The organism is Pseudomonas sp. 05N431 (assembly GCF_056397005.1).
In genome coordinates, this window is the sequence record NZ_JBFTMN010000004.1 from 55,586 (window position 1) to 170,450 (window position 114,865).

General features: G+C 59.3%; 101 protein-coding genes and 2 pseudogenes (2 of these 103 cut by a window edge). 32 read left to right on the forward strand and 71 right to left on the reverse strand.

From position 1 onward, the window contains the following. The 18 genes from AC1DIG_RS07925 to AC1DIG_RS08010 all read right to left on the reverse strand — a co-directional run. Positions 1-1,565 carry the 5' portion of a VWA domain-containing protein gene (locus AC1DIG_RS07925; protein ID WP_477766839.1) on the reverse strand. 187 nt of this gene lie to the left of the window's left edge, so only the first 1,565 of its 1,752 coding nucleotides appear in the window; it begins with the start codon at positions 1,563-1,565; its stop codon lies off the left edge, out of view. Beyond that, positions 1,562-2,638 carry a vWA domain-containing protein gene (locus AC1DIG_RS07930; protein WP_477766840.1) on the reverse strand — a complete coding sequence of 359 codons (1,077 nt, stop codon included), beginning with the start codon at positions 2,636-2,638 and terminating at the stop codon, positions 1,562-1,564. The genes AC1DIG_RS07925 and AC1DIG_RS07930 overlap by 4 nt, the downstream gene beginning before the upstream one ends. Beyond that, a complete protein-coding gene (locus AC1DIG_RS07935; RefSeq protein ID WP_019690593.1) occupies positions 2,631-3,125 on the reverse strand; it encodes a DUF4381 domain-containing protein in 495 nt (164 codons plus the stop codon). Before AC1DIG_RS07935 ends, AC1DIG_RS07930 begins: the two co-directional genes overlap by 8 nt. Then, positions 3,122-4,066, reverse strand: a complete 945-nt coding sequence (locus AC1DIG_RS07940) for a DUF58 domain-containing protein (RefSeq protein WP_145016546.1) — start codon at positions 4,064-4,066, stop codon at positions 3,122-3,124. Before AC1DIG_RS07940 ends, AC1DIG_RS07935 begins: the two co-directional genes overlap by 4 nt. 5 nt (positions 4,067-4,071) lie before the next feature. Beyond that, positions 4,072-5,031 carry an AAA family ATPase gene (locus tag AC1DIG_RS07945; RefSeq protein ID WP_071550307.1) on the reverse strand — a complete coding sequence of 320 codons (960 nt, stop codon included), beginning with the start codon at positions 5,029-5,031 and terminating at the stop codon, positions 4,072-4,074. A gap of 269 nt (positions 5,032-5,300) precedes the next feature. Then, positions 5,301-6,365, reverse strand: a complete 1,065-nt coding sequence (locus AC1DIG_RS07950; protein ID WP_477766841.1) for an autotransporter domain-containing protein — start codon at positions 6,363-6,365, stop codon at positions 5,301-5,303. 472 nt (positions 6,366-6,837) lie between these two features. After that, positions 6,838-7,596 carry a PIG-L deacetylase family protein gene (locus AC1DIG_RS07955; protein WP_477766842.1) on the reverse strand — a complete coding sequence of 253 codons (759 nt, stop codon included), beginning with the start codon at positions 7,594-7,596 and terminating at the stop codon, positions 6,838-6,840. Positions 7,597-7,825: 229 nt separating this feature from the next. Further along, positions 7,826-9,985 (reverse strand): glycogen debranching protein GlgX, encoded by a 2,160-nt coding sequence (glgX, locus tag AC1DIG_RS07960; RefSeq protein WP_477766843.1) that lies wholly within the window; start codon positions 9,983-9,985, stop codon positions 7,826-7,828. Positions 9,986-10,101: 116 nt separating this feature from the next. Next, a complete protein-coding gene (locus AC1DIG_RS07965; protein WP_477766844.1) occupies positions 10,102-10,419 on the reverse strand; it encodes a DUF2934 domain-containing protein in 318 nt (105 codons plus the stop codon). A 21-nt stretch (positions 10,420-10,440) separates the two neighbouring features. Continuing rightward, positions 10,441-13,227, reverse strand: a complete 2,787-nt coding sequence (locus AC1DIG_RS07970; protein ID WP_477766845.1) for a malto-oligosyltrehalose synthase — start codon at positions 13,225-13,227, stop codon at positions 10,441-10,443. Further along, positions 13,224-15,305 carry a 4-alpha-glucanotransferase gene (malQ, locus tag AC1DIG_RS07975; protein ID WP_477766846.1) on the reverse strand — a complete coding sequence of 694 codons (2,082 nt, stop codon included), beginning with the start codon at positions 15,303-15,305 and terminating at the stop codon, positions 13,224-13,226. The genes AC1DIG_RS07970 and malQ overlap by 4 nt, the downstream gene beginning before the upstream one ends. After that, complete coding sequence (gene treZ, locus AC1DIG_RS07980; RefSeq protein ID WP_477766847.1) at positions 15,302-17,107, reverse strand: malto-oligosyltrehalose trehalohydrolase; 1,806 nt, start codon at positions 17,105-17,107, stop codon at positions 15,302-15,304. Before treZ ends, malQ begins: the two co-directional genes overlap by 4 nt. 13 nt (positions 17,108-17,120) lie before the next feature. Further along, positions 17,121-18,689 carry a glycogen synthase GlgA gene (gene glgA / locus AC1DIG_RS07985; RefSeq protein WP_477766848.1) on the reverse strand — a complete coding sequence of 523 codons (1,569 nt, stop codon included), beginning with the start codon at positions 18,687-18,689 and terminating at the stop codon, positions 17,121-17,123. 647 nt (positions 18,690-19,336) lie between these two features. Continuing rightward, positions 19,337-20,290, reverse strand: coding sequence for a D-2-hydroxyacid dehydrogenase family protein (locus tag AC1DIG_RS07990; RefSeq protein WP_477766849.1), 954 nt, complete (start codon positions 20,288-20,290; stop codon positions 19,337-19,339). 13 nt (positions 20,291-20,303) lie between these two features. Continuing rightward, a complete protein-coding gene (locus AC1DIG_RS07995) occupies positions 20,304-21,329 on the reverse strand; it encodes an alpha/beta fold hydrolase (RefSeq protein ID WP_477766850.1) in 1,026 nt (341 codons plus the stop codon). Positions 21,330-21,408: 79 nt separating this feature from the next. Further along, positions 21,409-21,843, reverse strand: a complete 435-nt coding sequence (locus AC1DIG_RS08000; protein ID WP_477766851.1) for a YqaA family protein — start codon at positions 21,841-21,843, stop codon at positions 21,409-21,411. Further along, a complete protein-coding gene (locus tag AC1DIG_RS08005; RefSeq protein WP_477766852.1) occupies positions 21,843-22,286 on the reverse strand; it encodes a DUF411 domain-containing protein in 444 nt (147 codons plus the stop codon). The genes AC1DIG_RS08000 and AC1DIG_RS08005 overlap by 1 nt, the downstream gene beginning before the upstream one ends. Positions 22,287-22,427: 141 nt before the next feature. Then, on the reverse strand, positions 22,428-24,422 hold the full coding sequence (locus AC1DIG_RS08010; RefSeq protein ID WP_477766853.1) for a methyl-accepting chemotaxis protein: 1,995 nt from the start codon (positions 24,420-24,422) through the stop codon (positions 22,428-22,430). Positions 24,423-24,865: 443 nt separating this feature from the next. On the opposite strand from AC1DIG_RS08010, the gene AC1DIG_RS08015 reads away from it, so the two are divergent. After that, positions 24,866-25,402, forward strand: coding sequence for a hypothetical protein (locus tag AC1DIG_RS08015; RefSeq protein ID WP_477766854.1), 537 nt, complete (start codon positions 24,866-24,868; stop codon positions 25,400-25,402). A 57-nt stretch (positions 25,403-25,459) separates the two neighbouring features. Here AC1DIG_RS08015 and AC1DIG_RS08020 read toward each other — a convergent pair whose 3' ends face one another. Beyond that, complete coding sequence (locus AC1DIG_RS08020; protein WP_477766855.1) at positions 25,460-26,455, reverse strand: aldo/keto reductase; 996 nt, start codon at positions 26,453-26,455, stop codon at positions 25,460-25,462. A gap of 118 nt (positions 26,456-26,573) precedes the next feature. Between AC1DIG_RS08020 and AC1DIG_RS08025 the strand changes: the two genes are divergently transcribed. Next, the gene (locus tag AC1DIG_RS08025) at positions 26,574-27,500 is read left to right on the forward strand and encodes a LysR family transcriptional regulator (RefSeq protein ID WP_477766856.1); all 927 of its coding nucleotides are present in this window, start codon (positions 26,574-26,576) and stop codon (positions 27,498-27,500) included. Here the strand turns inward: AC1DIG_RS08025 and AC1DIG_RS08030 are convergent. From AC1DIG_RS08030 to AC1DIG_RS08055, 6 genes are all read right to left on the reverse strand, one after another. Continuing rightward, positions 27,458-28,366, reverse strand: a complete 909-nt coding sequence (locus AC1DIG_RS08030; protein WP_477766857.1) for a GNAT family N-acetyltransferase — start codon at positions 28,364-28,366, stop codon at positions 27,458-27,460. The two genes, AC1DIG_RS08025 and AC1DIG_RS08030, sit on opposite strands and share 43 nt — an antisense overlap. 53 nt (positions 28,367-28,419) lie before the next feature. Then, on the reverse strand, positions 28,420-29,712 hold the full coding sequence (locus AC1DIG_RS08035) for a phenylacetate--CoA ligase family protein (RefSeq protein ID WP_477766858.1): 1,293 nt from the start codon (positions 29,710-29,712) through the stop codon (positions 28,420-28,422). Positions 29,713-29,747: 35 nt separating this feature from the next. Continuing rightward, on the reverse strand, positions 29,748-32,180 hold the full coding sequence (locus tag AC1DIG_RS08040) for an acyl-CoA reductase (protein WP_477766859.1): 2,433 nt from the start codon (positions 32,178-32,180) through the stop codon (positions 29,748-29,750). Between the two features lies 1 nt (position 32,181). Beyond that, complete coding sequence (locus AC1DIG_RS08045) at positions 32,182-33,309, reverse strand: LuxE/PaaK family acyltransferase (RefSeq protein ID WP_477766860.1); 1,128 nt, start codon at positions 33,307-33,309, stop codon at positions 32,182-32,184. Between the two features lie 23 nt (positions 33,310-33,332). Then, positions 33,333-34,580 carry an MFS transporter gene (locus tag AC1DIG_RS08050; RefSeq protein ID WP_477766861.1) on the reverse strand — a complete coding sequence of 416 codons (1,248 nt, stop codon included), beginning with the start codon at positions 34,578-34,580 and terminating at the stop codon, positions 33,333-33,335. A gap of 308 nt (positions 34,581-34,888) precedes the next feature. Continuing rightward, positions 34,889-35,020, reverse strand: a complete 132-nt coding sequence (locus AC1DIG_RS08055; protein ID WP_477766862.1) for a hypothetical protein — start codon at positions 35,018-35,020, stop codon at positions 34,889-34,891. A gap of 157 nt (positions 35,021-35,177) precedes the next feature. On the opposite strand from AC1DIG_RS08055, the gene AC1DIG_RS08060 reads away from it, so the two are divergent. Then, the gene (locus AC1DIG_RS08060) at positions 35,178-35,366 is read left to right on the forward strand and encodes a hypothetical protein (protein WP_019690573.1); all 189 of its coding nucleotides are present in this window, start codon (positions 35,178-35,180) and stop codon (positions 35,364-35,366) included. A 16-nt stretch (positions 35,367-35,382) separates the two neighbouring features. Here AC1DIG_RS08060 and AC1DIG_RS08065 read toward each other — a convergent pair whose 3' ends face one another. After that, positions 35,383-35,760, reverse strand: a complete 378-nt coding sequence (locus AC1DIG_RS08065; RefSeq protein WP_477766863.1) for a fe2+ zn2+ uptake regulation protein — start codon at positions 35,758-35,760, stop codon at positions 35,383-35,385. Between the two features lie 318 nt (positions 35,761-36,078). Further along, positions 36,079-40,926: a dermonecrotic toxin domain-containing protein gene (locus AC1DIG_RS08070; protein ID WP_477766864.1), complete on the reverse strand. Its 4,848-nt coding sequence runs from the start codon at positions 40,924-40,926 to the stop codon at positions 36,079-36,081. A 223-nt stretch (positions 40,927-41,149) separates the two neighbouring features. Between AC1DIG_RS08070 and AC1DIG_RS08075 the strand changes: the two genes are divergently transcribed. Further along, positions 41,150-42,190, forward strand: coding sequence for an Ldh family oxidoreductase (locus AC1DIG_RS08075; RefSeq protein ID WP_477766865.1), 1,041 nt, complete (start codon positions 41,150-41,152; stop codon positions 42,188-42,190). Positions 42,191-42,430: 240 nt separating this feature from the next. Here the strand turns inward: AC1DIG_RS08075 and AC1DIG_RS08080 are convergent, their stop codons facing one another. Then, positions 42,431-42,748 (reverse strand): ElaB/YgaM/YqjD family protein, encoded by a 318-nt coding sequence (locus tag AC1DIG_RS08080; RefSeq protein WP_477766866.1) that lies wholly within the window; start codon positions 42,746-42,748, stop codon positions 42,431-42,433. A gap of 165 nt (positions 42,749-42,913) precedes the next feature. On the opposite strand from AC1DIG_RS08080, the gene AC1DIG_RS08085 reads away from it, so the two are divergent. Next, on the forward strand, positions 42,914-43,165 hold the full coding sequence (locus tag AC1DIG_RS08085; protein ID WP_019690567.1) for a hypothetical protein: 252 nt from the start codon (positions 42,914-42,916) through the stop codon (positions 43,163-43,165). Here AC1DIG_RS08085 and AC1DIG_RS08090 read toward each other — a convergent pair. Continuing rightward, entirely contained in the window at positions 43,140-44,078 is a 939-nt protein-coding gene (locus AC1DIG_RS08090) for a LysR family transcriptional regulator (protein WP_477766867.1), read from the reverse strand. The two genes, AC1DIG_RS08085 and AC1DIG_RS08090, sit on opposite strands and share 26 nt — an antisense overlap. Positions 44,079-44,163: 85 nt before the next feature. Between AC1DIG_RS08090 and AC1DIG_RS08095 the strand changes: the two genes are divergently transcribed. Then, positions 44,164-45,084: a carbon-nitrogen hydrolase family protein gene (locus AC1DIG_RS08095; protein ID WP_477766868.1), complete on the forward strand. Its 921-nt coding sequence runs from the start codon at positions 44,164-44,166 to the stop codon at positions 45,082-45,084. 10 nt (positions 45,085-45,094) lie between these two features. Here the strand turns inward: AC1DIG_RS08095 and AC1DIG_RS08100 are convergent, their stop codons facing one another. The 4 genes and pseudogenes from AC1DIG_RS08100 to AC1DIG_RS08115 all read right to left on the reverse strand — a co-directional run. Then, positions 45,095-45,568 (reverse strand): LEA/WHy family protein, encoded by a 474-nt coding sequence (locus tag AC1DIG_RS08100; RefSeq protein ID WP_477766869.1) that lies wholly within the window; start codon positions 45,566-45,568, stop codon positions 45,095-45,097. Between the two features lie 58 nt (positions 45,569-45,626). Further along, entirely contained in the window at positions 45,627-47,099 is a 1,473-nt protein-coding gene (locus AC1DIG_RS08105; protein WP_477766870.1) for a nucleobase:cation symporter-2 family protein, read from the reverse strand. Between the two features lie 339 nt (positions 47,100-47,438). Beyond that, positions 47,439-47,804, reverse strand: coding sequence for a DUF6124 family protein (locus AC1DIG_RS08110; protein WP_477766871.1), 366 nt, complete (start codon positions 47,802-47,804; stop codon positions 47,439-47,441). Positions 47,805-48,306: 502 nt separating this feature from the next. Further along, positions 48,307-48,483: pseudogene (locus AC1DIG_RS08115) on the reverse strand (LysR family transcriptional regulator); the annotation flags it as partial. Here AC1DIG_RS08115 and AC1DIG_RS08120 point away from each other — a divergent pair. The 4 genes and pseudogenes from AC1DIG_RS08120 to zapE all read left to right on the forward strand — a co-directional run. Then, a pseudogene (locus AC1DIG_RS08120) lies at positions 48,472-48,711 on the forward strand (arginase family protein); the annotation flags it as partial. The pseudogenes AC1DIG_RS08115 and AC1DIG_RS08120 sit on opposite strands and share 12 nt — an antisense overlap. A gap of 171 nt (positions 48,712-48,882) precedes the next feature. Then, positions 48,883-49,599, forward strand: a complete 717-nt coding sequence (locus tag AC1DIG_RS08125) for a helix-turn-helix transcriptional regulator (protein WP_477766872.1) — start codon at positions 48,883-48,885, stop codon at positions 49,597-49,599. A 51-nt stretch (positions 49,600-49,650) separates the two neighbouring features. Next, positions 49,651-49,992, forward strand: coding sequence for a nuclear transport factor 2 family protein (locus AC1DIG_RS08130; RefSeq protein ID WP_145016865.1), 342 nt, complete (start codon positions 49,651-49,653; stop codon positions 49,990-49,992). Between the two features lie 170 nt (positions 49,993-50,162). Further along, positions 50,163-51,281, forward strand: a complete 1,119-nt coding sequence (gene zapE, locus AC1DIG_RS08135) for a cell division protein ZapE (protein WP_477766873.1) — start codon at positions 50,163-50,165, stop codon at positions 51,279-51,281. 45 nt (positions 51,282-51,326) lie between these two features. On the opposite strand, the gene AC1DIG_RS08140 is transcribed toward zapE, so the two are convergent. The 6 genes from AC1DIG_RS08140 to AC1DIG_RS08165 form a co-directional block, all read right to left on the reverse strand. Next, a complete protein-coding gene (locus AC1DIG_RS08140; protein ID WP_477766874.1) occupies positions 51,327-52,601 on the reverse strand; it encodes an OprD family porin in 1,275 nt (424 codons plus the stop codon). A 105-nt stretch (positions 52,602-52,706) separates the two neighbouring features. After that, the gene (locus tag AC1DIG_RS08145) at positions 52,707-54,356 is read right to left on the reverse strand and encodes an ABC transporter ATP-binding protein (protein WP_477766875.1); all 1,650 of its coding nucleotides are present in this window, start codon (positions 54,354-54,356) and stop codon (positions 52,707-52,709) included. Positions 54,357-54,358: 2 nt separating this feature from the next. Then, complete coding sequence (locus AC1DIG_RS08150) at positions 54,359-55,219, reverse strand: ABC transporter permease (protein ID WP_477766876.1); 861 nt, start codon at positions 55,217-55,219, stop codon at positions 54,359-54,361. Further along, positions 55,216-56,157, reverse strand: coding sequence for an ABC transporter permease (locus AC1DIG_RS08155; RefSeq protein WP_477766877.1), 942 nt, complete (start codon positions 56,155-56,157; stop codon positions 55,216-55,218). Before AC1DIG_RS08155 ends, AC1DIG_RS08150 begins: the two co-directional genes overlap by 4 nt. A 10-nt stretch (positions 56,158-56,167) precedes the next feature. Then, positions 56,168-57,730, reverse strand: coding sequence for an ABC transporter substrate-binding protein (locus AC1DIG_RS08160; RefSeq protein WP_477766878.1), 1,563 nt, complete (start codon positions 57,728-57,730; stop codon positions 56,168-56,170). Positions 57,731-57,848: 118 nt separating this feature from the next. Further along, positions 57,849-58,973: a C45 family autoproteolytic acyltransferase/hydolase gene (locus AC1DIG_RS08165; protein WP_477766879.1), complete on the reverse strand. Its 1,125-nt coding sequence runs from the start codon at positions 58,971-58,973 to the stop codon at positions 57,849-57,851. 417 nt (positions 58,974-59,390) lie between these two features. Between AC1DIG_RS08165 and AC1DIG_RS08170 the strand changes: the two genes are divergently transcribed. Continuing rightward, positions 59,391-59,882, forward strand: coding sequence for a GNAT family N-acetyltransferase (locus AC1DIG_RS08170; protein ID WP_477766880.1), 492 nt, complete (start codon positions 59,391-59,393; stop codon positions 59,880-59,882). Between the two features lie 79 nt (positions 59,883-59,961). Here AC1DIG_RS08170 and AC1DIG_RS08175 read toward each other — a convergent pair whose 3' ends face one another. Then, positions 59,962-61,707 carry a phosphoethanolamine transferase CptA gene (locus AC1DIG_RS08175; RefSeq protein WP_477766881.1) on the reverse strand — a complete coding sequence of 582 codons (1,746 nt, stop codon included), beginning with the start codon at positions 61,705-61,707 and terminating at the stop codon, positions 59,962-59,964. Between the two features lie 173 nt (positions 61,708-61,880). Next, on the reverse strand, positions 61,881-62,048 hold the full coding sequence (locus AC1DIG_RS08180) for a DUF6026 family protein (protein ID WP_477766882.1): 168 nt from the start codon (positions 62,046-62,048) through the stop codon (positions 61,881-61,883). Positions 62,049-62,299: 251 nt separating this feature from the next. Here AC1DIG_RS08180 and gnd point away from each other — a divergent pair, with 251 nt between their 5' ends. Both gnd and zwf read left to right on the forward strand, forming a co-directional pair. Continuing rightward, positions 62,300-63,304, forward strand: a complete 1,005-nt coding sequence (gene gnd / locus AC1DIG_RS08185; RefSeq protein WP_477767288.1) for a phosphogluconate dehydrogenase (NAD(+)-dependent, decarboxylating) — start codon at positions 62,300-62,302, stop codon at positions 63,302-63,304. Beyond that, the gene (gene zwf, locus AC1DIG_RS08190; protein WP_477766883.1) at positions 63,301-64,815 is read left to right on the forward strand and encodes a glucose-6-phosphate dehydrogenase; all 1,515 of its coding nucleotides are present in this window, start codon (positions 63,301-63,303) and stop codon (positions 64,813-64,815) included. The genes gnd and zwf overlap by 4 nt, the downstream gene beginning before the upstream one ends. Positions 64,816-64,933: 118 nt before the next feature. On the opposite strand, the gene nhaB is transcribed toward zwf, so the two are convergent. From nhaB to AC1DIG_RS08205, 3 genes are all read right to left on the reverse strand, one after another. Further along, the gene (gene nhaB / locus AC1DIG_RS08195) at positions 64,934-66,436 is read right to left on the reverse strand and encodes a sodium/proton antiporter NhaB (RefSeq protein WP_477766884.1); all 1,503 of its coding nucleotides are present in this window, start codon (positions 66,434-66,436) and stop codon (positions 64,934-64,936) included. A 117-nt stretch (positions 66,437-66,553) separates the two neighbouring features. Next, positions 66,554-67,843, reverse strand: coding sequence for a hypothetical protein (locus tag AC1DIG_RS08200; protein WP_477766885.1), 1,290 nt, complete (start codon positions 67,841-67,843; stop codon positions 66,554-66,556). A gap of 281 nt (positions 67,844-68,124) precedes the next feature. Then, positions 68,125-68,391 carry a hypothetical protein gene (locus tag AC1DIG_RS08205; RefSeq protein WP_216744148.1) on the reverse strand — a complete coding sequence of 89 codons (267 nt, stop codon included), beginning with the start codon at positions 68,389-68,391 and terminating at the stop codon, positions 68,125-68,127. 344 nt (positions 68,392-68,735) lie between these two features. Here AC1DIG_RS08205 and AC1DIG_RS08210 point away from each other — a divergent pair, with 344 nt between their 5' ends. Next, positions 68,736-70,061 carry a sigma-54 dependent transcriptional regulator gene (locus AC1DIG_RS08210; RefSeq protein ID WP_477766886.1) on the forward strand — a complete coding sequence of 442 codons (1,326 nt, stop codon included), beginning with the start codon at positions 68,736-68,738 and terminating at the stop codon, positions 70,059-70,061. A 65-nt stretch (positions 70,062-70,126) separates the two neighbouring features. On the opposite strand, the gene AC1DIG_RS08215 is transcribed toward AC1DIG_RS08210, so the two are convergent. From AC1DIG_RS08215 to AC1DIG_RS08255, 9 genes are all read right to left on the reverse strand, one after another. Next, positions 70,127-71,401 (reverse strand): hypothetical protein, encoded by a 1,275-nt coding sequence (locus tag AC1DIG_RS08215; RefSeq protein ID WP_477766887.1) that lies wholly within the window; start codon positions 71,399-71,401, stop codon positions 70,127-70,129. A gap of 46 nt (positions 71,402-71,447) precedes the next feature. After that, on the reverse strand, positions 71,448-72,188 hold the full coding sequence (locus tag AC1DIG_RS08220) for a hypothetical protein (protein WP_477766888.1): 741 nt from the start codon (positions 72,186-72,188) through the stop codon (positions 71,448-71,450). A 33-nt stretch (positions 72,189-72,221) separates the two neighbouring features. Beyond that, positions 72,222-72,902 (reverse strand): C39 family peptidase, encoded by a 681-nt coding sequence (locus AC1DIG_RS08225; protein ID WP_477766889.1) that lies wholly within the window; start codon positions 72,900-72,902, stop codon positions 72,222-72,224. A 71-nt stretch (positions 72,903-72,973) separates the two neighbouring features. After that, positions 72,974-74,197, reverse strand: coding sequence for an autotransporter outer membrane beta-barrel domain-containing protein (locus AC1DIG_RS08230; RefSeq protein WP_477766890.1), 1,224 nt, complete (start codon positions 74,195-74,197; stop codon positions 72,974-72,976). Between the two features lie 53 nt (positions 74,198-74,250). After that, a complete protein-coding gene (locus AC1DIG_RS08235) occupies positions 74,251-74,823 on the reverse strand; it encodes an adhesin (RefSeq protein ID WP_477766891.1) in 573 nt (190 codons plus the stop codon). After that, positions 74,820-75,260: a hypothetical protein gene (locus AC1DIG_RS08240; RefSeq protein ID WP_477766892.1), complete on the reverse strand. Its 441-nt coding sequence runs from the start codon at positions 75,258-75,260 to the stop codon at positions 74,820-74,822. Before AC1DIG_RS08240 ends, AC1DIG_RS08235 begins: the two co-directional genes overlap by 4 nt. A gap of 357 nt (positions 75,261-75,617) precedes the next feature. Beyond that, positions 75,618-76,142, reverse strand: coding sequence for an AAA family ATPase (locus AC1DIG_RS08245; protein ID WP_477766893.1), 525 nt, complete (start codon positions 76,140-76,142; stop codon positions 75,618-75,620). Further along, positions 76,139-76,702, reverse strand: a complete 564-nt coding sequence (gene pnuC / locus AC1DIG_RS08250; protein WP_477766894.1) for a nicotinamide riboside transporter PnuC — start codon at positions 76,700-76,702, stop codon at positions 76,139-76,141. The genes AC1DIG_RS08245 and pnuC overlap by 4 nt, the downstream gene beginning before the upstream one ends. Positions 76,703-76,919: 217 nt before the next feature. Then, positions 76,920-78,554: a methyl-accepting chemotaxis protein gene (locus tag AC1DIG_RS08255; protein WP_477766895.1), complete on the reverse strand. Its 1,635-nt coding sequence runs from the start codon at positions 78,552-78,554 to the stop codon at positions 76,920-76,922. Positions 78,555-78,852: 298 nt separating this feature from the next. On the opposite strand from AC1DIG_RS08255, the gene AC1DIG_RS08260 reads away from it, so the two are divergent. Both AC1DIG_RS08260 and AC1DIG_RS08265 read left to right on the forward strand, forming a co-directional pair. Then, a complete protein-coding gene (locus AC1DIG_RS08260) occupies positions 78,853-79,683 on the forward strand; it encodes an undecaprenyl-diphosphate phosphatase (RefSeq protein ID WP_347926876.1) in 831 nt (276 codons plus the stop codon). Beyond that, a complete protein-coding gene (locus tag AC1DIG_RS08265; protein ID WP_477766896.1) occupies positions 79,680-80,084 on the forward strand; it encodes a DUF1294 domain-containing protein in 405 nt (134 codons plus the stop codon). Before AC1DIG_RS08260 ends, AC1DIG_RS08265 begins: the two co-directional genes overlap by 4 nt. Here AC1DIG_RS08265 and AC1DIG_RS08270 read toward each other — a convergent pair. Then, on the reverse strand, positions 80,081-80,425 hold the full coding sequence (locus AC1DIG_RS08270; RefSeq protein ID WP_477767289.1) for an MmcQ/YjbR family DNA-binding protein: 345 nt from the start codon (positions 80,423-80,425) through the stop codon (positions 80,081-80,083). The genes AC1DIG_RS08265 and AC1DIG_RS08270 overlap by 4 nt on opposite strands. Before the next feature lie 11 nt (positions 80,426-80,436). Then, entirely contained in the window at positions 80,437-81,345 is a 909-nt protein-coding gene (locus AC1DIG_RS08275) for a LysR substrate-binding domain-containing protein (protein ID WP_477766897.1), read from the reverse strand. Between the two features lie 128 nt (positions 81,346-81,473). Here AC1DIG_RS08275 and AC1DIG_RS08280 point away from each other — a divergent pair, with 128 nt between their 5' ends. Together AC1DIG_RS08280 and AC1DIG_RS08285 are read left to right on the forward strand one after the other, a co-directional pair. Beyond that, complete coding sequence (locus tag AC1DIG_RS08280; protein ID WP_477766898.1) at positions 81,474-82,085, forward strand: FMN-dependent NADH-azoreductase; 612 nt, start codon at positions 81,474-81,476, stop codon at positions 82,083-82,085. A gap of 266 nt (positions 82,086-82,351) precedes the next feature. Then, the gene (locus AC1DIG_RS08285; protein WP_477766899.1) at positions 82,352-83,398 is read left to right on the forward strand and encodes an alpha/beta hydrolase family protein; all 1,047 of its coding nucleotides are present in this window, start codon (positions 82,352-82,354) and stop codon (positions 83,396-83,398) included. Between the two features lie 11 nt (positions 83,399-83,409). Here the strand turns inward: AC1DIG_RS08285 and AC1DIG_RS08290 are convergent, their stop codons facing one another. From AC1DIG_RS08290 to efeU, 5 genes are all read right to left on the reverse strand, one after another. Continuing rightward, the gene (locus tag AC1DIG_RS08290) at positions 83,410-84,606 is read right to left on the reverse strand and encodes an MFS transporter (protein WP_477766900.1); all 1,197 of its coding nucleotides are present in this window, start codon (positions 84,604-84,606) and stop codon (positions 83,410-83,412) included. Positions 84,607-84,841: 235 nt separating this feature from the next. Then, complete coding sequence (gene efeO / locus AC1DIG_RS08295; RefSeq protein WP_477766901.1) at positions 84,842-85,666, reverse strand: iron uptake system protein EfeO; 825 nt, start codon at positions 85,664-85,666, stop codon at positions 84,842-84,844. Positions 85,667-85,700: 34 nt separating this feature from the next. After that, entirely contained in the window at positions 85,701-86,999 is a 1,299-nt protein-coding gene (efeB, locus tag AC1DIG_RS08300) for an iron uptake transporter deferrochelatase/peroxidase subunit (protein ID WP_477766902.1), read from the reverse strand. Between the two features lie 17 nt (positions 87,000-87,016). Continuing rightward, complete coding sequence (gene efeO, locus AC1DIG_RS08305; protein ID WP_477766903.1) at positions 87,017-88,216, reverse strand: iron uptake system protein EfeO; 1,200 nt, start codon at positions 88,214-88,216, stop codon at positions 87,017-87,019. A gap of 8 nt (positions 88,217-88,224) precedes the next feature. Next, on the reverse strand, positions 88,225-89,076 hold the full coding sequence (gene efeU / locus AC1DIG_RS08310) for an iron uptake transporter permease EfeU (RefSeq protein WP_477766904.1): 852 nt from the start codon (positions 89,074-89,076) through the stop codon (positions 88,225-88,227). A 164-nt stretch (positions 89,077-89,240) separates the two neighbouring features. Between efeU and AC1DIG_RS08315 the strand changes: the two genes are divergently transcribed. The 6 genes from AC1DIG_RS08315 (at position 89,241) to AC1DIG_RS08340 (ending at position 96,214) form a co-directional block, all read left to right on the forward strand. After that, a complete protein-coding gene (locus AC1DIG_RS08315) occupies positions 89,241-90,257 on the forward strand; it encodes an AraC family transcriptional regulator (protein WP_477766905.1) in 1,017 nt (338 codons plus the stop codon). A 249-nt stretch (positions 90,258-90,506) separates the two neighbouring features. Beyond that, positions 90,507-92,171, forward strand: a complete 1,665-nt coding sequence (locus tag AC1DIG_RS08320; protein WP_477766906.1) for an AMP-binding protein — start codon at positions 90,507-90,509, stop codon at positions 92,169-92,171. A gap of 16 nt (positions 92,172-92,187) precedes the next feature. Then, a complete protein-coding gene (locus AC1DIG_RS08325; RefSeq protein WP_019690523.1) occupies positions 92,188-92,949 on the forward strand; it encodes an SDR family NAD(P)-dependent oxidoreductase in 762 nt (253 codons plus the stop codon). Positions 92,950-92,961: 12 nt separating this feature from the next. Next, the gene (locus AC1DIG_RS08330; protein ID WP_477766907.1) at positions 92,962-94,155 is read left to right on the forward strand and encodes an acetyl-CoA C-acyltransferase; all 1,194 of its coding nucleotides are present in this window, start codon (positions 92,962-92,964) and stop codon (positions 94,153-94,155) included. 143 nt (positions 94,156-94,298) lie between these two features. After that, a complete protein-coding gene (locus AC1DIG_RS08335; RefSeq protein ID WP_477766908.1) occupies positions 94,299-95,426 on the forward strand; it encodes an acyl-CoA dehydrogenase in 1,128 nt (375 codons plus the stop codon). A gap of 14 nt (positions 95,427-95,440) precedes the next feature. After that, positions 95,441-96,214, forward strand: a complete 774-nt coding sequence (locus AC1DIG_RS08340) for an enoyl-CoA hydratase (protein WP_103316480.1) — start codon at positions 95,441-95,443, stop codon at positions 96,212-96,214. A 126-nt stretch (positions 96,215-96,340) separates the two neighbouring features. On the opposite strand, the gene AC1DIG_RS08345 is transcribed toward AC1DIG_RS08340, so the two are convergent. Continuing rightward, positions 96,341-97,492, reverse strand: a complete 1,152-nt coding sequence (locus tag AC1DIG_RS08345; protein ID WP_477766909.1) for an acyl-CoA dehydrogenase family protein — start codon at positions 97,490-97,492, stop codon at positions 96,341-96,343. A gap of 3 nt (positions 97,493-97,495) precedes the next feature. Next, complete coding sequence (locus tag AC1DIG_RS08350; protein WP_477766910.1) at positions 97,496-98,602, reverse strand: enoyl-CoA hydratase/isomerase family protein; 1,107 nt, start codon at positions 98,600-98,602, stop codon at positions 97,496-97,498. A gap of 458 nt (positions 98,603-99,060) precedes the next feature. Between AC1DIG_RS08350 and AC1DIG_RS08355 the strand changes: the two genes are divergently transcribed. The 7 genes from AC1DIG_RS08355 to astA all read left to right on the forward strand — a co-directional run bounded on the left by AC1DIG_RS08355 (position 99,061) and on the right by astA (position 104,991). After that, the gene (locus AC1DIG_RS08355; protein ID WP_054597486.1) at positions 99,061-99,840 is read left to right on the forward strand and encodes a transporter substrate-binding domain-containing protein; all 780 of its coding nucleotides are present in this window, start codon (positions 99,061-99,063) and stop codon (positions 99,838-99,840) included. A 39-nt stretch (positions 99,841-99,879) separates the two neighbouring features. Then, positions 99,880-100,641: an ABC transporter permease gene (locus AC1DIG_RS08360; protein WP_054597485.1), complete on the forward strand. Its 762-nt coding sequence runs from the start codon at positions 99,880-99,882 to the stop codon at positions 100,639-100,641. After that, positions 100,638-101,348: an ABC transporter permease gene (locus AC1DIG_RS08365; RefSeq protein WP_103316471.1), complete on the forward strand. Its 711-nt coding sequence runs from the start codon at positions 100,638-100,640 to the stop codon at positions 101,346-101,348. Before AC1DIG_RS08360 ends, AC1DIG_RS08365 begins: the two co-directional genes overlap by 4 nt. Before the next feature lie 76 nt (positions 101,349-101,424). Then, positions 101,425-102,186, forward strand: coding sequence for an ABC transporter ATP-binding protein (locus tag AC1DIG_RS08370; RefSeq protein WP_054597483.1), 762 nt, complete (start codon positions 101,425-101,427; stop codon positions 102,184-102,186). Positions 102,187-102,198: 12 nt separating this feature from the next. Further along, on the forward strand, positions 102,199-102,675 hold the full coding sequence (locus tag AC1DIG_RS08375) for an Lrp/AsnC family transcriptional regulator (RefSeq protein WP_054597482.1): 477 nt from the start codon (positions 102,199-102,201) through the stop codon (positions 102,673-102,675). Positions 102,676-103,021: 346 nt separating this feature from the next. Continuing rightward, the gene (gene ctlX / locus AC1DIG_RS08380; RefSeq protein ID WP_477766911.1) at positions 103,022-103,957 is read left to right on the forward strand and encodes a citrulline utilization hydrolase CtlX; all 936 of its coding nucleotides are present in this window, start codon (positions 103,022-103,024) and stop codon (positions 103,955-103,957) included. Then, positions 103,957-104,991: an arginine N-succinyltransferase gene (gene astA, locus AC1DIG_RS08385; protein ID WP_477766912.1), complete on the forward strand. Its 1,035-nt coding sequence runs from the start codon at positions 103,957-103,959 to the stop codon at positions 104,989-104,991. The genes ctlX and astA overlap by 1 nt, the downstream gene beginning before the upstream one ends. Here the strand turns inward: astA and AC1DIG_RS08390 are convergent. From AC1DIG_RS08390 to argH, 9 genes are all read right to left on the reverse strand, one after another. Beyond that, entirely contained in the window at positions 104,988-105,710 is a 723-nt protein-coding gene (locus AC1DIG_RS08390; protein ID WP_477766913.1) for an HPP family protein, read from the reverse strand. The genes astA and AC1DIG_RS08390 overlap by 4 nt on opposite strands. A 157-nt stretch (positions 105,711-105,867) precedes the next feature. Further along, positions 105,868-107,043, reverse strand: coding sequence for an MFS transporter (locus tag AC1DIG_RS08395; RefSeq protein ID WP_477767290.1), 1,176 nt, complete (start codon positions 107,041-107,043; stop codon positions 105,868-105,870). 135 nt (positions 107,044-107,178) lie between these two features. Next, positions 107,179-108,528, reverse strand: coding sequence for an MmgE/PrpD family protein (locus tag AC1DIG_RS08400; RefSeq protein WP_477766914.1), 1,350 nt, complete (start codon positions 108,526-108,528; stop codon positions 107,179-107,181). Then, complete coding sequence (locus AC1DIG_RS08405) at positions 108,525-109,412, reverse strand: polysaccharide deacetylase family protein (protein WP_477766915.1); 888 nt, start codon at positions 109,410-109,412, stop codon at positions 108,525-108,527. Before AC1DIG_RS08405 ends, AC1DIG_RS08400 begins: the two co-directional genes overlap by 4 nt. Beyond that, complete coding sequence (locus tag AC1DIG_RS08410) at positions 109,405-110,253, reverse strand: polysaccharide deacetylase family protein (RefSeq protein ID WP_477766916.1); 849 nt, start codon at positions 110,251-110,253, stop codon at positions 109,405-109,407. Before AC1DIG_RS08410 ends, AC1DIG_RS08405 begins: the two co-directional genes overlap by 8 nt. A gap of 147 nt (positions 110,254-110,400) precedes the next feature. Then, the gene (locus AC1DIG_RS08415; RefSeq protein WP_347926841.1) at positions 110,401-111,225 is read right to left on the reverse strand and encodes an ABC transporter substrate-binding protein; all 825 of its coding nucleotides are present in this window, start codon (positions 111,223-111,225) and stop codon (positions 110,401-110,403) included. A 24-nt stretch (positions 111,226-111,249) separates the two neighbouring features. Further along, the gene (locus tag AC1DIG_RS08420) at positions 111,250-112,014 is read right to left on the reverse strand and encodes an amino acid ABC transporter ATP-binding protein (protein WP_054597474.1); all 765 of its coding nucleotides are present in this window, start codon (positions 112,012-112,014) and stop codon (positions 111,250-111,252) included. A gap of 10 nt (positions 112,015-112,024) precedes the next feature. After that, positions 112,025-112,900, reverse strand: a complete 876-nt coding sequence (locus tag AC1DIG_RS08425) for an amino acid ABC transporter permease (protein ID WP_054597473.1) — start codon at positions 112,898-112,900, stop codon at positions 112,025-112,027. A 148-nt stretch (positions 112,901-113,048) separates the two neighbouring features. After that, entirely contained in the window at positions 113,049-114,476 is a 1,428-nt protein-coding gene (gene argH / locus AC1DIG_RS08430; RefSeq protein WP_477766917.1) for an argininosuccinate lyase, read from the reverse strand. A 294-nt stretch (positions 114,477-114,770) separates the two neighbouring features. On the opposite strand from argH, the gene AC1DIG_RS08435 reads away from it, so the two are divergent. Continuing rightward, a protein-coding gene (locus AC1DIG_RS08435) for a LysR family transcriptional regulator (RefSeq protein ID WP_477766918.1) crosses the window boundary here: on the forward strand, positions 114,771-114,865 show its 5' end (the start). It continues 871 nt past the right edge of the window; the window shows 95 of its 966 coding nt (coding positions 1-95); the start codon lies at positions 114,771-114,773; its stop codon lies beyond the right edge, outside the window.

The window sequence follows — 114,865 nt, forward strand, 5'->3', positions numbered from 1 at the left end:
CCCGGCACTTCATTATTGCCCGGTTGTGGCGGGCTGTCGGTCTGGTTTTCGCTGTTGGCGTCGCTGTGCGATTGCGCGGTTTGCGTGTCGGTCTTTTGCTCGTCACCGGTCGAGGGCTGTGTCGACGCGCCCGGTGGCGGCGGTTGCTGGGTTTGCGGGTGTTCTTCGCCGTCGGTTTTATCCGGCTCATTGGGTGATGTGGGGGCTTTCTGTTTGATCAACGCTTCTACCAGCGCTTTGTTGGTCTGCGCCGGGCGTAAGTCAGGTTGCAGCTCAAGGGCTTGTTCATAGGCATCGACGGCGGCTTCCAGTTCACCGCTTTTAGCCAGGGCGTTGCCGCGATTGTAGTGCGCACGGGCGTCGTTGCCTTCGGCGAAACGCTCGGCGGCAGCGGCATACTCGCCGGCCTCATACAGCGCGACGCCTTGCCATTGCCGGTCCTGGAAGCGCTGCGCGGCCTCCGCGGGCTGGTGTTGCTTGAGCAAGTGCAGGCCCTGTTGGTCCGGGCGCAGCCAAAGATCGTCGAAGTCGAAGGCGTAACTCGGTTGCGGCAGCATGAACAGCAATGGCAGGCAGAACAGCCAGCCTCGGCGTCCCGCGCAGGCCGTCAGCAGCAACAGCGGCAGTAACAGCCAATAGCCTTGATCGGCCCAGGTATCGAGGCGCAGGGTCTGGCCATCGCTGCGCACGCTATGCGGGCTATCGAGCAGCCCGAGACCGCGCAGGTCGCTGTCGTCCAGTTGCGCTTGCCGGTAACGCCCCTCCATTTCGCTGGCAAAGGCTTTCAGGCTCGGCCCGTCGAGACGCGGTACGAGGATCGCGCCTTGTGCATCCTTGAGGAAACTGCCGTGTTCGTCAGCGATCGGTGCGCCTTGCGGAGTGCCGATGCCGAGCATCAACCATTGCGGTGCCTGACCGCGCAGGGCCTGACGAATACCCTGGCGCTCCTGTTCGGTCAGGGATGAGCCTATCAGCAGAATCCGGCCCTGGCCGAGGGCGCCGCGATTGAGCAATGCCAGCGCCTTGGCCACGGCCAGGTCGGCGCGATGACCGGCCTCGGGCATGATCGACGGTTTCAGCGCTTCCAGCAGGTTGCGGCTGGTGGCCAGGTCGTCCGAGAGCGGCACCAGCGTGTGCGCGCTGCCGGCATAGACGACGATGGCGGTCTGTGCGTCGCTGCGCGCTTGCAACAGATCGAGCAGCTTGCGCCGGGCCTGTTCAAGGCGCGTGGACGGCACGTCGGTGGCGAGCATTTCCGGGGTCAGTTCAAGCAGAACCACCAAGGGGTCGGCAGGTTTCTGCGCGGATTGTTCAACCCGCTCCCAGCTGGGACCCAGCAGTGCCAATACCGCCAGAATCCAGGCCAGGCCCAGGGCGACCCACGGCAACTTGCTTTCACGTCCATTGCCACCGCTGAGCAGGGCGGCATGGAAGGCCGGCGGCAGGATCATCTGCCAGCGACCCGCGCGTTTTTTCCGGTGCCAGAGTTGCCACAGCAACCAGCCCAATAGCGGCAACAGCAGCAGCCACCAAGGGCGGAACCAATACGGCCAGAGCGCGTTCATCGGCGCCTCCGCAGACGCAGGCGTTTAAGCCGCTGGTGCCAGTCAGAGTGCTGTTGCAGAAAATGTTCCTTGGTGAAAAAACGTTGCAGCGGATTATCGGGCCAGCGTTCGCGGATCACCAGCAACAGGCTCATCAGCAACGCGGCAGCCAGCGGCCAACTGTACAGCGCTTGCGCCGGGCGAGCCTGGGTCGGCTGTTGGGTCACGGGTTCCAGTTGATCGAGGGTCTTCTTGATCTCCAGCAATTCCTTGCCATCACGTGCACGGAAGTAGCGCCCGCCGGTAGCCTCGGCAATAGCTTTCAAGGCGGGCTCATCGAGGTCCATGGTCGGATTGCCGGCCAGAAAAGCCAGAGGACCAGCTTGCTCCGGATCGGCGCCAATGCCGATCGGGTAGATTTTCACGCCTTCTTCGGCAGCCAGTCTTGCCGCGGTCAGCGGATCGATTTCGCCACCATTGTTGGCGCCGTCGGTGACCAGAATCAGCACGCGGCTTTGCGCCGGGCGTTGGCGCAAGCGCTTCAAGGCCAGGCCGATGGCGTCGCCAATGGCGGTGTTCTTGCCGGCGATGCCGATTCGTGCTTCGTCAAGCCAGATGCGCACGGTACGCCGGTCGAACGTCAGCGGAGCTTGCAGATACGCCTGGCTGCCGAACAGGATCAGGCCGACGCGATCACCGTCGCGCCCTTCAAGGAAGTCACCGAGCAAGTGTTTGACCAGTGTCAGGCGGCTGACGTCTTCGTCTTGCCACTCCATGTCGGGGAAATCCATGGAGCCGGAAACGTCGACGGCCACCAGCAGGTCGCGTCCACTGGCGGCAATCGGCAGCGGTTCGCCGAGCCATTGCGGACGTGCGGCGGCAATCAACAGCAGCAGCCAGAGCAGGATGAACGGTGCTTGCTGGCGCCAGGTCGGCAGGTTGGCACGGGCGCGACGCCGGGCCAGGCCTTCAAGGTCGGACAGAAAGCTGACCTTGAGCGCCGGTTCGCCGCTGTCGGCGACCGGCAGCACAACCCGCATCAGCCACGGCAGTGGCAGCAGGGCGAAGATCCATGGCCAGGCGAACTCAAACATGCTTGCGAATCCAGGTGTCGACGGCTTGTGTCAGGCCGGCAATGGCCTTGTCGTCGAGTTTGCATTCCGGTTTGTAAGCGCCTTCAACCAGGATCATCCAACGGGTCAGGCCGGCAGCCGGGCAACGGTTGTCGAGAAACGCCAGCCATTTACGACCGTTCAGGGTGTGGCTCTGGCTGTAGGGGTAATGGTTGCGGCACAGACGCTTGAGCAGCCCGTTGAGTTGCTGCAACCAGGCACCGGCCGGCGCGCCGTCATAGGGTTTGGGCATTTGTGCCAGCTCTGCCAGCGCTGCCAGTCGCACCGGGTCCAGCGGCTGTTCGGCACGAACGGTAGAACGCTTGACGGGAATAAAGCGGCGTAGCTGCCACAGGCCAAAGCCGATCAGTGGCAGCAGCACCAATAGCAGCCACCAGCCCGGCGCCGGCGGCCAGAACTCGATGGGCGGTGGAGTCATCAGCGGTTGCAGTTGATCGAGGCTGTTCATTGGCTTTTACCCGGACGCTGCGGGTTCAGGTATTCACGCAGTTGTTCGACCATTTCGCTTTGAGTGCTCAGCGGCATTAACAGCACGCGCAGTTTCTGCGCCAGCAATTCCCAGCGGGCGATGCGGGCTTCGGCCTGGGCGCGATAACTCTGGCGCAGGTCGAAGTTCAGCGTGTCGAGTTCAAGTTGCGCCCCGCGCTCGGCGAAACGCAGCAAACCGGCAGCGGGCAGGGCATGGTCCAGAGGGTCGGAGACTGGCAGCAACAGCAAATCACAGTGCCGCGACAGCAGACTCAGTTGCTGCTCGGCGCCCTCGGACAAGGCGCGCTCGTCGCAGATCACGATCACCAGGCTCCCCGGGCGCAGCACTTCGCGCGCGCGGCGCAGGGCCATACCGAGGCTGTCGCGATCCGGCTCGCTTTCAGTCGTGAGGGACTGGTTGACGCGCACCATGCGGTTGAGAAGTTGCAGCAGGCTTTGCTTGCTGCGCCGGGGTTTGATTTCGTAATGCTCGTTGTCGCCGTACACCAGCCCGCCAACACGGTCGTTGTGTCCCAGTGCAGCCCAGCCGATCAGGCTCGCGGCTTGTGCGGCCAACACCGATTTGAACATCAGCCCCGAGCCGAAAAACAAGCGGCGACTTTGCTCGACCATGATGAAAATCGGCCGCTCGCGCTCTTCGTGAAACAGCTTGGTGTGCGGTTCCTGGGTGCGTGCGGTGACACGCCAGTCGATGGTCCGCACGTCGTCGCCAGCCTGATAGACCCGCACCTGATCGAAGTCCACACCACGTCCGCGCAGCTTGGAATGGTGCAGGCCAATCAACGGGCTGCGCTGGCTCGGCGTGGAAAACAACTGCACTTCGCGTACGCGATGGCGCATCTCGATCAGCTCGGAGAGGCTGACACGGATACCCGGTTCGGGCGCAAGCGGCTTGGTCATCGGGGTCAAGCGACGGCAACGACGTCGAGAATCCGCTGGACCACACGGTCCTGGTCAATACCAGCGGCTTCGGCTTCGAAGGAAAGAATGATGCGATGGCGCAACACGTCGAACAGCACCGCTTGAATGTCTTCGGGGCTGACGAAGTCACGACCGGCCAGCCAGGCGTGAGCACGGGCGCAACGGTCGAGGGCGATGGAGCCGCGCGGGCTGGCGCCATAGGCAATCCACTCGGCCATTTCCGGGTCGAACTTGCCTGGCGTGCGGGTCGCCATGACCAACTGCACCAGGTATTCCTCCACGGCGTCGGCCATGTACAAGCCGAGGATTTCCTTGCGCGCGGCAAATATCGCTTGTTGGCTGATCCGCCGCTCGGGCTTGGTTTCGCCGTGCAGTGCTTCACCGCGGGCCTGCTGCAGGATACGCCGCTCGACGGCCGCGTCCGGGAAACCGATTTTCACGTGCATCAGGAATCGGTCGAGCTGGGCTTCAGGCAATGGGTAGGTGCCTTCCTGCTCGATCGGGTTCTGGGTCGCCATGACCAGAAACAGTGGCGACAGCTCATATGTGCTGCGCCCGACGCTGACCTGCCGCTCGCCCATGGCTTCGAGCAAGGCCGATTGGACCTTGGCCGGCGCCCGGTTGATTTCGTCGGCCAGCACCAGGTTATGGAAGATCGGTCCCTGCTGGAACACGAAACTGCCGGTTTCCGGACGGTAGATCTCGGTACCGGTGATGTCGGCAGGCAGCAGGTCGGGCGTGAACTGGATGCGATGGAATTGTGCTTCGATACCTTCGGCAAGCTCTTTGATGGCCTTGGTCTTGGCCAGGCCAGGGGCGCCTTCGACCAGCATGTGGCCGTCAGCGAGCAAAGCGATGAGCAACCGCTCGATGAGTTTTTCCTGGCCGAGAATCTGCGTTGAAAGAAAGGTTCGCAGCGCAAGCAGCGCTTCACGATGTTCCATCGATGACTGTTCCTGGAGAGGGTGAGCAAAGGCGTTCGAATAACGCCAGGGCTGGGGGCGATACTTTAATCCATCGCAGGGGGTGGAGACTAACGGCGATCAGGGAATTTTTGGGTTTTGTGCACTTGTTGGGGGGTTATTCAGGTTTTTTGCCGGGTCGCGCCTGGATCGGCGCTGTTTTGCGCACGACCTGCAGGCGCAAGGCTTGCCGGCGATGGCGATCTTACGGGTGTCATCGCTGGCAAACCGTGCGCCTGGCTTCCTGATGGTCACCAACGCATCCGTATCCCGAGGCTGCCGATCAACCCATTCAAGTCGTTGTTGACGGTCGCGCTGTTGTAATCGCCGCTGACATACAGGCTGACGGAGGGCGTGACCCTGGCCACCAGCCCCAGTCCCAGTTCGATCGAGGATGCGTTCCGGCTGCTGCTGAGCCTGTCGACCTGACCGAGGGTCACGGTGTCGGTGGTATTGACCGTGTGCCAGAAGTTGGTACGGACGTAGGGTTCGATCGGCAGGCCCTTGATGTCATAACTGCCTTTCAAGCTTGCACCGACCCTGCCGCTCCACGACGTCAGGTCGCTGGATGAGGCATTGCCGCTACCGGCATAGGGGGTGTCCAGGGAAATACGCTGGTTGATCAACTCCGCCTGGGGTTCGATGACCCAGTTTTCACTGATGCCGATGGGGAACCCGCCTTCCACCGAAAGGGTCATTGCGCTGCCTTCGGCGGTCTGGCGCTGGCCCTGGTCATTGAGGCTGTAGCCATTGACCCGACCACCGCTGGCGGTCAAATCCACGTGCCAGCCGCTTGCGCCGGTCAGGCTCCAATAGGCGCCAAGGTTGGGGCCTTGCACGTTGAGGGTGTTGTTCGGGTCGACGACGGCAGAGCTGATCAACAAGCCATTGGCATTGCCCTGAATCTGGTTTGTACCGCCCACCAGGCCAACGCGCTGGGTGCTGCCGCCGCTGCTTTGCAGGGTAATCAACGCCGGCCCCTTGAGTTCGGAGCCGGTCGTGCCGGAAAACGGGGAGCCGAGGACATCGCGCTCCGCGCTCCTGGCAGGCTGGCCGTAGAATCGATCCCAGGCAGAAGGAGCGGCTTGCTCGACTGTCAACAGCTGGTTATCAAGGCCGGGATTGCGGGTGAAGCGGATGCTGTGACTCGTATCAGGCGTCGGCAGGCTGAGCGCCGGGACATCTTGCTCAAACCAGGGTATAGCCTCGTCCTCGGCAGAGGACGCCTGAATCTCCATGGATGTGCACAGCAACAACGAAGTGGAAACGGTGTACAGGGTGATTTTGATCTCATGTTGGAAGTGGGAGGTGTTCATGGAGGTCTACCTTGCAATCGCATGCCATGACTCTGTTTGGCGTCTCTCCTACCCCGAATGAGGGGCGACCGATTTCATTGAGGCAAACCCCTCCGGCCCGCTTCAGCGGGTTTCCGGGGCTTGCCCCAGAAGGTAATTCCGGGGGTAGTAACGTTTAGCTAAGAAGATTGTTGGCGCTGCGTCAAGAAATTGAACGATGAGTGGTATGGCTAATTTAGATGTTGCAACTGACTGATTTTTGGTAATTATCTAAGTTGTTGTTTATCTGGAGAATCATATTTTGACGTCAAATCAGCGGTTCTTTTCGCGTCAAAAAGGCTTTGAAAATGCACTCCAACCAGCCGCAGCAAGGGGGCGCAGAAGTGGAAGCACGGCTTGTTCCGTGGAGTCTTCGGTTCGTGACCGCTGGCACTGATGCATTGGCCGACAGTTCAGCATTTCGGACAGGGCCAAGGCATCAGGCCTTTCGCGATCACACAAAAACGATTTCATAGGGCTGACGCATCCGCGCCAGGATAGCCCTGGGCAGTTTTGGCGCGATGCCGATCTCCGGTTCACCGTTCAGCTGGCTGGCGTACGCATGGGTGGCGTGGCATTTGCGCGCGACGGTCCAGGTGTCGAGGCGAACCTTGCGGGCGCGGTGCCAGGGAATCAGCCCCTGATCGCGGGCAGGCCAGTGCCAGGCCCAGACCGGCACTTCATTGAAACTCGCGCCCGCCATAAGGGCGGCTTTTGCGCTGGCCCGACCTACGGTGTCATGGTCGATGATGCCGTCCTCGCTCCAGGTGGTGAACACCACATCACCCGGTCGCAGGTAGCGTGCGATGAATTGCGTCAATTGGAGTTCGCGCTCGGCCAGTCCGTTGTCGGTAAAACCGCCGCGAATCCATTTCAGGCTATGCATGGGCAAACCGAGGCGACGCAGGGCTTCGACGCTCTCCTGGGGGCGGAACACACTCAGGCGCTTTTCCGACCACAGGTTCGAGCCTGGGTGACTGGCGCTGCCGTCGGTGATCGAGATCAATTGCAGAGGGTGGCCGAGAGTGCTCAACAATTGCAGCAGCCCACCGCAGGTCACGACTTCATCACCCGGATGCGGTGCGATTACCACCGCGCGAGCACCTGCGGGAATAAGGGTAGATGTGCTGATGACTGGAATATTGTCCAGTTGCCGGGCAGTGTTCCAGATCTGCACAGGCAAACTACTATCGACGAGGGTAGTGGATTTCATGGCGATACGTCCTTGTTCTGGTGTGCCGTCACACGTATTGCAGCTGGCTGAACACGCCGGCGCAGACCCCTTGCGGCCGGATGATCGCAGGGCACAGCGCTCCAAACCCTGGATTGCTGCGAGCAGAGTATTGCTCATGGATCACCATTCGTCGCCCCGTCACCTCCTCAACGAGCGTTTTTTTATGAAGTAGATCGCACAAGCGCTGCCGATAAGGGGCAATTACGTATCAGTCTTGCTCCTCATGCTGCAACTCGAACAACAGCAACGAGCGTCCGGTTACTGAATATTGATGATTGAAGTCGAACCGCTCCTGGCCCTGAATCGAGGGTTGGTTGGTGTCGATCATGCAGGTCCAGAATTCGCCGTCAGGCACTTCTGGCAGCTGAAAATTGACAATGTCGTGATGAGCGTTGACCACCAACAGCAAAGTAACATCGGCTCCTTTGCGACGGATTCCGGTTTCCTGGGCGCGGCCATCGAGCAACATGCCCAGGCACCGCCCGTGGCCATCGTGCCATTGTTCGGTGGACATTTCGCTGCCGTCCGGTGCCAGCCAGGTGACGTCCTTGACGCCAATGTCCTCGTTGTAATTGCCCACCAGAAAACGTCCGCGCCGCAGAACCGGATAGGCCAGGCGTAGCTTGATCAGGCGTTTGACGAATTTGAGCAGGGCCTTGCCGTCTTCGCTCAGGTCCCAGTTGACCCAGCCAATTTCGCTGTCCTGGCAGTAGGCGTTGTTATTGCCGTGCTGGGTTCGGGCGAATTCGTCACCGGCCACCAGCATTGGTGTACCTTGGGCCAGCAGCAGGGTGGCGAAGAAATTTCGCATCTGCCGCTGGCGTAGCGCATTGATCTCGGGATCATCGGTGGGGCCTTCAACGCCGTGGTTCCAGGACAGGTTGTAATGAGTACCGTCCTGATTGTTCTCGTCGTTGGCTTCGTTGTGCTTGTCGTTGTAGGAGACCAGGTCATTCAAGGTGAAGCCGTCATGGGCGGTGACGAAGTTCAATGAGGCGTAGGGGCGGCGCCCGCGTTGATTGAACATCTCACCGGAGGCGGTCATGCGTGCGGCGAAGTCGGCGAGCTGGCCGTCATCGCCTTTCCAGAAGGCGCGTACGGTGTCGCGGAATCGGTCGTTCCACTCGACCCAGCCCGGCGGAAAGTGGCCGACCTGATAGCCACCGGGACCAATGTCCCAAGGCTCGGCGATCAATTTTACCTGACGCAGAATCGGGTCCTGGCGGCAGGCGACGAGGAAGCTGTGGCGTTCGTCGAAACCGTCGTGGTAACGCCCCAGGATGGTCGCCAGGTCGAAGCGGAAACCGTCGACGTGCATTTCCGAGGCCCAGTAACGCAGCGAATCAGTGACCATTTGCAGCACACAGGGATGACTCAGGTCGAGGGTGTTGCCGGTACCGGAGTCGTTGATGTAGAAGCGTTTGTCATCGGGCTTCAGTCGATAGTAGGAGACATTGTCGATGCCGCGCATCGACAGGGTCGGGCCTTGTTCGTTGCCCTCGGCGGTGTGGTTGTAGACCACGTCCAGAATCACTTCAAGATTGGCTTCGTGCAGGTGCGCAACCATTTCCTTGAACTCGGCGATCTTGCCACTGGCCAGGTAACGCGGATCGGGGGCGAAGAAGGCGATGCTGTTGTAGCCCCAGTAATTGGTCATGCCCTTGTGCAGCAGGTGCTGGTCATTAACGAAGGCGTGTATCGGCATTAGCTCTACCGACGACACGCCAAGTTTGCGGATATGTTCCAGCAGATCATCGACCATCAACCCGGCGAAGGTCCCACGCAGCGCTTGCGGGACGGACGGGTGACGCATGCTGATGCCGCGTACGTGAGCCTCATAAATGATCGTTCGATCCCACGGCACACTGACCCGATGGTCGTGGCCCCAGGTGTGCGCGGGGTCGATGACCTTGCACTTGGGCACGAAGGGCGCACTGTCGCGCTCATCGAAACTGAGGTCGGCGTCGGGATGGCCGATGGTGTAGCCGAACAAGGATTCGGACCACTTCAATTGGCCCACCAACTGCTTGGCGTAGGGGTCGATCAACAACTTGTGGTGGTTGAAGCGGTGACCGTTTTGCGGGTCGTAAGGCCCATACACCCGGTAGCCGTAGATCAGTCCCGGATGGGCGTCCGGCAAATAGCCGTGAAAGATTTCGTCGGTGTACTCGGGCAGCTCGATACGCTCGAGCTCGACTTCGCCGGCGTCGTCGAACAAACACAGTTCGACCTTGGTGGCGTTAGCCGAAAATATCGCGAAGTTGACCCCCAGACCATCCCAGGTCGCACCGAGCGGGAAGGGTAAGCCTTCACGGATTCGCGAGGCCTCGATGTGAGGTTCTGGCGCGGTTTTTTTTGGCGTGGTCATCATTGCTCCTGCAATCGGGCTTGGGTGTTGGCGCCGGCATTGCCGGTTTCTCAACGTCGAGCCAACCCCGAAGTGGCGAGCCTGCTCGCCACGCGGTCAATCAGAGCCTGGTACGCTCAACTGGCTGGCTTGCGCGGTGCTCGAGGCTTTTTCGCGGTCACAGGCTTTTCACCCGGTGGCGTTACGACCTTGGCGGTTGTCGCTGCTTTGGTTTTAGGCTTGGCCGCCAGGGGCTTGCTGGCTGCTGTTTTGCTGCTGTTGGTTTTGCCGCTATTGGGTTTGGCGGTCCGGGCAGGCTTGGTCGGGGCCAGGGCTTCGGCTTCTGCCAGCTTGCACGCCATCTCCCAGTGGCGCGTCTCCTGGCCTTCGGGTTTCCCCTCGGACTCCCAGATCAGATAGGCAAATTCACGAACGCGTTTGTCATCGGTACTCATCGCAATGCTCCTGAGTTGAACTCAAGTCTGGATAAACAGATTGACCGGGAAGTCTCCCAGCGCGGCGCTGATCAGCAACTCCTTGTGGTGTGTGACTGCACCTGTTGTAAAAAGTCCCTTCAGTTTTTCTTCGGCGGCGGTGAACGGCAGTTTGACTCGGGTATCGCCCCAGAGCAGGGCAGGCACCTGCGGTGTGGCACTGCTTTCCAGCAGCGACGCAACCCGCACCGGCACCAGAACAATCGCCCGTTGGCCGTTGAGTTCACGGGCGAAAGCCAACACCCGCCCAGCCTGGCTGCCCACCACCTGCAACGCTTGATAACGGCCCCGCCGAAACAGGTGCGGGTATCGCGCGCGTAACGCCAACGTGTGGGCGATCAACGCATGTTTGATGCGCCCGTCACGCCAGTCGTGCAGCAACTGTCGAGTGTCCACCGGCGTGTGCAATGCTTGCTGGCGGACGGTGAAGTCAACCGGTCGCCGATTGTCCGGATCCACCAGGCTGAAGTCCCAGAACTCATTGCCCTGATACAGATCCGGAACCCCCGGCACCGTCATACGCAGCAAGGTTTGCGCCAATCCATTGAGTGCACCGCCGCAGGCAATCGCTTGCACAGCATCGGCGATGGCGCCGCGTAATGGCAGGCCTTCGGGACTGAGCAAAAGGCGCTCGATGAAGGCCCGCGTGGCCTGTTCATAAGGCTCGTTGGGTGCACTCCAGCTGCTCTGGAGTTTGGCTTCGCGCAGGGCTTTTTGCTGCCACTGCCACAGGCGTTCGGCGTAGCTCGTCAGCGACTGTTGATCATCGCAACGAAGCTCCAGCGGCCAACTGGCGAGCAAGGTCTGGTAGAGCAGCAGTTCATCGGCAGCCGAGGGCGTCGACGGATCGCTGCGCAGGACGCTGGCCCGTATCCGCCAGTCTTCGACCTGCTCGGCATACCAGGCGCTGCGCTCGCTGAGCAGCGCCAGGCGTGCGCGGCTGTCTTCGCCGCGTTTGTGGTCATGGGTGGCGCTGGCCAGCAGCGTGTCCGGGAACTCGCCGAGGCGTTGGCTGCACGCCGCGTGGAAGTCGGCGAATGGGGCACTGAACTGCTCGGTGTTGAAGCCGACATCGTTACGCGACAACAGGACGCCTGAGCGATAGAGCGCGGTGTCTTCCACGGCTTTGGCGGCGGTCGGCGAGGTCAGTTGCTGAAATCGCACGCAGGCGTGCTTGAGCATCTTGCGTTGACGACCTATCGGGCGCTTGCGCCAGGGTTGCCCACCCAGCCACTGCGCCAGATAGTCGAGCACCGGCCAGTCGGCTTCGCTCAAGGTCTGGCGCGCACCGTTCATGGCGTGCTGAAAAAACACCTCGTCTTGCGCCGAGCGCCCACACGGGCCGATGTACGTTCGGTACACCGGGAAATGCACGACCAGTTCCTGTAATGCCCGACGAATCGCACCGAGGGTCATGTCTCGGCTCATCAGGTCATCGCGGGCCACTTGCAGCAAGGCCTGCGCGACACTTTCGAAGTCGCCGGCCAGCGAACCGTTGAGAATCTGCTGGCGTGCCAGTTGTGCTTCTTCGAGGAAGGCTGAGGGCCGATCGGTGTGTCGGTTCCACAGTTCGCCAAGGACCTGCTCGCCTTGTGGAGCGTGTTGCAGCAACGACAGCTGATTCATGAACTCATAGCCGGTGGTGCCATCGACCTGCCAGTCGCGCCGCAGTGTTTCACCGTCGCCGAGGATTTTTTCGACATAGATCGGTACGTGTCGCAACGGTGACAGGGCGTTCACCCGACGCCTGAGTTTGCGGCAGTAACCATGCGGGTCGGCGAGCCCGTCGATGTGGTCGATGCGCAATCCATCCACCAGTCCCTCGGCAATCAGCTCGAAGATCTTTGCGTGGGTGGCTTCGAATACCGCCGGGCGCTCGACCCGTAGCCCGGCCAGTTCATTGATGTCGAAGAAGCGCCGCCAATTGATGTCATCGGCCGCCGTGCGCCAACTGGCCAGGCGATAGCTTTGGCGTTCGAGCAGTGTGTGCAGGCGGCTGAAACCTTCAGGTTGGCGGGAGTCATGGAGGCTGAGGTTGTGCTCGATGCAGCGCAAGATCGCCGGATCAGATGCCAGTGTCGTCAGTGCTTGCTGCAAGGGGCGCGCAAGGGAATGGGCATCGGTCTGGTAGCGGAGGGTGGTGAACTGATCAGCTAATACCTTGAGTTGCAGTGCCCGTTCAACATCGAGCGAGTCGTCAGGCTTGAGCAGTTCAGCGTAATCGGTGGGGCAGATCGGGAAGTGATGCTCATAGTGTTCGACATGGAAGCTGCCCCGTCCCGGATCGAAGTGCAACGTCAGCGTGCCGTCCTGCAAGGCGCTGCCGTAATCGCTGCCCAGAAACGGTAGCAACAGCTGGCCTTCGAGCAATGGGTCTGGCGAATGCCATTGGATGTCGAAAAACTCACCGTAGGGACTCAGTCGCCCCCATTCCAGCAAGTCCAGCCACCAGGGATTGTCGGCACCGCCCACGGCCATGTGGTTGGACACGATGTCCAGAATCAGCCCCATGTTCTGTGCCCGCAGCGCACTGGCCAGTCGCCGCAGGGCTGGCTCGCCGCCCAGCTCGGGATTGACCCGGCTCGGGTCGACCACGTCGTAGCCGTGCATCGACCCGGCCCGCGCACTCAACAGTGGCGAGGCATAGAGGTGGCTGATGCCTAAACCACAGAAATACGGCACCAGCGGCACGGCGTCATCCAGGGTGAACCCCTGATGAAACTGTATGCGCAACGTCGCCCGTACCGGCGAGCTTTGCACCTCGCTCATCGATCACGCTCGGCGGCCTGAAGGCGCGCACAGGCGAGCATCTCCAGGCGCCGCGCGGCATCGACGTCGTCGAGCAGCACTTTGCTCTCGGCAGACAGGCGCCGACGCCAGTTCGGATGACTGTCGGTAGTGCCGGGGAGGTTGGCCTGTTCATCAATGCCCAGCGCATCTTCCAGCGGCAGCAACACCAAGGGGGCACGGGTGTGGCCCAGGAAACGCACGCTGGCGTCGAGCACCTGGTCAGTCTCGTGGGTCTCCTCGCGAAAATTTTGCGGGTCCTGACTCAAGGCCCGACGCAAACCTTCGCGTTCACGCTGACGGTGTTCGCGCCATTGCTGTTCACCGTGGCTGTCGACCAGCCCCAACCGGACACTCCATTCGATGTCGCGACTATGCCACCAACCGTTGAGCGTCGGCAGGTCATGGGTGCTGGTGGTGGCCAGCGCGTTGTCCGGCCAGTCGAGAATCGGTTTGAAGTGTGCTCCGTGGTCCTGTTCGAAGAGCAATACGCGCATACCCAGGATCGAGCGGGCGATGAGTTTGTCGCGCAGGCCATCGGGCACGGTGCCGAGGTCTTCGCCGAGCACGATCGCCTGATGTCGATGGGACTCCAGCGTCACCAGACGCAGCAGATCGTCCACCGGGTAATACAGATACGCGCCGTCACTCGGCGGCGCACCGAGGGGAATCACCCACAATCGCTGCAGACCCATGACATGGTCGATGCGCAAACCGCCGCTATGGGCAAAATTGGCCCGCAACATTTCAATGAACGCACGAAAACCATTGCGTACCAGTCCTTCGGGGGAAAACGCAGAAATCCCCCAGCCTTGACCCGTGCGGTTGAGAATGTCCGGGGGCGCGCCGACGGTGAGGGCCGCGAGCAATTCGTCCTGACGACTCCAGGCCTGGCTGCCACCGCCATCTGCACCGACCGCCAGGTCGGCGATCAAACCGATGCCCATGCCGCTGCTGCGCGCAACGGTTTGGGCGCGTTGCAAGCTGCGAGCGATCAACCATTGGCAAAAGGCGTAGTAGCCAATGCGGTGGGCATTTTTCTCCGCAAATACCGCCAATTCGGCGCTGCGCGGGTCGCGCCAGTGCTCAGGCCACTGGCGCCAGTCGAGGCTTTCGCCAAGGGCGGCACAAGCTTCCTGGAGCGCCTCGAAACGGCAGTGGTTTTCCAGGGCCTCGCCACCGCTGTGGCGAAAGCTGCTGAAGTCTGCGTGCAAGGGATGTTCACCCTGGGAGAATCCTTCATACAGCGCTTGCAACAATTGCTGCTTGGCCTTCGCGGCGGCGGGCCAGTCGATCAGCGGTTGCTTTTCCAGGTGTTTGAGCTCATCGGCTAATTCTGTAATGTCGATGGCCAGGCGCAGGGCGCGCTCACCGAGAATTTCCCCGGGTGAGGCGTACAGGCTGTTGAGAAACAAACGGCTGGAGGGGGAGTAAGGGCTGTAGCGTTGCGTGTCGTTGCTGAACATCGCGTGCAACGGGCTGATCGCCAACGCATCGGCGCCGCGTTCACCGGCAACGCGGGCGAGGTTTTCCAGTGCCTGCAGGTCGCCGAAGCCGCCGTCGCCGGGGCGCCGCAGTGAATACAGCTGGACACTCAGGCCCCAGGCCCGGGGTATCGGGCTGTCAACGGCGGCGGCCACGCTATGGCAGTGCAAGGGGGCGACGGCGAGTGTGAAGCGTTGGCCCGCGATGCGAACGTCCTGATAGCCGACCGGGATCAACCCCGGCAGAACCGCTTCATCATCGAGTTTAAGGTGGAGGATCGCACCGTCTTCCAGGTGAATCTCGCAGGGTGTTTGAGGGGCAAAGTGACGCGCGAGGTCGAGCCCGGCGCCGACGTCGACGGTCATCATTGGCGGCAAGCGTTTGTTTTGTTGGTTCTGTTGCAGTTCCTGCAGGCTGGCGTCGATTTCCTGAGCGCTACCGGCCGGGTGGCCTAGCCCGCTGAGGATCGCTCGCAATGCCGCCGGAGCGACTTTTTGTGGCCGACCGTTGGCGTCGATCCAGTCAACCGCCAGGCCAGCCCGGCTGGCGAGGATTTCCAGTTGCGCATCGCTCATGGGCGCTCTCCAGTGGGGGGTGACAAGGGTGTGGCTGCCGTCAGGCTGACCAGCGCGCAGCAGGGGGCAAGGGTGCCTTGTTGCAGGTGTTCGAAAGACTGCTGCGGGTACTCGAACAACAGCCGGGAGTGGGGTTGTGGTAAATGGGACACAGGCCCCGCGCTGAGGTTCAGGTCGATGCACAACAGGCTGCCATCGCCCATGTGCCAACGCGCACTCACCGCGCCTGTTGCCAGCACCGTGGCGCCCAGCGCGTGGGCACCAGGCAGGCGCGGAATGATTTCCCGATGACGGATCAGCAGCAATTGTTGATAAAGCATCAGGGTCGCGTGCGGTGTCAGCGGTTCAGATGACGTCAGTGTCGGACGCGAAGCGGTGAACGTGTGCAACGCGTTCGGGTCGGGAATCCGCTCGCGGGTGTGCGGATCGGCAAAGGCGCTGAACGCTGCGAACTCATTGCGTCGACCTTCTCGCACCTGCCTTGCCAACACCCCATGGTGGCTGGTGAAAAACAGAAACGGCTCGTCAGCGGCGTATTCATCGCCCATGAACAGCAGCGGGATCATCGGTGACAACAACAAAAGGACCGTCGCCGCGTGCAATGCCTGAGGTGCAGTCAACTGGTGGAGACGCTCGCCAAAGGCCCGGTTGCCGATCTGGTCATGGTTTTGCAGGAACAGCACGAAGGCGCTGGGCGGCAAATGCCCACTGGGTTCGCCTCGGGCACGGCCATGGCGATTGGTATGGCCCTGATAGGCGAAGCCCTGGCTCAGGCAGCGGGCCAGTTTTTCGGTGGGTTGCTCGGCAAAATCGGCGTAATAAGCCTCGGTTTCTCCGGTCAGCAGCACGTGCAGCGCATTGTGCCCATCGTCGTTCCACTGCGCGTCGAAGCCCTGCTCCAGCAGGCTGGCCTGGTTGTGCTCGTTTTCCAGGGTGAGCCAGACATGGCGGGGTGGATCGATGTGCTCGCGCACGGTTGCCGCCAGCTCCTGAAGGAAATCCGGATCTTCGATGGCGTGTACCGCATCCAGACGCAAACCGTCGAAACGGTACTCAAGGAGCCACATCAGCGCGTTGTCGATAAAGAAGTCGCGCACCTCGCGACGGCGGAAATCAATGGCCGCCCCCCAAGGCGTGTGCAGGTCTTCGCGGAAAAAGCCCTTGGCATAGTGATGCAGGTAATTGCCGTCCGGGCCGAAATGGTTGTAGACCACGTCGATGATCACCGCCAGACCCAGGCCGTGGGCGCTATCGATCAGGTGCTTGAGCGCATCAGGCGTGCCGTATGACGATTGGGGCGCGTAGGGCAACACGCCGTCGTAACCCCAATTACGCTCGCCGGGAAACTGCGCCAGCGGCATCAATTCGATCGCGGTAACACCCAGTTCGGCCAGCCGCGGCAGGTGCTTTTCGACTTCGGCAAAACCACCCAGCACACCCACATGCAGTTCGTAGATCACCGCTTCATGCCAGGGCCGGCCTTGCCAGAAGCAGTGCTGCCAACGGTAAGCATGCGGGTCAACCACCACGCTGGGTGACGCCAGACTGCCGGCTTGCGCCCGGGACGCGGGGTCCGGCACGTCGCGTTCGCCATCGATGTTGTAGCGATAGCGGGTGCCGGCCGGGCAACGGGTCTCGATCACGAACCAGCCGTCTGCCTGAGGCAACATCGGCAGTGATTGCCCGTCTTCCAGCTCGACACTGACATAAAACGCATCGGGCGCCCACAGGGCGAAACGGGTGTGTTCGGCATCCAGCATGACGGCGCCGTGGGGCCAGGTTTCCGGAGTCCGTAACGGCATTCAAGAATCCCTCTCACTGCTTGACCGACTGACCCAACGCCTTGGCGACCAGTTGTTCATAGAGTTCAGCGTAGGGTTCGACCGCTTTGCACCAATTGAATGGCGCAGCCATGGCCCGGCAACGCATCGCGTTCAACAGGGGCGGGTGGGCGAACACCTTGAACGCCCGGCTCAAGGCTTCCTCGTAGCTGGCAACAGTCGACTCGTCGAAGAGAAAACCGGTGACGCCATTGTCGATGGTGTCGGCCAGACCGCCGGTGTTGCGCGCGACCGGCAACGAGCCGAAACGCTGTGCATACATCTGGCTCAAGCCGCACGGTTCATAGCGTGAAGGCATCAACAGAAAATCACTGCCGGCGAACATCCGTCGCGCATCGGTTTCGTTGAAGCCGATACGCACACCGATCTGCCCTGGAAAACGCAGGGCGAGGGCGCGCATGGCTTGTTCTTCTTCCGGCTCGCCACGGCCGATGATCGCGATTTGCCCGCCCGAAGAGACGATGAACTCGGACACGGCTTCAGTCAGGTCCAGGCCTTTTTGGTAGACCAGTCGCGAGACCACGGCGAACAGCGGCCCCTTGGAGTCCTTCAGGCCGAACAGTTTGCGCACGTGGGCGGCATTCACTGCTTTGCCGTCCCAGTCGCCGATGCTGAACGGGCAAAACAGGTGGGGATCGGTCGCAGCATCCCAACTTTCGTCGATGCCATTCGGGATGCCGCTGAGCAGGCCTTGTTGGGTCTTGCTGGCAAGGAAACCGTCGAGACCGCAGCCGAAGGCCGGGGTAGTGATTTCCTGGGCGTAGGTCGCGCTGACGGTGGTGATATGGCTCGAATAGGCCATGCCCGCCTTGAGAAACGACAGTTTGCCGTAGAACTCCATGCCTTCCTGTTGCAGGGCATGTTCGGGAATACCCAGTTCGGGGCAAGAGGCGAGGCTGACCACGCCTTGATAAGCCAGGTTATGAATGGTGAACAGTGTCGGTGTGCGCTGACCACGCCAGTGCATGTAGGCCGGGGCCAGGCCTGCGGGCCAGTCGTGGGCGTGCACCAGATCCGGGCGCCAGTGGATGTGTGCGAGGTTGGCGGCGATGTCGGCGGCTGCCAGGCCCAGACGGGCAAAACGAATGTGGTTGTCCGGCCAGTCACGGCCATTGTTGGCGCCGTAGGGCGAGCCCTCGCGTTCGTACAGTTCGGGGCAGATCAGGACGTAAATGACCAGCCCGTCGGGCATGTCCATGCGGCCGATCTTGCAGGGTGGCAAGGCGGCGTGTCCGCCCAGTTCGCCGATGATGTGGATCGGGTTTTCGCTGTGCATCACTTGCGGATAACCGGGGATCAATACCCGAACATCGTGCAAATGGGCCATGGCGCGGGGCAATGCGGCAGAAACGTCACCCAGGCCACCGGTTTTCACCAGATCGGCGATTTCCGAGGTCACGAATAACACTTTCTTCTTGTTTGGATTCTGACGTGGAGCGGGCAGTACCGTTTTCGCACCCGGGGCAAGAACCGACATCGAAGTCGGTTCGCCGATTTGCTGGTGAGAACGCTCTCCCTGGATTTCTAAAGCGGCACTGTTCATGTGTTTCTCCCGTTTTATTGATCTGTTTCAGGCATATCTCACCCGTGATGCAAGTGGCCAGTGACTGTGGCCGGGCGCAAAAGCGCCACGCAAGGAGCAGCAAACGCTGGTCGATGCGCCGAATCTCAAAGGCTGTAGTGGTCGTTGCAAGGATTGCACCAGTCGCTGCGGCCCCACCTTTAACCTGACCCGTTGCTTCGGCAGAAAGTTTCGGGTTTTTCCCCACAAAATGACCGGCCGGTTTCCAGTCACGAAATGGAGTCTAGGTCAGAACTTAGAGCGGAGTGTGTGACGATTTGAAATTGTTCGACAATCGGTCTGGCATCACGATTTTCAGGCCCCATGAGCCGCATCTGCACCGACGAAGTGCAGGTTTATTCGCCGCCATGGCACAAAAAGGGGGAGAGGGTTGCCAGAGAATGGGGCGTGGTAAAGCGCTGTCCGCACCCTATTGGTGCGACCAACTGACAGAAGAAGACACCACCACCCCTGTAGCAGCTGGCGCAGCCTGCGTTCGGCTGCGAAGCAGTCGTAAATACTGACGACTCGGTGAGCCTGACGCACCGCAGGGCATGGTTTCACGACCGCTGCGCGGCCGAACGCAGGCTGCGCCAGCTGCTACAGGGTGTGTGTCAGGACGCTGCGGCCTAATTCAACATCCGGATCGAGTGGCCGGTTGTCCAGGCTTGAATATCTTCAATCATCTGTGAAAAGAACAGCCGGTAGTTCTGCTCACTGACATAGCCGACATGCGGTGTGGCCAGTACGTTGGGCAATGTCCGAAACGGATGGTCGGCGGCTAATGGCTCGCGCTCGAAGACATCCAGCGCTGCACCCTTCAAACGGTTCTGTTCAAGGGCCTGGATCAATGCGGCTTCATCGACGATCGGCCCGCGCGCGGTATTGATCAGCAACGCTGACGGTTTCATCCAGCCCAGTGCCTGCTCATCGACCAGGCCCCGGCTGCGCTCGCTGAGCACCAGGTGGATCGACAGCACATCGGCTTGCTCGAACAATTCGCGCTTGCTGACATAAGTGACTCCGGCTTCGGCCGCACGCTCGGCGGTGAGGTTTTCGCTCCAGGCGATAACGCGCATCCCGAACACCTGACCGAACTCGGCGATCCGTTTGCCAATGCTGCCCAGGCCCAGAATACCCAGGGTCTTGCCGTACAGGTCGCCACCGAGGCCTTGTTGCCAGTGACCGGCCCGCAGGGCGTTGGCTTCTGCAAGCAGATTGCGGGTCAGGGCCATGATCAGCGTCCAGGTCAATTCGGGCGCCGCCTGTTTGTAGCTGTCGGTTCCGCAGACCTGAATTCCCAACGCCGCGGCGGCCTTGAGGTCGATGGCGGCATTGCGCATGCCGCCGGTGACCAGCAATTTGAGTTTGGGCAGGCTACGCAGGAGAGCTTCGTCGAACAGCGTGCGCTCGCGCATCACACAAATCACCTCGAAGGACTGCAAGCGATCGCTCAGTGTGGCGTGGTCGGCAGGGTACTCATGCAAAAAGCTGACCTCGCCGATACCGTCCAGCACCGACCAATCCACCACGTCACGGGCCACGCCCTGCCAGTCATCGATCACCGCAATCTGCACAGCCATGAGCATTGCCTCTTCAAAGGGTTGGCGTGGTCTTGGCCAGCCAGCCAAGCAACGCCTGATGAAATTGTGCGGGTTGTTCCATTTGTGGTGCGTGACCCAAGCCGGGGAATTCGATCAGCGTCGATTGTGGAATCATTTGTGCGACCTGTTTGCCAAGGACGTCGTAATGGCCAATCTTTGCCTTGACCGCAGGTGACGCAATGTCGCTGCCGATGGCCGTGGTGTCGGCCGTACCGATCAATAGCAAGGTCGGCATTTTCAGGTTCTTGAACTCGTAGAACACCGGTTGGGTGAAGATCATGTCGTAGATCAGCGCCGAGTTCCATGCCACCTGTGTATGGCCCGGTCCCCTGTTCAGGCCGGCGAGCATGTCCACCCAGCGGTCGAATTCAGGTTTCCAGCGACCTGCGTAATAGGTACTGCGTTCATAGTTGCGAATGCCGTCGGCGGACAGTTTGAGTTCACGGTCATACCATTGATCGACGGTTCGATAAGGTACGCCGAGGGCTTTCCAGTCTTCCAGGCCAATGGGATTGACCAGTGCCAATTGCTCGACTTGTTCGGGATATTGCAGCGCATAACGGGTCGCAAGCATGCCACCGGTGGAATGACCCAGCAGGCTGGTCTTTTGAATGCCGAGTTTGGTCAGCAGTTTGTGGGTGTTGCTCGCCAGTTGCTGAAAGCTGTATTGATAGTTTTCCGGTTTGCTGGAAGTGCAGAAGCCAATCTGATCCGGGGCGATTACCCGGTAGCCGGCATCGCTCAGGGCCTTGATCGAACTGTCCCAGGTCGCACCGCAGAAATTCTTGCCGTGCATCAGCACTACGCTGCGACCGTTGGCTTTGCCGCTGGCGGCGACATCCATGTAACCCATTTGCAGGGTTTTACCCTGAGATTCAAAAGCAAAATGCTTGAGGGTATAGGGGTAGTCGAAGCCCTGTAGCTCCGGCCCATAGGCGGGCCCTTCGGCGTGGGCCAGGACGGGCAGGGCGAGCGTCAGTAACAGGCCGGACAACCAAAGAGGACGTGAGCTGGGCATAGGTGAACTCCGTTGCGAATCGGCCGATGCTGGATAGTAGCGATTAGGGCGACATTAACAACGTGGCCGCACCCAAGGTTCAAGGCATCCAGCCCAGTGTCGCCAGGGCCAGCACACCATAACGCGCACCTTTGGCGAAGGTCACGATCAGCAAAAAACGCCCCATGGGTTCTCGCATCACACCGGCCACCAGTGTCAGTGGGTCGCCAATGATCGGCACCCAGCTCAGCAGCAATGACCAATGGCCATAGCGTTGATAGTGAGTGCGGGCCTTTTCCAGATGAACAGGGCTGACCGGAAACCAGCGACGCTCCCTGAAGCGCTCGATGCCGCGTCCCAGCCACCAGTTCAGCAACGAACCCAGCACGTTGCCGAGCGTGGCGACGGCGAGCAGCAACCACAGTCCATGCTCGCCGTTGAGCAGCAATCCCACCAACACGGCCTCGGACTGCAATGGTAACAATGTCGCGGCACCGAATGCCGCGAAGAACAGCCCGAGATAGCCAACGAGCATTACCGGGCCGGGTAGTCGGCGATCACTTTATCGGTGCCATTTTTAGCCAACCCAATGACCTGATAGGCATCGGCCATGCCGTCCATTTCCATGCCTGGCGAGCCCATGGGCATACCCGGTGCGGCGACGCCGAGCAGGTCGGATTTGCTCAAGGCCAGAACCTGCTCAGCGGGAACATGGCCTTCGACGAATTTGCCGTTGATCACCGCGGTGTGACACGAAGCCAGTCGCGGCGGGACGCCGAGGCGCTGCTTGACTTCGCTCATGTTGGTTTCGACGTGATCGTTGACCTGGAAACCATTGGCTTCCAGGTGCGCGATCCACTTTTTGCAGCAACCGCAATTGGCATCGCGGTGTACATCAATCGGAATCAGCTCGGCGGCCTGGGCCAGGGAGCTGATGAACAGGGCACCAAGGGCGGCCAGACGCAGTGTGGTTTTCATCGGTTATCTCTCGTTGATCATTTCACGCAGCGCATTTTGACCATTTTATCCGATGAAAAAGGCTGCTTATGTTTCAAAGTTATTCATGGATATCCCTTGAAGGTTATGCCCGCGCGAAACGCGCGGGCGGCATTCACGGGTTCACTTGACCTTGAAACGGCCCATGATCGAACTGACCCGGCTATTGGCATCCAGCAACTGGCGCGTATTGAGGTCGGTGGCGTGACCGCTTTGCACCAGTTCTTCGACCATATGGCGGATCTGCACCATGCTGCGGTTGATCTCCTCGGTCACCGCGCTTTGTTGCTCGGCGGCAGTGGCGATCTGGGTGCTGAGGCTGTTGATGTGGCTGACCGAGCCGGCCATTTCGTCCAGCCCGGTGTTGACTCGCGCTGTCGCATCGGCGGCGGACTGACAGCTGGCCTGGGTGTTTTCCATCGCTGCCACCGAAGAGCTGACACCTTGGGTCAACCGGCTGAGCATCTCGTTGATCTCCGAGGTGCTGGCCTGGGTGCGGGCGGCGAGGGCGCGGACTTCATCGGCGACCACGGCAAAGCCTCGACCTTGTTCGCCGGCCCGCGCAGCCTCAATCGCAGCGTTGAGTGCCAGCAGATTGGTTTGTCCGGCAATCGCACCGATCACCCCGAGGATTTCGGTGATGCGCTGGGCGTCCTGCTGCATGCTTTCGACTTTGTGGGTGGCACTGGCCACTTCACCGATCAACGCGATCACGCTGCTCGAGGCTTCGCCCACCACCACCCGCGAGCGGTCGGCGTGTTCGTTGGCGCGCTGGGTAAACGCAGCGGTTTGTGCGGCGTTCTCGGCGACGCTGTCGGCGGTCGAGCTCATCTCGGTGATGGCGGTGACAGTCTGGTCGGTCTCCGAGGCGTGACGCTGCAGGATCTGGTTGGTATGCGCCGAGGTCTGTTGCAGGTTTTCCAGGCTTGAGGCCATGGCGCCCGTGGCCAGGGTGACTTCGCCAATCATGTTTTGCAGGTAGGCGATGAAGGTATTGACCGAATGACCGATCGCGCCCAGTTCATCCTCGGCGCGAATGGTGATGCGCCGGGTCAGGTCGGCGTCGCCGGTGGACAGCGCGTCGATGTTGGCTTTCAAGGCTTTCATGCGTTGGATCAGTTGGCGGATTGCATAGATTTGCAGCAGCACCAGCAGCAAAACCATCGGGATCTGCAACAGGCTCAAGGTGCTCAAGACATCGTCGCGTTGAGCGGTAATCAGTTTGGTCGGCAGGGCGGTGGCAAGGAACCACGGTGTGCCTTCGATCGGACGCATGAAGAAAGTGTTCGCCACGCCTTGATTGTCGAACTCGACGCGTTGCAGCGAAGCATCACGGCGCTCCAGTGCGGTCTTGATCTGCGCCGCAAACGGTGAATTGCCAGCCAATTCACTGATGTTTTTCAGGACAATCGGGCCATTGATGCGTGAGCTGTTGCTGATGATCTTGCCGTCGGCCTCGACGATCAGCATTTCGGCGCCCAGGTCTTTTTCCTTGCGCGCGACCAGGTCATTGAAGAAGCCCAGCGTGACGTCAATGGTCGCGACCCCATACGGTACGCCGTTGCGCGCAATCGCCATGGCGCAGTTGGTGCGCGGTTCGGCGCTGGCGTCGTCCTTATAGGCCGCGGCCCAGGCGCATTGGCCGCGAGGTGTCTGCATACCGCCCTTGTACCAGGACTGGTCGTAATAGTTAGGCGCCGCGTCGCTGTTCCAGAACGTATTGACGGCCAGTTTGCCCGACGCATCCCGGTGCCAGAAGGTACTGAATTTGTTGCGCCCGGCTTCGCGCTGGCCAGGTAACGGCCAGATCCCGCCACCAAACACCTTCAGTTCACCGTACTGGTCCACCAGGCCCGGCAACACGGTGTCGATGGCCGCGCTGTCGAGCAGGGGGATGGTCTGGGTGATGCTGCGTTGTTGCGCTTGAACCTTGTTCAGCTCGCCCTGGATCTGTTCGGCCACTTCGGCAATACGGTTCAGGGCCACCTGTTCTTCCGTGTGCCGAAGTTTCGGCGCGACCAACTGGCTGATGCCCACCACCGTCAAGGCGAATAACAACAGGATGAACAGCACCAGAAACAGCGTGTAACGGGCTTGAATGGTACGGAATGCGGGCATTGAACCTGTCCTTGTGCTAAGCGCTCTTGTTGATTTATTGCGGCGTTTAGCAGCTATCGACCTGCGGCAGGCTGACTTTAGTACCATGGTGCCAAAACAGGCTTTTTATGGACGACCGGTAAGTCACGGGCGTGAGCCATTTCCACGTTCCTTCAGGATTGGCAACGTGGTTTATTTCCGGAGGATTCAAGTGAATTCAATGACAATCTGATTGTTAAACAATTCTTTCAGGCCAATGAATTCAAGGGGTTGGTGGTTTGTATCCTAATTGTACAAGAATTGTAAAAATCAGAAATATTTGTAGTCCGAGGGAGGCTGGCACATTGATACTTACGTACCAATTCATCAGTTGAACAAGGACTTTTTATGGTCACCTTACAAGGACGTCTGCGCGCTTCGGGGCAGTTCCCGGTCTGGCTCACGCCGCGCTCAGGAGCACTCTCATGACGATCGGTTATGTCGGTGGCTGGACCAGCAAGGCCGGATTACTGATTCGCGAGGGCGGGGCGAATGGCGGTAAACCCGTATCGCAGAGCGTCAAGGTCAAGCAGATGCTCACCTTGGTGGGTAACGATCCATTGGCGCTCAACACCGCGAAAATGAACGAGCAGAAGCTCTACAAGAATTTCAAGGGATTCGACCCCGAGACCGTCACGGTCAAACAGCTCGGCAATATCAGCGCCTTTTTGCGCGATCGTGGTTTGATCAGCGATGTGACGGCCCTGACGCTGCTCAACGCTGGCGACAAGTTCGATCGCTTTGGGGTGCCGAAAAACCTGGACGAAAAATTCAATGCGCTGGAGTACTTCGCCACGCAACTGGATAACATCCAGAGCAACAACCTCAAAGGCAACAAGTACGCCAACCACCTGGTTCCCGAGTACAAGAAGGCGATTTACGTACTGCAGAACCTGAAGACTTATGGCATGGGCAATGGCACCGCCGTTCCGAACACCAAGGGTGTCAACGGCAAAGCTTGATCCTCAAGCGCAACAGGCCCGTCATGTACAGCATGAACGGGCCTGCCGATGGCGATGTTATCGATTGAGCATCTGCATCACGTCTTGCGGGTAACGTGCCCCGAGCACCGCGGCATCCGGAAAAATCGCCTCCAGCGCCGACAAGTCTTCCGGGCTTAATACAACGTCCAGCGCCGCGACATTCTCCTCCAGATACTTGCGTTGCTTGGTGCCCGGAATAGGGATCAGGTAATCGCCTTGCGCCAATACCCAGGCCAACGCCAGTTGCCCGGCGCTCACGCCTTTATCCGCCGCCAGCGTTTGCACCTGCTGGACCAACTGCAAATTCCGATTGAAGTTTTCGCCCTGAAAGCGTGGGCTGAAGCGTCGGTAATCATCCGCTGCAAAGTCATCGGGACTTTTCAGGGCGCCGGTCAGAAAGCCTCGGCCGAGGGGGCTGTACGGCACAAAGGCAATCCCCAGGCGCTGACAGGTGGCCAGGCAATCGTTGTGCTCCTGATCGCGGCTCCACAGCGAGTATTCACTTTGCAGCGCGCTGATCGGGTGAACCTTATGCGCTCGCTCAAGGGTTTTCGCTGACGCCTCGCTCAAGCCGAGGTAGCGCACTTTACCGGCCTGGACCAGTTCGGCCATGGCGCCCACGGTCTCTTCGATGGCCACATCCGGATCGACGCGATGCTGGTAATACAAGTCCAGAGTGTCCACGCCCAGGCGTTTCAGTGTGCCGTCGATGGCGGCACGGATGTAGTCCGGTCGGCCGTCGACCCCGCGTGCGGTGGGGTTGGCCGAATCACGCACAATGCCGAATTTGCTGGCCAGAAACACCTGGTCGCGCTTGCCAGCAATGGCTTTGCCAATCAGCTCTTCGTTGGTGTGCGGGCCATACATGTCGGCAGTGTCGAGCAAATTTATGCCCAACTCCATGGCGCGATGCAATGTTGCCAATGCCTCGCGAGTATCGCCGCCCGTGGTGTAGAAGTCGGTCATGCCCATGCAGCCCAGACCGATCGCAGAAACCTGAGGGCCGTTTTTGCCCAATTGACGAGTGTGCATGGTGTCGCTCCTTTTTTTGATGTGGCGCCATTGTTGCGCTCGACAAAAACAAGATAAACCGGCTAAAAACGCTATCACTGTTTGTAATTTCTAAATAATCCTCGGGTAACCAAAAGCAATGAACCGTTTTAATGCCATGCGGGTGTTCACTCGCATTGTCGAGCTGGAAGGGTTTGCCAAGGCCGCGGACAGCCTGCAAATGCCCCGGGCTTCGGTGACCATCCTGATCAAGCAGCTTGAGGCGCATTTGGGCGTGCAGCTGTTGCAGCGCACCACACGGCACGTCAGTCCAACCGCCGATGGCGCGGCGTATTACCAGCGTTGCGTGCGATTGCTGGCTGATCTGGATGAGGCAGAGGCGGCGTTTTCCACCTCCCGGCAAAATCCGCGCGGGCTTTTGCGTGTCGACATGCCTGCCGGCATCGGGCGTTTGCTGGTGATCCCGGCCTTGCCGGAATTTACTCGCCGTTACCCGCTGATCGAGTTGGAAATTGGCTTGAACGATCGCCCGGTCGACCTGATTCGCGAGGGCGTCGATTGTGTGCTGCGCGGTGGCTTATCGCTGGATGATTCGCTGGTGGCGCGACCGCTGGCGTTGCTCGATCAGGTCACCTGCGCCAGTCCCGGCTACTTGCAACGCCAGGGCACGCCACGGTGTCTGGAAGATCTGGCGGGGCACCAGATGGTCGAGTATTTCTCCAGCACCACCGGCAAGCGTTTCGGCCTGGAGTTTGAAATAGAAGGGCAGGTGCACCTGGTAGACCTGCCCAAACAGGTGGCGGTCAACAGCGCTGATGGTTACCTGGCTTCCTGTGAAGCGGGTTATGGCCTGGTCCAGACGCCGTACTATCACGTTGCACGGCAGTTGCGCGAGGGAACGTTGTGCGAGGTGTTAGAGCATCTGCCGCCGCCAGGGTTACCCCTGACGGCGCTCTATCCTCCGCACCGCCAGTTGTCTCTGCGGGTGCGGGTGTTTGTCGACTGGCTGGTGCAGCTCTGCGCTCAGCCGGGCAACGGGCTGCTGCGCAGAGACTCGGGTAACTGACGGTGAGGCGTCTCTGGCTGCTGGTGGATTAAGGTGTCATACAGTTGCTGCATGTGTGGACAATAAAAACTGACGGGCCGCCGCTTTGCGCCACGATGAAACAATGCATACCAGCCAGACGCCGCGGGTGCAGGCATCAGCCCGGTAAATACGAAATCGATGGAGCAGAGTCGACGCATGTTCTGTGGAGAATGATGCGACAGATCGAGCTTGATCGAGATCATCCAGTGCGCGGGTAGCTGTTCGAGCTGCAACAGCACACTCTCGTCCAACTGATGGAGCACCACTTCCACTCGTTCATGGTGCTGGCTGATCTGAATTGGAAAAGAGCGTTGTGATGGCGAGTCATTTCGGGTGCCGAATGAGGCAGACAGTCGCCCCATGAAGGTTGCGCAGGCTTGCGGCCATTCCAGTAGCGGTAACGGACGTGCATGCCCTTCGACCATTTGATAGCCAATGACAACGCTTTCCTCATGGGGCTCACCAAAGGGCGAGGGAACATAGTCGGGAAGCAGTCCGATGTTTTTGAAACCGAGTTTTTGCGCCATCTGCTGAGTGTAGAGATGATGGGTGACCTGCTTGATCGAGACGCTCTTGAGGCCGAGTCGGCTCGCACGCTGCAACAGTTCGCGACCCAGTCGGGTGGCGATGTTTTTGCCCCGGGCTTGCGGATGTACAAGGCACAAGGCTAATTCTGCGTGATCCCGACAGTGTGTATCCCTGCACAACGCCGCGTGGCCAACGATGCGTTCATTGACCAAAGCCAGCATGGAGTGCCATTGGTTGTCGGCGTTGTGCTGGCCAATCAGCGACGGTAAATAGACATCAGGCTGTACATAATTTTCCCCGTACACCTGACGAAACAACGTACTGACAGCCGTAGAGTCCGCTTGCCTGAAACATCGGAAACTTATTGTACTCATGGAGCAGGCTCCCGCTGAGGGGTGCTGTACACACGCAGGTCAACGATCCGACACCGTTTTCCAGAGCGTGGATGCAGCTGCAATGCGCTGGCCGGGCAGGGGCTGACGACACATTCAAGCTGACCATTACCGATCATTTGGCTGATTTCCGGGTGCTGCTCCAGCAGTGCCGCATGAATGGCCGCAGTGGTGGCTTTTATTGACGTCGAGTCTTGCGCGGGTACCCAGATCAAGGTCATTCGATCCTTGATCCCGACACTTTCGATCACTAACTGCCATTGCCAGCATTCAGCCAGGCGTTGAAGAATTTCGGCGATCTCTTCCTGGAACAGCGACATGACACCGATCCGAATACGAATGCTCTGTTCGCTACGTCCCAGCAAGGCGAATTTGCGTTGCGGGGTGCCGCTCGGCTCGCGCCAACAAGCGCGATCACCAACCGGATAACGCAGCAGTGGCATCAACTTTCGGGTCAGGTTGGTGATGATCAGTTGGCCGGGGCGATGACATTCCTCGATGACCTCGTGGGTGTGTTCATCAACAATTTCCACTACGGTTTGCCCATCGAACACCCGGTGCTCACCCACCTCGCAATCCCGGGTGCTGGCGCCTACGAGTCCTGCGTCGACACAGGCATAGCCAATGGACGCGACGCGCGCATTGGGAAAGACCTGGGCCAGCATCGGCAATTGTGCGGCAAACAGACTTTCACCACCGTAGAGCACAGTGGTTATTTGTGGCAGGACGCAGTGTTGCTCGGCCAGACCGGCGGCAAATCGCAGAAGTTGTGCAGGTACGCCCGCGAGGACATTGATCTGGTGCTCGACAATGGCCGCTGCCAGCGTTGCGCAATCAACTTCGCCGGCAAATGGGAATTCACAGATGGAAGGACTCACATGGGCCAATGATTCATGGATAAACAGAAAACTGGCGTAAAGGTCGCCGGCAAAAAACAGATTGGCAACCCGGTCGCCGTCGCACAGTTGCCCCGAGAGGGCATTCCCGAAATGGGTCACCATGGTCTGCCATTCACCGCGGGTGTACGCCACCAGTTTTTCCTGGCCAGTTGAACCACCGGTTGTATAAATCAGGGCGTTTTCAGTTTTACCAGTCAGTACCGGCCAGGTATTCAAGTTGTTGCTGCCTTCCCAATAATCCGAGGCGACAGTCAGCGGAAGATTGTCGAGAGTGCAATGATGTTCTGGCAAGTGGTTGAAGTGTGTTTTGTAATAGTGTGAGTGCGTTCGTGAGTGCAATAGCAACTCTTCGAGTGAATAGCTAATGTTCATAGGGTTGTGTTCCTGGGAATTAAAAAAACAGGCAATCAGTTGTGATGTTTGCTAGCTGAGAAATCAGTTCTCAAGTCAATAATCAACGGCGTTTTTCCGCTGTGCTTGTTGCGATCGAAGAGGCTGGGAGAACACCGCTGAACATCAAGTTCCAGCAAGCCGTTATTCACGGCCGTTGAAATAACGGCGATGTCCAGCACGCGCCGACGCAACGACTGCGGATCGTGTTCTGCGCGCACCGTCAAGCGTTCGGTTCCGTTCGGGTCGTGATCAAGGACAAGCTGTAGTGGAGTGGCGGCTTTTGCTTCCAGATCGCTGATTGAGACAAAGTCCGAGGCGACCCGCAGCAGTCGACCGTGTCTTCCTTGCAGTTCAAATCGGGGCGTGTCCAGGCCGCAAGGGCAGGTTCCCGGCACCCAACGTCCACTGTCCCCGACTTCGTAACGGTTGATCGTCTGACCTTCGCGGGCCCGCGAGGTAAAGAGCAAGCGACCGACTTCGCCGGGTTCGACGGGAGCGTCGTGCTCAAGGTTGACGATTTCAAGCCACTGGATGTCGCTCATCAGGTGAAATACGCCATCTGCGGTCGCCGGACAGGCATGCCCGAGAGGGCCGGCGTCGACAGAACCGTAGAGGGCGGAACGAATCGTCGAAACCCCACAACTTTCCATCAACCGTCGGCTGGCATCGCCAGGATGTTCACCGCCCATGAAGACTTTAGTGACCCCGCTATAGGCCCTGAGGCGATCCTGCTCACTGAGAAACAGGCGCTGCAAGGTGCTTGGCATGCCAATCAGGGTGTTGATGCGCTGGTTCACAATGAGTTGGGCTAATTCACTGAAATCGTCGTCGTGGGGGCCGCCCATGGGGAAGTGCGTGACCCCCATTTGTTCGAGAATCCTGGAGAAACTGAACAGCCCGCCATAGAGGCTGCCACCGTAGAACAGATTCATCACTCGATCCTGACCCGGGGTCAGTCCCATGGCAAACATGCCGTCAGCCGCCGCGCGCATCTGCCGGTTAAAGTCTCGATAGCTGAAGCCAGCCAAGGCCGGAACGCCGCTGGTGCCGCCTGAGCGGAAAAACAGTTGAGCGTCGGGCGACTCGGGTTGTGCGATGAAATCGGCCTTGCTCATCACTGCGCAAGCGTTCAGTCCTGCAGGCGCGCGAGGAGGCAGGTCCAGCGTCGCGCGGTTGCTCAGTAACTGCGCTGGCAACGTTACCGAGGTCCTGCGGGTCAAGCGTGACAGGGCCAAAACACCGTCATGGGGTTCGCCCGCGTAGCCCTCATGAATCAGCTCGGGCGGTGCGATTCGATTGACGCCGGCGCTCAGCAGTTGCCTGACCAGACCTGGCGTTTGCCCGGGTGTGCTGATCAGTGCACAACTTTGCAGATACGCCCGCCACGGCATCAGTGACTCGGCGATCAACGCATTTGGCATCGGCCGTAACAGCAGCGTTCGAAACAACGGTGAAGGCGCCAATCGGCGATGGTGCTCCCACATGATGCGCCATCCATCACCGGACCAGACGCGTCCGGTCTGATCAGCAAAACTCTGATCGAGTTGCGCGAAGGCAATCCGGGTGGTGATCTCCGAGGCTTCCTGAGGCGTGGGGAGCAACGCTGGCCAGCGGCTGGCACGGCGTTCGAACGCTTCAGCGAGTTGTCCGCCGACAGCGTGCAGGGTTTGCGGATCATCACTGTCCACTAGCAGCCACTGCGGGCTGGAGCATGCTTGTTGATCGAGTCGACATACCTCATCGACCAAGGCATCCAGCGCTGAGGGGGACACGGCTTCAGGCGACAGGTAGGCAAAACTGATCTTGTGACCCCAGTCGATCCAGCGGCAACCGCTGGGAACCAGCCGGCGAATGGCATTGAGCGCTGTGTTACCGCCCCATGCGCTGACGCCATCGGCGTGAGCGCATAGAAGACCAAGGCGATCGGTATCGACGGGCAGAACGGCGATGCAACTGGCCAATAAACCGCTGGTATCGCACTCGAGGAACGCCGCCAGTAATTGCGCACTCAGGCTGTTGTCACTGGAACTTGGGCGCAGCCAGTTGATGTTGCCCACCAGCAGGCTTTCCAGCACTGCGCAGAAGCCCAGCAATGGCGCATTGGCAGGCGTGATATGCACCACGAGTCCTAACGGGTGCCAGTTTTCGAACCGCGGTTGATCGTAGGCAATACGCCGTAATGAACGCGGCTGGACGCCCAGTTCACGCTCCAGTTTTGTACTTAAGGCGCTCCGTTGGCAGAACGCGATCAGTTCCAGGCGTTGCCCCTCATCGAGTTCAAGTGGGTGCTGATGGGCCTGCAGTTTCTGTGTGAAAAGGTCCGCGCATTCAAGAACCCTTTCGCTGGTCGGTGGTTGCTCCAGTTGTTGCGCCAATCCTGGCAACAGCGTGTCGAGGGCTGCATCAGGTGTGAGTGAATCGTGCAATTGGCCGTTGATCAGGTACATATCAAGCTCCCCCGATCAGTTCGGCTGCGGCCATCGCACAACTGCGACTGGCGCTGGTTCCGGCGCGACCATGCAGCTCAAACCAGTCGGTGGCCAGGCCACAACCACAGGCTGCGCCGGCGTGCAGCGTTGCCAGGTCACTCATGACCACGGCGTGCGCCGGGCTCGATGAAATATAAGGCGATACGAAATGCAACAGACCACGCTTGCCGTAGGTCTGGACGGCGAAGTCGCTCGGGTTGCGCACAAACACCTTTGAGTAAACCGGTGCATGAAAGTGATGGTTCGCGCATTCGATATACGGCACGGCATGCTCGACAGCGCCGTACCCGTCTCGACAACGGCTGGCATCTATCCTCAGTTGCTGCGCAATGCGCGAATAAAGCTGTTGCCTGGGGACTTCCTCGCTCGCCCGGGATTTCCAGCCTCCGCCAAGGAACACCAGCGATTCGGGATGCAGCTCAAGGTTGGGTGTTCCAAGGTCTTGCATGCGTTGCAAGGCCTGCCAAAGAAACGCTGGAAAGCCAAATATGCGCACCGGTAAACCTTCAACTGCAAACTGACGCAGGGCTTCGATCACGCCGAACACATCGAACTCGTGGCCACTGCCGGTGGCCCGTAATGCATAGACCACCCGATTGACCGGCGCGTATTGGCACAGGAACTGGTCGGTATAGGACGTTCCCAGGCTGATGGCGCCTACAGGCTCATAACTCAGCAACAGGTAGTTGCACGGGGTGTGGCTGATCCAGTCGTAATGCTCGAAGATCCGGCTCACCATGTTCTGCGCCGCGGTGATGCTGCGTACGTCATAGCGCATACGGCTTTTCTGGCCGCTGGTGCCCGAGGAGGTCAGCTCCAGGGCGTCCTGCCCGGTAGGGCTCAGCAGCAGGCGTTGCTTGAAATAGTTGGCGTACAGCGGAGGGAGGCGCGACCAGTCGTCCAGCTCATCCAGCGCGCTGGCACTCAGGCCGTTAGCCTCCAGCCAATGCTCATAACCGGGTGTGTGATGGCAGTGAAAGAGGCTGGTTTCGCGCATCGAGTTGTCGAACAGCCCGGGCGGGACAGCGTCCAGGCAATACGGCTGTGGCAATGCACATAAGGCATCGGTGTGAGGTAGATGAATCATCAAAAATCCTTTTTTTGATTGAGTTATAGAGGGTGCACGGGCACAGGTGCGGCCGGCAGCAAAACCCAGCGCAGTGGCACCAGCGCCAGAAGTCCGGCGATACCGACTGTCAGGGCGAAGTCCCCCGGATTTTCGCCAGCAACCAGCATTGCGATCACCGAGCCTGCACCGGCCATCAGTGCAATGGAGATCATCCCCAACATGGCCGAGACCAATCCTTTGCTGTCGTCACTGGCAAACAGCGCCGCGCGGTACAGCGCGGCATTGCTCATCCCGAGACCTATGCTGTAAAGCATCAGGCCACCGACGAGAACCGGGATTGAAAGGGCAAACCGGCTGGCGATGATGAGCGCCACAAGGCCTGCGCAGAATGGCCAGAGCGCCCATTGGATCAAGCCTTCCAGGTGAGTCCTGGAAATAATCAGGTTCAGTATCAGGTTTCCGATGATGACAGCAGCGAAGACCGGGATCTGCCACAGGCCGTACTCAAGAACGGACAATCCTTGCCCTTGAATCAACAGCAATGGGGACAGGCCGATCCAGGCGATCAGCGGCAAACTCATCAACCCGAGCGCGACACTGGCGCAAATAAATCGATGGTTCCTGAGCAGGGCGATGTATCGAAGCGCTATTGCACGCAGCTTGAACGGCGTGGGGTTTAGCCGCTGACCGTCCTGACGTTGTACGCCTATGGTTTCCGGCATCAGCCAATAAAGCGCCAACCAGACTGCGGCGCCGAGGACGCCGAGCATGAAAAACAGCTCACGCCAGGAAATCCATTTCAGCATCAGGCTCCCAAGCAGGGGGCCAAGGAGCGGAGAAAGCAGGGCAACATTACCCAGCAATGCCATGATCCGCACTGCGTCGGCTTCACAGAACACCTCCTGCAGCGAGGGGTAACTGACGGCGATGACAAACCCCAATCCCATGCCCTGAAGCAGGCGCAGCAGGTTGAATGCAAAAATACTTTGCACCCAGATGGTCATGACGCAAGTCATGGCAAAGGCTGCACAGCCAATCAGGAGTACTTTTCGGCGTCCAAAACAATCCGCGAGGGGGCCAATCAACCATTGCAGAAGAACACCCCCCAGCAAGTAAAGATTGAAGGCCGATGGAATATGCTGAGTACTGGCATTCAGGTCATCGGTTACGGTCAACATGGCAGGCATTATCATGTCGCTGGCCAGGTAGGTCAGTAATTCAAAAGCTGTAATCGCCAGGCAAAAACCTAGCGCTCGGAAAGATCCGATTTTTATAATGGGCTTGAGCATAAAATTCCAGGGTGTATTGCTGATTTATATAGAAGTATCGCGATGCGGGTGAGAATAGTCTGGAATAGTAATAAGCCAAACCAAATTATTGTTTTGTTGGCAGTAATAGTTGTCGCGTTATTTCTGGTGGGTATGTTGGGTGAATGTGCTGATGCATGTTTTAGATATTGTCTTACGGACTAAAGTGTAATGCCCTTGTACGAAAAAGCCCGCGGGGTGGCGGGCTTATGTCGTGGTGTTCTCAACAGTCATCAACTATTGAGAATATGGGAGCACTTAATGAGGTGAGCGCCCCCGCTTAATTCAGGTCACCGGCGGTAGTAGCCTTCATGGTGGTAGCGATGGTCGCCATGCCAGCCACCTCCGCATGGGAAACAGACGCAACCGCTCATGGTCAGGATAATCAGCAGGGGAATCAGCAGTGTGATTCGACGGAACATTTCTCAATCCTCATCGTTTGAACCGCATGCAGCCAAAATGCTTCATGGGCTGTAACATGAGACCCCGCTTGCAGCCGCTCATCCCCGAGGAAGCGTATGAGCTTGGCATGCATCACGATACAAACCAGATACATATTTTCAGGTTCAGGAATCCGCAATGACCCAGTCGCAACGTTTGAAATATTCGATTCTGATCTCCCTTGTCGTGCTGGGGATCATGCTTGGTCTGTCGTACATGCAGAACGCCGGAATGATCAGCGAGAAGCTGTTCCAGTACATCGCCATTGGCGTTGCGGTGATCGTTGTGGTGATCAATGGCGTGATGCGTCGCAAGGTCAAACCTTGAACGACGCGGCAACGTTTCACTGGCTGCCGTAGAGCACGGCTGCGGCTTGAGGGTGCAGGCTGTAGCTCTTGTCTTCTTTCAAGACAATAACGCCTTCGCTGCACAGTCGCTTCAACACTTCGCGAACGCTGAGAAAGGACAGGGGAATATCCAGGTCCAGCAAGTGGCTGTGCACGCCGCGCACCCCCAGCGGGCGATCGTTCTCGGCGGCGGTCAATAGCGCGTCGATCACTTTCAGGCGAATCAGGCTGGTTCGCAGGCCGAAGCTTTTGAGCAGTTGCCTGATGCGTTCGTTGTTGTGGCGTTCAGCGTTTTTGGTGAACGCGTCAGCGTCCAGGTTCAGCTTACTATTTGGCGCAGGGTTGCCATCCGTTGGCAGTTGCGAGTTGTACATGCAAAAACTCCTTTTCAGAGCCTGATCAGGAAAAAAGTGATGGGTGCTCTCATTGATTAATGACGAATGAGCTGCGCAAATCATGAGGGTTGGTATGTAGAAAATTTGTCGGAACCACGTCAGCGCAGGGTGAGATGCACTGTTTTGCAGGGTTCTGCACCATTAAATTTTTTTCATGTTGATTCGTTACTCTGGCAAGGCAGATTCCCGTCAGTCTGGTGCGTCGGGTTCGGTCCGAATGTTTCCCGGTACCAAGGCACTGACCTCAGGTCAATGCCTTGGCCTCAAGACCGGCTATGTTGCATAGCCTTCATGTGTTCAAGGTGTAGTGATATCCAGTTGGCGTCCCAGGTGGCTGATAAGCCAGGCTACGGAGTCGGCATTGCCCAGTTGTACCGCCAGCCTCACGTTTGAATCGCTCATGAAAATTGCGCGGGCTGCATGCAGGGTCCGTTGCCCGGTCAGCTTCAGAACATGTTCTAGTGCGTCGGCAGTGTTTTCGTAGGTCGTTTTACCCAAGTCTTCCCACACGCCACTGTGGGGATTAAAGCTCTTGAAGAGCTGACCCAGCGGCGATTGGCTCGATAACGCTTCCTGCTGGAGTGTCGTCAACGTGTCCTTAAGTTGTCGCGCACGTGGACTGACCGTTTCCAACAGGTCGAAAAAGGGTTTGCTGGAATCCAGGTAGGCAATGTCTTCGGTGTTGCTGGCGAGATGCGAAAGCTCATGAATCAGTGTCGTTGCGCGGGCATGAGCACTGATGGCGAAGGATGGCTCGGTCATGTAGTTGCGGTAGTGATCGAACTTGGGGAGAAAGAACTTCTCCAGCAGATAGAGTTTTTTCCCCGCGTCATCCGGAATGGTGAAGGCGAATACGCTCTCGGGGGCTTCACGACTCGCCCCCACAACAAAACGTCTGGAGTTGGCTTTTCTGAGATCAGGGTCCAATAAAGCGCCAAAGACCTCGCCGATGACTTTCTCAAGCTTCACTACATGATCGGGCAATATTGCCGGCACGCCGAGGAAGTCTTTGAGGAGTCGATGCACGCGCGTCGTCTGTGTCACGCTTGTCTTGATCAGCCTCAGGTTTTGAAAACTGTTCCAGGCGTAGGTGGTCGCCAGGTCCAGTCCTTCATCAATCAGCCGTGCCCTGACCGGATAGAGCTGGCGAATGGCACGCATGCCGGTGGCTTCTACGTTCATAGCCGCCTGACGGCTGATGCGTACCTGTAGCCGGTTGAGCATTCCGTAACGTGGGCTTTGCGCCGACAGGTCGAGGACCCACTGTTTTGAAGTGTTTTGCAGTAGTTTGGGGCCCTCGCCGCGATCACTGACAATGCGCCAGGGACTGCCACGTTTTTCGACGCGATACACCTTGCCTTCGACGGGGGCGTAGTACTTTTTGGTCGTTGGGTGTGTGTAGAGCCCCGGTTCCGACGAAGGCGTGAGCGACTGCAGATCAGTATCGATATTTTCATGGCGCTGCAGACCGGTTCGTTCGGGGGCTGTTATGTCGATGTCCTGCCATTGATGTTTCGCGGTGGGTTCTGTCGCCGAAGGTTCGGGTTCGGCCACTGTCTCCGTCGACGGTGCTTCCTCCATCGATTGCCGCAACATCGCCAATTCCGCGACGCCACTGATAAATGCCTTGAGGGCGCTTCCCCATTTATGTTCTTGAAGGTCCTCAGCAGATGCTTTGAAAGCGTGATAGCTATTCCAGACGGTGATTGGGTAAGCGAGCTTCCCGCTGACGAAGGTGAGTGCCTGCTCCAGGTCTTCACCGAATACACTTTTTATGATCTGCCACTCGCTTTTGCCATCGTGGTCAGACTGAGAATCGAGAAATCGCGTCAGGATTTTTCTATTGTCGTCGAACAACTTCCCGAGCAGATTTCCGGTGATGAGGTTGGACGCCAGTTTGATATCGCTTGGCGTGCCGAGTGTTGAGGCCCACAAGTTTTTATAGGTTGCACGGTGCTCCGTCGGCAGGCATTGCAGTACCCAGTCCTGCAACGTCCCTGGTGTATTGAGCTCGGCCAATAAGCTGCTTTCACTGTCATATTCCTTGATCCCGTGGGGGGAGCAGTAGGGCGCCAGGAGAATGTGCGGACCCTCTTTGCTCTGACCTGGTCCGATCAGGTAGACCCCGAGCGCCTTTGCAACTTGCGCACCAGGTGTGGCGATCAGTTCAAGCGGACGAATCACAGCATTCGCGCCGACGACCGCCGCGCGGGCGATGTTGTCCGGCATGTTCATGATCTGGGCAATCAGGTTGAAGCCGGCCTCGCTGAGACGTTCCTGGAGTTTTTCCGTATGGGCGTAGTGCAGCAGTTGCCAGGGCAACTGTCTGGCGAACAGGGTTCTGCACGACGCAGCGTTGGCATTGGACGAAGCGAATGCTGTTTCGATGACCGATTGGTGGAGCGCCCCAAGCTTGAGATTGCGTACCAGTTTTTTCACATAGTCTGCGTTCAGCCCAGGGGGGAGTGCGGCCGCAGTGAGTGAAGTGATCTTCTTGATTGGCAGGGTATTCAGGTCGTCAAAATGAGTCAGCGCGAATGTGGTCAGGGTCTGGGTCAGGCCAGTGGCGGTCAGGCGCGGGCTGAGCTGTAATTCGACCTTGTCCGGATCAACGTCATGGTCTTTGAAGGCTGTCTTGAGTTGTTGTTTGAGTCCAGTGTGAGCGGTACGCCTCAGCGAGGTCACGCTGGACAGGTAGTCTTTGTCGTTCTCGGCATTGTTCAGGTATTGCTGAAGCAGTTCAGCATGCAGTACTTGATCGACGATTGATGCTTTCGCCAACCAGGCGGGTAGCTTTTGCTGGGTGATCAGGGATTGGGCAATGCTCACGCCTCGGTTCAGACCTGTGATCGGAATGCGTGGTGCGATCAAGCCCAGTAGTTTTTTCAGTGAGTCTTCGGGGAGTTTCGAGGCAAGCGCACGCTCGATGGATTCTCTGTGCAATTGGCCATAGGGGCTTTGCAGGTGATCGAGGAAGTGCTCGTGAATAAGTTGCAAGGGGGCCAGTGTGAATGCCTGACCGATGGCTCGTTCTCCATGCTCAAGGTTTTCCAGCAGCCCCATATGCACATCCGGGTCGAGCAGGCGCCTCTGAAGCTCGGCCTTCAAGGGAGTCAATGCACCAAATGCTTCAAACCCACGCGCCGGGGTCCACAAAATAGCCCTCCCTGAATGGTTCGGGTCCAGGCCACCGCGCTCGGTGATTATGAAACAGTTGGCCAGCTGCAGCAGGAGCCCGGACGTGCCAGTCTCGACTGCCAGGGAAAAGACATCGGGCAGAAAACCGTTCAGAGCCCTGCGCTGCAAGCGCACAGGGCTGTCGAGTAGCGTAGTGATAATGTCCTGGTCCACGGGGCCCAGCGTGCGGCTCAAAGTTCGCAATTTGACTTCGCTGCGCAGGGCTACAGATTGGCTATGGGCCAGTTTCGGTGTAAGTACACTCAAAAGTGGATCGACAACGGCCTGTACGTCCTCGAACTTCCTGGGCGCTTTTGGTAGGTCTGGCGGCGCAAGCTCCAATTCAAGCGCTGCCCCAATGCCGGAGAGTTGTGCCAACAACTGTTTCGCCGATTCTGCTCGTACAGTGGCCGGCTGGCTATTCCATCGCTGATCTGCCCGGGTACTCCAGCGTCCGTCGACGTCGGTGTTCAACAGGCGCTTGTCGATCAACATCCGTACATCCAGAGCGTTATCGAGCAAGGCATCCAGTGCAACGAGACCCTCAGCTTCACGGTAAAGGCTCAAGGCTGACTGCAGATTTTGCGCCTGCTTGTCGAGGATATCCGCCATCAGGTGGTGAAACACCGGACCTGATATCGGAGTACCGACAATCTTTCGTGTTTCCGGATCCAGTGAAAGGAAGGTATTGCGCTCTTCCAGTGACAAGAAGTTGAACAGGTGGTCTTCATGCCCATCGGCTTCGGTCATTTTCAACACGATGCTCTGGATCTCTGACAGGTCAGTGCTTGCTTCAATGCCTCGATAATGGCTGTACAGAAAAGCCGTTGTCTGCGAAACGTCGCCGGTGCTGATCATCAGGGTGGAGGCCAGTGTCACGTAATGCTTGTGGAGGGCCGTGATACGGACTTTTTCGACCTCTATCGAATGGCCTGACGCCAATTGACGGGTCGCATCCGCGCGGCAGATGGCGATCAACTGTTGATGTTCTTCCGTTGTTAAAACACCCTGTTGGCGCTCGTACAAGAGATCCACGCAGTAGGCATCACGCAGGCTTTCGGCGAAAAAATCCGTGCGTGAGCCTGCGGTACTCATCGGGCTGTTCCAGAAAGTTTCGAGCAAGCTCTGCAGGCGAGGCGTCAAACTTTGTGCGACCTCCTTCAAAGTCGATTCCCAGGCCAGGTTATCGTCAGCGCTGCTGACGCCATGTGCTGGATTGGAAAAACTCCTGGAGTCACCTTCCGGCCAGGTGTTGGTCAGGTAAAAATGCAGGACCACATCACTGAGCGACAGGGAAGACACCTTGCGCTGATTGATGCTATTACCCTGCGCGGTAACAAAGCTGTCCATCCGGGTATGACGTTGATCCAGTGCCGCAAAGCGCTTGCCCAAGGCGATAGTCAGTGTTTCGTCGAGCATTGACTGCAGCGTCGGCGTCTTGATGAGCTCGGCCAACATTGTTTTGATATTGCTTGATTGATTCAGCTCAACGACCCTTTCCTGATCTTGAAACACGGCGCCTTCGATGATCTCTGTCGAAATGGCCGGATTGTCGATCGCCTGAAGGGCGTGACGTTGTTCGATGGAGAGGTAGCGCAGCAGTTCGTCCCTGCTGACAGCGTTGCTCAACCATTCCATGAGCTTACTGCTGAGGTCGTCCAGGTCCGCATATTTGGCGAGACCTTGATAGGGTGTGTAGAGCGTCATTTCTCCGCCCGCGGGCCTGCTCATCAGAAAGGCTCCGGCCAAGGGAATTGCCGTCTTGCCTGGAGGTGTCAGGAGCAAGCGGACTACTCGCATTGGATGAGCATCGGAGATACGTGTGATGTGGGAGGGCAGATACACCTGTTTCAACCATTTCAGGTCAGCCATGGTAAATCCCAGGGCTTTCTCACGATCGCCGGGCTGCTTTGCACCGGCAGCCAGATTGGCTTCGTGGAAAAAGTACGGAAGAGCGTGCGCAGTCATGATAATTCCTCGCCTTGCTGCGGTTAGCAGGCTGTTGGGTGAGGAAAAACACTACGGTCAACAGAACGTCCAGATGCGGTAGATATTGCTTGAGGTGTTTGTGTGCTTCTGAGTCTTGACAGACCCCCTGCAAAACAGCACTTAATCGGCATGATTTTTTCGGTTGCTGTGCAACCCGGTTTCACGCTGTTGCCCGTATTCAATAATAAAAGTGGAGCTTCAGATGCCTGTATCGTCCGAAACGGCCGTCAACGCCAACACCTCAGTGGTGAGTGTTGCGGATCTCGTGCAGTTGCTGACCCGGATTTTTTTGCAGAATGGCACTTCGGCCGAGGTTGCCAGGGTACTGGCTGAAAACTGCGCCGGCGCCGAACGCGATGGCGCCCACAGCCATGGGGTATTTCGGATCCCGGGTTATGTCTCGACGTTGAACAGCGGCTGGGTCAATGGCCAGGCGGTTCCGGTGGTCGAGGACGTGGCCTCGGGGTTTGTCCGGGTGGACGCCGGCAACGGCTTCGCCCAACCGGCACTGGCCGCAGGTCGCGCATTGTTGGTCGAGAAAGCCCGCAGCGCCGGGATCGCGGTCATGGCGATCCGCAATTCCCATCATTTCGCGGCACTTTGGCCGGATGTCGAACCCTTTGCCTATGAAGGCCTGGTGGCGCTGAGTGTGGTCAACAGCATGACCTGCGTGGTGCCGCACGGCGCTGATCGCCCGTTGTTTGGCACCAACCCGATTGCTTTCGCTGCACCGTGTGCGGGTGCAGACCCGATCGTGTTTGACCTGGCTACCAGTGCCATCGCCCATGGCGACGTGCAGATCGCTGCGCGCAAGGGTGAGCGTCTGCCGCCCGGCATGGGGGTCGACGGCCTGGGGCAGCCAACGCAGGACCCGAAAGCGATTCTGGAGGGCGGTGCATTGCTGCCGTTCGGCGGGCATAAAGGCTCGGCGCTGTCGATGATGGTCGAACTGCTGGCGGCGGCCTTGACCGGTGGCAACTTCTCGTTCGAGTTCGATTGGTCGAATCATCCTGGGGCGAAAACCCCGTGGACCGGCCAGTTACTGATCGTGATCGACCCGAGCAAAGCCGCCGGGCAGAGTTTCGCCGAACGCAGTCAGGAACTGGTCAGACAGATGCATGCTGTGGGGCTGCGGCGTTTGCCGGGTGATCGACGTCATCGCGAGCGGGCCAAGTCGTTGGCCGGGGGCATCGCGCTCGATGCGCAGACCCTGGCGCAATTGCGTGAACTGGCGGGTAATTGAGGTGAAACGGTGAGCCTGTGTGGCTTAACGCCAGTCAGTGAAGCGAACACGACGTTTGAAACAATATAGAACCAATGTGGGAGCGAGCTTGCTCGCGATAGCGGACAGACAGTCAACTGAGATGTTGAATGTGATGGCCTATTCGCGAGCAAGCTCGCTCCCACATTAAATTTTTGCCGTTTCGAACATTGTGTTCGCTTAGTTAACTGCCATTAAGCCCACAGGCTCGCCTTTGTTGTTTCAGCGTCGCCCCAGCAGCAACCCTACCACCAGACCAAAACCGGCCGAGATTGCAACGGTTTGCCAAGGGTGACCGCCGATGTAGGTTTCAGTCGCCTCGACCACCGGCCGGGTGCGCTCACGTACGCTGGAGACGGAATCACGTGCCTGCCGCAGTTTCAGCGCGACTTGTTCGCGCAGGTTCTCAGCTTCCTCACCGACCAGTGAGGCGCTGCTTTTGAGCAGTTTCTCCGACTCTTCGATCAACGCTTGCAGCTCGCTGAAGACCTGATCCTTGATTTGCTCATCGTTTGCGTGCACCGGGGTTTTTCGGGCCATCAGGTGACTCCTTGCAGGTAAAGGGACAGTGATCAATGGAGTGTAGGCGCGGCGGAAAAGTTGCAGTCTTTTTGCCCTGAAACTCAACGCCAATGGAAAATCCGCCTCCGGAGATTTCCACCTACAGTGTAAGATGTTGCCTATTTTATGCAGCAGGTAACTCCCATGAGCTTCAATCTGGCCGACAAGCCCCTTGCCGAGCGCGCTGCGCTTGAAGATGAAAAGTCCCGTCTGTTCGACCTCTGGCAGAGCAACCTGGGTAAATCCAAAGGTGAAGCGGCACGCTTGTTCGGCGAGCGCTCCAAGCGCAAAGGCAAATGGGCCGAGTGGGTGCGCTCTGAACTGGACGCCATGTCACCACCGGAATACGCGAACATGGTCCGCAGTGAAGTCAATCGCTTGATGGCCGCCAAGTAGGCGCTTGTAAAAAGCTCGCGACAATCGCTTCGCGCACTTTCAGCAGCAGCGGATCGAGCTGGCTGTTGGTCCGCCAACCCAACTCGATCGGGTAACGCGGCAATGCCAGCGGGCAGGGCAGCACTGCCAATCCGCTGAGTGCCGCAATGCTCTGCGCTGCATGGGCCGGGATGGTTGCCACGGCCTGGCTGCCCTTGAGCAAGAACGGCAGCGCTGCAAAATGCGTGGTCGACGCGCACACTCGACGACTCAATCCCAGCCCCGCCAAACCCTCATCGGTAATGCCGATAAACCCTCCAGACGACACCAGAATGTGCTCGCGAGCGACAAACTCGTCGAGAGCGATTTCCTGTTGCCCGTCGATCAGGCTGCCGGGGTCGACCAGGCACTGATAGCCGCCTTCACCCAGCACCTGACGACTGAGCAAGCGCTCGGCAAAACCGCCCGCGGTGATCGCCAGGTCAACGCTGCGCTCCATCAAGGCCTGAGCAACGATCTGGCTGTGGGTCTGACGAAAGATCAGCCGCAGCTTTGGCGCTCGTTGGGCGATTTCCTCGATCAATCGCCGGCCATAGGCAATCTCGAAATCATCCGATAAGCCCACAATCACTGAACGACCTTCGTACTGGTTGGCCGCCGGATCGACCATCGCCAGGCTTTGTCGGCATTTGTTCAGCGCGTCGCTGACGACCGGTTTCAATTGATTGGCGCGCAATGTCGGCGCCAGACCGCGGCCAGTGCGCACGAACAATTGATCGGCGTACACGTCGCGCAGTCGGCGTAATGCTGCACTCACGGCGGACTGCGTAACCCCTAAACGCAGGGCGGCGCGGCTGGCGCTGGACTCGTCATGCAGCGCTTCGAAGACTTTGAGCAAGTTGAGGTCGATGTCGGCGATATTCATTTGGCTCATATCTTTCAGCAGTGAACGGGGCTTTATTCATGATCGGTGGTGGCCGGAGAATGAGCAATACCTCAATGCTCAGGGAGTTACCTCGATGCCAAAGTCCATTGTTGCTGCACTGCAAATCGGTTCGTTGCCAGGCGGCAAGGGCGAGACCCTGGAACAGATTCTGTCTTATGAACAGGCGATCAACGAGTCCGGCGCCGGGTTGGTGGTCATGCCCGAGGCATTGCTTGGCGGATACCCCAAGGGTGAAGGTTTCGGCACGCAGTTGGGCTATCGATTGCCGGAAGGGCGTGAGGCGTTTGCGCGCTATTTCGCCAATGCCATCGATGTGCCAGGCGCCGAAACCGAAGCCTTGGCGGGATTGTCTGCGCGTACCGGGGCGAATCTGGTGCTGGGAGTGATCGAGCGCTCAGGCAGCACCTTGTACTGCACCGCATTGTTCTTTGAACCGCAAACCGGGTTAGTGGCCAAGCACCGCAAACTGATGCCCACCGGCACCGAGCGGTTGATCTGGGGCAAGGGCGACGGCTCGACACTGCCAGTGATCGACAGCCTGGTCGGGCGCATTGGCGCCGCCGTGTGCTGGGAAAACATGATGCCGCTGCTGCGCACCGCCATGTATGCCAAGGGCGTGGAAGTCTGGTGCGCGCCAACGGTCGACGAGCGCGAAATGTGGCAGGTCAGCATGCGCCACATCGCCCATGAAGGGCGTTGCTTCGTGGTCAGCGCCTGCCAGGTCCAGCCATCACCCCAAGCCCTGGGCCTTGCGATTGCCAACTGGCCAGCCGAGCGCCCGTTGATTGCCGGTGGCAGTGTAATCATCGGCCCGATGGGCGAGGTGCTGGCCGGGCCGTTGTTAGGCGGTGCAGGTTTGCTGACAGCCGAGATCGACACCGACGAACTGGTGCGTGCGCGCTACGACTACGACGTGGTCGGGCACTACGCGCGCCCGGATGTGTTCGAGCTGACCGTGGATGAACGGGCCAAGCCTGGAGTGCGGTTTATCTGAGGCGCTGTGCTCACCAGATGCCTGCTGTCGAGCCCGGCAGGTTAAGTGTGCCTTTGTCGACAAAACGGACGGTGCCTGACGCGCCGCCAGACAGCTTGCCGCGTAATACAAAAGGCAGGTTGTTGAGGGATTGCGTCTGGCTCAGGCCAAGGGTTTGGCGCAGCACGGAGAACGCCGAAATACTCACGGGTACGCTGATGATCGCTTCCGAGTAACGCGGGATCGATCCGGTTTGATTGCTTACGCCAGTGGCCAGGGGTTGGCCATTGACCTCCAGGCTCAGGGCCACGCCGTTGTAGTCGATGGGGGTTTCGTTGGGGTTTTGCAGACGCAGTTTCACCGCAAAGCGCACTTCCAGGTCCTGGTTTTGCAGCGGTTCAATGCCAACCACGTTGATGTTCAAAGGATCACGGTTGGGGAACAGCGCACAGGCGCTCAAGCTGAGCAACAGCAGGGAAAGGCTTAAAGCGAGGAATCTGCGCATGAACGAGCTCTCGTAAAGATAAGGGTCGAACCGCCAGCGGCTCGACCCCCGAGCAGCGTTAGCGGTTCACCTGTGCGACCACGGAAGGCTTGAGTGGTTCGCCGTGGAGCGTGACATCCGGGTTCTCCATGACCGTGAGGATCGAAGCTTCCGGATCGAAATCGTCTTCTTCCAGCTCGATGAATTCTTCGGGTAGAAAGATATTCAGCACGATAGCGCACAACGCGCCGACGGTGATCGGCGATTCGAAGATGTTGTGCAACGCCTTGGGCAATTCGCGCAGCACTTCCGGTACAGCCGCAACACCCAGCCCCATGCCAAGCGAAATGGCAACGATCAGCATGTTGCGTCGATGCAGGCCGGCCTCGGCGAGGATCTTGATCCCGGCCACCGCCACGGTGCCGAACATCACCAGCTCGGCGCCGCCCAATACCGGTTTGGGCATCAGTTGCAGCACGGCGCCTATCATCGGGAACAGCCCCAGCAACACCAGCAGCCCGGCGATAAAGAATGCAACGTAACGGCTGGCCACGCCGGTGAGCTGGATCACTCCGTTGTTCTGGGCGAAGGTCACCATCGGCATGCTGTTGAAGACTGCGGCCATCGCCGAGTTGAGACCGTCGGCGAGCAAGCCGGATTTGATCCGCCGAATGTAGATCGGGCCTTTGACCGGTTGCTGGGAAATCATCGAGTTGGCGGTCAGGTCGCCGGCCGCTTCCAGCGGTGAGACCAGGAAAATCACCGCCACCGGCACGAACGCCACCCAGTCGAAGTTGAAGCCGTACTTGAACGGCACAGGGACGCTCATCAACGGCACGGCGGCCATGTTGGCGAAATCGACGTCACCCATCAGCCACGCGACGACGTAGCCGAGGGTCAGGCCGATAACGATGGCGCCCAGACGCAGGAACGGCACATCGACCCGGTTGAGCACGATGATAGTGCCCAGCACCAATGCGGCCAGAGCCAGGTGGCTTGCGGCGCCCAGGTCCGTCGCGCCAAAACCACCGGCGATGTCGGTCATGGCGACCTTGACCAGTGACAAGCCCATCAGGGTAATGATGGTGCCGGTGACTACCGGGGTAATCAGCATCCGTAACTTGCCGATGAACTGGCTCAGCACCACTTCGATGAACGCGGCAAAGAAGCACACGCCGAAAATCGTCGAGAGGATTTCATCGGTGCCGCCACCACGCGCCTTGACCATGAACCCGGCGCTGAGAATCACGCTGATGAACGAGAAGCTGGTGCCTTGCAGGCACAGCAGGCCAGAACCGATCGGTCCGAAGCGCCGCGCCTGAACGAAGGTGCCCAGGCCCGAGACGAACAGCGCCATGCTGATCAGGTACGGAATTTCGCTTTGCAGGCCCAGGGCGCTGCCCATGATCAGGGTCGGCGTGATGATCCCGACGAAGCTCGCCAATACGTGTTGCAGGGCGGCGAAGATGGTCGCAGTGAAGTGCGGGCGGTCGTTGAGGCCGTAGATCAGGTCGGAACGAAGCGCAGTTTTCGAGTGGTCAGATGAGGTCACGGGGAGGGTGCCAATAAGGCCAGGTCAGAAAATGGAGGCGCAGGATGCCAGTGACGGGCATCGAGGGCAACGCGCGGATTTTCAAAACGGACGGGGCCGGAACGACAAACCCGCCAGCCTAGTGAAAAGGTGGCGGGTTTTGTGTTGTTTGGGGCTACCGACCAGTTAAGCCGCTACACACGCTCCGTAGCAGCTGCCGAGCCCGCGAGGCTGCGTTCGGCTGCGAAGCAGTCGTAAAATCAGGCAATGCGTTCTTTCAGGAATACCGGGTGTGCAGGATTGGCGAGGACTGTGTCCTCGAACGCAGCCTCGCGGGCTCGGCAGCTGCTACGGTTGCTGTTACTCCGGTGGATCGAGGTGATCCAATGCGCGATTCACCGCCAACTCGGCCAGGGAAATCATCTGCTGAATCGCCAGTGCGGTATTGCGTTTGGGGCCTTCGAGGTCGAACGCCAGATCGCTGGCCATGACATTGGCTGAGGCGAGGGTTTCGCAGGCGTGGGCCAGCAGGGTTTCAGAGTCGACGTCGGGGGCGATAACGAAAATGCAGCCGGGACGTCGGTCGGTTAACAATGCCTTGGTCTCGGGCAGCACCAGGTAATGATCAAGCGCACGGTGCGCGGCGGCGTGGAGTTCTTTTGAGTCGAGGGAGGCGTAGGGGGAAACGGGGTCGGTTTCGGGGGGATTGGGCGTGGCTTTGAACATGGCGAATCTCCTTACTTAAAAGTGGAATCGCAACCTATTGCTACCAAACGATAGGGTGGCGACTGAACGCAGGTTGGTAGACCGGGTAAGGAAACCGGCGCACCCGAAGGCGCCCTGCGCACAGCCGCCATAACAAACAGCAGACGAAAAAAAGCGTCACTGAATGGAAGTGTCGGAGCTGTGCGCCTTACCCGGGCTACCAAACCCGATCGCTGATAATCAGCGACACGGAAACGATAGAGGCGGGGCTCAAAGCGCACAAGCCGGCGGATTCTGGCGCAGGTGTAGGCCGTGACGCAAGGCGTTGTAGCCCGCGACTGAGGTTACGTGGGCAAACATAAACACCCGTAGCAGCTGCCGAGCCCGCGAGGCTGCGTTCGAGGACGCAGTCCTCGCAAACCCTGCAAACGCGGTTTGCCTGAACGAACGTGTTGCCTGATTTTACGACTGCTTCGCAGCCGAACGCAGCCTCGCGGGCTCGGCAGCTGCTACGGGTGCGGCGCTACTGCACAGGAAGTGCAAACGCCGCCAACAAATCCGCTTCAAACGCCAACTGCGCATCGCCGGGCACCTGCGCCCGGTGTCGGGTCAGGTGGAAGGTCACGTCAAAACTCAACTCTGGCTGTCCAACCGCTTTAAGCAAACCTTTGTCTTCCCACGACTGGGCGAAATCGACTGGTTGGACCCGGCGTTCGCGCCCGGCACCGGCACCCCGGTGTGTGGTGGCTTGAGCACGGTACAAGCGCTGGAGATTCTCGGCGGGCTGCGCGGGATCAACGTGGTGGGCATGGACGTGGTGGAAGTCGCGCCGGCCTACGACAGCGCGGAAATCACCTCACTGGCGGCAGCGACGCTGGGGATGGAGATGCTCTGCTTGTATGCAGCCAAACATAAGGTCGATCAATAACCCTGTGGGAGCGAGCTTGCTCGCGATGACGGTTTTACATTCGACATCAATGTTTACTGTCACACCGCTATCGCGAGCAAGCTCGCTCCCACAGGTTTTGCGCTGCTGACAGTTTCTGACAGTGGCCTCTGCTAAGCTCCGTCGACCTTCATTCCACAGAGCAGGCTGATCGTGTCGCGTACCAGTCGGTTGTTGACCTTGTTGCAAGTGCTGCGCGGTAAAAGTCGTCCGGTGACGGCGGCGACATTGGCCAGTGAACTGGAGATCTCCGAGCGCACGCTGTACCGCGATATCGCCGAGCTGACGGCGCTCGGCGCGCCGATCTTTGGCGAGGCGGGTATCGGCTATGTGCTGCGCAGCGGTCTGTTTCTGCCGCCGCTGATGCTTAATGCCGACGAGACTGAAGCGGTGGTGCTGGGTTTGCGTTATGTCGATCAGCGCGGCGATGAGGTGTTGAGCAAAGCCGCGGCCGATGCGTTGGCGAAGATTGCCGCCGTGTTGGCGCCCGACGCCCAGGAAGCCTTGCGTAACCCGACGGTTTTGCCGGGGCCGCCGGGCTATGGCTATCCGCAAAACACAGTGGAATTGAACGTGTTTCGCCAGGCGATTCGTGCGCAGGCCAAGTTGCATATCGATTACGCGGACGTGAATAAAACCCCCAGTCAGCGGCTGATCTGGCCGTTGGCGCTGGGTTTTATGAATGAGGCGCGGGTGATCGTCGCCTGGTGCGAATTGCGCGAGGCTTTTCGAACCTTTCGTACCGACCGGATTGCCGCTGCCCGAGAGCTGGGTGAACGCTATCCGGGGCGTCGCAGTGACCTGTTGCGGGCTTGGCGCAAGGCGATGCAACTGGATGAAGCGGGGCGTTTCACTCCTGACAAGAATTGACACAGTGCTGCTTTAAAATGGCTCCAGAATCAATCAACAAGGAGCCGTACCATGTCGAACCCAGCTGTTTCACTTGCACCTGCCATTGCCGCCTATATCGCTGCCGCCAATGCCCGTGACAGTTCGGCGGTCGCCAGTTTTTTTGCCGAGGATGCCAACGTTTTCGATGAAGGCGCCCATCAGGTCGGCACCCACGCTATCGCGCAATGGATGGAAGACACCGCGCGCCGTTACCAGCCTCGAGTCGAGGTGCTGGATGTGCAGCAACGCACCGGCAAAGTATTGGTCAGCAACCTGATTTCCGGCACGTTCCCCGGCAGCCCGCTGGAACTGCGCTATGTGTTCCGCTTGAACGAGCAAGGCAAAATCGCCCGACTCGATATCTCCCTCTAATCCACACCTCCGCTGATCGTTCCCACTCTGCGTGGGAATGCAGCCCGTGACGCTCTGCGTCACTGGACGCGGAGCGTCCCAAGAGGCATTCCCACGCAGGAGCGTGGGAACGATCATCCGTCTACAAACACATGCCATACTTCGCGTTTTCCGCTGCGAAACAGACCGGTATGACCTTCGACTCACCCCTTAGCGCTTACCAATACGCAATCAAGCAAAAAGGCTTCGTGCCGGATGCCGCGCAAGAACACGCCGTTCTGGCGTTGCAGCAGTGTCACGAAGCCTTGCATCAAGGCCGAACGTCGATCACCGGGGTTTACCTCTGGGGCCCGGTCGGACGCGGCAAGACCTGGTTGATGGATCAGTTCTACCAAAGCCTGCGGGTTCCGGCGCGGCGTCAGCACTTTCACCATTTCATGGGCTGGGTGCATCAGCGCTCGTTCCAACTGACCGGCACTGCCGACCCGCTGCGAGCGCTGGCCCGTGAGTTGGCCCGGGACGTGCGAGTGCTGTGTTTTGACGAGTTGTTCGTCAACGACATCGGTGATGCGCTCATTCTCGGGCGGTTGTTCCAGGTGATGTTCGACGAAGGCGTGGTGATGGTCTGCACCTCCAATCAACCCCCGGATCAGCTCTACGCAGACGGTTTCAACCGTGACCGGTTTTTGCCGGGGATTGCCGCGATCAAAAGCCACATGCAAGTGGTGGCAGTGGACGGTGGTGAAGATCACCGATTGCATCCTGGCGCAGCGCTGCAGCGTTATTGGGTCAGTGCACCCGGTCAGCCCGATCCGATGAGTGAGGTGTTCAAGCAACTGACCGAAGGACAGCCGGTATCCAGCGATCCGGTGATCATCGGCTATCGCTCTGTGGCTGTCGTCAAGGCCAGTGAAACCGTACTCTGGTGCCGTTACGCGGACCTGTGCGAGCAACCGTTCGCGGCGATGGACTTCATGGCGCTGTGTGACCGCTTCAACGCTATTCTGTTGAGCGAAGTCCCCAGTCTCAGCGCCCATCAGCGCCCCGGCCGCATTGCCCGTGGCACTGAGGATGGTGCCGAGCGCGTCGAGGCCGGCGACCGTGAGCTGCCGCAATTGTCGGTACACGATGACAGCGTGCGGCGCTTCATCGCGCTGGTCGACGAATGCTACGACCGTAAAGTGCCGCTGTACCTCGAAGCTCTGGTGCCGATGGATGAGCTGTACACCGAAGGTTACCTGGAGTTCCCGTTTCGCCGGACCCATAGCCGGCTGAAAGAAATGCAATTAAAGCGCTTTGCCGAGGCCTGAAAGATCGCAGAGTGCGCTATGCAATCTGCGATCTTCAACGTTGTCTTACCAAAGCGTGACACTGTAACTGAGGACCAGGCGGTTTTCATTGGTGTCGCGCTGGTAGTTGCTCTTGCTCATACCGTTGCGCCAGCGGGCGCTGACGTTCTTCAGCGGGCCGCTCTGGATGGTGTAGCCCAGGTCGATGTCACGTTCCCATTCCCGGCCTTCACCAACAAATTTGCGGATCTGCGCTTGATCGCCCTTGGCGTAGCGCGTGGAGAACAGCAGCCCCGGAATGCCCACCGCCGCGAAGTCGAAATCGTAGCGGGCGTGCCAGGCACGTTCCTTGGTTTGCGAGAAGTTGCTCAGTTGGTACTCGGTGAACAGGTAGGTGTTGCTGCCGTCGATATACGCAAACGGTGTTTCACCGTACTGCTGCTGGAAGCCGCCACCGATGGAATGTCCGTCAATGGCGTACATGAAGCGCGTGCTCAAGGCGCGGTTGTCGACGGTGCCGGCCAGACCTGCACCGGCAGCGTCGGCGCTGAAGTAGCGGATATCGCTTTTCAGCGTGCCGCCGCCCAACGCCAGGCTGTGCTTGAGGCCGACGTAGTGCTGCTGATAAATGTCCTCTAGTTGCGCGTAGTAATAGCTGCCGGTCAGCGTTGGGTTGAACTGGTAATCGGCACCGCCGAAACGGAATTCATCGCTTTTTGCCGAGCTTTTGTAAGCGCCGTTCTGACTGGTCAAACCCATCTTTTCATAATCAGTGGATTCGCGCTGTTTGACCTGGTCGATTTGGCCGCCGCGTAAGGTCAGGCCCTTGATGTCTTTGGAACTAAGCATGCCGCCTTCGAAGGTCTGTGGCAGCACCCGGCTGGTGTTGGGTTGCAGCAAGGGCAGGTCGGGCAGCAAATGGCCGACACGCAGCTCGCTCTTGGCAACGCGGGCCTTGGCGGTCAGGCCGACCTTGGAATAGCTGTCGTGGGCACGCCTGGCGTAGCTCGGTTTACCCGGTTCGGCCTGACTTTCTCGGGACAACAAACCGCTGCCGGAGCGATCCGGGCTGGAGTCGAGCTTCAGCCCGAGCATGCCGAGCGCGTCCAGGCCAAAACCGACCGTGCCTTCGGTGTAGCCCGATTGCAGGTTCAGCAGAAATCCCTGGGCCCATTCATCGCGCTTGGACTGACCATCGCCTTCGCGGTAGTCACGGTTGAAGTAGTAGTTTTTCAAGTCCAGCGTGGCCTTGCTGTCCTTGAGGAATTCCGCTTCGGCGGCGATCGGCAGCAGGCTGGTGCCGCCGATCAAGGTCAAGTGCTGCATGAGTCGGGTGTTCATGGTGTTGGCTCCTGTGAGGGCTTTTTGTTGTTTTTGCTTGGGCATGGCTTCGCCATGGGCGCATTCAGTGGTGTCTGAAGGCGCCCGAGGTGAAGTCAGTGAGAACTAAGGCGTGGGCTGCAGGTTTTCGGGTTTTGGTCGCAGCCGGTAGCCGCCGCTTGCCAGTTGTTCCAATGGACTGGCGGCTGCCAGCAATTGGCGGGTGTAGGGGTGCAAGGGTTTATCGAAGACTGCTTCGCGGCTGCCGATTTCCACGATATGGCCCTGATACATGACCGCCACTCGATGGGCGATGCGTTCGACGGCCGCCAGGTCATGGGAAATGAACAGGCAGGCAAAGCCGTACTGCGCCTGCAAGCGCTCGAACAGTTCAAGGATTTGCTTCTGGATGGTCATGTCCAGCGCCGAAATCGGTTCGTCGGCGATCACCAGTTGCGGGTGCCGCACCAGTGCTCGGCCGATGGCCACTCGCTGGCGTTGACCGCCCGACAGTTGATGGGGAAAGCGCTCCATGAACGCTTCCGACAACCCGATATCTACCAATGTGGTGGCGACACGCTGACGTTTTTGCTCCTCGCTCAGCTCCGGCAGATGGCGCAACGGTTCGGCGAGGGTTTCGCCAATGCGCATCCGCGGGTCGAGGGACGAGTAGGGGTCTTGAAAGATCATCTGGCATTGCAGCCGATGATCGCGTTGACCGGCCTTGAGGATATCGATGCCCTTGAAGCGAATCTCGCCGGCACAGGGTTTGACCAGTCCCACCAGCGCACGACCCAGCGTGGTTTTGCCCGAGCCACTGCCCCCGACCAGCGCCAGGGTTTCACCCGCAGCGATGCACAGGTTGGCGCTGTGCACGGCGCGCTTGGGCTGTGATTGACCCCAAAACCGCGCGTGACCCGGATGCTCGATGCTGACGCCAGTGATTTCCACCAGAGGTTTGTCGGTCGCCGGCAACGCGGCCAGTTCGCCGCGCTTGGGCAGCGCTTCGAGCAATTGGCGAGTGTAGGCGTGTTGCGGGGCCAGCAGAATGTGATTGATCGCGCCTTGCTCCACCGCCTGACCGTGGCGCATGACCACGACTTTGTGGGCATACCGCGCCACCAGCGACAGGTCGTGGCTGATGAACAGGATCGCCGTGCCTTGCTCGCGGGTCAGCTCCAGCATCAGCTCGATCACGTCCAGTTGTGCCAGGCAATCGAGGGCGGTGGTGGGTTCGTCGGCAATCAGCAGCGCCGGGCGCAGCAGCATCACCGAGGCGAGCATGATCCGCTGGCGCATGCCGCCCGAGAACTCATGGGGATAGGCGCTCAGGCAGCGCTCGGGGTCGCTGATGCCGATGCGAGTCAGCATGTCCACACAGCGTTGGCGAATCTGTGCCTTGTTCAGGTCGGTGTGCAGGCGCAGACCTTCGGCCATTTGCTCACCAATGCGGATGGCCGGGTTGAGCGAAACCATCGGCTCCTGGAACACCATGCCGATTCGCGCACCGCGGATGTCACGCAATTGCGCACAGCTCAGCTGATTGAGGTCCTGACCTTCGAAGCGGATCGCACCGCCACAGACTTCCATCGGCAGTGGCAGCAGGCCAATCGCTGCGCGAGCGGCCATGGTCTTGCCGCTCCCGGATTCGCCCACCAGCGCGACAATCTCGCCGGGTGCGACGGTGAAACTCAGGTCGTTGACCGCCAACGGGCCTTCGGTGCCAGCGCGAATCAGCAGATGGTCGACTTCAAGCAAGGGTTTTTGACTGGGCATGATCAACGGCTCATTCGAGGGTCGAGGCGGTCGCGCAGGGCGTCGCCGAACAGGTTGATGGCGACCAGCGCCAGGGCGATGAACAACCCCGGGAACAGGCCGAGCCAGGTGGCGTTGGCAATGTACGGGCGGCTGGCGGCGAGCATGTTGCCCCAGGTCGCCGCGGGCGGCGGAACTCCCAGGCCGAGGAAGCTCAAGGCGCTTTCCGACAGCAGCGTCCAGCCGAACATGCTGGTGGCGAGTACGCACAGCGGCGCGACACAGTTGGGTGCAACGTGGCGGTACAGTGTGTAGAACTCCGAATTGCCGATCACTCGTGAGGCTTCGATGAACTCGCGCTCTCGTAGCGACAGCACGCTGCCACGCACCACCCGAACCACCGACGGCGTGTAGGCGATGCTCAAGGCCAACACGATGCCGTACTGGCTGGCCCCGATGATTGCCATCAAGCCCAACGCCATCAGGATGCCGGGGAACGCGAGCAATGCATCGTTGATCATCATCAGCAGGCGATCGGTCCAGCCCCGCAGGTACCCGGCGAGCATGCCGATCACACTGCCGAAAAGCAGCGCCAGGCACACGGTCAGCAAGCTGATCCACAAACTGGTGCGCGCACCGATAATCAGTCGGCTGAGCACGTCACGACCAAACTCGTCGGTGCCCAGCCAATGCAGTGCCGAGGGTGCCTTGAGGCGAGACAGCAGATCGATTTTCAGCGGGTCGTAAGGTGTCCAGAACACACCGAGCAGCGCCATGCTGATCAACAACACCAGCAAGGTGCCGCCGATCAAGGCGTTTGCCGGTGGCCAGCGCAGCGGGCGACGCGCAGGTGCAGGGCTTACGGAAGACTGGGAGACAGTCATAGCTTCACCCTCGGGTCGAAGAGTGGATAGAGCAGGTCCACCAGCAGGTTGACCGCCACGTAGATGAAGGTGATCAACAGCAGGCAGCCTTGCAGCACGGGGTAGTCGCGAGCAAAGATGGCGTCGACCATCAAGCGGCCGATACCGGGCAGGGTGAACACCGTTTCCAGCACCGCGATGCCGCCCAGCAAGTTGCCGAGGATCAGGCCGATCAAGGTCCAGGTCGGCGCAAAGGCATTTGGCAGCGCATGACGCCACAGCACCGCGCGTTCCGATAAACCCTTGGCTCTGGCGTGGGCGATGTATTCCAGGCGCAGTACCTCGATGGTGCTGGCCCGGGCCATCCGGGTAATCGCCCCCAACTCCACCAGCGTCAGGGTGACAATCGGCAGCACCAGATAGGTCACGGCTTCAGCGGGGTTCTGGGCGAACGGTACATAACCCACCACGGGCAGCCAGTTGAGCTTGATCCCGAACGCGTAGAGCAACAGCAAACCGAGCCAGAAGCTCGGAATCGACAGCAGCAGGGTCGCGCCGGTGACCAGCCCCAGGTCCAGCGCGCTGTCCTGTTTCCAGGCTGCGAACAGGCCTGCTGGAACGGCAATCAACGCCGCCAGCAGCACCGCCACCAGTACGATGCTGGCGCTGACCGAGAAGCGCTCGAGGATCAAATCCAGCACCGGTTGTTTGCTGGTGATCGACACACCGAGGTCGCCACTGAGCACCGACTGCAACCAATACACGAATTGCACGCCGATCGAGTGATCCAGTCCTAACGCTGCACGGGTGCTGGCCAGGCTATGCGGGTCGGCCATATCGCCGAGCATCAACAGCGCCGGGTCACCGGGGATGAAGCGGATCAGCGCGAACACCACCACGGAGATCAGCAACAGGGTCGGCACGGACAGTGCCAGGCGTTGAGCGATAAATCGCAACATGATCGATCTCCTAGTCGGCCAGTTTCACGCCCCACAGGCGCGGTTTGGCGATGGGCCAGGAGCGGTAACCTTCGACCCGATCCTGAAAGGCACCGACGGTGCTGCCGTTGTACATCACCACCATCGGCACATCGGCGAGCATCTGTTGGTGCAACTGATCGAACAGTGCCTGACGTTTGGCCGGGACGATTTCGCGCATGGACTCACGCATCCAGTCCTGCGCCTGGGGGTTGTCCCAGACCTTGCGGGGTTGCTGGTTTTTGTCGCCCATCACCGACTCGAAGTTCAGCGCTGCGTCGAAGCGCGCCGAATAAGGGAACGCCATGATCTGGTACGCACCGCTCTGGTAGCGCTCCAGTTGCGTGCCCCATTCGAGGGTTTCGATATCGATGTTCAACCCGGCTGCCTGGGCCATGGCCTGGCTTAACACCGCCATGTCGAACACACTCTGGTAGCGTTTGTTGGTGATGATTTTCAGCGGCTGGCCGTTGTAACCGGCTTCCTTGAGCAGGCGCTTGGCTTCTTCGATGTTGGCTTTGTAGCCCTGTTTCTGAACGGCTTTGTAGTAGGGGCTGGTGTCTGGCACCACCGAGTTGTTGGCGTGGGAAGTGCCTTCGGTGAGTGCCTGGACCATTTGTTCGCTGTCCAGCGACAGCGCGATGGCACGCCGAATACGCACGTCCTTGAGCAGTGGGTCACGGGTCTGGAACAGCAGGGCGTTGAGCGACATGTTGGAGCTGCTGGAGGTCTTGATGCCTGCCAAGGCGCCGAGTTCGCGGGCATCCATTACGGTGACATCGGGCAGCACGTCGACGCCTTTCGATTGCAGCGCGGCTTTGGCTGAGGCGGCATCAGGGATGACCATGAAGCGCAGGTTATCGATAAACGCCTGCTTGTTGCCGGTATAGCCGTCGGTGACCGTCTCCGGGCGGGCGCTGTAGTCGGTAAAGCGTTGCAGGTCGACGTATTGGCCCGGTTTCCATTCGGCGAGCTTGAATGGCCCGGTACCGATCGGTGCTTGCCACTTGCCGTTCGCATCGACGGAGGCGGGGTGCAGGATGCCGGTGCCGCCGCAATCGGAGCGAGCCATTTGCGCAAGGAACAGGCCATTGGGTTTGTCCAGGGTGAAGACCACGGTCAACGGATCCGGTGCGCTGATGTCGACGATTTTCGCCACGCTTCGGCCACCGAAGTCTGCGAGGCAGCGCCACTGGGTCTGCGGGTCGAGATAACGTTTCCAGGTCCACAGCACGTCGGCGGCGCTGAGTGTGGCGCCGTTATGAAACTTCACCCCGTCACGCAGGGTGAAGCGGTACTCCAGGCCATCGGCCGACACCTCGACCTTGCTGGCCAGCAGCATGCCTACCGAGGCGTCTTCGCGGTACGCCACCAGGCCTTCGACGATGTGCAGAACCACCGCGTCGGTGTTTTCGTCGCGATTGACCCCAGGGTCGGTACTGCGGATGTCCGCGTTGAGGGCTACCCGCAGGGTGCTGGCGGCTTCGGCGTTGAGACTGCCAAGAGCGAGACTGCTGAACCCTAGCGTCAGGGCGATACGAGTGAATGTATGCACGGGAGTGATTCTCCATTGGCGGTTTGCGACGGTGAGAGCCGGCAGGCGTCGCAAACCGTTAGTTGTTTATTGTCATTGTTCTTGTCGTGCCGCCCGGAGGGCGTGGGTGTCGCGTGAGTTACTTCAGGTAGCGGTTGATGTCGCCCTCCATGGCCAGCGAATAGGCGGTGAATTCCCGGTTTACGGCCGGCAGCGGTGCGACTTCCATCAACCCCTTGGCCGGACGCATCACCACCATGGCCACGGTGGCCGACAGGTTGCCGGCCATGTTGGAAAGCGGTGGACGACACACCGCCCACGGCGTGCCGAAGTCATCGAAGAAGGCTTTTTTCAGGTGCTCCGCGGTTAATTGCCCAGGCGTTTCGCTGAGGATTTGTCGCACACGCACGTCGCGATACAGGCTTTCCGGAACGCTGTTCAAGCCGGCTTCACGCAACTTGCCCAGTGCCACCGGGCTCTGCCAATGGTTGGCGTGTACCAGCAACCCCTGTTCGGCCTGAATCGGGAAGACTTCATCCGGGGCGCATTCAAAGTTGATCGCATACCCGCCAGCGTGACTGAGCATCATGTTGTTGGAGGTGGATTTGGCCGTGGTGGCGACCACCTTGATCGACAGCGCGAAATGCGCGGCCTCCAGCGCCTTGCGTCGAATGAACGGCAGTGGCACGCCGACCTGGGTGTAGTCGCGTTCGGACTCCAGGTAGTTGGCGGTGATTGCGGTGCCGATCGAGTTCAAGCCGTTGCGGGCCAGGCCGCCGGCTTCGGTGAAGGTCAGTACATCCGGACCGTCTTCGCGCAGGACTTTCAGCACAATGGCGCTCTCGGCACATTCCGCGCGCCAGTCCCAGTTTTGTCCGTGAATCACTTCGTTGGCGGCCGATGCCGTCGGCAGAATCACCGCCCCGGTGCAGCCGTCAGGATCGGGCAGACGCGCCTTGCGTCGGCCCAGCTGGATGATCTCGGTGCGGGCGTTGATCAGCACGATGGCTTCGAAATCGCAGCCCGCACCCTCTGCGATACCGCGCATTTCCTGAGCGTACTCCGGCTCGAATGCTTCGATGCTGGGCACGAACTCATTGGCAAAGGCGCGGATGTCGGCCCAGGTGTAACCCATCTTCAGCAGTTGGACAGAGTAGATCTCGATGCTTTTGTGAATGCGCTGACTGACCGCTTGACCGTATTGGATGCCGCGCTCAAAGGGGGTGCCGCTGATCTCGACGAGAGGGAAAGGGGAGTGACTCATAGTTGGCAATCTCATGTTTTTTGTTTGTGTTGGGTACAAGAGTTGCCGGATATAAACGCCCTGTCAATGCTTTTGGTTTACCAATAAAACCTTGCTGTAGGAGTCCTACAGAGGGCTCTCAAGTGAGTTATGCACGCAAAGGCCCTGTTTATCGGTGGTGTAGCGATGTTTAGGGTGGGTCGGCTGTTTTGTTGTTTATGTTCTGTGTATTTAGCTTTCGCAAAAATCGGAAAGGTCCTGCTTTTGGTGCGCGTGAGGGACGAAGGACGTTGCTCTGTAGTGCATTGCGAAAAAAACACCGGGTTGTAATGATCTGGCGGTTGTCCGCAGTGTTCCCGGCACGCTAAGGTCGGCTAACCGAGCGCTGACAGACCATGCGCGCAGGGATGCACACTCATTGTTTGATCGAGGATGGAAATGGAATCCGCAGAAATCCTGGTACTCCAGGCCAGCTACACCAACCCGGTACACGCCGAAGCGATCAGTCTGGTTCTGAATCACTACGCTGAAGACCCGATGGGCGGTGGCACGCCGTTATCGGCCGATGTCTTGCAGCAAGTGCCCGGCGAACTGGCCAAGCGACCCCACGCGTTTAGCGTCCTGGCGTTTGTTGGCGGGGAGCCAGCGGGGCTGGTGAACTGTTTCGAAGGTTTTTCGACCTTTGCTTGCCGTCCATTGGTCAATGTCCACGACGTCGCGGTGGTCGGTAAATTTCGCGGCTTGGGCCTGAGCCAGAAAATGCTGCAAAAGGTCGAGGACATTGCCCGTCAGCGCGGCTGCTGCAAAATTACTCTGGAAGTGCTGGAAGGCAACGCGGTTGCGCAGGGCTCTTACAGCAAGTTCGGGTTTTCGGCGGGGATGTTCGATCCCGCTCATGGCCGCATGCTGTTCTGGATCAAGTCGCTTTAAAAAGAAGGGCGCTTCTGATGAGGGGAGTGCACATCAATGCTGTGCAGAAAGCGGGGGCTGGAGCCAGCCCCCGAAGAGATTACGGCCGGGTCGTTGAAGCACTGACGGCGGCAGCCTTGGGTTTCATCAGGCTGAAGTCGATCAGCGCTTTCTGTTCGCGCTCATAAGGGTTGCCGATCAACAGCGGACGCGGTTTGAAACTGTCGCTGACCAGGCTCTTGCTGCGGTCCAGTTCATCGAAACTCAAGCCTGCAAGGTCAGCCCAGGTGTGGATCAGCTGCGAACTGCTGTAAGGCCGTTGCAGGTCCGCGGCAAAGCTCCAGTCGTGGGTTTCTCGCCATTTCGGCGACGCCCAGGCGATAAACGGAATTGTGTACATCGGCGCAGTCGGTTTGGCTTCGTTACGACCCAGCGTGGTGTGCCCTGCAGAGTCGAAAACGTCTTCGCCATGGTCGGAGAGGTACAGCAGGAAGCCGTTTGGATCGGTCTTGGCGTAGTCCTTGATCAGGCTCGAGACCACGAAGTCGTTGTACAACACCGCATTGTCGTAGCTGTTGTAGGTCGGCAACTGGTCATCGCGGATACCGGCCGGCACACCCTGACGATCGTTGAACTTGTCGAACGTCGGCGGGTAACGGTACTGGTAACTCATGTGCGTGCCGAGCAAGTGCACGACGATGAGCTTGCGCGGAGCGTTGTCGGCCAGGGCCTTGGCGAACGGCTCCAGCACATCGCCATCGTACTGGCGGGCGTTCTGGTTGCGGTTGTTGTTCAGGTAGACCTGTTCATCAGCCTGCTCGGAGAATGTCGTGAGCATGGTGTTGCGCTTGGTCATGGTCTGCTGGTTGGTGATCCAGAAAGTCTTGTACCCCGCCTGTTTCATCACACTGACCAGTGACGGCGTCTTCAGGTACAGGTCCGGATTTTCTTCATCGGCAAAGGTCAGAACCTGTTGCAGCGCTTCGATGGTGTAAGGGCGCGGGGTAACGACGTTGTCAAAAACCGCCAGTTGATCCTTGAGCTTGTCGAGTTCCGGCGTGGTGTTACGCGGGTAGCCATACAGGCTCATGCGCTGACGGTTGGTCGACTCGCCAATCACCAGCACCAGGGTCGCGGGCTGGTTTGCCATCGCATCCTTGAAGTTGTGCAGCGGCGGGATCTGACTGGTGTTGTCGAGCATGCCTTGCATGCTGCCGAGCGTTTCACGGTAGCGACGATAGGCAACCATCATCTGCCACGGCACCGCTGGCTCGACCCGCGTTTCGAATTTTTCGAAGCCACTGGCAAAGCTGCCGGTACGGGCGGTCTGCTTGATCAGCGGATAACCAATAATGGCGACCAGAATGGCAGTCGCGGCCAGCAGGGCTTTGCCACGAGACAGGTAAACCGGGCGCAGACGCGTCCACAGCAATACCGCAACGGCGATATGCGCGAGGAAGGCCAGGACCATCCACCAGGCGAAATACTGAGTCATGTATTCGCCAGCTTCCGACACGTTCGATTCGAACATGATGAAGATGACGCTTTGCGAGAATTCCTGCTGATAGATAAAGAAGTAACCCAGGCTCGCCATCGAGCAGGCCCAGAGCACGACACCGATCACTGCCGCCAGCAGGCGCGTACGCGCGGGGAACAGTAGCATCGGTGCCAGCCAGATGGCACTCATGATGAAGGCCTGGCGGAAACCGGCGAAACCCGCGGTGTCGGACAAGAGGATGAGGAGTTGGGTGATGCCGGAGAAATACCAGAAGAACAGAAACAGCCAGCCAAGTCCGGCCCAATCGAAACCATTCGCAGACGTACTGCTGCGTTTAAACATCGTCATTCAGCGCTCCAGCCGATTAATTACTGCGGATACTGGAGCATTTCCAGACACCAACACGTGCACCGCTCACAAAGTGAGCGGCTATAACCGCGGAATTATCATCAGGCAGATGTGAAAAAAATGTGAGCTTCGTTCAGCTAACTGACAGCTTGCGTAGTGGCTGTTGCCTGGTTTCAGCGCGCTACCGGCTGTGCAGGCAGTTGTGCCTGGGCAAGCAACAGGCGCAGTTGCGCGACCTGGTCGAGCAGTTGTTCGCGTTCGGCTTTGAGCTGGCGCAATTCGTCACGACGAATCGTCACGTAGAGGGTCTGTGGAGGGTGTGCGTTTACTACGGTGCCCATTGCTCACCTCGCAAATGGCGTGTCACATCTGTGGTCGGGCTGCTCTGGAGCCTTGCCTGAACCACTGTCGGCGCCGATTCTGGTTTCTTTTTGTTATTTATGGAACTTTTTTATTTTTCGTGGTCCCTGTGTCTTCGCCAACGTTTGGGACGTTATCCCTATAGCTCGGACAAATCGTCCGGAAACTATGTTGCAGCGCTCTGGACTAACCTTAATCAGGCTCATTGCGCTATAACCTTTGGCACACCTTTATTTGTAGTAAGGAGCATCAGCACATGCAACTGGGGATTATCGGACTGGGCCGCATGGGCGGCAACATTGCGCGGCGCCTGATGCTCAATGGGCACACCACTGTGGTCTATGACCGTAACACCGCGTTCGTTGACACCCTGAGTGAAGAGGGCGCCATTGGCGTTGCGGACTTGCCGGCACTGGTCGCGGCACTGGATAAACCCCGAGCGGTCTGGGTCATGCTGCCAGCAGGCGCGCCAACCGAAGAAACCATCGACACCCTGAGCCAGTTGCTGGATGCCGGCGACGTGATCATCGATGGCGGCAACACCTTCTATAAGGACGATATCCGCCGGGCGAAAACCTTGTCGGAAAAGGGCCTGAAGTACATCGATGTCGGCACCTCCGGCGGAGTTTGGGGGCTGGAGCGCGGCTACTGCATGATGATCGGCGGTGACGCTGACGTGGTTGATCGCCTCGATCCGCTGTTCGACGCATTGGCGCCTGGCCTGGGTGATATCCCGCGGACCAAGGATCGGGTTGCCGAGGATGATCGTGCCGAACGTGGCTACATTCATGCTGGCCCTGCAGGTTCCGGGCACTTCGTGAAGATGATTCACAATGGCATCGAATACGGGATGATGCAGGCGTTTGCCGAAGGTTTCGACATTCTCAAGACCAAAGCCTCGGAGAACCTGCCGGAAGATCAGCGTTTTGACCTGAACGTGGCCGATATCGCCGAAGTCTGGCGTCGTGGCAGCGTTGTCTCGTCCTGGTTGCTGGACCTGACGGCCGATGCCTTGGCCAGCGATCCGAAACTCGATGGCTACTCCGGTGCCGTGGCTGACAGCGGCGAAGGTCGCTGGACCATCGAAGCGGCCATGGAGCAATCGGTTCCGGTGCCGGTATTGTCCAACTCGCTGTTTGCCCGTTTCCGTTCGCGCCAGCAAAGCACCTATGGCGACAAGCTGCTGTCGGCCATGCGCTTCGGCTTTGGCGGCCATGTCGAGACGCCGAAAAAATGACTTCGATCCGCAAGAAATCCAAGGCACACCCCGCACCACCCACCACGCTGTTCCTGTTCGGTGCTCACGGCGACCTGGTGAAGCGCTTGCTGATGCCGGCGCTGTACAACCTCAGTCGTGACGGTTTGCTCGGCGATGGATTGCGGATCATCGGTGTCGACCACAATGCGATCAGCGACGCGGACTTCGCCAAAAAGCTTGAAGACTTCATTCGCACCGAGGTGGCCAACAAGGTCGGTCATGACTCTCTGGACCCGGTGCTCTGGGCCAAACTGGCCAAGGGCATCAGCTATGTCCAGGGCGATTTTCTCGACGACAGCACCTATCAGGCGCTCGCCGCAAAAATCGCCGAGAGTGGTACCGGCAACGCGGTGTTCTATCTGGCCACCGCGCCGCGCTTTTTCAGTGAAGTGGTACGCCGCCTGGGCTCGTCCGGGCTGCTGGTGGAGGGCGACGACGCCTTCCGCCGGGTCGTGATCGAAAAACCCTTCGGCTCCGACCTGCACACCGCCGAAGCCTTGAACGCATGCTTGCTCAAGGTCATGACGGAGAAACAGATTTACCGGATCGACCATTACCTGGGCAAGGAGACCGTGCAGAACATTCTGGTCAGCCGGTTCTCCAACAGCCTGTTCGAAGCGTTCTGGAACAACCATTACATCGACCACGTACAAATCACCGCCGCCGAAACCGTTGGCGTCGAAACCCGTGGCAGTTTTTATGAACACACGGGCGCTCTGCGCGATATGGTGCCCAATCACCTGTTCCAGCTGCTGGCGATGGTCGCGATGGAACCGCCGGCGGCCTTCGGTGCCGATGCGGTGCGCGGTGAAAAAGCCAAGGTGGTGGGGGCGATTCGTCCCTGGTCCACCGAAGAGGCGCGGGCCAACTCGGTACGCGGTCAGTATGTTGCCGGTGAAATCGCCGGCAAACCGTTGGCCGGTTACCGCGAAGAACCCAATGTCGCGCCAGACAGCACGACGGAAACCTTCGTCGCGCTCAAGGTGATGATCGACAACTGGCGCTGGGTCGGCGTGCCGTTCTACTTGCGCACCGGCAAGCGCATGAGCGTACGTGACACCGAAATCGCCATCTGCTTCAAGCCTGCGCCCTACGCGCAGTTTCGCGACACTGAAGTCGATGAGTTGCAACCGACTTACCTGAGGATCCAGATTCAGCCCAATGAAGGCATGTGGTTCGACCTGCTGGCCAAGCGTCCCGGGCCGGCACTGAACATGGCTAACATCGAGCTGGGTTTTGCCTACAAGGATTACTTCGAGATGCAGCCGTCCACCGGTTATGAAACCTTGATCTACGACTGCCTGACCGGTGATCAGACGCTGTTTCAGCGCGCTGACAATATCGAAAACGGCTGGCGCGCGGTTCAGCCGTTCCTCGATGCCTGGAAAGAGGACGCCAATGTGCAGACCTACGCTGCGGGCGAAAATGGCCCAACGGCTGCCGATGAGTTACTGACCCGTGATGGTCGCGTCTGGCACAGCCTCGGATAAGCCACACACAAAACCCCTGTGGGAGCGAGCTTGCTCGCGATGACGGTGTGTCAGTCAGCATCTGAGTTGACTGACAGCCCGCTATCGCGAGCAAGCTCGCTCCCACATTAGCCATGAGTTACAACCAGTAGCTCACCGCATACCAGCCCAACACGCCCATCACCACGGTGTACGGCAACGCCATCCAGACCATTCGCCCGTAAGACAGCCGAATCAGCGGGGCAATTGCCGAGGTCAGCAAAAACAGGAACGCTGCCTGACCATTGGGTGTTGCCACGCTGGGCAGGTTGGTGCCGGTATTGATGGCAATCGCCAGCGTTTCGAAATGCTCGCGGCTCATATGGCCGGAGATGAATGCCTGTTTCACCTCTGTGATGTAGATCGTCGCCACGAACACGTTATCGCTGATGGCCGACAACACGCCATTGGCGATAAACAACATGCCCGGTTGCTGATCTGCCGGCAGGGACAGTACCCACTGGATCAGCGGCGTGAACAGTTGCTGATCGTGGATCACTGCCACAACCGCGAAGAACACCACCAGCAAGGCAGTAAACGGCATCGCATCCTTGAAGGCGTTGCCGATCCGGTGCTCTTCGGTAATGCCGGTGAACGCCGTGATCAAGACGATCACCATCAAGCCGATCAGCCCGACCTCGGCAATGTGAAACGCCAACCCGGCAATCAGAATCAGCGCGGCCGCGCCTTGTACCAACAGTGCAGCGCGTTGGCGGGCGGTGCGTTCGGTGTTGTCCTGTGCCGCATAGTCAGCCAGTACCGTGCGAACGTTGTCTGGCAGCAAGGTGCCATAACCGAACCAGCGCAGTTTCTCCAGCAACACACAGGTCACCAGGCCCGCCACCAGCACCGGAAGCGAGACCGGGGCGACCTTCAGGAAGAAGTCTGCAAAGTGCCAGCCCATTTCATGGCCGATCAGCAGGTTCTGCGGCTCGCCCACCAAGGTGCAGACACCACCGAGCGCCGTGCCTACGGCGCCGTGCATCAGCAGACTGCGCAGGAATGAACGGAATTGCTCGAGGTCTTCGTGATGCAGGACGGGCAGGTTGTGGTCACTGCTGAATTCGCTGTCCTGCCGCGGATCGTTGCCCGACGCCACGCGGTGATAGACCGAGTAAAACCCTACGGCCGCACTGATGATCACGGCGGTCACTGTCAACGCATCGAGAAACGCCGACAAGAACGCCGACAGAAAACAGAACATCAGCCCCAGCAATGCCTTGGAGCGAACCCCAAGCAACAGCCGGGAAAACAGGAACAGCAGCAGGTCTTTCATGAAGTAAATACCCGCCACCATGAACATCAGCAACAGGATCACCGGGAAGTTATGCAGCAGCTCGTCATACAGCGCTTCAGGTGTGGTCATGCGCAGCAGCAGCGCTTCGACCATCAACAAGCCACCCGGCATCAGCGGGTAGCACTTGAGTGCCATGGCCAGGGTGAAAATGAACTCTGCCACCAGCAACCAGCCCGCGGCCACCGGACCTGCGGTCCACAGCACCAGCGGGTTGAGAATCAGGAAGGCGAGAATGCTCGCCTTGTACCAGCGCGGTGAATGCCCAAGGAAATTGTGCGCAAACGCCTGGGCCATTGAACCGGACATCAGTTGCTCCTTCTATCAAGAAGCGCGCAACTTGCCGTAACAGTCCCGGAAGATCAAGCTCTTGAGTTTCATTATCAATCGGTGATGGCGCACCTGCATCGTAACAACGGCAAAGCACTACCCCAGATAGCGCGCCAATACCGCCCGGTAGTGGCCATCCAGCGAGTAGCCGCTCACCACAATTCGCGCATCAGCCTGCACGGCCAGCGCGGTTGCCGTGTCCAGGCTGCGCCCCAGACGAGTACGAACATAGCCTTGGCCATTGGCGAAGTGGCGATCCAGGCGTCCGTCCGGGAGGTGCCGTGCCAAAAGAAAATCCGCTGCAATGCCGCCAACGGTTGCACCGACGCTCAGCACCCGGCCATCGGCGAGAACCTGGGCCGCTGTCCATTGGCAGCCGCTGCTACCTATTTCGGTGAGCCGCGCGTGACCTCCGTTGCAATGAGTGTCCGGCCGACCATTTTTGCGCACGATCAGCGACAGGCATTGCATCGGGTCGCGACTACTACCGAAACACTGCAGGCGCCCATCCGTTTGCTCGATCACCTGACTCACCAGGGCGCCGTGGCCCTGAATCTTGAAGCTTAAAAAACCGTCTTCAGCAAAGTCTTCGTCCAGCCGGCCGGTGTTGTCGAAGCGTGCCAGCAAACCTTCCTGCGGCAGATTGATGGAGCCTGCGACCACAATCTGACCATCTGCCTGCACCAGGAGACTGCTCAGCCAGGTATTCATCAGCAAGTGCCTGACCATGACAAATCCATGGCCGTTGAATGTCTCGTCCAGCGTTCCGTCCGGATTGAGCTGTATCAGGATGCCGACGTGATCCGCGAATTCGTAGTGATGGTTGGCCAGCAGCAGGATTCGGCCATCGGCCAGCACCTGGAAGTCGCAGGCTTCGGCGCCCGGGACGCCTGGCGGTAACCAGTCGTCACGCAGGCCTCGGGACAGATCTCCGGGCAAACGCACGATCTGCACCCCCTGGTTGCCGAATTGCAGGACCGGGCGTCCATCTGAGTCAAACATCGCCAGTGCAGGGAGCGTACGGTGGGGGTTTTCGTAATGTAGACCGGATAACAGAATTCGTCCGTCGGAGAGTTCCTTGACCTTGCCTCCTGTGGCTTCGAAGCCGCTTTCGAACTGTCCGGTAATGCTGCCGTCAGTGCCGAAGCTCCGATCCGCTGAGCCATTCTCAAGTAATCGGGCCAACCCATAACGGCAACCGTCGCAGGTTTCGACCTTGGCCGCGACCAGCAGGCGGTTCATCGAATCGACCGCGACATCGTTGGCCATGCTCGAAAGGCTGCCCGCGAACTGCAGCCAGGCCTTGCCGGATGATGCAAAACTTGAGTCGAGTTGGCCCGCTGTACCGAGAGGGGCCGTGAAGGCAAAAGCGTTATGGATGGGCATGTCGCATCTCCTTGCGAGTCGACCGGATCCAGAACCGTGGAGGAAGACTTTGAAAGAGATATTCAATCCCTGATTGATGCAATGTACAACGGGCAGGAATAACAGACGGAGCGTCGTTCTGTGCCAGAACGATGTCTTTGCGAACCGGCGAAAAGTTGGTCTGGCGAATACGACCGTCTATCGCAATAAGGCATCAACCGAGAGGGCCGAAGAAGAGCGGATATCTTGAGATGTATCGATAAAAAAGTGCGGATCACGCTGCAGTGATCCGCACTTTTCGTTTACTGCGGCATTGTCCAGGATTGCAACTGATAGCCTTCTTCGCTCAATTCGGCGCGAACCTGTTCCAGCAAGGATTCAAGTTGGGCCGGGTCGGTGTAGGCGCTGCTCGGGATCTGTTTGCGGCCGATAGGGGTGCTGGTGCGGTCGATGACGGTCAGGCTGAGTTCGCCAGTACCGTCCTGTGGAGCCCAGGCCACGCATTGGAAGGGGGTAAATGCGCGGTCGGCAATCAAAAGAGCTTCGTTGATACGGAGCGGGGCGTTCATGGGGTCTTCTCTCGTCTGTGCCCAATCAAGTGATGTGCCGTCGGTTGGGCTTACCGTTCGGCTGGTTACTTGTACTGATGCGCGCAATGGGGGGGCGGGTCACACACAATCAAAAGAAATTTCAACTTTCTTTTATAAAGGCAGCGACAAGGGACGCATTGAAAGCTGGATGAAAGGTTCAAGCGTGTCGGGGAGCTAATAAGGGCATGGTTTATAACGTAAACATCGTTGACCTTATTATTAAACGATACAAGGCCGCGTCAAGATCTTGCTAACGTTACATTCAAGGACGCCAAACGACTGTTTCTAATAAATTTTCCAATTTTTGGCGCCAAGGAACAGTCATGATCGAAACGCCCGCATTGCGACGTTTGCTAGTGGTTGATCCGTGTGACGACTGCCATCGCTTATTACCCGGCCTACGCACGATAGGCTGGGATGTCGACAGTTGTACCCTGGAGAACGCTTCCCATCGCTCCTGTGATGTCGGCCTGCTGCGCCTTCAACCTGTTCATTTTGAGCGTCCTGAAGCCGTCAAGGAGCTGATCAGCCGCAGCGGTACTGAATGGATCGCTGTTCTCAACCAGGACGTCCTGCGGTTGCAGAATGCCGGCGATTTTGTCTGCGAATGGTTTTTCGATTTCCATACCTTGCCGTTTGACGTCTCCAGGGTTCAAGTGACCCTTGGGCGGGCATTCGGCATGGCGCGTTTGCGCGGTCAGGGCACGATTCATATCCACCAGCCTGAACATGAACTGCTCGGCGACAGCCGGCCGATCCGTGAATTGCGCAAATTGCTGAGCAAATTGGCGCCTACCGAGTCGCCGGTGTTGATCCGAGGGGAAAGTGGCACCGGTAAAGAGCTGGTCGCCAGAACCTTGCACCGCCAGTCACAACGCCACAGCAAACCGTTTATCGCGATCAATTGCGGTGCAATTCCCGAACATTTGATTCAGTCCGAGCTGTTTGGTCACGAAAAAGGCGCTTTTACCGGTGCACACCAACGTAAAGTCGGACGGATTGAAGCGGCCAATGGTGGCACCCTGTTTCTGGATGAAATAGGTGATCTGCCCCTTGAACTGCAAGCTAATCTGTTGCGTTTCCTGCAGGAGAAACACATCGAACGGGTGGGCGGCAGTCAGCCGATTCCGGTGGATGTCCGGGTCTTGGCAGCTACTCACGTGGATCTGGAATCCGCGATCGAGGCCAAACGCTTTCGCGAGGATTTGTACTACCGGCTCAACGTCCTGCAGGTGGTCACCGCACCGTTACGCGAGCGTCACGGTGACCTGGCGTTGCTGGCCAACCATTTTTCCCACTTCTACAGCCAGGAAACCGGACGCCGGCCGCGCAGTTTCAGCGAAGACGCGCTGATTGCCATGGGCAAGCACGACTGGCCGGGCAATGTCCGTGAGCTGGCAAACCGGGTGCGTCGAGGGTTGGTGCTGGCCGAAGGCCGGCAGATCGAGGCGCGGGACCTGGGGTTGATTGGCCAACAGACGATTACCGCGCCGATGGGCACCCTCGAAGACTACAAGACCCGCGCCGAACGCCAGGCGTTGTGCGACGTATTGAGCCGTCACAGTGACAACCTCAGCGTAGCCGCTCGAGTACTGGGCGTTTCACGGCCGACTTTTTACCGATTGCTGCATAAGCACCAGATCCGCTAGGGCGCGGAGAAACGAAAGGGCCCGCTGCGATTTACGTCGCAGCGGGCCTTTTCCTTGTGTGGCGTTTAGAAGTAGTACGGGAATTTCAGGCTGAAGGAGAAGGCCGGTGCGTCCTGGGTCAAGCCGATGGAGAGGTTGGGGACTATCGTCAGTTTGTCGGTTGCCGCCATGGTCAGGCCGATGTTGAAGTTGGCAGCGTTGTAGTCGCTGTCCGGGATTGATTGCCAGTCCTGGCCGCTTGGTTTGACTTTGCTTTTGCGGGCGAATTGGTCGGAAAACGAAAACGACATACTCATCTTCTCGTTCAAGGCAAACGCAATGCCGGCGCCGATCTGCCAGGAATCGCCCAGTTTCACGTCTCCCGGGACCGTGGAATCTACAGTGGGGCTGATATCGCTGAAGGAATGCTGCATGTTGTAGGTATAGGACAGGCTGCCGAAGAGCACAGCAGGGTCGAAGGTCTTGACCAGTGAGATACCCGGGGTAATCGACCAGACACCGTTGCCGGTAGGGAGTGACTGAGGTACCGACAAATTGTCGTTGCCCGGGTCCTTGATCAACTTGATTCCGTACGGATTTTTGCCGGTCGGCGCCTTGATTCGCAGAGTGGCGACCGCGTCGGGCAGGTTTTCCGATTCATCCAGGAACTTGTAGGCAACACCAAAGTTGACATCGCCTATGGTCGGATCGCGCTTGACGGTGGCGTCGGATGAGACCGGGGCTGCGCCTCCTGCACCACCAGAAGAGTATGTCGATTCTCGATAGACGACCGGGACGTTGATGTCGAACTGCCAGCGTTGCGCCACGTTGTAGCGGCCTGTCAGGTCCAGGGTCCAGTTGTCGGCCTTTATGCGGTCAATGTTGATGTTGCCAAGAAAAATCGAGTCAAGAGCCAGAAAGCCATTGAGCACCAATGCACGGGTGTCATAGTGGGTATAAGTCATGCCCGTTTCGAAACTGAACTTGCCACCACCGAAGAAGCCGCTGGCTTCGTCATACAGGTTGGACACGCTTTGCGCCGGTCCCGAGTCGTCCTTGAGCGACTGCCCATACGAAGTGGTCCCTGGGGCACCCGTGGCCACGGTCTTGGCGCCTGTGGTCTTCTCGGCAGGGGAGCGGGTCAGGCGCTTGGGAGCAGGTGTTGCTGGTGTTTCTTCGACTTGTTTAACGCGCTGCTCAAGTACCATCAGCGCGTTTTGTTGTGCTTCGTAACGCTGTTTCAGCTCCATGAGTTCTTGTTTTAAGGCTTCTACCTGGGGGTCCGGTGCTGCTTGCAGCAAAGTGGCCGGGACCAGGGTACTCAAACAAACGACAGCTCTGAACGTCAAAGATCTGTGCATGGGTTTGTCGTCCCTTCTGACTACATTCGATGAGACTCAGCGTAGATCAGTATCCAAGAGTGCGTAGGCCTTTTAGTTGGTCCAGACTGCAGTCCAGCGCCCCGACGGTCGGCAGGTTATTGCGCAGGACAACATTGAGGGACGTCAGGTTGTTGACCTGGTTTCTTCCGCCGAGCAAGGTCGCATTCTGCATCAGGCCGCCCTGGGCAAGGCGTTGCACGGTACTGCCCTGATTGTTGTTGGCCTGGATGCTCAACTGCACGCCAGTGTTACTTGACGACATGCTGAAGGTCCCGGCACCGTTGGACGCAGACAGGGTCGTGCCGGCGGCCAATGGCTGGCCCTGGGTATCCATTTGTGGTGCCTGGTTGGCTTCTTTGACGTTGATGTCGACATTGTTGTAAGCGCTATTGTAGTCACCGGCGGCGCGCACGACCTGGGTTACACCCTGGGAGGTGCTGAGGCCGCCACCGCCACTGACATTGCCGGAACCCTGGGAAACCGGCGAACCATCACCTTTCTTGTCGATCATCGATACATAGAACTGTGGCTTGATGGTCGATTCCTGAATCTGCATCGAGGAGGTTGCCCCGATCACTTCACCGCTGGCATTTTGCCAAGTGCTGGTCATGACAATCCCGAAACTGATGATCCGGCCCGGCATGACATACCGGCCGCGAAGGGTCGCCAACTCCTGATCCTTGAGTTCAATCGGTTTGAACGTGAGTGCTTGTGTTGGCAGGCTGGCGGCCAGGCAAACGACGGCCAGCCAGTATGGAGTCTTCATTGGATACTCCCGGAGCTTCGTGCTCCCTTGTCATTAGAAAAAGTCGCTCTGGATGAATCCGAAATCCATCAATTCTGTGTCCGGCACCGGGCTGAAGGTGTTGATGCGGTTCTTGGCGGTCAGTGGCAAAGGTGGTTCGCGCAAGATGTTGGTCTTGTCGTAGCCTTGACCTATGACGGCGAAGATGATGCCGTTCCAGCCTTTGACAAAGTCGTCGAACTTGAAGCGTTTGTGACCGAGTACCGGATCACCGATATACACCCAGTCTTTCTCCGCTTTTTGCATGACCACGAAGTGCTTGTAGCCACGGATGTCCATGAGCACGATCACCGGAATGGCGACGCTGGTCAGACCTTCCGGCGTTACCCGGTAACCACGGGCTCGCATGCCGATACTTTCCACGTAACGCTTCATGTCGAGCATGGAGAAGCCCTGGACGCGGACCAGATTCTGGTCGGAGTGAGCCAGCATGCCTTCGATGATTTGTGCCTCGGTTACGTCCAGCCAATAGGCCTGGCGCAATATGGTCGCCAGGGAAGCTGCACCGCAACTGAAGTCGGTTTTCTGTTGGACCAGGTCGGCAAATTTGCGCTCACGCATGCTCTGGACCGGTTTGAAAACGACCGCTCCGCCTGGCAAGACGGAAAGCGGCATTTGTCCCGCTTCGCTCAGACCAGCCAGAAAAACCAGGAACGCCAGGGCGAAAATGCGCATGATCGTAAGCCTTCCGTGCGAGAGTGAAAAAAAGCCCCCCGAAGGGGGCTCTCCAGACTCTGGAGCTAGGTTTACAGGCAGGTTCTGCAACCGGATGCAATGGACAGCGAGTTGCTTTGTTGGTTGCCAGCACCGGCAGCCACGTTGACGCCCAGGTTGCCGCTGCCACCATTCACCGAACCGTTCAGGTTGGCAGTGTTGGTCACAGGGTTTGCCCAGCCAGTTGGGGTCAGCACTTGCCAGGACACGGTGTGGCTCAAGTCAAAGGAGCTGGACTCGCTGAAGCTTTGCGACTTATCTTTAGATTCGCGGCCAGATGCGTCGAACGATGTGCTGCCCGATGCGTCGCGCGATACGCTGCTCGATGCGCTGTGCGATTTGCTGTTCGATTTGTCGATCGATGCGTTGAGCGATGCGTCGATATCCGCGTCGAAATTCGCACTGCTGCTGCTGTGACGGCGACCCTCATTCCTGCTAGCGCTAAGATCCACGTCCACGTTCACGTCCAGGTTAGCTTTCACAGCAGCGTGAGAAGCAGAGGCGCTGGCAGATTTCGAAGCAGATTTCGCATCAAAGTCTGAAGTAAAGGCCGTAGCAAGGTGCTTGCTAAAGTCCGAAGCAGACTGCGATTTGGATGCCTCTTTGAAAGACTCATGACCGCTGGATGTGACGGTACGCGACAGAGTATCCAGGCGGTACGTCCGGTCGGCCCCGTTTTCCACCCTCAGGCCTGGGCCTGATTGATCGGCACTCGCGGTTGCAGTAGCGTGCTTGCCGCCAGACACAGCGATCGCCATGGTGTTTTTCTGTTGGTTAAGGTCGCCAGCAGCCATGTTGATACCCATGTTGCCGCTGCCGCCGTTGGCCGAACCACTCATATTGGCGCTGTTGTTGGTGGAGTAGTTGTCGACATAGTTGTTGTTTTGGGTTTGCGTTACCTTGGCGTTTGCCACCACAGACCCGAAGACAAACGAGCCATCGCCGCTGGCAATGGCCGCAGCGTTGTCTTGTTGGTTACCGTCGCCTGCTGCAACGTTGACACCGACGTTACCGGAGGCGCCCGTGGCCGAGTTGGTCATGTTGGCAGTGTTTTTAGTCCCTTCATTGCTGATGTAGTTATTAGTGCTGGTTTGTTTATCCATAGCGTTGGCAGTGGCGCCAGCATTGGTGGTGTCTTTTGGATTTACATGATGACGATGATGATGCTCGTCATCACGCTGGCCAGCTTGTACAGCAATAGCCATTACCGCAGCGATTGCGAAAACCAGAGGCTTGAGTGCCATTGAGGGTTTCATGCTGATTCTCCGTACTTTATTTTTAGGTTAAGTGTTGTTTTTTACCTTTTGGGTCAATCCGCGACCCGTACGCTCAGGGTGTTGGCCGTTCGGTTTCCCACCCCGGCGCTCTGATTCAACTGGATCACCCCACGGCTACCGGTGAAGGCCTGGTCGCTGATAGCGACCTGGCGATGGCCACGAGTAGGATCCGTTGAATCGGAGCTGTTGAGCAGCGCCACGTTCTGTTGCTTGAGGACGCTGTCGTCGATACTTTGCGGCGTAGCACTGATGCTTATCCGCAGGGCGTTGGCTTGCTGGTTGCCGGTGCCCGAACTCTGGTTGACCCCCAGTACGCCATTGCCGTTACTGAAGGCGTTGCCTTTAATGGCTGATTGAGCATCGATCCTGGGATCGACCTGAGTACGCAACCGTTGGCGAATCTGCGTGGTGGCGCTGGCGTTGGTGTCAATGGCGATGGCTCGGGCGTTGGCCTGTTGTTGCTGATCGCCGGCTGCCTGGTTGACCGAGAAGTTGCCCTGGTATTGGCTGCCGGAGTTGTCGATGGTGGCCGTATCGATGACAGGCGGTTGGGCAAAGGTCGGTGCACTGCAAAACATGGCCAGAATCAGCAGAGTGCGATTCATTTCATTGTCCCCCCGATAACATTCAGACTGCCCAGGCCTTGCTGGATGGTGCCGTCGATCCTGTTGGCAATGCCGTTGCCGGAGCCCGCGGAATGTCCTGCGGACAAGCCGGGCAGCTGTGACTGACCGTTGATGTGGTCGCTCAGCGTGCCGGTGGCTTGAGTGATCGTGCCGGCGATGCTTGCACCGCTGCTGATGCCGGAAATGTCACTGTCCGACAGTTCGTTGGTTGCACTGATGACTTGCCTGGACGGGTTGGCATTGACGGTCAGGGGGTTAGGGTCGGGAACCATGGGGCGGCGAGTCGCGTTACGCGTTTGGACTTCCCGCTGGATGACGATGATCCCATCGGCGGCCGGGACAGGCAGACTGATGACAGAGCTGAACGCACATCCGATCAGCAGGAGGCGGATAAAGCCTTTATCGATTGTCTCCACGTCGGCACTCCCTCTTCTTTTTTGCGCTGGCTCTGGTCAGCGTTGTGAAGGAGAGAGCAGAAGCTGTGCCGCTTTTTATTTATTGATTGAATTCAATACGTTATGGGGTAGGGCAGGCAGGGGGATGTTTGAGCTGTATCAACCGTGAGACAGTGCCCGCCATCGCGAGCCGGCCCCATCGGTCGAAAAGCTCTAAATCAAGTGTTTGCGGGCGAGTGTACCAATGACTTAACAGTCAGCATGACAAGAGGATGAAGGCCGTTGATAGGGCTGTTGCGCTGCACTGGAGTGTTTCAGGAATGGACACATGGCCCAAAAAGCGGTGGGAAACCGGGGACGTTCCGAGCGGAGGTAACTTCACGGCGTGAGCAATTGCTCCACAGCAGCAAAGGCCTGACGACGGCGCTCAACCCAGTCGCCATTGATGACTTGTAGTCGTTGCTCGTGTTGTTCCAGCCAGGCTTTTGTTGCGTTGAAGAACGCCAGGCGCTGGTTCAGATCCGGTTGGCAGCGTTGGCCGTCATCCGTCCAGTCCACCACTTCAGGGGAAAGCAACAAGTGCAAGTCATACTGCCTCGCCAGCAGCGCGTCCTCGATCCACGCGGGGCATTCGCCAAACAGGGTTTGGCTCCACAGTATGTTGCTCAGCAGGTGCGTGTCGAGAATCAGCAGCGCGGGGCGCTGGGCCCGGGCACTGTCTTCCCAGGTCATTTGGCCACGGGCAATTTCCGGGATATCGGCAAGGCAGGTATCACGAGGGTTCTGTTCGATGAAGTAACGTACGTATTCGCCCACCAGCAACCCACCAAAGTGGCGTTGAAGTTCTGCCGATAACCAGCTTTTGCCACTGGACTCAGGGCCGGTGAGTACCAGGACCTTCATGCGCGTAACGCCGGATCGGCCTGCCATTCGCGCCAGCCTTGTACGGCGATCAGCGTAAACAGGCCGTAGAGCGCAGCCGTCAGGTACAAGCCCTTGTAGGTAAACAGCCCGACGAAAATCACATCGACGGCAATCCACAGCGGCCAGCACTGCAGGCGTTTTTGCGCCATCCACAGTTGCGCCACCAGACTGAAGCCGGTCAATGCTGCGTCCAGCCAGGGCTGCGCGGCGTCGGTCCAGTGAGCCATGGCCGCGCCCAGCAGCAAGCTGCCGACGGCACCGACGGCCAACCCCGCCCACATCGAGCGGCCATCCAGTTGCGTGACTTGCCGTCCATGTTGCGCTTCGCCGGCGCGAGTCCACTGCCACCAGCCATAGAGCTGCAAGCCAGCGTAAATCACCTGCAGCAGCATGTCCGAATACAGCTTCACCTCGAAGAAGATCCAGCTATAGAGCAGCACCATGACCAGTCCGATCGGCCAGCACCAGGGGTTCTGTTTGACCGTCAACCAGACGGCAATCACGCCGAGTGCGGCGGCAAACAGTTCAAGCCCGGACATGAAGGATCCTTGGTGAAGTTGAAAAGGGCGCCGATTGTAACGCAGGTGGGGATTGTGGCGAGGGGGGCTTGCCCGAAGCCGGTCAGTTAAGCCGCGGACCCTGTGGGAGCGTGGCTTGCCCGCGAAGCGAACACCGCRRTTTTTCAGGCATTGCGCGTTATCGTTCTTCGCGGGCAAGCCCGCTCCCACATGGGCAGTGTTTCACCGCAAGGTGTGTCTACACCCGAAACTGCTTGAGCAGGCCATTCAACTGCTCACTGAGCTCTTTCAAATGCACACTTGCGACGCTCGATTGCTCAGCGGCCAAGGCCGTGCTGTGGGACAAGCCCGCGGCCTGGGTGACGTTCTGGTTGATGTCCTCGACCACATGCGCCTGTTGCAGGGTTGCGCTGGCAATCGAGGCGTTCAGGCCGTTGAGATTATTCAGCGCCTGGCCGATCGCGTTCAGGCTGGCACCCGCCAACCCGGCCTGTTCAATGGTCAGCTGCGAGGCGCGGCTGCTGTCGCCGATCACTTTGACTGCCGCCTCGGAATGGCTCTGCAAGCGCTCGATCATTGACTGGATTTCAGCCGTGGACTTTTGTGTGCGCTGTGCCAGCAGCCGGACTTCATCGGCCACCACGGCGAAGCCCCGTCCTTGCTCACCGGCGCGGGCGGCTTCAATGGCCGCGTTGAGCGCCAGCAGATTGGTCTGTTCGGCGATCGAGCGGATCACCTCGAGTACGCTGCCGATCTGTGTGCTTTCGGTGGCCAGGGTGCGGATAACCTCAACGGCTTGATCGATGGTGCTGGACAGCTGATCGATCTGCTGCAAGCTCCCATCGATGTTCACTTGCCCCTGTTGTGCCTGCGCTTGCGCGTCGCGCATTTCGCTGGCGGCGTGTTCGGCATTCCTGGCCACGTCCTGCACGCCATAGGTCACTTCATTGATGGCAGTCGCCACCAGTTCCATTTGTTGTGACTGTTGCTGGCTGCGTGCCTGGGCTTGGGCCGCATCATTGCCCAAGTCGCTGGATGACTGCCCCAAGGCACTGGCGGACAGTTGCAACTGGCTGATGACCCGCCGCAGTTTTGCCGTGAACGCGTTGAAATGCTGCGCTAACTCAGTCACTTCGTCCTGGCCGTGGGTATCAAGGCTACGGGTCAGATCGCTTTCACCGCTGGCGATATTGGCCATGGCGTGCACGGTTTCCTGGAGTGGGCGCACGATACTGCGCGCAATCAGGATCACCAGCAGCGCCATCAGCACGGCAATCGCGAGCCCGACAAGCGATGTCTGCCACATCTGTGCGTAGAACTCGGCCTGCATGTCATCGATGTACACACCCGAACCAATGACCCAGCCCCAGGGTTCGAAGAGTTTCACATAGGAGGTTTTCTGGACCGGTGTACTGGCGCCCGGTTTTGGCCAGCGATAGTCAACCATGCCGGCGCCCTTGGCCTTGGCGATGACCACCATCTCGTTGAACAACGCGAAGCCGTCCGGATCCTTGATCGCGGAAAGATTCTGGCCTTCAAGTTTCGGATTGGTCGGGTGCATGACCATCACGGGTGTCAGGTCGTTGATCCAGAAGTAGTCGTTCTGGTCGTAGCGCAACCCGCGTACCACGCTCAATGCCTGTTTCTGCGCGGCTTCGCGGGTCAGGGTGCCGGCGGTTTCCAGGTCGTGGTAGTAGGCCAGAATGCCGCTGGCCGTCTGCACCACGTGCTGGGTTTTCTGTGCCTTGGCTTGATAGAGGTCATCGTGGATCTGCTTGAGCATCAACACACCCAACGTCAACAGCATCAGCACAGCCACAATCAGGATGAGCCACAGACGACGGCTGATCGACACACTGCGCAAGCTATTCATAACCTTGTTACTCCGGTTTTTGTTCTTGTTCTGTCATAAACGACCGCCAGCATTGAGGCACGCTTTTGCCGCTGGGCCTATCCGACTCAAGTCCAATTACGACGCAGCGTTATTCAGGCATGTCTGATAGGATTTCGGCCGCGTCAGCAAAAACCTGAAGTTGCGCGGATTTTTCAGCGGATTTTTACGGCTTCGCGTGGGGATCGTGCGTGTTGTCATTCGGTGACGCTGATCGCAGTGGACGCGTAAATTTTATGAACGAGGCATGCTTTGGAGGCATCGCTTCATTGGGGGATTAATGGATTTTTGGACCGCCGTTCAGGCTTTGATTCTTGGCGTTGTAGAAGGACTGACAGAGTTTTTGCCCATTTCCAGTACCGGGCACCAGATTATCGTCGCGGATTTGCTCAACTTCGGTGGCGAGCGCGAGAAGGCATTCAACATCATCATCCAGCTCGGCGCGATCCTGGCCGTGGTCTGGGAGTTTCGCCGCAAGATACTCGACGTGGTCACCGGGTTGCCAACGCAGCGCAACGCTCAGCGGTTTACCGTTAACCTGTTGATCGCTTTCATGCCGGCTGTGGTGCTGGGTGTGATCTTCGCCAATATGATCCACAAATACCTGTTCAACCCGATCACCGTGGCGACGGCGCTGGTAGTGGGCGGGGTCATCATGTTGTGGGCTGAACGTCGCGAGCACAGCGTGCACGCCGAAACTGTCGACGAGATCACCTGGAAAGATGCCCTGAAAGTCGGTTTTGCCCAGTGTCTGGCGATGATTCCCGGCACTTCGCGCTCCGGTTCGACGATCATCGGCGGCTTGTTGTTTGGCTTGTCGCGCAAAACCGCCACCGAGTTCTCGTTCTTCCTGGCCATGCCGACCATGGTCGGTGCCGCGGTGTACTCCGGCTACAAGTATCGCGACCTGTTTCAGGCCGCTGACCTCCCGGTGTTCGCCATCGGCTTCGTCACTGCGTTTATTTTCGCGATGATCGCGGTCAAGGGCTTGCTCAAGTTCATCGCCAGCCACAGCTACGCTGCGTTTGCCTGGTACCGGATCGTGTTCGGCTTGTTGATCCTGGCGACCTGGCAGTTCGGTTGGGTCGACTGGGCAGCGGCTACATCATGATTGAGCCACGCAATGGGCGCGGGATTCAACACCCGCGCCTCAAAGGCCTGGTGTTCCTGGCGCTGTGCGCCTTGCCGGCATTTGGCTCGATGCTTCTCTGGTGGCGCGGGATTTCGCTGATTCCGCTCGTGGCCTATGCGATTGTCAGCCTGCTGGCGTTCTACTTGTACTGGAGCGACAAGCGCAAGGCCCGGGTCGATAGCTGGCGTACACCGGAAAACGTGCTGCACGCAATCGAACTGGCCGGTGGCTGGCCGGGCGCTTTGCTCGCCCAGCAGGTGTTTCGGCACAAGACTCGCAAAGTGTCTTATCAACTGGTGTTCTGGATCATCGTGCTGTTGCACGAGGTGTTCTGGATCGACCAGTTGTTTCTTGGCGCCGGCCTCTTCAGGCTCTTCTAAATCAATAACCCGACCTGTACGCGCTTGGGCAGCTTGCTCACCACCAGTTGGTGAGAGCGTTGCAGCAAGCCTTGCAGCTCATCGGCGCCAAGTGGGTAGGGCGTTTGCATGATGATCCACTGCGCCCTTGCCAGATAGGGCGCAGGCGCGATACCGGGGCGGTCGACATGCCCCAGAAACAGCTCTTTGTCGACCTTGAACGCTAATGACTCACCCCGCAGGTTTTGCAGGGCAAACATCTTGTTTCCGGCCACTGAAAACACCCGCACGCCACCCCATTTGTAATCTTCTTGCGCGCCGGGCAGTGCCAGGCAGAAACGTGCCACGTCTTCTTCAGTCATCGGTTTGGCCGTCATAACAATCGATCCCCACAGGCTTTGAATGATTCGGTCAAATGGTCGATCCAGGCGCGCACCGCCGGCAGTAAACCGCGCCGATGAGGGTAGACCGCCAGCAGCCAACCGCCAGGCAGCGACCACTCGGGCAAGAGTTGCACCAGCGAGCCGTTTTCCAGTTCCTCTTCGCAGTACATCATCGGCAGCAGGGTGAAGCCAAGACCCGCCAGCGTGCAGGCTTTGCGTACGATGAAATCATCGATCCCGAGCCGTGCTTCCAGCGTCAGGTCGCAGGTTGTGCCCTGAGCATCGAGCATGCGCACATGCACCATGCGATCAGCCTCCAGGGCGCCGAGCACCGGAACCTGCTTCAGGTCTTCCGGGTTGTTGATCGGGTGATCGCGTAGAAAGGCCGGGCTGGCGATCATCACCATTTGCGCCTGACGCAGGCGCCGGGTGACCAGCAACGGGTCTTCATCTCCCAGATCACGCACTCTCAAGGCGACATCGATGCCTTCGGTCACCAGATCGACCCGGCGGTTGAGCAATTGCATTTCCAATTGAACTTGAGGGAAGCGTTCCAGAAACGAGCTGATGACCGATGGCAAAAACTCATGAGCCAGCCCAACGGGGCAGGAAACCCGCAATCGCCCTCGGGGTTCGCTGGACATACTGGCGACGGCCTCGTCAGCCATCTCTGCCTCCAGCAGCATTGCCTGGCAATGGCGCAAATAACGCTCGCCGACAGCGGTCAGCTTGAGCTGGCGGGTGGTGCGCTGGAGGAGGCGGGCCCCCAGACGCTCTTCAAGTTCGGCAATACGCCGCGACAACCGCGACTTGGGAATGCCCAATACGCGCCCGGCAGCGGCGAAACCGCCGGCTTCGACCACTTTGGCGAAGTAGTAAAGGTCATTGAGGTCTTGCATGGCGCTACTCAACTGTCCTATCAGTGGGACAAACTATCGCATAACTGCTAACTAATCAGCTATTGGTTTCGCCTGTAGGATTATCCCCACTAGATCGCCCGGTGGCGATCCTCACTTGGAGATCCCACATGAAACTCTTGCACATTGATTCGAGCATCCTTGGCGATAACTCTGCTTCCCGTCAGTTGAGCCACAGTGTCGTCCAGGCCTGGAAAGCCGCCGAGCCTGCTGCCGTGGTGACCTACCGCGACCTGGCCAGCGATGCCATCAGCCATTTCTCTGCCGCGACGCTGGTTGCTGCCGGTACTACTGCCGAATTGCGTAACGCCGCACAACAGCATGAAGCCGAGCTGAGTGCTTCGACCCTGGCCGAATTCCTCGCTGCCGATGCCGTCGTGATCGCAGCACCGATGTACAACTTTACTATCCCGACTCAGCTCAAGGCCTGGATCGACCGCATTGCCGTTGCCGGCCAGACTTTCCGCTACACCGAAGCCGGCCCTGAAGGCCTGTGCGGTAACAAGAAAGTCGTCGTGGTATCGACTTCTGGCGGTATGCACCTGGGGCAGGCGACTGGCGTAGGTCACGAAGAGTACTTGAAAGTCATGCTGGGCTTCATGGGCATCACCGATATCGAGTTCGTCCGCGCCCATGGCCTGGCTTATGGTGACGACGTTCGCAACAAAGCCATGAGCGACGCTCAGGCGCAAATCAGCGAGCAATTGTTCGCTGCCGCGTAAGGCTTGCGTAAAGAGTCAAAAAGCTCAGGCAATACCCACTAGACTCTGTATTCTGATCGTCGTAAAACGATCAGGGTACGGAGTCTTTTTGTATCTGTTTCAAAAACGCTGTCGTTTCAGGTGTTGGCCCAGGTTATGCAGTCTCGGGTTATCGGCCCCGTTCTGCGTAGACCTTGAAAAAAGTGGCAAACACCGACACAAGGCTCTAAGTCCAAGGGATTGGCGGAAAACGGGTATTCCAATCGGGTAACAAGGTGGGGCATCCCATGATGCGTCTTTGTGCAATGTTACTGATTTGCCTGCTCAGCAGCCTGAATTCAGTGCAAGCCGCGCCTGCGCCGCACCCTCATTGGAGCGTTGGCTACCATGAGCTGACGTTTCTCGATCCGCTGGATTCACAGCCCATGCGGGCCATCGCCTTTTACCCGTCGACCGGTATCGAGCATTCAAGCAAGCTCGAGGGTTATCAAGTCCAGGCGACCGAAGACGCAAGAGTCGCAATTGGCCGCTTTCCGATGTTGATGCTGTCTCACGGCAACATCGGTACTCCACTGGCATTGCATGACCTTGCCACATCGCTGGCACGCAAAGGCTTTGTGGTGGTGGCGGTGATTCATCCCGGCGACAACTCCAAGGACCACAGCCGCCTTGGTACGTTAAGCAACCTTTATGGCCGGCCGATCCAGATTTCCGAAGCCATCACCGCCACCCTGGCCGACCCGATGCTGTCGCCGTTCGTCAATCCCGACGAGGTCGGGGTGATCGGCTACTCGGCCGGTGGCGAAACGGCGTTGATTCTTTCGGGCGCCACACCGGACCTGAATCGTTTACGCCGTTACTGCAAAGAACGCCCTGACGACGGGGACGCCTGCAGCACCAACGGTGAACTGATTGTCGACCGCGAAGACTTGCAGCCAGTCGCTGACCCGCGGGTTCATGCGCTGTTACTGATGGCGCCATTGAGCCTGAAGTTCGGCCGCCATACCCTGGCCGGTGTGCATGTGCCGGTGCTGCTCTATAGCGGCGATGGCGACAAACTGGTCGCCCTCGATAAAAACGCCGCGGCGCTCGCTCGCAAGCTGCCTGTTGCTCCGGATTTCAAACTGCTGGCCGGGGCCGGGCATTTCGTGTTCATGGCACCGTGTACCCAGGAGCAACTCGCGGCGATGCCGGCCTTGTGCACCGATGCTGACGGCGTTGACCGCGAGGACATTCACCGCAACCTGATCTCCGAAGCCGGGCGCTTCTTTGCCCAAACCCTGAGCAAACCGAGCGGGGCGGGGATGCAGACGGCTGACCAGACGTTGCCGTAGACGCCAGGGGCTTACGAGGGGCTGAGTGCTGAGCGACGTTTCAGCAGCAAAGTCAGCCCCAGTCCGGTGATCGACAACAGCGCCGCGCAGAAGAAAATCCACGAGTACCCCAGGTTCAGCGCCACCGCGCCCATCAATGGCCCGGCAATCGCCAGCGCCAGGTCGAAAAACACCGCATAGGCACTCAAGCCGGCACCACGGCTGCTGCTTGGTACTTGCTTGATGGCTTCGACACCCAATGCCGGATAAACCAGTGACAGACCGAACCCGGTCAGCCCCGCACCAATCAACGCCACCGCCGTTGAAGGCGCCAACCAGAGCAGGCCCAGCCCCAGGGTTTCGATGCTCATGCAGGCGATGGCCGAGTTGAACCCGCCAAAGCGGTTGATGCTGGAGATAAACAGCAGGCGCGAGAGGATGAAACAGATGCCAAAAACCGTCAGGCACCAGGCCGCACCGGTCCAGCCGCGACTGATATAGAACAGGGTAATAAAGGTGGTGAGCGTACCGTAGCCAATCGAAGCCAGACTCAGGCTGGCGCCAAAGGGTGCGACGCGCCCGAACACCGCCCAAAACGGCAACCGCTCACCGCGAATGACCGGCACCGAGGGCTTGTTGCGAATCAGCAGCAGCGCCGCCAGCGCGAGCACCGAGAGTGCAATCCCAAGGCTCACGAAACCCAACTGACTGACCATCACCACACCCAGTGGCGCACCAATCGCAATCGCGCCATATGAGGCAATGCCGTTCCAGGAAATCGAGCGGGCGGTGTGTTCGGCACCGACCTGGCCCATGCACCAGCTGATGGTACCGACGCCAATCAAGCCTTGGGCGATCCCCAGCAACAAGCGACCGCCGATCAGAATCATCAGGCTCAGCAACGGCAGGCTTTGCAACAAGGTCGACAGCAACGTCAGCACGCCACTGAGCACGATCCCCAGCAACCCGTACACAATCGCCCGTTTGGTGCCGATGTTGTCAGACATACGGCCTGCCATGGGCCGGCTGAGCAGGGTGGCAAGGTACTGCGAGCCGATGGTCAGGCCGGCAATGACGGCGCTGAAACCCAGTTGCTCATGGACATAGCCTGGCAACACCGCAATCGGCAGACCGATGCAGAGGAACGCGACGAAGGTATAAAAAACGATGGAGACGATCTGCAGGGTGATCGCCATGGAGCTGGTGGGAGGCGTTTGTTGCGCAGACATGAGGGCTCGTTCGCGGGCGGGCGGTTAGAGAGCTGCATCATGGCGCGGGTCTGAAATAAAAGGAAGCAGGCTAACGGTTGTTTTCGGGGGATGGGTGCCTGTAAGGCCGCCATCGCGAGCAAGCTCGCTCCCACATGGGTTCTATGTTGATCACAACAGTGTGGTCAGACACAGATCCAGTGTGGGAGCGAGCTTGCTCGCGATGGCGTCAGTTCAGGCAACGTTGAAACAACGCTTAGTTCAGACCCAACTTGCCACGCAGGGTCGACAGGTCTTCAGCCAGGGTGTTGACCGGGCCGACCAGCGCCTTGCGGTCGTTTTCCTTGACCTTGTCGTAGGTCTCGAAACCGCCGCCAGCGGTTTTGTACTTGGCCAGAATCGTGTTCACGCTGGCGAAGTTCTTGTCGACTTTGGCGACGAAGGCCTTGTCCTGTTTCTCGAGCTGCGGACGGAACAGGTCGACGATTTTCTTCGCGCCGTCGATGTTGCCCTGGAAGTCATACAGGTCGGTGTGGCTGTAGCGGTCTTCTTCACCGGAGATCTTGGTCGCAGCGACTTCTTCGAGCAATGTAGCAGCACCACCCACGACTTTTTCCGGAGGGAAGGTCAGGCCGGCAACGCGGGTTTGCAGGTCCTTGACGTTGTTGTTCAGACCATCGGCCAGGTCACCAAGGCCCTCGGTGGTTTTCTCGGAGAACAGGCTGTATTCGATGCGGTGGAAACCGGTGAAGTCTTCAGCCTTGACGCCTTTTTCGTGGTCGTTGACGCGCGAGTCGATGGACGCATCGAGGTCACTGAACAGCTCGGCAATCGGCTCGATCGACTCGTAGTAAACACGGGTCGGTGCATAGAGTTTTTGAGCGGTAGCCAGGTCACCTTTCTTCACCGCGTCGGTGAACTGCTGGGTGTGGCTGGCAAACCCGTCGAGCTGCTCGGTGACGTAGATTTTGTAATCCGAGATCGGCCCCACCAGATCCAGCGGCGCTGTGACGGCGAAAGCTGACAGTGGAGCGTGGAGCAGGCCAAGGGCAACCAGCAAAGCGAGAGGCGACTTTTTCATGGGACTTTTCCGTGAGTTTGTTGTGTTTAGGGGGTTAAGCCGTGGTTTTCGGTTGAGTGGAGTCAAGCAATGAGCGACCGATGAAATCCTTGTCGCCGGTTACGCCTGGCAAGGTGAAGAAGTAGCCGCCGCCGATGGGCTTGAGGTATTCCTCCAGCGGCTCGCCGTTGAGTCGGGTTTGCACGGTGATGAAACCGTTGTGCAGGTCAGCCTGATAGCAGATGAACAGCAAGCCCATTTCCAGCTGACCGTTTTTGCTCACGCCGTTGGAATAATTGAACGGCCGACGCAGGATCAGGTTCGCCTGGGTCGCGGCAGTGCGCGGGTTGGCCAGACGGATGTGCGCGTCCATTTTGGTCAGCTTGCCGTGAGGGTCCTTGGCATAGTCGGGCACCTGGCTTTCATGGCTCCCACCGATGGGCGCGCCGGTACTTTTGACCCGACCGAGAATGCTTTCCTGTTCTTGCAGCGGCGTGCGGTCCCAACGCTCGACAAGGTTGCGGATAATCCGCACCGCCTGATAGCTGCCATTGGCCGCCCAGGCCGGCTCATCGCTGCCCGGTTGCACCCAGACAATCTGCTCCATGGCTTTCTTGTCGTTGGAATCGGGGTTGGCCGAACCGTCACGAAAACCGAGGAAGTTGCGCGCACTCTGCGCAGGTGTTCCAGGCTTGGCCGGCGCTTGCGGCGGAACGCTGCCTTCCTGTTTCCAGCGCACCAGCAGCAGGTCCGGCAGGTTCTTCACGATGTCGCGCAAGGCGTGAATATTGGTGTCTGCGGTGTTGGCGCAGAACTGCAGACTCAGGTCGCCATGGCAGAGCTCCGGTTGCAGTGCATCGTTGGGGAAGCCGACCATGCGGATCAATCGCTTGGGCTTGGCGCTGGCCAGGCCGAAGCGTTCGTCGAACAGCGATTCACCCACCGAAACGGTGATGGTCAGGTTGTCGGGTGTCACCACCGGGCCAAGAATTCCCGAGTCCACGGGTGGGAACTTCGGGTCGACCTGAGCCACCGGGCCACCGGTCATCAGGAACGCAATGCGTTGGTTCAGCGTGCGAAACAGCCGTTCGAGGTCTTCGCGGTCGGTGGCCAATACGTCGAACGACACCAGCATGCCGCACGCCGGGCGCGGCGTGACGATGCCGGTCTGGTGCTGGCCGTGGAAGTCATGGCGATCCTGGGTTTTGTCGCTGTTCGGTGCTTCAGTGACTTGCGCCGGGCTGGCGGCCATGGCCGGACAGCTCAACGTGCTGCCCGCCAACGCGACACCGGCGGCGCCCATGCCCAGCAGTACGCGGCGACGCTGGGCATTGATCTGATCTAAATCGTTCATCTGGATTTTTCTTCTGCTTATAGGCCGGAGAGGCCAAGGGCGGGATCGATTCCATCGAGTGCATCGGCCAGAACCTTGGCCTTGTCGGCGAGTTGTGCGCGTTGATCGGCGCCGACGCTGTCGTAACTGCTGTAACCGTCTTTCACCTGCAAGCCATTGAGTTCGGCATCGAGAGCGTTGGTAGCCGTGTCCAATCGGGTCAGTAACGCGGCGGCAGGCTTGGTCAGTAACGGACGCAACAGATCGACCACTTTGCGGGTGACGTCCAGGTTGGCGGCGAAACCATTAAGGTCGATGTGGCTGTAACGTTCTTCTTCACCGCTGCTGGCGCGTACATCGGCCATGTTGCGGAGATTGCGGGCGACGATGCTCACCAGTTGTTCTGGCGGCAGCGATTGGGCCAGCAGTTGCTGCTTGAGCTGCGTGACGTCGGCGACCAGACGCTGGGCGATCGGCGCCAGACCGTCGATGTTTCGTTGTTGAAACAGCGCGTACTCGAGACGGTGGAAGCCGATGAAGTCCGGATCCTGTTCGCGCTTTTCAAAGTAATCGGCGCGAGCGTTGATGACCTTGTCCAGCTCCGCCATCCGTTGAGCCGCTGGCGCGATACGTTGATAGGCCACGCGGGCCGGCACGTAGAGTGCCTGGGCCTGACCCAGGTCACCGGCGTCGATGGCCTGTTGCAACGCGGTGACAGCGTTGATCAGTGCGGTGCCCTGACTGCTCAGGTAAACCCGAAACTCCGACAAAGGACCGATAAACGCCACCATCGACGGACGTGCCTTGGCCGCTGCATCGGATGCGGCGGTGGGCGTGACGTGCAGCGTGCCGCGCGGATTGCTGAGCAAGCCGCAGGTAATCGCGTAGTCTCCAGGCAACAAGTTGGCGGTGACCACCTGACTCAGGCCGGGTGCGATGTTTTCCCGTTCAACAAGCACCAGAACACCGTCGAGGACTTCCCATTCAACGGCGCGATCCGAGCGGTTGACGATGCGAAAACTGCTGTGGCCCGCCGGGACGCTTAGAGCATTTGGCTCGCAGCTGTGCGGATTAATCGTGACGGTGATCTCGTCATGATTGGTCTGGCGCTTGGCCGCGGCCATTTGCGACGCGTAATAGAACAACCCGCCAGCGGCGATCATCACGATCACCGAACCGGCCACCGCCCAGCGCAAGGCGCGGGGAGGCGAGGTCTGAAGAGGGGCCTGGTTTGACATGAATGCCCTTAATGGCTGGAAACAGAAGAGGGTGGCGTGGTGGCCGGTTTGGCCGGCGCGCTGCCCGGAAGGAAGAACATCACCAGCGCGACCAGCAGATAAATCAGGTAAGCGCCGAGAGTGCTGACGGTTGGCGCATCCTGATAACCGAACATGCCGGCCAGCACCGAACCCAACGGGCCATCCATCGGCAGGGTTGCGCTGAAATCGAACAAAACGGTTTGCAGGTGATTCCACAGCCCGGCTTCATGCAGTGCGCGCACCGAGCTTGCGAGAATTCCAGCCGCCACCATCAGAATGAACAGCCCGGTCCAGCGGAAGAACGCGGCCAGGTTCAGGCGCATGCTGCCGCTGTAGATGAGGAAACCGATGACAATCGACAGCGCCAGGCCGAGCAGGGCGCCGACAGGCGCTCCCGGACCTTCGCTCTGCTGGAATACCGCGAGCAGGAAGAACACGGTTTCAAGGCTTTCCCGGGCGACGGCGAAGAACACCATGGCAATCAGTGCAGTGATCTGGTGTTTGGAACCGGCCATCGCGTGATCGAGGGAAACGTGCAGCGAGTGCTTGATCGAGCGCGCCACTTTGCGCATCCAGAACACCATGGAGCTCAGAATGCCGACCGCCAGCAGGCCGATCACGCCTTCGAAGAGTTCCTGTTGTTTTTGCGGGAATTCAGCGCTGACTAACTCCAGGCCACCGCCCACCAGCAGAGCCAGCGCGACGGCGAGGAAAACCCCGATCCACATGGCGGGCATCCATTGGCCGCGTCCGGTTTGCTTGAGATAACTGGCAATGATGCCGACGATTAACGCCGCTTCAACGCCTTCGCGCAGCATGATTAGAAAGGGAACCAGCATTCAGCACCGCGTCATCTGTAGAGTGGAAGCTAATTTGTAACATAATGATACTCATTACTAAATAGAGGTGATTGTCATTTACCTGAACGGCAGCTGAACGAGTCAAAATATCGATGTCTGCGCTAAGATGGCCGACAAACAAAAAACAGGGTTCACCACGTTCAATGTCGGAAAAAGACACCATCTCCATTCATCTGGTGCGCGAAGCACTGCTGCAAAGCTGCGAGTCGAGTGCGGTCAGCATTGAAGTCTTGCTCAAGGTCGGGATTGAACCGCGCTTGCTCAGCGTGGCTGATGCGCGTGTTCCAGCCACGGCCTATGCGCGGCTGTGGCGACTGCTGGCGCGGCGCATGGACGATGAGTTCTTTGGCATGGACCCGCGCCGGTTGAAATCCGGCAGTCTGGAGTTTCTCTGCCGTTGCGCCATGGCCCAGCCGACGCTGGCAGCGGGATTGACGGCCGGGTTGGGGTTTCTGTCGTTGATGCTGGAGCGCATGCCCGCGCAGCTGGTTCATCAGCAAAGCCTGGCGGAAATCGTCCTGCTCGAAGACGACCAGGATCCGCGTCGCGCCTTCACTTACTTCACCTACTGGATGATCGTCCATGGCGTTGCCTGCTGGCTGGCGGGGCGACGGATACCGATTCTGGCCATCGAACTGCGCTGCGCGGAACCGGACTTCTGCGATGACTATAAGGTGATGTTCTCCGAGAACCTGCGCTTCGACCGACCGCGCACCCGGATGATCTTCTCGGCTGATTGCCTGGATCTGCCGATCAAGCGCAGCAGCGACGAGCTCAAGCGCTTTCTGGCCCATGCGCCGGCCAATATCCTGGTCAAGTATCGCGACCCGCAAAGCCTCGCCAGCCGGATCAAACACGATTTGCGGCAACTGCCTGCCGAACAGTGGCCGGAAACCGACAGCCTGGCGCAGCGCTTGTGTATGTCTGCTTCGACGCTGCGTCGACGCCTGGCGGAAGAAGGGCAGACCTATCAGGGGTTGAAGGACAGCGTGCGCAAGGAACTGGCGATTGTCTGGCTGGCCGAACCTTCGATCAGCTTCGCCGAGATCGCCACGCGGCTCGGGTTTGCCGATGCCAGCTCGTTCTACAAGGCATTTCGCAAATGGTCGGGGTCCAATCCCGGGCATTATCGCAGTTTGATTCTCAACGAAGCCCATTGATCCAGACCCAGCGTTGATACGGCCGGCCTCATCGCGAGCAAGCTCGCTCCCACAGGGGAACGCGTTCAAAATGTGGGAGCGAGCTTGCTCGCGATGACGTCCGCCCAGGCGCCACATCTCTTGAACCTTGGCCAAACCAGTCACGCAACTTGAAAGCTTTGACCATTGTCCCGCGCCGCCCGCGGAGCGAGTATTTCCTGGATTTTTACGGTTCCCCCAACCTAATAAAAATACAGAGGGATTCTGGCAATGCGCGATTACCTGTCTGCGACTTCACAGTTCAACTATCAGCACACCGTCGATGCTGCGCTCAGCGGCTCGTTGACCGCACTCAACGCCTGCGTTGAATGCTGCGACCGTCATGCGATACCCGGGCGCATTGCCTTGTTCTGGGAGGGCCGCGACGGTGCCAGCGCCACGTTCACCTTCAGCGACCTGCAGGACAAAGCCGCGCGCTTTGCCAATTTCCTTCTGGCTCAAGGCGTGAAGAAGGGCGACAAGGTCGCAGGTCTGTTGCCGCGCAATGTCGAATTGCTGATTGTGGTGTTCGCCACCTGGCGCATCGGCGCGGTCTACCAGCCGCTGTTTACCGCCTTCGGCCCGAAAGCCATCGAACACCGCCTCAACAGTTCCGGCGCCGCGGTGGTGGTGACCGACGCGGTTAATCGCCCAAAGCTCAATGACGTTGCCGACTGCCCGATCATCGTCACCGTCGGCGGCCAGAAAGGTCAGGGCATCGTCCGCGGCGATTTCAGTTTCTGGGCTGAACTGCCCAATTATTCCGCTCAATGCGAACCCGTGCTGCTGAACGGCGAAGACCCGTTCCTGCTGATGTTCACCTCGGGCACCACCGGCCCATCGAAAGCCCTGTCGGTGCCGCTCAAGGCGATCGTCGCGTTCCAGAGCTACACCCGCGACGCGGTGGACCTGCGCCCTGAAGATGCGTTCTGGAACGTCGCCGATCCGGGCTGGGCTTACGGCATCTACTTTGGTGTGACCGGACCGTTGTCCATGGGCCATCCGATCACCTTTTACGATGGTCCGTTCACCCTCGAAAGCACCTGCCGGGTGATCAACAAATACGGCATCACCAATCTCACCGGTTCACCGACGGCGTACCGTTTGCTGATCGCTGGCGGGGATGAGTTCGCCCGTTCGATCAAAGGCAAACTGCGGATTGTCAGCAGCGCCGGCGAACCGTTGAACCCGGAAGTGATCCGCTGGTTCGCCGACAACCTCGGCGTGGTGATCCACGACCATTACGGCCAGACCGAACTCGGCATGGTGCTGTGCAACCACCATGGCCTTGAACATCCGGTTCATGTCGGTGCTGCAGGGTTTGCCTCGCCTGGCCACCGGATCGTGGTGCTGGATGAAGCCTATAACGAATTGTCGGTCGGTCAGCCGGGGATCCTCGCCATCGACCGCACACAGTCGCCGATGTGCTGGTTCGCCGGTTACGAAGGCGCACTGACCAAGGCCTTCGTCGGCAACTATTACCTGAGTGGCGATACCGTCGAACTGAACCCGGACGGTAGCATCAGCTTCGTCGGCCGTAGCGATGATGTGATCACCACCTCCGGCTACCGGGTCGGCCCGTTCGACGTGGAGAGTGCGTTGATCGAACACCCGGCAGTCGTCGAGGCGGCCGTGATCGGCAAGCCGGATCCGGAGCGCACCGAGCTGGTGAAAGCCTTCGTCGTGCTCAGCGCGCAGTACCGTGCATCCCCCGAGCTTGTCGAAGAGCTGCGTCAGCATGTGCGCAAGCGATTGGCGGCGCACTCATACCCGCGTGAAATCGAATTTGTCAGCGAATTGCCGAAAACCCCAAGCGGCAAATTGCAGCGCTTTATCTTGCGCAACCAGGAAATCGCCAAGGCTCAAGAGGCCACGGCGAAGAACGTTTCAGCTTGAATCCAAGGAAACAATGATGCAGATCGAAAACAAGGTTTTTCTCGTCACCGGCGGTGCGTCGGGCCTGGGCGCGGCCACCGCTGAAATGCTGGTGGGCGCCGGTGCCAAAGTGATGCTGGTGGACTTGAACGCTGAAGCTGTCGCCGCTCAGGCAAAACGGCTCGGCGCGCATTGCGTCGTGGCCGACATCAGCCAGGAAGCAGCGGCAGAAGCGGCGGTACAGGCAGCGGTTGCAGCGTTTGGCGGCCTGCACGGGCTGGTCAACTGTGCCGGTGTGGTCCGTGGCGAGAAAATCCTCGGCAAGAACGGCCCGCACGCGCTGGCCAGCTTCAGCCAGGTGATCAACGTCAACCTGATCGGCAGCTTCAACATGCTGCGCCTGGCGGCTGCGGCGATTGCCGAAACCGAAGCCAATGAAGACGGCGAGCGCGGGGTGATCATCAATACCGCCTCGGTGGCGGCTTTCGACGGCCAGATCGGCCAGGCTGCTTACGCCGCCTCCAAAGGCGCGATCGCCAGCCTGACGTTGCCCGCCGCCCGTGAGCTGGCGCGCTTCGGTATCCGGGTGATGACCATTGCCCCAGGCATCTTCGAAACGCCGATGATGGCCGGCATGACCCAGGAGGTGCGCGACTCCCTGGCCGCTGGTGTACCGTTCCCGCCACGCCTTGGCAAACCGGTTGAGTACGCCGCGCTGGTCAGGCATATCATAGAAAACAGCATGCTCAACGGCGAGGTGATCCGTCTCGACGGTGCCTTGCGTATGGCCGCCAAATAAGGAGTATTTGTCATGACTATGTCCCACGATCCGATCGTTATCGTCAGCGCCGTCCGCACCCCAATGGGCGGTTTTCAAGGTGAACTGAAAAGCCTCACCGCGCCACAACTGGGCGCCGCTGCGATCCGCGCTGCCGTCGAACGCGCCGGTGTGGCTGCCGACGCAGTAGAAGAAGTGCTGTTTGGTTGCGTGCTGTCTGCCGGCCTCGGTCAGGCTCCGGCGCGGCAAGCTGCGTTGGGCGCAGGATTGGACAAGTCGACCCGTTGCACCACCCTGAACAAAATGTGCGGCTCGGGCATGGAAGCCGCCATCCTGGCCCACGACATGCTGCTGGCCGGCAGTGCCGACGTGGTAGTTGCTGGCGGGATGGAAAGCATGTCCAACGCACCTTACTTGTTGGACCGCGCTCGTAGCGGCTACCGCATGGGCCACGGCAAAGTGCTTGACCACATGTTCCTCGACGGTCTGGAAGATGCCTACGACAAGGGCCGCCTGATGGGCACCTTCGCCGAGGACTGCGCCGAGGCCAACGGCTTCACGCGTGAAGCGCAAGACGAGTTCGCAATCGCTTCGACCACCCGCGCGCAACAGGCGATCAAGGACGGTAGCTTCAACGCCGAAATCGTCCCGTTGCAGGTCATGGTCGGTAAAGAGCAGAAACTCATCACCGATGACGAACAACCACCGAAAGCCAAACTGGACAAGATCGCCAGCCTGAAACCGGCGTTCCGTGACGGCGGCACCGTGACGGCGGCCAACTCCAGTTCGATTTCCGACGGCGCGGCGGCGTTGCTGCTGATGCGGCGTTCAGAAGCTGAAAAACGCGGCCTGAAACCGCTGGCGGTGATCCACGGTCACGCAGCTTTCGCTGATACGCCAGGTCTGTTCCCGGTGGCACCGGTGGGCGCGATCAAGAAACTGCTGAAGAAAACCGGTTGGTCGCTGGATGACGTCGAGTTGTTCGAAGTCAACGAAGCCTTCGCAGTGGTCAGCCTGGTGACCATGACCAAGCTGGAAATCCCCCACAACAAGGTCAACGTTCACGGCGGCGCCTGTGCGCTGGGCCACCCGATCGGTGCCTCGGGTGCGCGGATTCTGGTGACCTTGCTTTCGGCTTTGCGCCAGAAAGGCCTGAAACGCGGTGTCGCAGCGATTTGCATCGGCGGCGGTGAAGCCACGGCCATGGCCGTTGAATGCCTGTACTAAGGCCCACGCCAATCCCTGTGGGAGCGAGCTTGCTCGCGATAGCGGTGTGTCATTCAGCAGGAATGCTGAATGTGAGTCAGCCATCGCGAGCAAGTTCGCTCCCACAGGTTCTCGCATTCAGGTTTGATTTTTAAGGAATTGGCATGATTCCCAATGACGAACAACTACAGATCAGCGACGCGGCCCGGCAATTCGCCCAGGAACGGCTCAAACCGTTTGCCGCCGAGTGGGATCGCGAGCACCGCTTTCCCAAGGAAGCCATCGGCGAGATGGCCGAACTGGGCTTCTTCGGTATGTTGGTGCCGGAGCAGTGGGGCGGTTGCGACACCGGTTACCTGGCGTACGCCATGGCCCTGGAAGAAATCGCCGCCGGCGATGGTGCCTGCTCGACCATCATGAGCGTGCACAACTCGGTGGGTTGCGTGCCGATCCTCAAGTTCGGCAACGACGATCAGAAAGAGCGCTTCCTCAAGCCGTTGGCCAGCGGTGCGATGCTCGGGGCGTTCGCGCTGACCGAGCCGCAGGCCGGTTCAGACGCCAGCAGCCTGAAAACCCGTGCCCGCCTGAACGGCGATCACTACGTGCTCAACGGCTGCAAACAGTTCATTACCTCGGGGCAAAACGCCGGAGTGGTGATCGTCTTCGCGGTCACCGATCCGAGCGCCGGCAAACGCGGGATCAGCGCCTTTATCGTGCCGACCGATTCACCGGGCTACAAGGTTGCGCGGGTTGAAGACAAGCTCGGCCAGCACGCCTCGGACACCTGCCAGATCCTTTTCGAGGACGTGAAGGTGCCGGTGGCCAATCGGCTGGGCGAGGAGGGCGAAGGCTACAAAATCGCCTTGGCCAACCTTGAAGGCGGACGTGTCGGGATTGCCTCGCAATCGGTCGGCATGGCCCGCGCCGCATTCGAAGCTGCCCGCGATTACGCCCGTGAGCGTGAGAGTTTCGGCAAGGCAATCATCGAGCATCAGGCGGTAGCTTTCCGTTTGGCCGACATGGCCACGCAAATCGCCGTCGCCCGGCAGATGGTGCATTACGCAGCGGCTCTGCGTGACAGCGGCAAACCGGCGCTGGTGGAAGCCTCGATGGCCAAGCTGTTCGCCTCGGAAATGGCCGAAAAGGTCTGCTCGATGGCCTTGCAAACCCTCGGTGGTTACGGTTACCTGAACGACTTCCCGCTGGAGCGGATCTACCGCGATGTGCGGGTTTGTCAGATCTACGAAGGCACCAGCGATATTCAGCGCATGGTCATTTCGCGCAATCTTTGAGAAGGAACGCTTACATGAGCTACGAAACGATTTTGTTGGAAGTCCAGGGCCGCGTGGGTCTGATCACCCTCAACCGCCCGCAAGCCCTGAACGCCTTGAACGCGCAGATTGTCAGCGAGTTGAACCACGCGCTGGACGGTCTGGAAGCCAATCCGGAAATCGGCTGCATCGTGCTGACCGGCTCGAAAAAAGCCTTTGCCGCCGGTGCCGACATCAAGGAAATGGCCGAGCTGACCTACCCGCAGATCTACCTCGACGATCTGTTCAGCGACAGTGACCGGGTGGCCAACCGACGTAAGCCGATCATTGCCGCTGTTGCCGGTTTTGCCTTGGGCGGTGGCTGTGAGTTGGCGCTGATGTGCGACTTCATTCTGGCGGGCGACAACGCCAAGTTCGGCCAGCCGGAAATCAACCTCGGCGTGCTGCCGGGCATGGGCGGCACCCAGCGCCTGACCCGTGCCGTGGGCAAGGCCAAAGCCATGGAAATGTGCCTCAGCGGCCGCTTGATCGACGCGGTGGAAGCAGAACGCTGCGGCATCGTTGCGCGCATCGTGCCGGTGGATGAGCTGCTGGATGAAGCGTTGAAGGTTGCAGCGCTGATCGCCAAGAAGTCCTTGCCGATTGCAATGATGGTCAAGGAAAGCGTCAACCGCGCTTTTGAAGTCAGCCTGTCCGAAGGCGTGCGCTTTGAACGCCGGGTGTTCCATGCGGCGTTTGCCACACAGGATCAGAAAGAAGGCATGGCGGCGTTTATTGCCAAGCGTGAGGCGCAGTTCCAAGGTAAGTAATGCAGCGCCCTCGCGGGCGCTTTCGCGAGCAAGCCCGCTCCCACATTTGATCTCGGGTGTTCACAAATACCGTGTACACCGCCGGACTAATGTGGGAGCGGGCTTGCTCGCGAAGCTTTTAGGGCCTCAAACCAGGTAGTTCTTGAGCTCCCGCGCAATCACCATCCGCTGAATCTCGCTCGATCCTTCGTAAATCTGCGTGATCCGCGCATCGCGGTAGTAGCGTTCCACCGGATAATCTTCCAGATAGCCGTAGCCGCCGTGGATCTGTATCGCGGACGAGCAGACTTTCTCAGCCATCTCCGAGGCAAACAGCTTGGCCTGCGAGGCTTCCGACAGGCATGGCTTGCCGGCGCTGCGCAACCGCGCGGCGTGCAAGATCAGCAAGCGCGCGGCGTTCAGCCGGGTGTGCATGTCGGCGAGCATATTGGCGACGCTCTGGTGCTCGATAATCGGCTTGTCGAACTGCACCCGGTCACGGGCGTAGGCCAGCGCTGCTTCGAAGGCTGCACGGGCGATGCCCAGCGCCTGCGCGGCGATGCCGATACGACCGCCTTCGAGGTTGGACAAGGCAATCGCCAAACCCTTGCCGCGCTCACCCAGCAGATTGGCTTCGGGGATCGTGCAGTTGTTCAGCGTCACCGCGCAGGTGTCGGACGCACGGATACCCATCTTGTGTTCGCTGCGGTCAACAATAAAACCCGGGGTGTCGGTCGGCACCAGAAACGCCGACAAACCTTTCTTGCCCAGGTCCGGATCGGTCACGGCAAACACAATCGCCAGTTTGGCCCGTCGACCGTTGCTGACGAACTGCTTGGCGCCATTGATCACCCACCGACCGTCGCGCAGTTCGGCGCGGGTGCGCAGGTTGTGCGCCTCGGAACCGGCTTGCGGCTCGGTCAGGCAGAAGCAGCCGATGGCCTGCCCGTTGGCCAGATCCGCCAGCCAGGTCTGTTTCTGTTCATCAGTGCCATAGTTGAGAACCGGCCCGCAGCCCACCGAATTGTGGATGCTCATCAGGGCGCCGGTGGCACCGTCGCCGGCAGAAATCTCTTCCACCGCCAGCGCGTAGGCCACGTAGTCGACGTAAGTGCCGCCCCATTCCTCGGGAACCACCATGCCGAGCAAACCCAGTTCGCCCATCTTGGCCACCAGCGCATCATCGATCCAGCCGGCTTTTTCCCAGGCCTGGGCGTGAGGGGCGATTTCGCCGCGGGCAAAATCCCGGGCCATGTCGCGGATCATCACTTGTTCTTCGGTCAATTCGATATCGTGCATGGCTCAGCTCCCGCTCTGGTCAAAACCGCTGAAGAAGCTCGCAACGTGTTTGGCGTCCAGCGCCTGCACGGTCGGAGGGTTCCAGCGTGGGCTCTTGTCTTTGTCGATCAGCAAGGCGCGGACGCCTTCGATCAGGTCGCCGCGTTCGAACCACTGGCGATCGAGGTGCAGTTCGAGGGCGAAGCAGTTTTCCAGGCTCAACTGACGGCCGCGACGCAGCATCTCTAACGTTACACCCATGGCCAGCGGTGAACGACTGTCGAGTAAATCGGCAGTGGTCATTGCCCAGTCGTGGCTGTCGGCAATCGTGACGTCGCGCAGTTGCTCAACGATGCTCGGCACATCCGGCAGGGCGAAGAAGTGGTCGATCGTTGGCCGCAGTGCCTGTAACGGTGCGTCGGGCAGTTGCTGTACCGCGAGTTTTGCCAGCAGGCCTTGCAGGTCCTTTAGCGGGGTGTCGTGCCACTGGAGGCTGTCGAGGCGTTGATCCAGTTCGGCAAGTTTCTGGCTTTCCAGGTACCAATCCGCCAACCCGCAATACAGCGCATCGGCGGCGCGAATCTGCACACCACTGACCCCAAGGTAGATGCCCAGTTCGCCGGGAATCCGTGGCAGGAAGTAGCTGCCGCCAACGTCCGGGAAATAACCGATCGCCACTTCCGGCATCGCCAGGCGGCTGCGTTCGGTGACGACTCGCAGGTCTGCGCCTTGCACCAGGCCCATGCCGCCGCCGAGGACGAAACCGTCCATCAACGCCAGCACCGGTTTGCGGTAATGGTGGATCGCCAGGTCGAGGGCGTATTCCTCGACGAAGAAGTCTTCATGCAGGGTGTCGCCGCTTTTGAAACTGTCGTACAGCGAGCGGATATCGCCACCGGCGCAGAAGGCTTTTTCGCCAGCCCCGCGCAGCACCACGGCGTGGACGTGCGGGTCTTTCGACCAGGCATCGAGTTGTCGGTGCAGGCTGCGGACCATGTCCAGGGTAATGGCGTTGAGGCCGGCGGGGCGATTGAGGGTCAGGTGGCCAATGTGGTTGCGGACCTCGGCCAGCACGTCGTTGGCGCTGGCATCAATGCCGTGGGTCGCCTGGGATGAAACCTGAGCAGTCATCACTAACTCCCTGCTTTTATTGTTCTTTATAGAAGTGTTCGCGCGCGAACGATGCCGGATCGTAGCAGTGCAAATTTGCGATGTACAACCCGGATAGATGCAGGTCCGGTCTGCATTTTTGTAATGCCTGCACACTGATTCATCGCATAAACGCCCTGATAGGGCATTCACGACAGAATCGGCTGTGAAAATGCCGACATCAGCACAAGCGAGCTGTCTGCGACGGCCCTTTCGACACCTCGGCACAATCGTCTGTTGGCATTCTGGCCTTCCATTCGAAGCCGTCTGCGCCAAGGGTTTCAGGGTGGGGTGTGGCCGGCCTTTGGCGGTGCACCGAACACAAACAATAAGAACGCTGCTGCGGCAGACGCCGCATCGACTCTCTGTTCCTGCCCATAAAGGCGCCCAGGCATTCGTGCCCGGTCGCGATAATTCCAATCAAATCGGGACTTATGAAGATGAAAACCCAATGGCTGACGTTGCCTGTACTCGCGATGCTGTTCTGCTCGGCCGGTGCTAGCGCCAAAGAGTGGACCGAACTGCGCTTTGGCACCAACCCAAGCTACCCGCCGTTTGAGTCGACCACCGCCGACGGTGGCGTGCAAGGCTTTGGCGTGGACCTGGGCAACGCGATCTGCGCCGAACTGAAGCTCAAGTGTGTGTGGGTCAGCAATGACTTCGACGGGCTGATTCCTGCGCTCAAGGCCGGCAAGTTCGACGCCATCGAATCGTCGATGACCGTCACCGACGCCCGCAAGAAGCAGATCGATTTTACCGACCGTCTGTATGCCGGGCCGACGGCCATCGTCACCCGCAAGGATTCGGGGCTTGAGCCCACCGCCGAGTCGCTCAAGGGCAAGACCATTGGTTTCATGCAAGGCACCATTCAGGAAACCTATGCCAGGGCCAAACTGGCGCCGGGCGGGGTGAAACTGCGCGCCTATCAGAACCAGGATCAGGTCTACGCCGATCTGGTTTACGGCCGCCTCGACGCCTCGATCCAGGACAAGCTGCAAGCGCAGATGAGCTTCCTTGAGTCGCCACAAGGCGCCCCATTCAAGAACAGCCAAGGCATCAGTGATCCGCTGGTGCCGGCGGATATCGCCATCGGTGTACGCAAGGACAACGACGAGCTCAAAGGCATGTTGAATACCGCCATCAAGGCCCTGCACGAGAAGGGCATCTACGCGCAGATCCAGAAGAAATACTTCGGCGATCTGGACCTCTACAACAACTGATCAGCGCACCTGAGGCATTGGGCCGTGGTTCACGACCCAATGCCTCGCTGTGGTGCTTCAAGACAGGTGACTTGCGTGAATACCTTCCTCAATGCTCTGGGCCTGGATCTCTCGGCCCTGCAAGGCTATGGCCCACTGTTGCTGCACGGCACCTGGGTGACCCTGAAACTCTCGGCGCTATCGCTGCTGGTCAGTATGCTGCTGGGCCTGCTCGGTGCGGCGGCCAAGCTTTCGCCGCTGCGGCTGCTGAACTTGCCGGCAACCTTTTACACCACGCTGATTCGCGGTGTACCGGACCTGGTGTTGATGCTGCTGATCTTCTACAGCCTGCAAGGCTGGCTGAGCAGCCTGACCGAGTTCATGCAATGGCCGTACATGGAAATCGACCCGTTCGTGGCCGGTATCGTGACCCTGGGCTTTATCTACGGCGCGTATTTCACCGAGACCTTTCGTGGCGCGATCCTCAGTGTTCCTCGGGGGCAACAGGAGGCTGGTGCGTCGTTTGGCCTGAGCCGTTGGCAGCGGTTTTACTGCGTGGTGTTCCCGCAGATGATGCGCTTTGCCTTGCCGAGTCTGGGCAACAACTGGCTGGTGCTGCTCAAGGCTACGGCGCTGGTGTCGATCATCGGCTTGTCGGACCTGGTCAAGGTCGCGCAGGAGGCCGGCAAAAGCACCTTCAACATGCTGGATTTTCTGTTGCTGGCGGCAGCGCTGTACCTGCTGATCACCAGCGCTTCGAACTATGTCTTGCGCGTGCTTGAACGGCGCTACAACCAGGGCGTGCGAGGGATGACGCGATGATCGAATTGATCTCCGAGTACTGGAAACCGTTCCTGTTCAGTGACGGCTACAACTTCACCGGTTTGGCCATGACCTTATGGCTGCTGGTGGTGAGCATCGTGCTCGGCTTCTGCCTGTCGCTGCCGCTGGCCATCCTGCGTACGTCGCGCTGGGGGCTTTTGCGCTGGCCGGTGCAATTGTTTACCTATGTATTTCGTGGCACGCCGCTGTATATCCAGTTGCTGATTTGCTACAGCGGGATTTACGGCATCGCGGTGGTCCGCTCGCAGCCGCTGCTGGAAGCGTTCTTTCGCGATGCGATGAACTGCACCTTGCTGGCGTTCACCCTCAACACTTGCGCCTACACCGTCGAGATCTTCGCCGGGGCGATCCGCAGCATTCCCTACGGTGAAATCGAAGCCGCCCATGCCTATGGCCTGAGTGGCTGGCGTTTGTATGTGAAGTTGATTCTGCCTTCGGCGTTGCGTCGGGCGCTGCCTTACTACAGCAACGAAGTGATCCTGATGCTGCACGCCACGTCGGTGGCGTTCACCGCGACCATTCCGGACATCCTCAAGGTCGCCCGGGACGCGAATGCCGCGACCTTCATGACCTTCCAGGCCTTCGGTATCGCCGGGCTGCTGTACCTCGCGCTGTCATTTGGCCTGGTCGGCGCGTTTCGTCTCGCAGAGAAGCGCTGGCTGAATTTCCTCGGGCCGGCTCACTGAGATCCGGAACCGGCTTTTTTCCTCCCTCTTTCTGTCCAGAACGCTGTCGCCAACGGCAGCGCTCCAGGAGTGTTGCATGTACAAACTGACCGTTGAAAATCTGTATAAACGCTTTGGTGACAACGAAGTGCTCAAGGGCGTCTCGTTGAATGCCCGCGCCGGTGATGTCGTGAGCATGATTGGCGCCAGTGGCTCCGGCAAAAGCACTATGCTGCGCTGTATCAACTTCCTTGAGCGGGCGGATGAAGGCGCCATCGAGCTGGACGGCGAGCGGATCGTCACCCGCCAGGCGCCCGGCGGCATGCGGGTTGCCAACCCGGCACAGTTGCAGCGCTTGCGCACGCGGCTGGCGATGGTGTTTCAGCACTTCAACCTGTGGAGTCATCTGACGGTGCTGGAGAACATCATGCTGGCGCCGTGCAAAGTCCTGGGTGTCAGCCGCAAGGACGCTGAAGTCAGCGCTCGGGCGTATCTGGACAAGGTTGGTCTGCCGCAACGCGTGGCCGAGCAATACCCGGCATTCCTGTCCGGCGGCCAGCAGCAACGGGTGGCGATTGCCCGGGCGTTGGCGGTGGAGCCGCAGATTCTGTTGTTCGACGAGCCGACTTCGGCCCTCGATCCGGAGCTGGTGGGTGAAGTATTGAAGGTGATTCAGGCGTTGGCTGAAGAAGGCCGGACCATGTTGATGGTGACCCATGAAATGGGCTTTGCCCGGCAGGTGTCCAGCCAGGTGCTGTTCCTGCATCAAGGCCGGGTCGAGGAGCAGGGCGATGCAACAATTCTCGACCAGCCCAAAAGCGAGCGTTTACAGCAATTTTTATCGGGCCGTTTGAAGTGAGGCAAGACGTACATGGCGGACATCCGCGATATGTCGATCGTGCTTGATCGTATAGATCAGGCAATCATTGAGGTGCTGCGCCACGAAGGGCGCATCACCTATCAGAAGCTTTCCGAGCGCGTGCACCTGACACCAAGGCCATGCCTTGAGCGGGTGCGCAAGCTTGAACAGCTCGGCGTCATTCGTGGCTACGGGGCGATTCTCGACGAGAAAAAACTGACCCCCGGTCTGTCGCTGCTGGTGCTGGTGGCGCTGTCGAACCAGAGTGGGCGCGCCGCACAGAAAGCGTTTGAAGCCAAGGTCCGCGCCTGTCCGCAGGTGCTGGAGTGCCAATTGATCAGCGGCGCCTTCGACTACAGCCTGCGGATGCGCTGTCGCGACATGGAACACTACCGGGTATTGACCGAAGTCTGGTTCGACGACCCGGACCTGCACATCGACAAACTGGTCAGCCACCCTGAGCTGGCAATGGTCAAAACCTCGACGTAATCACACGACCCTTCTCGTTCCCACGCAGACGATCAAAGGGCCGCACCGCAGTTCCGTAGCAGCTGGCGCAGCCTGCGTTCGGCTGCGCAGCAGTCGTAAAACCATACTCTGCGGAGTTTCAGGCTCACCGAGTTGTCAGCATTTACGAGCGCTGCGCACTCGAACGCAGGCTGCGCCAGCTGCTACGGTAATCATCGTTTTCAGACGATTTATCACGCCCACCAAATCGGCTGCATGCCACCCCGTATTCAGCCATTTTCAGCACCAACTCCCTCCTTATCAGCCGGGTTTTTCCGGCGTCGAATCAGACAATGAGCACCTCTCAACCCTCATTGATTCTGTGCCCATGCAAACCACCAATACCGTTTTGATGATTCGCCCGACACGTTTCTCCTTCAACCAGGACACGGCCGCCAACAACCGTTTCCAGCGTCCGGCAGCGGCGGCCGAGGACGTACAACTCAAGGCCCTGCAAGAGTTCGACGGTTATGTCGCAGCCCTGCGTGAGCACGGCGTTGAAGTCATGGTGCACAACGACAGCGAAGCACCGCACACCCCGGACTCGATCTTTCCGAACAATTGGTGGAGCAGCCATCCCGACGGCACGCTCGTGCTGTACCCGATGCAGGGCCACAACCGCCGTCTTGAACGCGACAAAGGCGTGCTCGACTGGCTGCGCGATGCTTACCGTGTCGAGCAATTGCTCGACCTCTCCGGCCTTGAGCAGCAGGAAGTGTTCCTCGAGGGCACCGGCAGCATGGTCCTCGATCGTGAACAGCGGATTTGCTACGCCGGCTACTCGACCCGTACCCATGCCAAAGCGCTGGATCAGGTGGTTGAACACCTCGGTTATGAACTCTGCGCGTTCAACGCGGTGGACCGTCACGGCGTGGCGATCTATCACACCAACGTGATGATGAGCGTCGGCACGAAGCTCGCGGTGGTGTGCCTGGAATCGATCAGCGACCTGGATGAACGCAATGCACTGCGCTCACGTCTGGAGCGCAGCGGCAAGCAAGTCTTGGCCCTGAGCTTCGATCAACTGGAGTCGTTCGCCGGCAACATGCTTGAAGTGCACAACGCTACTGGCGAGCCGTTGCTGGTGATGTCGCGCACGGCCTGGCGGTCACTGCATGCCGACCAGTGCCGGATGGTCGAAGCGTATGCCAAACCTCTACCCGTGAACATCGACACCATCGAGCGGATCGGCGGCGGCAGTGCGCGCTGCATGCTCGCGGAAGTCTATCTGCCTAAACGCGTGAGCCCACAGGAGCAGCATTGATGATCGTCCGTCCTGCAACAATGAATGACCTGCCGGCGTTGCTGGCCCTGGCCCACAGCGCCGGCGCCGGTTTGACTACCTTGCCGGCCGATGCCGGGCGTTTGCGTCAGCGCCTGGAATGGGCCGAGAAAACCTTCGCCGGTGAAGCCGAACGAGCTGATGCCGATTACTTGTTCGTGCTGGAGGCCGACAACGGCGAAGCCGTCGGTATCTGCGCCTTGGCCGGTGCGGTTGGGCTGCGTGAGCCTTGGTACAACTACCGGATGGGGCTGTTCGTCGCCGCGTCGAAAAATCTCGGGATCAATCAGCAATTGCCCACGTTGTTTCTCGGTAATGACATGACCGGGCAATCGGAACTCTGTTCGTTGTTCCTGCACGCCGGTCATCGCAGCGGTCTGAATGGTCGTTTGCTGTCCAAGGCGCGGTTTCTGTTTCTCGCCGAATTCCGCCAGTACTTTGGCGACAAAGTGATCGCCGAGATGCGCGGTTACTCCGACGAACACGGCGTCTCGCCGTTCTGGGAAGGGCTGGGCCGACATTTCTTCAAGATGGATTTTGCCGACGCCGACTACCTCACCGGGCTGGGCAACAAGACCTTCATTGCCGAGCTGATGCCCAAGTTTCCGCTACCGACCTGTTTGCTGCCCGAGGCTGCGCGGGCGACGATCGGCCGGGTTCATCCCAACACCGAGCCGGCGCTGGGGATGCTCAAGGCGGAAGGGTTCGAGCACAAGGACTACATCGATATCTTTGACGGCGGCCCGTTGATCGAGTGCGCCACCGGCGACATCCGCGCGGTGCGTGACAGCCAGGTATTGCAGCTGAGTATTGGCACACCGGGAGAGCAGGCGGCGGTCTACCTGATTCACAACCGCCAGTTCGCCGATTGCCGGATTACCGCCGCGCCGGCGCGGGTCGCCGCCGGGACCTTGATTGTTGATGCGCAAACCGCCAAGACAATGGGCTTGAGTGCCGGTGCTTCGGTGCGCGCGGTGAGCCTGGCAGTGCCAGCGCGGCAGCAGTCGGCGGCCTAGTGGTTTAGTGGCTCAGGCCGAGTGCCGAACACTTCGCCGATGCTGCGGCGTTTAGCGTGCAGCTCGCTGGCGTGGATCAACTGCTCGAGGTCCTCGGGCGTGACGTCGAAGAACTCTTGCATATCGGCCAGGGCCAGCTTGAGGTCTTCGGCGGTAATCGCCAGGACGTCTGTGGGCGGATGATCGGCGGGCACCACCGCGACCGGCTCGCTGTGGCTCTTGGGGTAACGGATCCGCGTCAGGTTGTTATAGACCAGGGCGCTGAGCAGCATGCTCGTCGCGGCGAGCATCACCGGCCCGAGTTCGCGCCATTCCATCGCGATGGTCGCCGGGTCCGCCACCACCAGCAGCAACGCCAACGCGCCCGCCGGCGGGTGCAGGCAACGCAGCCAGCACATCAGAATCAGCGCCATGCCAGCCGCCAGACAGGCACTGCCCAGCGTGCGCCCAAGCACATGGGCTACCAGCAGCGACACCACCGCTGCACACAAATAGCCGCCGAGAATCGACCACGGCTGCGCCAGCGCGCCGGAAGACACGGCGAACAGCAATACCGCCGAAGCGCCCAACGGCCCGATCAAGTGCAAGGCCACGTCCATCCCGTACACCTGGGCACAAAGCCAGACACTCAGCAGTGTGCCCAGCGACATGCCGATGGCGGCACGGCTCCATTCAGAGGGGCGGGTGTTGACGGCAGCGGGTATCCAGCGAGCGAGCATAACGAAAACGATCCAGTGGCAAAGAACGGGCAAAAAGAAGGGCTTGTCTGGATCACCAGAAAGCCCTTTAAGTGTTCCAACATTTGGGGGAGGAACCGGCACAGTGTGCCGATCTATCTCACCCCTGACAAATTCATATTAATGAGCCTTCAGTGCATTAATTTTGAAGTGTGGCGACACGCCGACCGCTAAGGAAACACAGCAATCCGCCCATGGCCGTCAATGCACTGAGGGCATAAAACATCGTCGCCGGTGCCGTGTGGGTCAGCAAAAACCCGCAAATCACCGGGCTCGCCGCACCGCCCAACGCCGCCAGGTTCTGCGCGCCATAGTAGCTACCGCGCAGTTCTTCCGGAGCCAGGGTGTCGACGAACAGGAACTCCGCCGGGTAGATGATCATTTCGCCGAGGGTGAAGACAAACATCGCCAGGCACCACTGGACCAGGTTCTGCGCGAAGCTGAAGCCGATCAATCCGAGGATGAACAGGCTGCTGCCGATAACAATCCAGTAACGCAGCTGTTCGCGTTTAAGGAATCGGCCGATCTGGTACTGCAAGAGAATCACGCTGATCGCGTTGCAGGCGAGGATCGCTGCCATGGTTTGCAGGGCAATGTGCTCGTTTTGCGTCACCAGCAGGTATTGCGACAAGTACAGGGTGAAACGCCCGTGAACCACAGTGCTGAGGAGGCAACCGCAGGTGAACATGATCAGTGTGCGGTCGTTCTTCAGGGTCACCAGGGTTTTCAGAAAGCTTTGTGGCTGGCCAACAGTGGCGTCGTTGGCCGATCCGGGAATCCCTCTCATCAGGAAGGTACTGAAAAAAGCGATGCCACCAGCAATCAGGAACGGTGCCAATGGCTGCACGCCAGCGATCACCACCCCGAGCATCGGGCCGGTGGCATAGCCAATGTTGGTCAGGGTGTAACGCAATGAAAAGGCCTTGGCCCGCTGGCCCATCGGCAGGTTCTCACTGAGGATCGCTTTGGAGCCGATCAGAAACAGCGCCGAAGCGGTTTCGGTAATGACCAGCGTCAGCGTGGTCAGGTAAAGGTTGTGGGCGAAGGTCAGCAAGACGAAGCCGATAGAACTGGAGAGCATCGCCAGAATCAGCAACCGGCGTTTTTCCAGACGGTCGATGATGTAGCCGCCATACAACGCGAGCAGGGTGGCGATGAACACCGCGATGCCCAACAGCAGGCCAACGTCCTGTTGATTCAGGCCCAGCTTGTTGCTGAGGAATAGTGTCAGCAGCGGGCTGGTGATGGCGCGGCTGACGACGATGGTCAGCGAACAGATCATCAAGCGGCGAATAACGAGCGAGTAAGTGGCCACGGTGGTGCGAATGTCCTTATTCAGATTTAGCAATGCGGCGACGCCATTCGCGAGCAAGCTCGCTCCCACAGGGGAACGCATTCCAATGTGGGAGCGAGCTTGCTCGCGAAGAGGCCGGTCCTGACAACCCAGGAGTCATACCAGCCACTGATCCAGTTCCCAAACCGATTCCAGTTTTTCCAGTTGCCACAACCGTTCCAGCAACACGGTCGCCTGTTCCTCCGGCAGCACCCGCGTCGCCAGGCTGAGAAACTTCTGCTCCAGCGCTGCATCACTCAACGAATTCCCCGGCGCGCCCAACGGCACCTCGACACACACGCTCGCCGTGCGACCATCGCGGCTGCGAATGCTCACGACCGGCTCGCCATCCTCTGACAGTTGCGGATCCACTACAAGGTGAATGCGCGACATCCAATGAGCGATTTCTGACGCGCTGCGTTGTTCGTCGTCGTAAGCCTCAAGCCGACAATGCCCATGGACCAACCGAGCGGCGAGGGCATACGGCAGACTCATTTGCGCGGCGGCCAAACTACCGACATCGCGCCCGCCGCACATCTCGTTGAGAAAACCACACAGCGACACCTGAACGTCTTCCAGCTGATCGGTCTCGATCTGCAACTGCTCAAGCAACAAACCCAAGGCATCAATGGCCGAATGCGTGCCACGGCATGACGCGTAAGGCTTTATCGAGCAGCGGGCGAGTTTCCACACCACGCCAAGGTCTGCATCCAAGGCCTCGGGCTGCGCGTGTTCCGCCGCGAGGGTCTTGAGAAAGCCGCCCCAGACGTCATCGAACAACTTGGTTGGCCCGCTGATCCCTTGCTCGGCAAACCGCGCTGCCAGCAATCCACCTTCGGCGGCGCGGCCGCTGTGAAGCTTTTTGCTTTGCGAACCATCGTGGATAAACGCCCAGAGGCCACCGCTGAAACTGCCGGCAATGCCCAGTGCGGCGAGGGTTTGTGCCGGATCAAGACCGAGTATTCGCGCACTGGCCGCTGCCGCGCCGAATACGCCGCAGGTGGCGGTCGAATGCCAACCGGTGCCGTTGTGCGCCGAGTAACCGCCACAGGCCTCAAGCACCCGCCGACCGATCTCGTAGCCGATCACCACCGCAGTAATCAGCTCGCGACCGCTCACTGGTGCGGGACTCAGGCTGACCGCCGCCAGCACTGCGGGCAGCACCACCGCGCCGGAGTGATCGCAGCCGCCGGTATCGTCCAGTTCCAGCGCATGGGCGGCAATCCCATTGAGCATTGCTGCCTGCGCGGCGCCCACATGCTGTGCCGTGCCCCAGACCAGCGTTTTGCCGTTTTCATTGGCAAAGGTTTGCCGAACGGCGACGGCAATTTCACTGGCAGCCCCGGCCAGGGTCGCGCCGACCGTGTCGAGAATATGCCGCTTGGCTTGCGCCACCAGTGCCGGTGGCAAGTCTTCGAAACGGGTTTCGACGCAAAATTGCGCCAGACGCTGCAATCGTTCACTCATGGCAAGTACGCTCGATAATGCCGCTCATACACCGCGGCTGGATGCTCCTCGTCCATCGGCACAGCACGCTCGCTCCACCACTGGGCGACGTCGCCTGCCGTAGCGACCCACACGTCGTCGTGTTGCTGGATACTCAGCAGCAACTCGCGCAGGACACCGATGCGTCCCGGGGTTGCGATGATTTCCGGGTGCAGGCGCAGCACGTAGCACAGGCCAAAACGATGAAACCCGGCAAAGTCCATTTGCAGGTTGCCCAAGGTATGGCTGTAAGAAGCAATCCGCGATTGCGCGGGCGGGACTGCCGGGCTCAGGTTGAACGCGAAGTACGGTTCGTCCTCCAGTTCATAGTGCATTGGCAGTTCGATGACCTCAGGCACCGTCGGATGGGCGAACGGCAGGTCATCGCCACGCCAGCAGGACGACCAGCGAATGCCTTGCTCGCGCAACGCTTCGGTAAATCCCGGTGCCCAGTTACCGGCGGGAATCCGGAAACCCGTTGGCCGCTGACCGGTAATGGCCGCGAGTGCCCGGCAGCCGTGCTCAAGGGCGGCGGTCTGCTCAGCCAGGCTCAGGGTATCGAAGTTCTGGTGCCGATATCCGGCGCAGGCAATCTCATGACCGGCCGCCTGGATCGCGCGGATATGTTCGGGGTTCTCTTCGGCAACGATTCCCGGTACGCACCAACTGCTGGGGACGCCCAGCTCCTCGAACAGTGCGAGCAAGCGCTCGACCCCGCGCTGGGTGCCGTAGCGCCACACCGACAGGGTCTTGTCGCGGCCGGCGACTTCCGGGGCTTGGGTCAGGATGCCGTGCACGTCGTTGTAGTCGACGGTCAACACCACGGCGCACCGGTAGCCTTTGGGCCAGACCGTCGAATCAGTCATGTTGATGCTCCTTGAGCCACCATTGGGCGACATCGCGGCAGGTGGCGAACCACACGTCATCACGCTGGCGCATGTGTTCGAAGAGTTTCTCCAGCAGCAGAATGCGCCCCGGTTTGCCGGTGATCTTCGGGTGGAAGAGGGTGGTCAGGCACAGCCCTTCATTCATCGCGCCGTCGAATTCGCGGCACCAATTGTCGAGGGTCAGCTCATAGCTGGCGGTACGGTCCAGCCCCGAGGGGAAATCCGGCGCGCGGGTGTAGGCGATGGAGGCGTAATCGTCCATTTCCCAGCGGCCCGGGATTTCCACCAGCGGAGTATCAAAGCCGGGCACCTTCACCAGGTATGGCCGGTCATCGCCGCGCATGCTGCTGGAATAGGTCACGCCAGCTTCCACCAGCATGGCCGGCGTCTCGGCCCGCCAGTCGCCGGACGGGGTGCGAAAGCCTTCTGCGCGGATGTTCAAATGCTGCCAGAACACCTCGCGGCACTTATTCATGACGTCCTTTTGCTGCTCCAGTGTCAGCGCATAAAAGGACTCGTGTTTGTAGCCGTGGTAAGCCACTTCATGCCCGCGTTCGATGATCGACTGGCACTGTTTCGGCCAGTTCTCCACGACCCAGGCCGGGACGAAAAAGGTCGTCGGGATGCGGAATTCGTCGAGCAGGTCGAGAATCCGTGGCAAAGCCCGATACGGCCCGTAACCCCCGAAACCGAAGTACTCGGGCTTGTGCCAGATCGAACCGTTGAGCATCGCATCGCCGGTCGGGCCGTCGAGATCGAAGGCCAGGGCCAGGCAGGCTGTGTGGCCGTCGGGCCACGTCGGTTGAGGCGAGGAGGACATCGTGGCGCTCCGGTAATTTATGGGGGTAACACGAACCCTGTGGGAGCGAGCTTGCTCGCGATGAGGCCGTCACATTCAACATTGATGTCGCCTGTCGGACCGCTATCGCGAGCAAGCTCGCTCCCACAAAGGGCATCCCTCTGATGCTTACTTACCGGCGTTGATGGTCACGGTTTTGATGGCACCCAACTCCAGATCCCATTTCTTCAAGATCGCCTGATAGCTGCCGTCATCGATCATGCTCTGCAACGCCACCTTCACTGCTTCACTCAACTCAGGTTTTTTCTTGCTGACGCCCAGACCACTGAACTGCACCGAGATCGGCGCCCCCACGGTCTTGTAGGTGTCTTTTTCCTGGGTCTTCAGATACGACAACGTTTCGCTGCCCTGCATGGCCGCATCGATGCGGCTCTGGCGCAGTTGCGCACGGGCGTCGGCGGAGCCTTCGGTGCCGATCACGTTGATCGCCGGTTTACCCTTCGCTTCGCAATTGGCCTTGCTCCATTCAGCAATTTCCGCCGGGAACGTCGTACGTCGGCTGGTCCCGACTTTCTTGCCGCACAGGTCGGTGATCTCGTTGGTGTCCTTGTTCTTTTGCAGGGTGTAGAACTGCGGCCCGCTGGTGAAGTAGTCAACGAAGGTCACGCTCTGCTGGCGTTCGGCGGTGTCGGTCATGCCCGACAGCACCACGTCCACGCGGTCGGTGGTCAGGGCGTTGATCATTTGCTCGAAGCCGGTTTCCTGCCATTTGATCTTCACGCCTAGACGCTCGGCCAAGGCGTTACCCAGGTCGTAGTCCAGGCCAGTGAGGGTGTTGGTGGCCGGGTCCTTGAAATCCATCGGCGGATAGTTGGGCATGATCGCCACGACGATTTCGCCCTTGGCCTTGATGCTCGCGGGCAAATCAGCTGCCCAGGTCATCGAAGAGGCCATCAGGCCAGCCACTACTGCAGGGATAAGGAGTTTTTTCATGGTCGTTCTCTTTTTGAGTTGTCGTTAGGTGCGAACGGCAGAAATGAAGCTTTGGGTGCGCGGGTTTTGTGGACTTATTAGTATTTCTTCGGGGCTTCCTGCCTCCACGATCTGCCCGCCATCCATGAACACCATGCGATTGGAAACCTCGCGGGCGAAGCCCAGTTCATGGGTGACGACGATCATGGTCATGCCGGTCTGCGCCAGATCGCGCATCACCGACAGCACCTCACCGACCAGTTCCGGGTCGAGTGCCGAAGTGGGTTCATCGAACAGCATCAGCTTGGGCCGCATGGCCAGCGCGCGGGCAATGGCCACCCGTTGTTGCTGGCCACCGGAGAGCTCGATCGGGTAGCTGTTGCGCTTGTCGGCCAGGCCGACGCGGGCCAGCAGTTCCAGGGCTTCTTCGTGCGCTTCCTTGGGCGAGCGCTTGAGCACCTGACACGGGCCTTCGACAATGTTTTGCAACACAGTCATGTGCGGAAACAGGTTGAAACGCTGGAACACCATGCCGGTGGCCAGCCGCTGCCGGGCGATCTGCGACTCGTTGAGTTCATGCAGTTTGTTGCCGACGACGCGGTAGCCCACCAGTTCGCCATCGACCCAGAGGCCGCCCTTGTCGATCTTTTCCAGCTGATTGACGCAGCGCAGCAAGGTGCTCTTGCCGGAGCCGGACGGGCCGATGATGCAGAGCACTTCGCCTTGCTCGACTTCGATATTGATGTCCTTGAGCGCGTGGTACTGGTCGTAATATTTGTTCAGGCTCACGGCCTTGACGATGCTTCTCATGTCGGATTCCTCAAGAACGCTTGCCGGCGCCGCGAGCGAAACGACGCTCCAGACGGCTTTGACCAAAGGACAGGACGGTGACAGCGGCCAGGTACCAGATCCCGGCGACGATCAGCAGCTCCATCACGCGGGCGTTGGCGTAGTAGATGTTCTGGGCGTTGTAGAGCAGTTCCGAGTACTGGATCACGCTGGCCAGGGAGGTCATCTTGACCATGCCGATGAACTCGTTGCCGACCGGTGGAATGATGATGCGCATGGCCTGCGGCAAGATAATCCGGCGCAGCGCTTGCAGACGCGGCATGCCGATCGACTTGGCTGCTTCGTACTGGCCGGTGTCCACCGAGAGCAGGCCGGCGCGCACCACTTCAGCGGTGTAGGCACCTTGGTTGATGCTCAGGCCCAGCAGCGCCGCGACGAAGGGCGTCATCAGGCTGACGGTATCGAGTTCGAACAGCCCCGGAATACCGATCGTGGGGAAGATCAGCGCCAGGTTGAACCACAACAGCAGTTGCAGAATCAGCGGCGTACCGCGAAACAGCCAGGTGTACGTCACCGCGACATAGCGCAGGATCGGGTTCGCCGACATGCGCATCACGGCGGTGATCACCCCGAAGACGATCCCCAGCGCCATCGCCAGCACGGCCATGACGATGGTGTTAAGCAAGCCGAACAGAATCGCCTGGGAGGTCAGGAACTGGCCGATGTACGACCACTCGATCTTGCCCTCGGCGAAGGCCCTGACCAGGCCGACGATGGCGACGACGATCAGCGTGGCGAAGAAGATCCGCCCGTAATAGCGCCGAGGCACATGTTCGTACTGGGTAATGTCGAACTGGTTTTCGGCCTTTTTGCGCTCCGCGAGGAGCTCTGCCTGAGTCTGGTTCATCTGGTTTCTCCTTTCGCTGGTCTTTCAGATCAGCTAAATCCCTGTGGGAGCGAGCTTGCTCGCGATTTCGGTATCACATTCAACATCAATGTTGGCTGACCCACCGTTATCGCGAGCAAGCTCGCTCCCACAGGTTCTGTGCAGTGTTTCAGAGGCGGAAGCCTTGATAGTTTTCGGCCCATTGCTGCTGTGCGGCGAGGGCAGTTTTCAAGCGGCCGATCTGTTCCCGGACCTGCTGCGGCGCGGTTCCGCCCCAACCACTGCGAGCAGCGATGGCGGCTTCCAGGGTCAGGCTGTCGCGGACTTCGGGCGTCAGGCGCACATCGATCTCGGCCAGCAGCGCCGGCGAGGCTTCCCACAGTTCGATGTCGTGTTTTTCGCAGGCCTGAACCAACGCGCCGGTGATTTCGTGGGCCTCCTTGAACGGCACACCGCGCACCGCCAGCCAGTCGGCGACCTCGGTGGCGAGGGTGAAGCCCAGCGGCGCCTGACGACGCAGCTCTTCGACGTTGACCTTCATGGTCGCGACCATCCCGGCCATGGCTGGCAGCACCAGCAGCAGGGTGTCGACTGTGTCGAGCACGCCGTTTTTGTCTTCGCTCAAGTCGCGGTTGTACGACAGCGGCAGGGATTTGAGGGTCGACAGCAGACCGGTCAGGTTGCCGATCAAACGGCCGGCCTTGCCCCGGGCCAGTTCGGCGATGTCCGGGTTCTTCTTCTGCGGCATGATCGAACTGCCGGTGGCGTAGGCATCGTCCAGCGCAACCCAGCGAAATTGCCGTGAAGACCACAGGCAAAACTCTTCGGCCAGACGCGAGATGTTGATACCGAGCATGCTCGCCACGAACAGGAACTCGGCAACGTGGTCACGGCTGGCGACGGCGTCGATGGAGTTTTCGCAGACACCGCTGTAGCCCATTTCCTTCGCCGATTGCTGTGGCTGACGGGCGATAGCGGAACCGGCCATGGCCGCTGCACCCAATGGCGACAGGGAAGTGCGCACGTCCCAATCCACCAGACGTTGCACATCGCGCAGCATCGACTGGGCGTGGGCCAGCAAGTGATGGGCGAACACGATCGGTTGCGCCTGTTGCAGGTGAGTGAAGCCCGGGCAAATGCTGTCGATGTGCAGCTCGGCCTGGTCGATCAGCGCCTGTTGCAGGGCCAGCACTTCGCTGGTCAGGGTGCGAGCGTGATCACGCAGAAACAGCCGCAGATCGTTGGCGGTCTGGTCGTTGCGCGAGCGTCCGGCGCGCAGCTTGCCGCCCAGCGCGCCGAGGCGTTCGGTCAGCAGGCGCTCGATGAAGGTGTGGACGTCTTCGTCGTCGAGGGTCGGGCTGACAAAGCCAGCACGGAAGTCTTCACCGATACGTTCCAGCGCATCGAGCATGGTTTGGGTTTCCTGTGCGTCGAGCAAACCGGCGCGGTGCAGTTCCCCGGCATGGGCCTTGGAACCGGCCAGGTCGTAAGGGGTGAGGCGGAAGTACCGCTCAGGGCAGCGGGACAGGGCTGCCAGGGCTTCGGACGGACCGCTTTTGAAACGCGCTCCCCACAAACGATCGGTTGCTTGAGTCATTGTTGTTTTCCTCGTCGGTAACACGAACAGATGTCGTTACGCAGAGCCTTGAACACTCGCCGGGATCTTCCCGACGTGGTTCGGCTCATGCAGTTTTCAAGAGGGCAGTTGCAAGTGGCGAGAGCTGATCGAAGTGTCAGCTTTTAATAGTTTCGAATCAGCGACTTGGCGCTGATCGGGGAGAATTATTGGGAGTTGCCAAGCCTGGTTTTCTGTGTTCATTATTATTAGCCAGCACTATTTTTGTTGTTGGACACAGACTGTTGAATCGGGCGCCAGAGGTAAATAAGCATTATGGAAACCCCACTTTCCAATTCTGGAAACCCGCCGTTTAAAACGGCCCACCGAGCCCCTCTAGCCCTGAGCGGGCTGGACTTCAAACTGCTCAA

Bases quoted from the DNA above. Each gene is read 5' to 3' on its own strand.
- AC1DIG_RS08415 (WP_347926841.1), bottom strand. From the start codon at position 111,225: ATGAAAAAACTCCTTATCCCTGCAGTAGTGGCTGGCCTGATGGCCTCT.
- efeO (WP_477766901.1), bottom strand. From the start codon at position 85,666: ATGAAAAAGTCGCCTCTCGCTTTGCTGGTTGCCCTTGGCCTGCTCCAC.
- AC1DIG_RS08225 (WP_477766889.1), bottom strand. From the start codon at position 72,902: ATGCGCATTTTCGCCCTGGCGTTCCTGGTTTTTCTGGCTGGTCTGAGC.
- AC1DIG_RS08095 (WP_477766868.1), top strand. From the start codon at position 44,164: ATGCCAAAGTCCATTGTTGCTGCACTGCAAATCGGTTCGTTGCCAGGC.
- glgA (WP_477766848.1), bottom strand. From the start codon at position 18,689: ATGAACAGTGCCGCTTTAGAAATCCAGGGAGAGCGTTCTCACCAGCAA.
- AC1DIG_RS08340 (WP_103316480.1), top strand. From the start codon at position 95,441: ATGAGCTACGAAACGATTTTGTTGGAAGTCCAGGGCCGCGTGGGTCTG.
- AC1DIG_RS08235 (WP_477766891.1), bottom strand. From the start codon at position 74,823: ATGAATCGCACTCTGCTGATTCTGGCCATGTTTTGCAGTGCACCGACC.
- AC1DIG_RS07945 (WP_071550307.1), bottom strand. From the start codon at position 5,031: ATGGAACATCGTGAAGCGCTGCTTGCGCTGCGAACCTTTCTTTCAACG.
- ctlX (WP_477766911.1), top strand. From the start codon at position 103,022: ATGCAAACCACCAATACCGTTTTGATGATTCGCCCGACACGTTTCTCC.
- AC1DIG_RS08230 (WP_477766890.1), bottom strand. From the start codon at position 74,197: ATGAAACCCTCAATGGCACTCAAGCCTCTGGTTTTCGCAATCGCTGCG.
- AC1DIG_RS08320 (WP_477766906.1), top strand. From the start codon at position 90,507: ATGCGCGATTACCTGTCTGCGACTTCACAGTTCAACTATCAGCACACC.
- pnuC (WP_477766894.1), bottom strand. From the start codon at position 76,702: ATGTCCGGGCTTGAACTGTTTGCCGCCGCACTCGGCGTGATTGCCGTC.
- AC1DIG_RS08035 (WP_477766858.1), bottom strand. From the start codon at position 29,712: ATGAACATTAGCTATTCACTCGAAGAGTTGCTATTGCACTCACGAACG.
- AC1DIG_RS08365 (WP_103316471.1), top strand. From the start codon at position 100,638: ATGATCGAATTGATCTCCGAGTACTGGAAACCGTTCCTGTTCAGTGAC.
- efeB (WP_477766902.1), bottom strand. From the start codon at position 86,999: ATGAACGATTTAGATCAGATCAATGCCCAGCGTCGCCGCGTACTGCTG.
- AC1DIG_RS08370 (WP_054597483.1), top strand. From the start codon at position 101,425: ATGTACAAACTGACCGTTGAAAATCTGTATAAACGCTTTGGTGACAAC.
- AC1DIG_RS08090 (WP_477766867.1), bottom strand. From the start codon at position 44,078: ATGAGCCAAATGAATATCGCCGACATCGACCTCAACTTGCTCAAAGTC.
- AC1DIG_RS08360 (WP_054597485.1), top strand. From the start codon at position 99,880: ATGCCTCGCTGTGGTGCTTCAAGACAGGTGACTTGCGTGAATACCTTC.
- zwf (WP_477766883.1), top strand. From the start codon at position 63,301: ATGACTTCGATCCGCAAGAAATCCAAGGCACACCCCGCACCACCCACC.
- zapE (WP_477766873.1), top strand. From the start codon at position 50,163: ATGACCTTCGACTCACCCCTTAGCGCTTACCAATACGCAATCAAGCAA.
- AC1DIG_RS08215 (WP_477766887.1), bottom strand. From the start codon at position 71,401: ATGCACAGATCTTTGACGTTCAGAGCTGTCGTTTGTTTGAGTACCCTG.
- AC1DIG_RS08425 (WP_054597473.1), bottom strand. From the start codon at position 112,900: ATGAACCAGACTCAGGCAGAGCTCCTCGCGGAGCGCAAAAAGGCCGAA.
- AC1DIG_RS08050 (WP_477766861.1), bottom strand. From the start codon at position 34,580: ATGCTCAAGCCCATTATAAAAATCGGATCTTTCCGAGCGCTAGGTTTT.
- AC1DIG_RS08350 (WP_477766910.1), bottom strand. From the start codon at position 98,602: ATGACTGCTCAGGTTTCATCCCAGGCGACCCACGGCATTGATGCCAGC.
- AC1DIG_RS08140 (WP_477766874.1), bottom strand. From the start codon at position 52,601: ATGAACACCCGACTCATGCAGCACTTGACCTTGATCGGCGGCACCAGC.
- AC1DIG_RS08070 (WP_477766864.1), bottom strand. From the start codon at position 40,926: ATGACTGCGCACGCTCTTCCGTACTTTTTCCACGAAGCCAATCTGGCT.
- AC1DIG_RS08275 (WP_477766897.1), bottom strand. From the start codon at position 81,345: ATGCAAGACCTCAATGACCTTTACTACTTCGCCAAAGTGGTCGAAGCC.
- AC1DIG_RS08205 (WP_216744148.1), bottom strand. From the start codon at position 68,391: ATGAACGCCCCGCTCCGTATCAACGAAGCTCTTTTGATTGCCGACCGC.
- AC1DIG_RS07970 (WP_477766845.1), bottom strand. From the start codon at position 13,227: ATGAGCGAGGTGCAAAGCTCGCCGGTACGGGCGACGTTGCGCATACAG.
- AC1DIG_RS08200 (WP_477766885.1), bottom strand. From the start codon at position 67,843: ATGCCCATCCATAACGCTTTTGCCTTCACGGCCCCTCTCGGTACAGCG.
- AC1DIG_RS08055 (WP_477766862.1), bottom strand. From the start codon at position 35,020: ATGTTCCGTCGAATCACACTGCTGATTCCCCTGCTGATTATCCTGACC.
- AC1DIG_RS08165 (WP_477766879.1), bottom strand. From the start codon at position 58,973: ATGAGTCACTCCCCTTTCCCTCTCGTCGAGATCAGCGGCACCCCCTTT.
- AC1DIG_RS08410 (WP_477766916.1), bottom strand. From the start codon at position 110,253: ATGTCCTCCTCGCCTCAACCGACGTGGCCCGACGGCCACACAGCCTGC.
- AC1DIG_RS08025 (WP_477766856.1), top strand. From the start codon at position 26,574: ATGAACCGTTTTAATGCCATGCGGGTGTTCACTCGCATTGTCGAGCTG.
- AC1DIG_RS07950 (WP_477766841.1), bottom strand. From the start codon at position 6,365: ATGAACACCTCCCACTTCCAACATGAGATCAAAATCACCCTGTACACC.
- AC1DIG_RS08180 (WP_477766882.1), bottom strand. From the start codon at position 62,048: ATGGGCACCGTAGTAAACGCACACCCTCCACAGACCCTCTACGTGACG.
- AC1DIG_RS08280 (WP_477766898.1), top strand. From the start codon at position 81,474: ATGAAACTCTTGCACATTGATTCGAGCATCCTTGGCGATAACTCTGCT.
- AC1DIG_RS08110 (WP_477766871.1), bottom strand. From the start codon at position 47,804: ATGTTCAAAGCCACGCCCAATCCCCCCGAAACCGACCCCGTTTCCCCC.
- AC1DIG_RS08020 (WP_477766855.1), bottom strand. From the start codon at position 26,455: ATGCACACTCGTCAATTGGGCAAAAACGGCCCTCAGGTTTCTGCGATC.
- AC1DIG_RS07965 (WP_477766844.1), bottom strand. From the start codon at position 10,419: ATGAGTACCGATGACAAACGCGTTCGTGAATTTGCCTATCTGATCTGG.
- AC1DIG_RS08210 (WP_477766886.1), top strand. From the start codon at position 68,736: ATGATCGAAACGCCCGCATTGCGACGTTTGCTAGTGGTTGATCCGTGT.
- efeU (WP_477766904.1), bottom strand. From the start codon at position 89,076: ATGCTGGTTCCCTTTCTAATCATGCTGCGCGAAGGCGTTGAAGCGGCG.
- AC1DIG_RS08045 (WP_477766860.1), bottom strand. From the start codon at position 33,309: ATGATTCATCTACCTCACACCGATGCCTTATGTGCATTGCCACAGCCG.
- AC1DIG_RS08130 (WP_145016865.1), top strand. From the start codon at position 49,651: ATGTCGAACCCAGCTGTTTCACTTGCACCTGCCATTGCCGCCTATATC.
- AC1DIG_RS08080 (WP_477766866.1), bottom strand. From the start codon at position 42,748: ATGGCCCGAAAAACCCCGGTGCACGCAAACGATGAGCAAATCAAGGAT.
- AC1DIG_RS08150 (WP_477766876.1), bottom strand. From the start codon at position 55,219: ATGACTGTCTCCCAGTCTTCCGTAAGCCCTGCACCTGCGCGTCGCCCG.
- astA (WP_477766912.1), top strand. From the start codon at position 103,957: ATGATCGTCCGTCCTGCAACAATGAATGACCTGCCGGCGTTGCTGGCC.
- AC1DIG_RS08060 (WP_019690573.1), top strand. From the start codon at position 35,178: ATGACCCAGTCGCAACGTTTGAAATATTCGATTCTGATCTCCCTTGTC.
- AC1DIG_RS08400 (WP_477766914.1), bottom strand. From the start codon at position 108,528: ATGAGTGAACGATTGCAGCGTCTGGCGCAATTTTGCGTCGAAACCCGT.
- AC1DIG_RS08270 (WP_477767289.1), bottom strand. From the start codon at position 80,425: ATGACTGAAGAAGACGTGGCACGTTTCTGCCTGGCACTGCCCGGCGCG.
- AC1DIG_RS07930 (WP_477766840.1), bottom strand. From the start codon at position 2,638: ATGTTTGAGTTCGCCTGGCCATGGATCTTCGCCCTGCTGCCACTGCCG.
- AC1DIG_RS07990 (WP_477766849.1), bottom strand. From the start codon at position 20,290: ATGGCTGTGCAGATTGCGGTGATCGATGACTGGCAGGGCGTGGCCCGT.
- AC1DIG_RS08155 (WP_477766877.1), bottom strand. From the start codon at position 56,157: ATGTTGCGATTTATCGCTCAACGCCTGGCACTGTCCGTGCCGACCCTG.
- AC1DIG_RS08100 (WP_477766869.1), bottom strand. From the start codon at position 45,568: ATGCGCAGATTCCTCGCTTTAAGCCTTTCCCTGCTGTTGCTCAGCTTG.
- nhaB (WP_477766884.1), bottom strand. From the start codon at position 66,436: ATGTCCGGTTCAATGGCCCAGGCGTTTGCGCACAATTTCCTTGGGCAT.
- AC1DIG_RS08265 (WP_477766896.1), top strand. From the start codon at position 79,680: ATGATTGAGCCACGCAATGGGCGCGGGATTCAACACCCGCGCCTCAAA.
- AC1DIG_RS08065 (WP_477766863.1), bottom strand. From the start codon at position 35,760: ATGTACAACTCGCAACTGCCAACGGATGGCAACCCTGCGCCAAATAGT.
- AC1DIG_RS08085 (WP_019690567.1), top strand. From the start codon at position 42,914: ATGAGCTTCAATCTGGCCGACAAGCCCCTTGCCGAGCGCGCTGCGCTT.
- AC1DIG_RS08375 (WP_054597482.1), top strand. From the start codon at position 102,199: ATGGCGGACATCCGCGATATGTCGATCGTGCTTGATCGTATAGATCAG.
- AC1DIG_RS08170 (WP_477766880.1), top strand. From the start codon at position 59,391: ATGGAATCCGCAGAAATCCTGGTACTCCAGGCCAGCTACACCAACCCG.
- AC1DIG_RS07935 (WP_019690593.1), bottom strand. From the start codon at position 3,125: ATGAACAGCCTCGATCAACTGCAACCGCTGATGACTCCACCGCCCATC.
- malQ (WP_477766846.1), bottom strand. From the start codon at position 15,305: ATGAGCGATGCGCAACTGGAAATCCTCGCCAGCCGGGCTGGCCTGGCG.
- AC1DIG_RS08325 (WP_019690523.1), top strand. From the start codon at position 92,188: ATGCAGATCGAAAACAAGGTTTTTCTCGTCACCGGCGGTGCGTCGGGC.
- AC1DIG_RS08015 (WP_477766854.1), top strand. From the start codon at position 24,866: ATGACGATCGGTTATGTCGGTGGCTGGACCAGCAAGGCCGGATTACTG.
- AC1DIG_RS07995 (WP_477766850.1), bottom strand. From the start codon at position 21,329: ATGCCCAGCTCACGTCCTCTTTGGTTGTCCGGCCTGTTACTGACGCTC.
- AC1DIG_RS08220 (WP_477766888.1), bottom strand. From the start codon at position 72,188: ATGAAGACTCCATACTGGCTGGCCGTCGTTTGCCTGGCCGCCAGCCTG.
- AC1DIG_RS08345 (WP_477766909.1), bottom strand. From the start codon at position 97,492: ATGCACGATATCGAATTGACCGAAGAACAAGTGATGATCCGCGACATG.
- AC1DIG_RS08040 (WP_477766859.1), bottom strand. From the start codon at position 32,180: ATGTACCTGATCAACGGCCAATTGCACGATTCACTCACACCTGATGCA.
- AC1DIG_RS08390 (WP_477766913.1), bottom strand. From the start codon at position 105,710: ATGCTCGCTCGCTGGATACCCGCTGCCGTCAACACCCGCCCCTCTGAA.
- AC1DIG_RS08405 (WP_477766915.1), bottom strand. From the start codon at position 109,412: ATGACTGATTCGACGGTCTGGCCCAAAGGCTACCGGTGCGCCGTGGTG.
- AC1DIG_RS07940 (WP_145016546.1), bottom strand. From the start codon at position 4,066: ATGACCAAGCCGCTTGCGCCCGAACCGGGTATCCGTGTCAGCCTCTCC.
- AC1DIG_RS08245 (WP_477766893.1), bottom strand. From the start codon at position 76,142: ATGAAGGTCCTGGTACTCACCGGCCCTGAGTCCAGTGGCAAAAGCTGG.
- AC1DIG_RS08255 (WP_477766895.1), bottom strand. From the start codon at position 78,554: ATGAATAGCTTGCGCAGTGTGTCGATCAGCCGTCGTCTGTGGCTCATC.
- AC1DIG_RS08010 (WP_477766853.1), bottom strand. From the start codon at position 24,422: ATGCCCGCATTCCGTACCATTCAAGCCCGTTACACGCTGTTTCTGGTG.
- AC1DIG_RS08290 (WP_477766900.1), bottom strand. From the start codon at position 84,606: ATGTCTGCGCAACAAACGCCTCCCACCAGCTCCATGGCGATCACCCTG.
- AC1DIG_RS08330 (WP_477766907.1), top strand. From the start codon at position 92,962: ATGACTATGTCCCACGATCCGATCGTTATCGTCAGCGCCGTCCGCACC.
- argH (WP_477766917.1), bottom strand. From the start codon at position 114,476: ATGACTCAAGCAACCGATCGTTTGTGGGGAGCGCGTTTCAAAAGCGGT.
- treZ (WP_477766847.1), bottom strand. From the start codon at position 17,107: ATGCCGTTACGGACTCCGGAAACCTGGCCCCACGGCGCCGTCATGCTG.
- AC1DIG_RS08175 (WP_477766881.1), bottom strand. From the start codon at position 61,707: ATGACGATGTTTAAACGCAGCAGTACGTCTGCGAATGGTTTCGATTGG.
- AC1DIG_RS08420 (WP_054597474.1), bottom strand. From the start codon at position 112,014: ATGAGAAGCATCGTCAAGGCCGTGAGCCTGAACAAATATTACGACCAG.
- AC1DIG_RS08355 (WP_054597486.1), top strand. From the start codon at position 99,061: ATGAAAACCCAATGGCTGACGTTGCCTGTACTCGCGATGCTGTTCTGC.
- AC1DIG_RS08315 (WP_477766905.1), top strand. From the start codon at position 89,241: ATGTCGGAAAAAGACACCATCTCCATTCATCTGGTGCGCGAAGCACTG.
- AC1DIG_RS08335 (WP_477766908.1), top strand. From the start codon at position 94,299: ATGATTCCCAATGACGAACAACTACAGATCAGCGACGCGGCCCGGCAA.
- AC1DIG_RS08000 (WP_477766851.1), bottom strand. From the start codon at position 21,843: ATGCTCGTTGGCTATCTCGGGCTGTTCTTCGCGGCATTCGGTGCCGCG.
- efeO (WP_477766903.1), bottom strand. From the start codon at position 88,216: ATGTCAAACCAGGCCCCTCTTCAGACCTCGCCTCCCCGCGCCTTGCGC.
- AC1DIG_RS08075 (WP_477766865.1), top strand. From the start codon at position 41,150: ATGCCTGTATCGTCCGAAACGGCCGTCAACGCCAACACCTCAGTGGTG.
- AC1DIG_RS08285 (WP_477766899.1), top strand. From the start codon at position 82,352: ATGATGCGTCTTTGTGCAATGTTACTGATTTGCCTGCTCAGCAGCCTG.
- AC1DIG_RS08145 (WP_477766875.1), bottom strand. From the start codon at position 54,356: ATGCCCAGTCAAAAACCCTTGCTTGAAGTCGACCATCTGCTGATTCGC.
- AC1DIG_RS07955 (WP_477766842.1), bottom strand. From the start codon at position 7,596: ATGAAATCCACTACCCTCGTCGATAGTAGTTTGCCTGTGCAGATCTGG.
- AC1DIG_RS08260 (WP_347926876.1), top strand. From the start codon at position 78,853: ATGGATTTTTGGACCGCCGTTCAGGCTTTGATTCTTGGCGTTGTAGAA.
- AC1DIG_RS08005 (WP_477766852.1), bottom strand. From the start codon at position 22,286: ATGAAAACCACACTGCGTCTGGCCGCCCTTGGTGCCCTGTTCATCAGC.
- glgX (WP_477766843.1), bottom strand. From the start codon at position 9,985: ATGACCACGCCAAAAAAAACCGCGCCAGAACCTCACATCGAGGCCTCG.